The organism is Actinoplanes flavus, from assembly GCF_017592555.1.
In the GTDB taxonomy this organism is placed as follows: domain Bacteria; phylum Actinomycetota; class Actinomycetes; order Mycobacteriales; family Micromonosporaceae; genus Actinoplanes; species Actinoplanes flavus.
In genome coordinates, this window is sequence record NZ_JAGFNS010000001.1 from 1 (window position 1) to 111829 (window position 111829).

The 111829-nt window shown below is 71.3% G+C and carries 102 protein-coding genes, 6 tRNA genes and 2 pseudogenes (1 of these 110 cut by a window edge); 46 read left to right on the forward strand and 64 right to left on the reverse strand.

Annotation, left to right across the window (positions count from 1 at the left end):
* Positions 1–473: 473 nt before the first annotated feature.
* The 5 genes from J5X75_RS00005 to J5X75_RS00025 form a co-directional block, all read right to left on the reverse strand.
* Positions 474–1379, reverse strand: a complete 906-nt coding sequence (locus tag J5X75_RS00005) for a DUF6282 family protein (RefSeq protein WP_208465015.1) — start codon at positions 1377–1379, stop codon at positions 474–476.
* Positions 1380–1432: 53 nt separating this feature from the next.
* Positions 1433–2926: a ricin-type beta-trefoil lectin domain protein gene (locus J5X75_RS00010; protein WP_208465016.1), complete on the reverse strand. Its 1494-nt coding sequence runs from the start codon at positions 2924–2926 to the stop codon at positions 1433–1435.
* Positions 2923–3576 (reverse strand): PulJ/GspJ family protein, encoded by a 654-nt coding sequence (locus J5X75_RS00015; protein WP_208465017.1) that lies wholly within the window; start codon positions 3574–3576, stop codon positions 2923–2925. The genes J5X75_RS00010 and J5X75_RS00015 overlap by 4 nt, the downstream gene beginning before the upstream one ends.
* A 17-nt stretch (positions 3577–3593) precedes the next feature.
* Positions 3594–5372, reverse strand: a complete 1779-nt coding sequence (locus J5X75_RS00020; RefSeq protein ID WP_208465018.1) for a putative Ig domain-containing protein — start codon at positions 5370–5372, stop codon at positions 3594–3596.
* Positions 5373–5460: 88 nt separating this feature from the next.
* Positions 5461–6459: a polyprenyl synthetase family protein gene (locus J5X75_RS00025; protein ID WP_208465019.1), complete on the reverse strand. Its 999-nt coding sequence runs from the start codon at positions 6457–6459 to the stop codon at positions 5461–5463.
* 64 nt (positions 6460–6523) lie between these two features.
* On the opposite strand from J5X75_RS00025, the gene J5X75_RS00030 reads away from it, so the two are divergent.
* The 3 genes from J5X75_RS00030 to J5X75_RS00040 all read left to right on the forward strand — a co-directional run bounded on the left by J5X75_RS00030 (position 6524) and on the right by J5X75_RS00040 (position 9875).
* Positions 6524–7690 (forward strand): acyl-CoA dehydrogenase family protein, encoded by a 1167-nt coding sequence (locus J5X75_RS00030; protein ID WP_208465020.1) that lies wholly within the window; start codon positions 6524–6526, stop codon positions 7688–7690.
* 176 nt (positions 7691–7866) lie between these two features.
* Positions 7867–9114, forward strand: coding sequence for a VWA domain-containing protein (locus tag J5X75_RS00035; RefSeq protein WP_208465021.1), 1248 nt, complete (start codon positions 7867–7869; stop codon positions 9112–9114).
* Positions 9114–9875 (forward strand): peptidase, encoded by a 762-nt coding sequence (locus J5X75_RS00040; protein ID WP_208465022.1) that lies wholly within the window; start codon positions 9114–9116, stop codon positions 9873–9875. Before J5X75_RS00035 ends, J5X75_RS00040 begins: the two co-directional genes overlap by 1 nt.
* A 37-nt stretch (positions 9876–9912) precedes the next feature.
* Here J5X75_RS00040 and J5X75_RS00045 read toward each other — a convergent pair whose 3' ends face one another.
* Positions 9913–11301, reverse strand: coding sequence for an Nramp family divalent metal transporter (locus J5X75_RS00045; protein WP_208465023.1), 1389 nt, complete (start codon positions 11299–11301; stop codon positions 9913–9915).
* The gene (locus tag J5X75_RS00050; RefSeq protein ID WP_238487100.1) at positions 11295–12098 is read right to left on the reverse strand and encodes a shikimate dehydrogenase; all 804 of its coding nucleotides are present in this window, start codon (positions 12096–12098) and stop codon (positions 11295–11297) included. The genes J5X75_RS00045 and J5X75_RS00050 overlap by 7 nt, the downstream gene beginning before the upstream one ends.
* Before the next feature lie 110 nt (positions 12099–12208).
* Here J5X75_RS00050 and J5X75_RS00055 point away from each other — a divergent pair, with 110 nt between their 5' ends.
* On the forward strand, positions 12209–12862 hold the full coding sequence (locus tag J5X75_RS00055) for a TetR/AcrR family transcriptional regulator (RefSeq protein ID WP_208465026.1): 654 nt from the start codon (positions 12209–12211) through the stop codon (positions 12860–12862).
* 6 nt (positions 12863–12868) lie between these two features.
* Entirely contained in the window at positions 12869–14944 is a 2076-nt protein-coding gene (locus J5X75_RS45275; RefSeq protein ID WP_274383394.1) for a bifunctional sugar phosphate isomerase/epimerase/4-hydroxyphenylpyruvate dioxygenase family protein, read from the forward strand.
* A gap of 1237 nt (positions 14945–16181) precedes the next feature.
* Here the strand turns inward: J5X75_RS45275 and J5X75_RS00065 are convergent.
* Genes J5X75_RS00065 through J5X75_RS00085 form a run of 5 tightly spaced genes read right to left on the reverse strand, consistent with a single transcriptional unit; the run spans position 16182 to position 20979 of the window.
* A complete protein-coding gene (locus tag J5X75_RS00065) occupies positions 16182–17264 on the reverse strand; it encodes a VWA domain-containing protein (RefSeq protein ID WP_208465027.1) in 1083 nt (360 codons plus the stop codon).
* Positions 17264–18217: a VWA domain-containing protein gene (locus J5X75_RS00070; protein WP_208465029.1), complete on the reverse strand. Its 954-nt coding sequence runs from the start codon at positions 18215–18217 to the stop codon at positions 17264–17266. Before J5X75_RS00070 ends, J5X75_RS00065 begins: the two co-directional genes overlap by 1 nt.
* A complete protein-coding gene (locus tag J5X75_RS00075; protein WP_208465031.1) occupies positions 18214–19098 on the reverse strand; it encodes a DUF58 domain-containing protein in 885 nt (294 codons plus the stop codon). Before J5X75_RS00075 ends, J5X75_RS00070 begins: the two co-directional genes overlap by 4 nt.
* Positions 19095–20087 (reverse strand): AAA family ATPase, encoded by a 993-nt coding sequence (locus J5X75_RS00080; RefSeq protein WP_208465032.1) that lies wholly within the window; start codon positions 20085–20087, stop codon positions 19095–19097. Before J5X75_RS00080 ends, J5X75_RS00075 begins: the two co-directional genes overlap by 4 nt.
* A 40-nt stretch (positions 20088–20127) precedes the next feature.
* Positions 20128–20979 (reverse strand): S1C family serine protease, encoded by an 852-nt coding sequence (locus J5X75_RS00085; protein WP_208465033.1) that lies wholly within the window; start codon positions 20977–20979, stop codon positions 20128–20130.
* A gap of 180 nt (positions 20980–21159) precedes the next feature.
* On the opposite strand from J5X75_RS00085, the gene J5X75_RS00090 reads away from it, so the two are divergent.
* On the forward strand, positions 21160–23058 hold the full coding sequence (locus J5X75_RS00090; protein WP_208465034.1) for an acyl-CoA dehydrogenase family protein: 1899 nt from the start codon (positions 21160–21162) through the stop codon (positions 23056–23058).
* Between the two features lie 4 nt (positions 23059–23062).
* Here the strand turns inward: J5X75_RS00090 and J5X75_RS00095 are convergent, their stop codons facing one another.
* On the reverse strand, positions 23063–24415 hold the full coding sequence (locus J5X75_RS00095; RefSeq protein WP_208465035.1) for an FAD-dependent oxidoreductase: 1353 nt from the start codon (positions 24413–24415) through the stop codon (positions 23063–23065).
* Positions 24416–24731: 316 nt separating this feature from the next.
* Here J5X75_RS00095 and J5X75_RS00100 point away from each other — a divergent pair, with 316 nt between their 5' ends.
* Complete coding sequence (locus J5X75_RS00100) at positions 24732–25244, forward strand: phospholipase (protein WP_208465036.1); 513 nt, start codon at positions 24732–24734, stop codon at positions 25242–25244.
* Between the two features lie 47 nt (positions 25245–25291).
* On the opposite strand, the gene aqpZ is transcribed toward J5X75_RS00100, so the two are convergent.
* From aqpZ to J5X75_RS00125, 5 genes are all read right to left on the reverse strand, one after another.
* Complete coding sequence (gene aqpZ / locus J5X75_RS00105) at positions 25292–26053, reverse strand: aquaporin Z (protein ID WP_208465037.1); 762 nt, start codon at positions 26051–26053, stop codon at positions 25292–25294.
* A gap of 89 nt (positions 26054–26142) precedes the next feature.
* Positions 26143–26217, reverse strand: a tRNA-Val gene (locus J5X75_RS00110).
* 10 nt (positions 26218–26227) lie between these two features.
* Positions 26228–26298 (reverse strand) — tRNA-Cys (locus J5X75_RS00115).
* Positions 26299–26337: 39 nt separating this feature from the next.
* Positions 26338–26409, reverse strand: a tRNA-Gly gene (locus J5X75_RS00120).
* Between the two features lie 94 nt (positions 26410–26503).
* Positions 26504–26692, reverse strand: coding sequence for a hypothetical protein (locus J5X75_RS00125; RefSeq protein ID WP_208465038.1), 189 nt, complete (start codon positions 26690–26692; stop codon positions 26504–26506).
* Between the two features lie 273 nt (positions 26693–26965).
* Between J5X75_RS00125 and J5X75_RS00130 the strand changes: the two genes are divergently transcribed.
* On the forward strand, positions 26966–27628 hold the full coding sequence (locus J5X75_RS00130) for a hypothetical protein (protein ID WP_208465039.1): 663 nt from the start codon (positions 26966–26968) through the stop codon (positions 27626–27628).
* A gap of 41 nt (positions 27629–27669) precedes the next feature.
* Here the strand turns inward: J5X75_RS00130 and J5X75_RS00135 are convergent, their stop codons facing one another.
* Positions 27670–28092 carry an acyl-CoA thioesterase gene (locus J5X75_RS00135; protein ID WP_208465041.1) on the reverse strand — a complete coding sequence of 141 codons (423 nt, stop codon included), beginning with the start codon at positions 28090–28092 and terminating at the stop codon, positions 27670–27672.
* A 396-nt stretch (positions 28093–28488) separates the two neighbouring features.
* Between J5X75_RS00135 and J5X75_RS00140 the strand changes: the two are divergent.
* Positions 28489–30654 (forward strand): annotated as a pseudogene (locus J5X75_RS00140) (ATP-binding protein); the annotation flags it as partial.
* 548 nt (positions 30655–31202) lie between these two features.
* Here J5X75_RS00140 and J5X75_RS43830 read toward each other — a convergent pair.
* The 5 genes from J5X75_RS43830 to J5X75_RS00160 all read right to left on the reverse strand — a co-directional run bounded on the left by J5X75_RS43830 (position 31203) and on the right by J5X75_RS00160 (position 36799).
* Entirely contained in the window at positions 31203–32294 is a 1092-nt protein-coding gene (locus J5X75_RS43830; RefSeq protein ID WP_307797870.1) for a dipeptidase, read from the reverse strand.
* A 90-nt stretch (positions 32295–32384) separates the two neighbouring features.
* Positions 32385–33545, reverse strand: coding sequence for an oxygenase MpaB family protein (locus J5X75_RS00145; protein WP_208465044.1), 1161 nt, complete (start codon positions 33543–33545; stop codon positions 32385–32387).
* Positions 33546–33585: 40 nt separating this feature from the next.
* Positions 33586–34776 (reverse strand): methionine adenosyltransferase, encoded by a 1191-nt coding sequence (gene metK / locus J5X75_RS00150; protein ID WP_208465045.1) that lies wholly within the window; start codon positions 34774–34776, stop codon positions 33586–33588.
* Complete coding sequence (locus tag J5X75_RS00155) at positions 34773–35612, reverse strand: SAM-dependent methyltransferase (protein ID WP_208465046.1); 840 nt, start codon at positions 35610–35612, stop codon at positions 34773–34775. Before J5X75_RS00155 ends, metK begins: the two co-directional genes overlap by 4 nt.
* A 26-nt stretch (positions 35613–35638) precedes the next feature.
* Positions 35639–36799, reverse strand: coding sequence for an FAD-dependent oxidoreductase (locus J5X75_RS00160; protein WP_208465047.1), 1161 nt, complete (start codon positions 36797–36799; stop codon positions 35639–35641).
* Between the two features lie 162 nt (positions 36800–36961).
* Here J5X75_RS00160 and J5X75_RS00165 point away from each other — a divergent pair, with 162 nt between their 5' ends.
* From J5X75_RS00165 to J5X75_RS00210, 11 genes and pseudogenes are all read left to right on the forward strand, one after another.
* Positions 36962–37330: a SchA/CurD-like domain-containing protein gene (locus J5X75_RS00165; RefSeq protein ID WP_208465048.1), complete on the forward strand. Its 369-nt coding sequence runs from the start codon at positions 36962–36964 to the stop codon at positions 37328–37330.
* A complete protein-coding gene (locus J5X75_RS00170; RefSeq protein ID WP_208465049.1) occupies positions 37327–38091 on the forward strand; it encodes an SDR family NAD(P)-dependent oxidoreductase in 765 nt (254 codons plus the stop codon). The genes J5X75_RS00165 and J5X75_RS00170 overlap by 4 nt, the downstream gene beginning before the upstream one ends.
* The gene (locus tag J5X75_RS00175) at positions 38088–38387 is read left to right on the forward strand and encodes an antibiotic biosynthesis monooxygenase family protein (protein ID WP_208465050.1); all 300 of its coding nucleotides are present in this window, start codon (positions 38088–38090) and stop codon (positions 38385–38387) included. Before J5X75_RS00170 ends, J5X75_RS00175 begins: the two co-directional genes overlap by 4 nt.
* A gap of 434 nt (positions 38388–38821) precedes the next feature.
* Entirely contained in the window at positions 38822–39604 is a 783-nt protein-coding gene (locus J5X75_RS00180) for a sensor histidine kinase (RefSeq protein ID WP_208465051.1), read from the forward strand.
* Positions 39583–40257, forward strand: a complete 675-nt coding sequence (locus tag J5X75_RS00185; protein WP_208465053.1) for a response regulator — start codon at positions 39583–39585, stop codon at positions 40255–40257. The genes J5X75_RS00180 and J5X75_RS00185 overlap by 22 nt, the downstream gene beginning before the upstream one ends.
* A gap of 113 nt (positions 40258–40370) precedes the next feature.
* Positions 40371–40694, forward strand: coding sequence for a TcmI family type II polyketide cyclase (locus tag J5X75_RS00190; protein WP_307797871.1), 324 nt, complete (start codon positions 40371–40373; stop codon positions 40692–40694).
* A gap of 185 nt (positions 40695–40879) precedes the next feature.
* Positions 40880–41131, forward strand: a complete 252-nt coding sequence (locus J5X75_RS00195; protein ID WP_208465054.1) for an acyl carrier protein — start codon at positions 40880–40882, stop codon at positions 41129–41131.
* A gap of 9 nt (positions 41132–41140) precedes the next feature.
* Positions 41141–41542: pseudogene (locus J5X75_RS43835) on the forward strand (SRPBCC family protein); the annotation flags it as partial.
* Between the two features lie 39 nt (positions 41543–41581).
* The gene (locus tag J5X75_RS00200) at positions 41582–42007 is read left to right on the forward strand and encodes a cupin domain-containing protein (protein WP_238487137.1); all 426 of its coding nucleotides are present in this window, start codon (positions 41582–41584) and stop codon (positions 42005–42007) included.
* Complete coding sequence (locus J5X75_RS00205; RefSeq protein ID WP_208465055.1) at positions 42004–43263, forward strand: beta-ketoacyl-[acyl-carrier-protein] synthase family protein; 1260 nt, start codon at positions 42004–42006, stop codon at positions 43261–43263. Before J5X75_RS00200 ends, J5X75_RS00205 begins: the two co-directional genes overlap by 4 nt.
* On the forward strand, positions 43260–44525 hold the full coding sequence (locus J5X75_RS00210; RefSeq protein WP_208465056.1) for a beta-ketoacyl synthase N-terminal-like domain-containing protein: 1266 nt from the start codon (positions 43260–43262) through the stop codon (positions 44523–44525). The genes J5X75_RS00205 and J5X75_RS00210 overlap by 4 nt, the downstream gene beginning before the upstream one ends.
* 58 nt (positions 44526–44583) lie before the next feature.
* On the opposite strand, the gene J5X75_RS00215 is transcribed toward J5X75_RS00210, so the two are convergent.
* Positions 44584–46782, reverse strand: coding sequence for an MMPL family transporter (locus tag J5X75_RS00215; protein WP_208465057.1), 2199 nt, complete (start codon positions 46780–46782; stop codon positions 44584–44586).
* 105 nt (positions 46783–46887) lie between these two features.
* Between J5X75_RS00215 and J5X75_RS00220 the strand changes: the two genes are divergently transcribed.
* Both J5X75_RS00220 and J5X75_RS00225 read left to right on the forward strand, forming a co-directional pair.
* Positions 46888–47592 carry a response regulator transcription factor gene (locus J5X75_RS00220; protein ID WP_208465058.1) on the forward strand — a complete coding sequence of 235 codons (705 nt, stop codon included), beginning with the start codon at positions 46888–46890 and terminating at the stop codon, positions 47590–47592.
* 3 nt (positions 47593–47595) lie between these two features.
* Positions 47596–49023 carry a sensor histidine kinase gene (locus J5X75_RS00225; protein WP_307797872.1) on the forward strand — a complete coding sequence of 476 codons (1428 nt, stop codon included), beginning with the start codon at positions 47596–47598 and terminating at the stop codon, positions 49021–49023.
* Between the two features lie 6 nt (positions 49024–49029).
* Here the strand turns inward: J5X75_RS00225 and J5X75_RS00230 are convergent, their stop codons facing one another.
* From J5X75_RS00230 to J5X75_RS00240, 3 genes are read right to left on the reverse strand one after another with little or no spacing between them, the layout of a single operon-like run.
* Positions 49030–50676 (reverse strand): carbohydrate-binding domain-containing protein, encoded by a 1647-nt coding sequence (locus J5X75_RS00230; protein ID WP_208465059.1) that lies wholly within the window; start codon positions 50674–50676, stop codon positions 49030–49032.
* A 17-nt stretch (positions 50677–50693) separates the two neighbouring features.
* On the reverse strand, positions 50694–51425 hold the full coding sequence (locus J5X75_RS00235) for a polyphosphate polymerase domain-containing protein (protein WP_208465060.1): 732 nt from the start codon (positions 51423–51425) through the stop codon (positions 50694–50696).
* On the reverse strand, positions 51422–51964 hold the full coding sequence (locus J5X75_RS00240; RefSeq protein WP_307797873.1) for a DUF4956 domain-containing protein: 543 nt from the start codon (positions 51962–51964) through the stop codon (positions 51422–51424). The genes J5X75_RS00235 and J5X75_RS00240 overlap by 4 nt, the downstream gene beginning before the upstream one ends.
* Positions 51965–52245: 281 nt before the next feature.
* Here J5X75_RS00240 and J5X75_RS00245 point away from each other — a divergent pair, with 281 nt between their 5' ends.
* On the forward strand, positions 52246–53040 hold the full coding sequence (locus J5X75_RS00245) for a DUF4190 domain-containing protein (RefSeq protein ID WP_208465062.1): 795 nt from the start codon (positions 52246–52248) through the stop codon (positions 53038–53040).
* 83 nt (positions 53041–53123) lie between these two features.
* Here J5X75_RS00245 and J5X75_RS00250 read toward each other — a convergent pair whose 3' ends face one another.
* The 9 genes from J5X75_RS00250 to J5X75_RS00290 form a co-directional block, all read right to left on the reverse strand.
* Positions 53124–54098: a ribose-phosphate diphosphokinase gene (locus tag J5X75_RS00250; RefSeq protein WP_307797874.1), complete on the reverse strand. Its 975-nt coding sequence runs from the start codon at positions 54096–54098 to the stop codon at positions 53124–53126.
* Positions 54095–55177, reverse strand: a complete 1083-nt coding sequence (locus J5X75_RS00255) for an alkene reductase (protein ID WP_208465063.1) — start codon at positions 55175–55177, stop codon at positions 54095–54097. Before J5X75_RS00255 ends, J5X75_RS00250 begins: the two co-directional genes overlap by 4 nt.
* Positions 55178–55189: 12 nt before the next feature.
* Complete coding sequence (locus tag J5X75_RS00260) at positions 55190–56137, reverse strand: pseudouridine-5'-phosphate glycosidase (protein ID WP_208465064.1); 948 nt, start codon at positions 56135–56137, stop codon at positions 55190–55192.
* Complete coding sequence (locus tag J5X75_RS00265) at positions 56134–56421, reverse strand: tautomerase family protein (RefSeq protein WP_208465065.1); 288 nt, start codon at positions 56419–56421, stop codon at positions 56134–56136. The genes J5X75_RS00260 and J5X75_RS00265 overlap by 4 nt, the downstream gene beginning before the upstream one ends.
* A gap of 68 nt (positions 56422–56489) precedes the next feature.
* Positions 56490–60323 (reverse strand): non-ribosomal peptide synthetase family protein, encoded by a 3834-nt coding sequence (locus tag J5X75_RS00270; RefSeq protein WP_208465066.1) that lies wholly within the window; start codon positions 60321–60323, stop codon positions 56490–56492.
* Between the two features lie 32 nt (positions 60324–60355).
* On the reverse strand, positions 60356–61264 hold the full coding sequence (locus J5X75_RS00275; protein WP_238487102.1) for an EamA family transporter: 909 nt from the start codon (positions 61262–61264) through the stop codon (positions 60356–60358).
* Positions 61261–61926 (reverse strand): uracil phosphoribosyltransferase, encoded by a 666-nt coding sequence (upp, locus tag J5X75_RS00280; protein ID WP_208465067.1) that lies wholly within the window; start codon positions 61924–61926, stop codon positions 61261–61263. Before upp ends, J5X75_RS00275 begins: the two co-directional genes overlap by 4 nt.
* 126 nt (positions 61927–62052) lie before the next feature.
* Complete coding sequence (locus J5X75_RS00285; protein ID WP_208465068.1) at positions 62053–62736, reverse strand: phosphoribosylanthranilate isomerase; 684 nt, start codon at positions 62734–62736, stop codon at positions 62053–62055.
* Between the two features lie 55 nt (positions 62737–62791).
* Complete coding sequence (locus J5X75_RS00290; protein ID WP_208465069.1) at positions 62792–63439, reverse strand: nitroreductase family protein; 648 nt, start codon at positions 63437–63439, stop codon at positions 62792–62794.
* Positions 63440–63581: 142 nt separating this feature from the next.
* Here J5X75_RS00290 and J5X75_RS00295 point away from each other — a divergent pair, with 142 nt between their 5' ends.
* Positions 63582–64070: a MarR family winged helix-turn-helix transcriptional regulator gene (locus tag J5X75_RS00295; RefSeq protein WP_208465071.1), complete on the forward strand. Its 489-nt coding sequence runs from the start codon at positions 63582–63584 to the stop codon at positions 64068–64070.
* Between the two features lie 237 nt (positions 64071–64307).
* Here J5X75_RS00295 and J5X75_RS00300 read toward each other — a convergent pair.
* From J5X75_RS00300 to J5X75_RS00310, 3 genes are all read right to left on the reverse strand, one after another.
* A tRNA-Val gene (locus J5X75_RS00300) sits at positions 64308–64382 on the reverse strand.
* A gap of 10 nt (positions 64383–64392) precedes the next feature.
* Positions 64393–64463, reverse strand: a tRNA-Cys gene (locus J5X75_RS00305).
* Positions 64464–64492: 29 nt separating this feature from the next.
* Positions 64493–64564, reverse strand: a tRNA-Gly gene (locus J5X75_RS00310).
* A 124-nt stretch (positions 64565–64688) separates the two neighbouring features.
* Between J5X75_RS00310 and J5X75_RS00315 the strand changes: the two genes are divergently transcribed.
* Positions 64689–65264, forward strand: coding sequence for a GNAT family N-acetyltransferase (locus J5X75_RS00315; protein ID WP_238487142.1), 576 nt, complete (start codon positions 64689–64691; stop codon positions 65262–65264).
* Positions 65265–65341: 77 nt separating this feature from the next.
* Here the strand turns inward: J5X75_RS00315 and J5X75_RS00320 are convergent, their stop codons facing one another.
* The 3 genes from J5X75_RS00320 to J5X75_RS00330 are packed head-to-tail and all read right to left on the reverse strand — an operon-like array spanning position 65342 to position 68238.
* Complete coding sequence (locus J5X75_RS00320) at positions 65342–66070, reverse strand: FAD:protein FMN transferase (RefSeq protein ID WP_208465073.1); 729 nt, start codon at positions 66068–66070, stop codon at positions 65342–65344.
* A gap of 31 nt (positions 66071–66101) precedes the next feature.
* Entirely contained in the window at positions 66102–66617 is a 516-nt protein-coding gene (locus J5X75_RS00325) for an FMN-binding protein (protein WP_208465074.1), read from the reverse strand.
* Between the two features lie 25 nt (positions 66618–66642).
* Positions 66643–68238 carry a ferredoxin reductase family protein gene (locus J5X75_RS00330; RefSeq protein ID WP_208465075.1) on the reverse strand — a complete coding sequence of 532 codons (1596 nt, stop codon included), beginning with the start codon at positions 68236–68238 and terminating at the stop codon, positions 66643–66645.
* Between the two features lie 159 nt (positions 68239–68397).
* On the opposite strand from J5X75_RS00330, the gene cbiE reads away from it, so the two are divergent.
* The 6 genes from cbiE (at position 68398) to J5X75_RS00360 (ending at position 73124) form a co-directional block, all read left to right on the forward strand.
* Positions 68398–69606, forward strand: a complete 1209-nt coding sequence (cbiE, locus tag J5X75_RS00335) for a precorrin-6y C5,15-methyltransferase (decarboxylating) subunit CbiE (protein ID WP_208465076.1) — start codon at positions 68398–68400, stop codon at positions 69604–69606.
* Positions 69603–70346 (forward strand): precorrin-4 C(11)-methyltransferase, encoded by a 744-nt coding sequence (gene cobM, locus J5X75_RS00340; RefSeq protein WP_208465077.1) that lies wholly within the window; start codon positions 69603–69605, stop codon positions 70344–70346. Before cbiE ends, cobM begins: the two co-directional genes overlap by 4 nt.
* A complete protein-coding gene (locus J5X75_RS00345; protein ID WP_208465078.1) occupies positions 70343–71068 on the forward strand; it encodes a cobalt-precorrin-6A reductase in 726 nt (241 codons plus the stop codon). Before cobM ends, J5X75_RS00345 begins: the two co-directional genes overlap by 4 nt.
* Positions 71069–71121: 53 nt before the next feature.
* Positions 71122–71739 carry a hypothetical protein gene (locus tag J5X75_RS00350; protein WP_208465079.1) on the forward strand — a complete coding sequence of 206 codons (618 nt, stop codon included), beginning with the start codon at positions 71122–71124 and terminating at the stop codon, positions 71737–71739.
* Positions 71736–72326, forward strand: a complete 591-nt coding sequence (locus J5X75_RS00355; RefSeq protein ID WP_208465081.1) for a hypothetical protein — start codon at positions 71736–71738, stop codon at positions 72324–72326. Before J5X75_RS00350 ends, J5X75_RS00355 begins: the two co-directional genes overlap by 4 nt.
* Positions 72327–72392: 66 nt before the next feature.
* On the forward strand, positions 72393–73124 hold the full coding sequence (locus J5X75_RS00360; protein WP_208465082.1) for an SDR family oxidoreductase: 732 nt from the start codon (positions 72393–72395) through the stop codon (positions 73122–73124).
* A gap of 102 nt (positions 73125–73226) precedes the next feature.
* On the opposite strand, the gene J5X75_RS00365 is transcribed toward J5X75_RS00360, so the two are convergent.
* The gene (locus J5X75_RS00365; protein WP_208465084.1) at positions 73227–74174 is read right to left on the reverse strand and encodes a GlxA family transcriptional regulator; all 948 of its coding nucleotides are present in this window, start codon (positions 74172–74174) and stop codon (positions 73227–73229) included.
* A 91-nt stretch (positions 74175–74265) separates the two neighbouring features.
* Between J5X75_RS00365 and J5X75_RS45280 the strand changes: the two genes are divergently transcribed.
* On the forward strand, positions 74266–74388 hold the full coding sequence (locus J5X75_RS45280) for a hypothetical protein (RefSeq protein WP_274383395.1): 123 nt from the start codon (positions 74266–74268) through the stop codon (positions 74386–74388).
* A 58-nt stretch (positions 74389–74446) separates the two neighbouring features.
* Here J5X75_RS45280 and J5X75_RS00370 read toward each other — a convergent pair whose 3' ends face one another.
* Complete coding sequence (locus J5X75_RS00370) at positions 74447–76201, reverse strand: alpha/beta hydrolase (protein WP_208465086.1); 1755 nt, start codon at positions 76199–76201, stop codon at positions 74447–74449.
* Positions 76202–76314: 113 nt separating this feature from the next.
* On the opposite strand from J5X75_RS00370, the gene J5X75_RS00375 reads away from it, so the two are divergent.
* On the forward strand, positions 76315–77469 hold the full coding sequence (locus J5X75_RS00375) for a hypothetical protein (protein ID WP_208465087.1): 1155 nt from the start codon (positions 76315–76317) through the stop codon (positions 77467–77469).
* A 6-nt stretch (positions 77470–77475) separates the two neighbouring features.
* Here J5X75_RS00375 and J5X75_RS00380 read toward each other — a convergent pair whose 3' ends face one another.
* The 5 genes from J5X75_RS00380 to J5X75_RS00400 all read right to left on the reverse strand — a co-directional run bounded on the left by J5X75_RS00380 (position 77476) and on the right by J5X75_RS00400 (position 83956).
* Positions 77476–79068: a beta-1,3-glucanase family protein gene (locus J5X75_RS00380; RefSeq protein ID WP_208465088.1), complete on the reverse strand. Its 1593-nt coding sequence runs from the start codon at positions 79066–79068 to the stop codon at positions 77476–77478.
* 150 nt (positions 79069–79218) lie between these two features.
* Positions 79219–80748, reverse strand: coding sequence for an arabinosylfuranosidase ArfA (gene arfA, locus J5X75_RS00385; RefSeq protein WP_208465089.1), 1530 nt, complete (start codon positions 80746–80748; stop codon positions 79219–79221).
* A gap of 126 nt (positions 80749–80874) precedes the next feature.
* Positions 80875–81720 carry a carbohydrate ABC transporter permease gene (locus J5X75_RS00390; RefSeq protein WP_208465090.1) on the reverse strand — a complete coding sequence of 282 codons (846 nt, stop codon included), beginning with the start codon at positions 81718–81720 and terminating at the stop codon, positions 80875–80877.
* Entirely contained in the window at positions 81717–82649 is a 933-nt protein-coding gene (locus J5X75_RS00395) for a carbohydrate ABC transporter permease (RefSeq protein WP_208465091.1), read from the reverse strand. The genes J5X75_RS00390 and J5X75_RS00395 overlap by 4 nt, the downstream gene beginning before the upstream one ends.
* Complete coding sequence (locus J5X75_RS00400) at positions 82649–83956, reverse strand: ABC transporter substrate-binding protein (RefSeq protein ID WP_208465092.1); 1308 nt, start codon at positions 83954–83956, stop codon at positions 82649–82651. The genes J5X75_RS00395 and J5X75_RS00400 overlap by 1 nt, the downstream gene beginning before the upstream one ends.
* Before the next feature lie 305 nt (positions 83957–84261).
* Between J5X75_RS00400 and J5X75_RS00405 the strand changes: the two genes are divergently transcribed.
* From J5X75_RS00405 to darG, 3 genes are all read left to right on the forward strand, one after another.
* On the forward strand, positions 84262–85290 hold the full coding sequence (locus tag J5X75_RS00405) for a LacI family DNA-binding transcriptional regulator (RefSeq protein WP_208465094.1): 1029 nt from the start codon (positions 84262–84264) through the stop codon (positions 85288–85290).
* A 73-nt stretch (positions 85291–85363) separates the two neighbouring features.
* Positions 85364–86065 (forward strand): type II toxin-antitoxin system toxin DNA ADP-ribosyl transferase DarT, encoded by a 702-nt coding sequence (gene darT, locus J5X75_RS00410; RefSeq protein WP_208465095.1) that lies wholly within the window; start codon positions 85364–85366, stop codon positions 86063–86065.
* Entirely contained in the window at positions 86062–87168 is a 1107-nt protein-coding gene (gene darG / locus J5X75_RS00415; protein WP_208465096.1) for a type II toxin-antitoxin system antitoxin DNA ADP-ribosyl glycohydrolase DarG, read from the forward strand. Before darT ends, darG begins: the two co-directional genes overlap by 4 nt.
* Before the next feature lie 13 nt (positions 87169–87181).
* Here the strand turns inward: darG and ligD are convergent, their stop codons facing one another.
* The 3 genes from ligD to J5X75_RS00430 are packed head-to-tail and all read right to left on the reverse strand — an operon-like array spanning position 87182 to position 91703.
* A complete protein-coding gene (gene ligD / locus J5X75_RS00420; protein ID WP_208465097.1) occupies positions 87182–88141 on the reverse strand; it encodes a non-homologous end-joining DNA ligase in 960 nt (319 codons plus the stop codon).
* 9 nt (positions 88142–88150) lie between these two features.
* The gene (locus J5X75_RS00425; RefSeq protein WP_372450821.1) at positions 88151–89863 is read right to left on the reverse strand and encodes an acyl-CoA dehydrogenase; all 1713 of its coding nucleotides are present in this window, start codon (positions 89861–89863) and stop codon (positions 88151–88153) included.
* 52 nt (positions 89864–89915) lie between these two features.
* Positions 89916–91703: a sensor domain-containing diguanylate cyclase gene (locus tag J5X75_RS00430; RefSeq protein WP_208465099.1), complete on the reverse strand. Its 1788-nt coding sequence runs from the start codon at positions 91701–91703 to the stop codon at positions 89916–89918.
* 183 nt (positions 91704–91886) lie between these two features.
* Between J5X75_RS00430 and J5X75_RS00435 the strand changes: the two genes are divergently transcribed.
* Complete coding sequence (locus J5X75_RS00435) at positions 91887–93629, forward strand: alpha/beta hydrolase (protein WP_208465100.1); 1743 nt, start codon at positions 91887–91889, stop codon at positions 93627–93629.
* On the opposite strand, the gene J5X75_RS00440 is transcribed toward J5X75_RS00435, so the two are convergent.
* On the reverse strand, positions 93562–93792 hold the full coding sequence (locus tag J5X75_RS00440) for a hypothetical protein (protein WP_208465101.1): 231 nt from the start codon (positions 93790–93792) through the stop codon (positions 93562–93564). The two genes, J5X75_RS00435 and J5X75_RS00440, sit on opposite strands and share 68 nt — an antisense overlap.
* Before the next feature lie 146 nt (positions 93793–93938).
* On the opposite strand from J5X75_RS00440, the gene J5X75_RS00445 reads away from it, so the two are divergent.
* Positions 93939–94127 (forward strand): hypothetical protein, encoded by a 189-nt coding sequence (locus J5X75_RS00445; RefSeq protein ID WP_208465103.1) that lies wholly within the window; start codon positions 93939–93941, stop codon positions 94125–94127.
* Between the two features lie 19 nt (positions 94128–94146).
* Entirely contained in the window at positions 94147–95181 is a 1035-nt protein-coding gene (locus J5X75_RS00450) for a sialidase family protein (protein ID WP_238487103.1), read from the forward strand.
* Here the strand turns inward: J5X75_RS00450 and J5X75_RS00455 are convergent.
* Positions 95171–95809: a response regulator transcription factor gene (locus J5X75_RS00455; protein WP_208465104.1), complete on the reverse strand. Its 639-nt coding sequence runs from the start codon at positions 95807–95809 to the stop codon at positions 95171–95173. The genes J5X75_RS00450 and J5X75_RS00455 overlap by 11 nt on opposite strands.
* Entirely contained in the window at positions 95761–97047 is a 1287-nt protein-coding gene (locus J5X75_RS00460; protein WP_208465105.1) for a sensor histidine kinase, read from the reverse strand. Before J5X75_RS00460 ends, J5X75_RS00455 begins: the two co-directional genes overlap by 49 nt.
* A 108-nt stretch (positions 97048–97155) precedes the next feature.
* Here J5X75_RS00460 and J5X75_RS00465 point away from each other — a divergent pair, with 108 nt between their 5' ends.
* The 6 genes from J5X75_RS00465 (at position 97156) to J5X75_RS00490 (ending at position 104158) form a co-directional block, all read left to right on the forward strand.
* Positions 97156–98154: a fatty acid desaturase family protein gene (locus J5X75_RS00465; protein WP_208465106.1), complete on the forward strand. Its 999-nt coding sequence runs from the start codon at positions 97156–97158 to the stop codon at positions 98152–98154.
* A 223-nt stretch (positions 98155–98377) separates the two neighbouring features.
* Complete coding sequence (locus J5X75_RS00470) at positions 98378–99268, forward strand: CDP-alcohol phosphatidyltransferase family protein (protein ID WP_208465107.1); 891 nt, start codon at positions 98378–98380, stop codon at positions 99266–99268.
* An 82-nt stretch (positions 99269–99350) separates the two neighbouring features.
* A complete protein-coding gene (locus J5X75_RS00475) occupies positions 99351–100949 on the forward strand; it encodes a phospholipid carrier-dependent glycosyltransferase (protein WP_208465108.1) in 1599 nt (532 codons plus the stop codon).
* A 40-nt stretch (positions 100950–100989) separates the two neighbouring features.
* Positions 100990–102636, forward strand: coding sequence for a GMC oxidoreductase (locus tag J5X75_RS00480; RefSeq protein ID WP_208465109.1), 1647 nt, complete (start codon positions 100990–100992; stop codon positions 102634–102636).
* Entirely contained in the window at positions 102633–103424 is a 792-nt protein-coding gene (locus tag J5X75_RS00485) for an AraC family transcriptional regulator (protein WP_208465110.1), read from the forward strand. The genes J5X75_RS00480 and J5X75_RS00485 overlap by 4 nt, the downstream gene beginning before the upstream one ends.
* A gap of 11 nt (positions 103425–103435) precedes the next feature.
* Positions 103436–104158 carry an SDR family oxidoreductase gene (locus J5X75_RS00490; RefSeq protein ID WP_208465112.1) on the forward strand — a complete coding sequence of 241 codons (723 nt, stop codon included), beginning with the start codon at positions 103436–103438 and terminating at the stop codon, positions 104156–104158.
* Between the two features lie 30 nt (positions 104159–104188).
* Here the strand turns inward: J5X75_RS00490 and J5X75_RS00495 are convergent, their stop codons facing one another.
* Together J5X75_RS00495 and J5X75_RS00500 are read right to left on the reverse strand one after the other, a co-directional pair.
* Positions 104189–105655, reverse strand: coding sequence for a deoxyguanosinetriphosphate triphosphohydrolase family protein (locus J5X75_RS00495; protein WP_208465113.1), 1467 nt, complete (start codon positions 105653–105655; stop codon positions 104189–104191).
* 24 nt (positions 105656–105679) lie between these two features.
* Positions 105680–106201: an LURP-one-related family protein gene (locus tag J5X75_RS00500; protein WP_238487148.1), complete on the reverse strand. Its 522-nt coding sequence runs from the start codon at positions 106199–106201 to the stop codon at positions 105680–105682.
* A 149-nt stretch (positions 106202–106350) separates the two neighbouring features.
* Between J5X75_RS00500 and J5X75_RS00505 the strand changes: the two genes are divergently transcribed.
* Positions 106351–107454, forward strand: coding sequence for an MBL fold metallo-hydrolase (locus J5X75_RS00505; protein ID WP_208465116.1), 1104 nt, complete (start codon positions 106351–106353; stop codon positions 107452–107454).
* Here J5X75_RS00505 and J5X75_RS00510 read toward each other — a convergent pair.
* The 6 genes in view from J5X75_RS00510 to J5X75_RS00535 are tightly spaced (at most 59 nt apart) and all read right to left on the reverse strand, a layout consistent with a single transcriptional unit that may run on beyond the window.
* Positions 107451–107972, reverse strand: coding sequence for a nucleotidyltransferase domain-containing protein (locus tag J5X75_RS00510; protein WP_208465117.1), 522 nt, complete (start codon positions 107970–107972; stop codon positions 107451–107453). The two genes, J5X75_RS00505 and J5X75_RS00510, sit on opposite strands and share 4 nt — an antisense overlap.
* A gap of 24 nt (positions 107973–107996) precedes the next feature.
* Positions 107997–108932, reverse strand: a complete 936-nt coding sequence (locus tag J5X75_RS00515) for a diacylglycerol/lipid kinase family protein (protein WP_208465118.1) — start codon at positions 108930–108932, stop codon at positions 107997–107999.
* A gap of 43 nt (positions 108933–108975) precedes the next feature.
* Complete coding sequence (locus tag J5X75_RS00520; RefSeq protein ID WP_208465119.1) at positions 108976–109173, reverse strand: hypothetical protein; 198 nt, start codon at positions 109171–109173, stop codon at positions 108976–108978.
* Positions 109174–109199: 26 nt separating this feature from the next.
* Positions 109200–109766, reverse strand: coding sequence for a GAF domain-containing protein (locus J5X75_RS00525; RefSeq protein WP_208465120.1), 567 nt, complete (start codon positions 109764–109766; stop codon positions 109200–109202).
* A gap of 45 nt (positions 109767–109811) precedes the next feature.
* Positions 109812–111095, reverse strand: coding sequence for a hemolysin family protein (locus tag J5X75_RS00530; protein ID WP_208465122.1), 1284 nt, complete (start codon positions 111093–111095; stop codon positions 109812–109814).
* Positions 111096–111154: 59 nt separating this feature from the next.
* Positions 111155–111829, reverse strand: partial view of a DNA-3-methyladenine glycosylase family protein gene (locus J5X75_RS00535; protein ID WP_372450822.1) — the 3' portion only. The gene runs 294 nt beyond the window's last position; 675 of the gene's 969 nt are visible here — the last part of the coding sequence; the start codon falls outside the window, past its right edge — the gene reads right to left on this strand; the stop codon is at positions 111155–111157.

Here is a 111829-nt window from a genome sequence, read left to right on the forward strand (position 1 = left end):
GCTTGCCGAGCCAGTCGTCGATCTTCACGTAAAGTGCGGTGAGAAGGGTGTTGATGTCTGTCGTCACAAACAGATCATCGACACCCTTCGTGTTTCGCATTGACAAGTGGCTGTGACAACTAGTCATGCGTACAGGGCAGTTGCACACTCCTCGCGCTCAAGGAGTTAGGACTTACTCGTCTAGAGGTACGGGGTGCGCGTTCCCCTACCACGGCCGGGACGTCCCGTGGCGCACCGCGATCGCCGTGCGTGGTCCCGCCCGCGAGGCGCCGCCGGGCGGAGCCGGTGGTCCGGCCGGCTCTCAGCGCTGGTTCGGGCGGCGCGAGACCGCGCTCACGACCAGCCGGAGGGTTACCACCGAGGTAAGCCCGGCGGTCGCGGCAGAGCCTCGACCCGGCAGTGGGCCGCGGTGCGCCACGGGACGTGCCCCGATGCGGTCGCCGAACGGCGGACGGCGTACCGGGAAAGGGGTTTCATGAGGCGATGAAGCGTGAGTTGACGACGGCCATGGTGTGGATCTCGGCCGTGGAGAAGCCCGCGCCGAGCAGGCGGTCGGCGAAGAGGGCGAGCCCGTCCTCGACCGGCGGGTTGAAGGGCTGGCCCAGGTCGCTGGAGAGCACCGAGTACTCGGGACCGACGGCGCGGATGGTGGCGATCAGGTCGTCCCAGGAGACCTTGCCGGTGTGCGGGGTGGTGAAGCAGCGCTCCAGGAGGGCGCCGAGCGAGGCCAGCCGGATCTGATCGGCCACCGGCAGGCGCTGCGAGGTGAACTCAGGATGGGTGACGACGACGCGCCGGACGCCCTCCTCGCGGGCGGCCAGCACCACGGCGATGATCTCGGCGGCGGCGAGGTGCCCGGTGGCCAGCACCATGTCGTGCCGGGCGATCACCCGGAGCACCCGGCGGACCGATTCCAGGACCCGGCCGTCCGGGGCGACCACCTCGACGATGTCCGGGACGATGCCCTGGGCGTGCAGGTCGGCCTGGAGCGCGCCCCACATGGCCGGTTTCGCGCCGGGCAGGTCGCCGGCGGTGCTGGTGCGCTGGTTGCGCGAGTCGACCGTGGGCATCCAGACGACGCGGGCGCCGAGACGGCCGGCGATCTCGACGGCGGCCGGGTTCATGCCGCCCATCGAGCCGTTCAGGGTGACGGCGCCGAGCACGTCGACGCCGGGGACCGCCTTGCGGACGACGGCGGCGCGTTCCGCTGTCGTGACATAGTGCGATTTCAGAATGAAACCGGCCAGGCCCACCTCACGGCAGCGCCTGGCCAGGTCCAGATCGTCGATGCGGCGGTCCATCACGTCGGGCGCCACGTGCACGTGGGTGTCGTAGGCGCCGGCGACCAGCTCGCGGGCGGCGGCGGACGGCTCCGGCATGGCGGCCCCCTCATCGATCGCCGCCAATGCTGCCACAGATTCGCCGTGCTCGATCACCTTTCCGTGACATCGCCGATCGGGCTGAAGCCGCTGAGGTTCGCCGGGGCGTTCCACTTCTGCAACTCGGAGGCGCCGCATGCGGCGACCTTGACCCGGCTGGTGCCGTCGCTGTGAGTGGTGTCCTTGGTCGCTTTGGCGAGATCCGTGGGTTGCAGGCAGAGCCCGGCCCGGTCCTCGATGCGGTACGCCTTGGTGTACGTCTTGTCCTGGTGGCGCACCTTCCAGATCAGCCGGTCCGGTAGTGCGGCGACGCTCAGGTTGCTGGGGCATCGTTCCGTCGTCACCCAGCTCTCGCCGGTCAACGGCGACCTGAGGCAGTACTTGACGTTGTCCTTGGTGACGACGATCGGGCCGTCCTTCTCGGTGGCGGGTTCCACCGGGATCGGGTGCACCCAGATCTGGTTCCACTCGACGACGCCGCTCGGATCCTGCTTGCAGAACCAAGCGATCATGTAGGCGTAACCGGTGTCCTTGTTGGTGACGTCCAGACAGCGGCTGAACTGGGCATAGTTGACCAGCTGGTAGGTCTCCTCACCGGCCATGCCGGCGCCCACGCCGGGGTCGAAGCGCCAGACGTTCAACGTCCCGCTGGCGCCGCAGGATCCCAGCTGGAGCGGTGTGTCGACCTTGCTGGCGGTCTTCAGGTTCAGGCAGAGGTTCTCCACCTTCCGATCCGGGCCCGCGGAGTGCATGACACTGCTGCCGTCGAGGCTCCATTGAAACTGCGTCGCGATGGCGGTTCCGCTCGGGCAGGGCTGGAACACGGTGCCGGTGCCACTCTTGTGCGCGTCGGCACCCGCGTACAGGCACATGCCCTTGGCGGCGGTGGCCGTCTCCGAGTTCACCAGGCGGACGTACAGCTCCTTGGTGTACTGGAACTGCTGCGTGCTGCCGCCGTCGCACCGGCGCATGACGACCGCCGCGCCGGGCGCCGGGGACTTCTGCACCCCGTCCATGCACAGGTCACCGATGGTCGAGGAGGAGATCCGGATGGCACCGCCGTCGACGTTCGAGTTGTCGATCGCGAACGTGTAGGTGCCGTCCAGGATGCGCGAGCCGGGCGATCTGCTGTTGAAGCCCTGCGACTCCAGCCTCGCGGTCTTCGGCGTCTCCTTGAGCGGGCAGTCGAGCTTCTTGCCGCTCTCGCTGTAGTAGGTGATGGTCACCTTGTAGGCGAGCTTCTCACCGGCGGCGGACACCCCGGCGTCGCCCTCCACCAGGCACTTGGGAAGATCTTCCAGCAGGCCCCGGACGTCGCCCTGGGCCACCTTCTCGGAGGCGGCGGCGACGCGGGCCATCACCACGTCCATACCGATGCGGGCGCCGTTGAGGGCGGTGTCGCGGTCGATGAAGCTGCGGGTGGTGACGACCTGGCGGACGATCGTCGGGAGAAACGCCACGGACAGGGCCAGGCCGACGAAGGTGACCATCATCACCATCGGCAGTGACCCGCGGTCGTCACCGGCGCGGCGGTGCAGCTTCATCATTTCGGCCTTCCCTTACCGCAGTCCGTGCTTCCGGCGGGCGGCGCTTCGCCGGTCATGTTCTGTGAGGTGAAGACGCTGTCGAACGGCATGGTGACCGTGCCCTCCTGGACCTGGAACCGCAGCCGGGTCATCTGGTAGGCGTTGCCGAAGCCCGTGCCGACCCCCGCTGTTCCGGCGCTCTCCTTGACGTACGGGGTGTCGCCGGGCTTGTAGACGGTGAACGGCTTGACGCCGCTCTCCAGGACCACGCCGCTGGCGAGTGCGGCCGGGGTCCCCGGCGTCTGCGTCGCCCCACCGGACCGGACCCAGCTGGCGAGGCTCAGCACACCACCGTCGAGCTTGAGTTGCCTGCACGGAATGTCGGCAGGGGTCTCCGCCGGCGCCGGGAGGGCGTACTCCATGTACCAGCCGTCGTGGTACTGGCCGGGCTCGGACATGTAGGTGGCGTACCGCAGCTCCTTGTCCAGCCGACGGAAACCGTTGTCCATCTGGTCACGGGCGACGGAGGTGTGCTCGATGCGTTTGGCGCCGGAATAGACCTCGATGGTGGCGGTCGTCACCGCGGCCATCACCACCGCCATGATCGCGGTGGTGATGAGGATCTCGACGAGGGAGAAGCCATCCTCACCACCCGTTCGACGATCTCGCACTCGGGCCTCCCCGCGGCTCAACTGACTCTCCAGACGAAGGTGTGGATCACGGTCTCCACCGGATGGGAACTGACCGCGGTGAGGGCGACGGTGTAGGTACCGGCCAGCAGCGGTGTACCGGAGATGGCCTCGTTGCCGTTCTGCCATGACGTGCCCGCCGGCAGTCCGACTGCGGTGATCTTGACGCCCTGCGCACCGACCGTGTCGGCGTTGGTGGTCACCGGCAACGTCACCTCCTGGCCGACGACGGAGTCCACCTGTCCGGCCGGAGACGTGACGGCCAGGCCGGACGCGGAGGTGACGAGCAGCTCGAAGGTGGTGCTCACCGTCGAGCCCCGTCCGTCCGTCACCGTGACAGTCGGCAGGTAGCGACCGGCGATTAGCACCGGAGATCCGGAGATCACCCCGGTGGACGGGTTGATGACCGATCCCACGGGCAGACCGGACGCCGCGTAGGTGTACTTCCCGTCACCGCCCGCCGCCGCCATGGCGAGAGTGAGGGTCGACGACACGGCGATCCGCTGCGGCGGAATCGCCTGCACGGTCAGTGGGTCGAGAACGGTATGGGTGTGCGTGAGTTTGCCGCTCATGCCGTTGGCATCGGTGGCGACGATGGTCGTGGTGAAGGTCTGGGCCGCGGTTCCGGTGATCAGGCCCGTCTTCGCATCGATCACCAAGCCGGTGGGCAACGGCGCCTCGACCTGGTACGTGAACGGCCCCACACCCCCGGTGACGACCGGCTGAATCCGGACGGCGTCCCCGGACCGGCTCGCCGGATCGACGGGCACCGTGACCGTCGGCGGATCGACCACCTCCCAGACCAGGTTGAGGTCGGCGTCGGTGTCGGAGCGCAGCGAGGCACCGGCCGGCGGGGTGCTCTCGGTCACCTTGATAGCCGTGTTCGTGGTGGCGAACGACCACTTGCCGGTCTTCGTCGGCGTACCCGACACCTCACCCGTCACCGGGTCGATACGGAGACCGTCGGGCAGGTTGGTGGCGCTCCACGTGTTGGGCAGGTTGCCGCCGGTGGCCTTCATGTAGACCGTGACACCCGACCGGCCCCGGTAGAAGGTCTGCATGAGCGGCATGCGGATGAGCGGCGTCGGCCGCTTGTCGCTGAACACCGCATCGTCCTTGACCCGGGAGACCAGCGTCGAGACGACATACGCGCACTGGTTGGCCGGGCAACTCTTGTGCGGCCAGGAGACGACCACGACGATCCGGTAGTACTTCAGGATCGAGGTGGTGTCGGTCGGCCGCTTGGGGTCGCCGATCGGGAGCGGACGGACGCAGTCGTCCTTCTCCTCATCCTTCGCGGCGAGTGGATAGACCTCGCAACCCGACACGAGAAGCCGCTGCTCGAAGGCCATGCCTCCGGTGGAGATCCGCTGTATCGCGGTCGGCAGCGGCGCGTTGTCGCCCTTGTCGACGGCGCTCGCGTCGTAGGCGTACTCACCCTGCGCGGCGTCGAAGGGCGTGGCCATGGTGTCCAGATACGGCGTCACCTTGTCCTTGAACGGACCGGCCTGCACCTCCTGCCACTGCGCCTTGACCTTCGCCTCACCGCGACCGTCGAGCAGCGCCGACCCCTCCAGCGCGCGAACCTGCTCCAGCGTGCCGCTGGCGACCTGCGCCGCCTGCCGTTGGTCCCGCTGCTGCGCGACCGCGAGGCTCCCGTTGACATAGAACGCGCCGAGCCCGGCCATGGCGGTGCTCAAGACCGCCAGGGAGACGAGCACCTCGATGAGGGTGAAACCCTCGTCGCCGGTGCGTCGGCCGAACGGAACGCTGCGCATCTCACTCCCGACTGCTGCCTGGGCACGGTTCTACCGGGGCTCCCATCGGCAGGGCGCTGCGAGACTGAAGGAATGCGCGCCCGCGGGGTCAGCCGGTGCGATCCGCGATGTAGTGGCAGAACTGCTCCAGCGTCTGCCGGGCGGCCCCGGCGGGCAGCGTGCCGACGCTGCGGCGGGCCGCCTCGGCGTAGCCGTGCACGGTCTCCCGGGCCTGCTTGAGAGCGGCCGACTCGCGCAGCAGGGCGAGCGCCTCGGCGTGCTCACCATCGTCGGTGAGCGGGCCCTTGCTGAGCAGTTCCCGCAGGCGGGGGCTGCCGGCCGAGGGGTCGGACAGGGCGTAGAGCACCGGCAGGGTGGGCACGCCCTCGCGCAGGTCGGTGCCGGGCGTCTTGCCGGACTGGGCCGACTCGGAGGCGATGTCGAGCAGGTCGTCGGAGAGCTGGAAGGCGATCCCGATAGCGGTGCCGAACGCGGCGAGCGTCTCCACGTGTGCCGGGGACAGCCCGGAGAACAGTCCGCCGAACCGGGCCGAGTTGGCGATCAGCGAGGCCGTCTTGTCCTCGATGGCGCGCAGGTGGTGCTGGATCGGGTCGCCGCCGCGCGGGCCGACGGTCTCGGCGAGCTGGCCGCGGACCAGCTGCGACAGGGTGGCGGCCTGGAGGCGGACCGCCTCGTCGCCCAGGCCGGCGGCCAACGACGCGGCCCGGGCCAGCAGAAAGTCGCCGACGTACACGGCCAGCCGGTTGCTCCACCGCGAGTTCGCGCTGGCCGCGCCGCGCCGCAGGGCCGCCTCGTCCATCACGTCGTCGTGGTAGAGGGTGGCCAGGTGGGTCAGCTCCATGAGCACCGCCGCCGGCAGCAGCTCGGGGCGGCCCGGGTCGCCGAACTGGGCGCACAGCGCCACCACCATCGGGCGGAACCGCTTGCCGCCGGCCCGCACCAGATGCGCCGCGACCTCGGCGACCAGCGGGTCGGGGCTGGCCACGGCGGTGTACAGCCCGGTCTCCACATCCGCCAGGAAGCCCGAGACGGCGTCCCGGACGGACGGATCGACGAGGTCACTGAGTCCCGGTATCGCGGCCGCCATGATCAAGAGGCTAGATCACCCGGCTGAGAGCACGCTGATCAGGCCCTCGGTGCAGAATCGACGCATGACCGTCACCGATCCACTCGACCTGATCGACATCGACAGCCTGCTCAGCGACGAGGAGCGACAGATCCGGGAGACGGTGGCCCGGTTCGTGGCCGACCACGTCCGCCCGCATGTGGCGGACTGGTTCGAGGCCGGCACCTTCCCTCGCGAACTCGCCCCCGAGCTGGGCAAGCTGGGCGTGCTCGGGATGCACCTGGAGGGGTACGGCTGCGCCGGCACCAGCGCCGTGGCGTACGGCCTGGCCTGCCTGGAGCTGGAGGCCGGCGACTCCGGGCTGCGCAGTTTCGTCTCGGTGCAGGGCTCGCTCGCGATGTTCTCGATCTGGAAGTACGGCTCCGAGGAGCAGCGTCAGGAGTGGCTGCCCCGGATGGCGGCCGGCGAGGCGATCGGCTGCTTCGGCCTGACCGAACCGGATTTCGGCAGCGACCCGGCCAACATGCGCACCCGCGCGGTCCGCGACGGCGGCGACTGGATCCTGAACGGCTCCAAGATGTGGATCACCAACGGCAGCGTCGCCGACGTCGCCACCGTGTGGGCGCAGACCGAGGACGGCATCCGCGGCTTCCTGGTACCGAAGGACACTCCCGGCTTCACCACGCGGACCATCAAGCGGAAGCTGTCGCTGCGCGCCTCGATCACCGGTGAGCTGGCCCTCGACGACGTCCGGTTGCCCGGTTCCGCCATGCTGCCCGGGGCGGCCGGCCTGGGCGCCCCGCTGAGCTGCCTGAGCGAGGCCCGGTTCGGCATCGTCTTCGGCTCGGTCGGCGCGGCCCTCGACGCGTTGCGCACCACGATCGACTACGCGAACAACCGCGTCCAGTTCGGCAAGCCGATCGCCGCCTTCCAGCTCACCCAGGGCAAGCTGGCCGACATGGCGGTCGACCTCGGCACGTCCGCGCTGCTCGCGCTGCACCTGGGCCGGCTCAAGGACGCCGGCCGGATCAAGCCGCACCAGATCAGCGTCGGCAAGCTCAACAACGTGCGCCGGGCGCTGGCCATCGCCCGCGAGTGCCGCGGCATCCTGGGCGGCAGCGGCATCACTCTGGAGTATTCTCCGCTGCGCCACGCCAACAACCTCGAGTCGGTGGTCACCTACGAGGGCACCTCGGAGATCCACACGCTGGTCATCGGCCAGACGCTCACCGGCCACGCCGCTTACCGATAAAGATCAACACCTGTCTCCGGTACGGCGCACCCCGCCCCCGAACCGCATTCCGCCCGCTCCGCGGCACCACGCGATCCCACTGCCGGGTCCGGCCCGCGACGCGACCGCCGGGCTCAGATCGGTGGCCGGGGGGCGGCGTACGCCGTACCGTTGAAGGTTGTTTATGATCTTGCCGCGTGATCCATAGAAAACTGTCCTTAGTGGCAGCAATAGGATTGATCGCGGCCTCCGCGTTCCTGGGTGCCGGCCCCGCGCTCGCCGACGAGACCGAGACCGAGCCGCCCGTGGTCGAGCTGGTGCTCGACGTGAGCGGGTCGATGAAGGCCGCCGACGTCGAGGGCGGCGCCACCCGGATGACCGTCGCCAAGCAGGCGTTCAACGAGGTCGTCGACTCGCTGCCGGAGACCACCCAGCTCGGGATCCGGGTGCTGGGCGCCACCTACGCCGGCAAGAGCAAGCGGCTCGGCTGTCAGGACACCCAGCAGATCGTTCCGGTCGGCACGGTCAACCGGGTCGCCGCCAAGAACGCCATCGCCACCCTGAAACCGACCGGCTTCACCCCGATCGGCCTCGCCCTGCGCGAGGCGGCGGCGGATCTGGGCGACACCGGATCGGTACGCCGGATCGTGCTGATCACCGACGGCGAGGACACCTGCACGCCGCCCGACCCGTGCGACGTCGCCCGGGAGCTGGCCGCGCAGGGCACCGAGCTGGTCGTCGACACGCTCGGCCTGGCGCCCGACGAGAAGACCCGCAAGCAGCTGGTCTGCATCTCGCAGGCGACCGGTGGCACGTACGCCGCGGCGCAGAGCGAGGACGAGCTGACCGACCGGATCAAGCAGCTGGTCGACCGGGCCGCGCTGCCGCCGCCGGTGACCCCGGCCGCGGTGACCGGCGCGAAGGACTGCGCCAAGGCGCCGCTGCTGGCGGCCGGCGTCTACACCGACCGGGAGCTGATCGGCGAGCACCGTTACTACCGGGTCGCCGTCGACTCCGGCGACGAGCTGCGCGCCTCGGTGAGCGTGGCGCTGGACCGGCCGCTGAACCGGGACTACGGCGTACTGATCAAGGCGGCCACGATGGACGGCCGGGAACTGGTCCGCGGGGTGGACGCGAGCAGCGGCCGCGCCGACGTGATCTCGGCGGGCCTGCGCTGGTCCGGTGACGAGGAGCCGGACCTCTCCGCGACCTCGGACATCTGCCTGGAGGTCAGCAACTCGTTCGCCTCGGCCACCGCGGCCGGCGCCCCTGGCATGCCGGTCGAGTTGAGCATCGGCCTGGCCCCGGCCTCCGAGGCGCCGGACGCGCCGGGCCTGGGCCGTGGCCTGCTGCTGCTGTTCGTGCTGGCGATCGCCGGACTGGTGGCCGGTGTGCTGGCCGGATGGCTGACCCGCTGGTGGGTCGCCAAGTGGGGAGTGAACTGATGCGCGTTCTTCCGGCTCTGATCGCCCTCGGTGTGATCATGCTGCCCTCGCCCGCGTTCGCCGACCCCTCTGCGGAGCCGAAACCGGCCGCGATCGGCTCGGCGGGCACCTCCTTCCTGACCGCGGTGACCATCACCGCCGAACAGCCGGTGAAGGTCGCCGCGGTCACCGGTGACTACCTCTACTGGTCGTTCCCCGCCGAGGCCGGGCAGCGCCCGGAGCTCGCGGTCACCGTGGACCTGTCGAAGGCCGCCGACCGATCCGGCGCCCAGTCCTGGACCGTCGAGGTGTTCGACGGACTGCGGCGGCGGCAGGCGTGCGTGGGCGGCGAGCAGAGCCCGGTCGCCGCGGTCTCCGACACCGAGCTCACCCTCGGCTGCCGGCTGCGGCAGGTCCGGTCGTGGGCCGAGCCGTGGGACGGTGACCCGCTGCCGGGCACCTACTACGTACGGCTCTCCAGCACCGACCTGCCGGAGAAGGACCTGGGCCTGCCGATCGACGTGGCCCTGACCCTCACCGTCGCGACCGGCGACACCGGCGCGGACCAGGGAACGCTCGCCGCGCCGCTGGTGCCGGACAACCGGCCGGGCGAGGTGCTGACCGCCGCGCCGGTGGAGGAGCCGGCCGAGGCCGACGACGGCATCTCGCTGGACTGGCTGCCGGACTTCTCGTCCCGTTGGGTGTGGACGATCGCCGGTGGCGTGCTCGCCGCGATCACCGGCCTGATCGGATTCTCCTGGACCCGTAGGCGCCGGGCCTGACCGCCGGAAAGGGGGGCCTCGGCCCCCCTTTCCCGCATCAGAGCTTGTCGAGCTGGGTGACGACCATCGCGACGGCGAAGAAGCCGTAGAAGCCGATCGCCGCGATCATGCCGCCGAGCCGCCAGCCGCGCATCCGCACCGGCGCCGGCAGATCCCGGGTGTTCAGCTTCACCAGCAGGATCGAGTAGAGCAGTGTCACCACCGAGGCCGCGCAGGTGGAGACGATCAGCAGGCCGAGCGGCTGGGTGAAGCCGGCCAGCAGGATGATCGAGCCGAGCACGATCTCGGCCCACACCACGGTCAGGTAGATACGCGGTTCGGTCCAGCGCGCGGAATCGGCGAGGTAGTTGCGGCGCAGGAAGTCCGACGCCACCCGGCCGATGATGTCGAGCAGGCCCATCGCGGCGGCCCACAGCGACACCGCGGCCACCGCCAGGAACAGCAGCTTGAGCCACGGGCCGACCTCGGCCGCGAAGATCTCGCCCTGGATCCGCAGGAACGACGGGTCCGACTTGAGGTCGTCGCGGCCGAACAGCGTCTCGTACGCGAGCAGGCTCATCACGCCGATGGTCACGAAGCAGACCGCCACGAACGTGACCAGGTGCTCGATGTTGGCGCGCTTCCACCACACCGTCCAGCGGCCCATCGACGACTCGTCGAGCGGGAACGTGTAGCGGTCGCCGCCGCCGGCCGCCTCCTCCTGCCCGGTGATCGGGGAGATCAGCCGGGGGACGTGGGCGCCCATGCCGTACCGCTTGTCGCGGATCCAGTTGCTCAGCACCAGGTTGTGCACGCCACCGGCGCCGGCCGCGCCGATCGCGCTGAGCAGCATGGTGAAGGTGATGCCGTCCGGGATCTGCCCGAACTCGGTGACCGTGGCCTTCGCGCCGTCGCCCCACGTGCTCAGCGAGATCACGAAGACGACCACGACGGCCAGGAAGAACAGCGTCAGGGCGACCTTGACGACCTCGACCCGCTCGACGGTCCGGTAGACCACCTTGGACAGCGACAGCAGCACACCGATGATCACCAGGGTGGCCACCGTGATCCAGACCGGGTCGCCACCCCCGATCAGGTAGGTGAAGACGGTCGAGCCGCTGGTCGCCCAGCCGGGCCAGACGTACTGGAAGGCGCCGGCCAGGCAGATGATGACGCCCCAGCCCTTCCACCAGCGGGAGAAGCCGGCGACCACGGTCTGCCCGGTGGCCAGGGTGTAGCGCTCGATCTCCATGTTGATGACGAACTGCACGGCCAGCGTGGTGAACGCCAGCCAGAGCAGGCCCAGGCCGCCGATCGCGGTCAGGTACGGCCAGAGGATGATCTCGCCGGCCGCCATGCCGATGCCGACGGCGACGACGCCGGGGCCGACCATCCGGCGTAGCGAGAGGGGTTCGGGGAGTTCACGAGTGGTGCTCTCGGTCAGCATTGCCGCTCCAGAATCTGGGAGAGGTGAAGCAACATCCGCGAGATATCGGGGGCGCACCCGGTGAACAGCTCGAACGCCGCGGCGGCCTGGTAGGCGCACATCGCCGTGCCGCCGATGGTCCGCAGGCCGCGGGCACGGGCGGCACGCAGCAGCTCCGTCTCCACCGGCATGTAGACGATGTCGGCGACCCACAGGCCACGGTGGAGCGACTCTGCGGGCAGCGGCGTTCCCGGGTGGTGGTGCATGCCGACCGGGCTGGCGTTGACCAGCCCGTCGGCGCCGGCGAGCAGCTCCGGACCGGCCGTCGTGACGTGGGCCGCGCCGAGACGGTCGGCCAGCTCCCCGCCACGTTCGGCGTCCGGATCGACGATGGTGAGGCGCTCGACACCGAGATCGCGCAGCGCGTGACCGCAGGCGGCTCCGGCGCCGCCCGCGCCCAACTGCACGACATGGCCGGTGGCCGCGCCCGGCAGACCGGTCCGGAAGGACTCGGCGAATCCGTACGCGTCGGTGTTGTGTCCCTGTCGCCGCCCGTCCCGGAAGACCACGGTGTTGACCGCACCGATGTCGCGGGCCTGCGGGGACAGGTCGTCGAGGTGTTTGATCACCTGCTGCTTGAACGGGTGGGTGATGTTGAGCCCGGCGAAACCGGCGCGGTCGGCCTCGTCGAGGAGCCGTTCGAGATCCGCGGGGTCCCCGGTGTCGAACAGCGTGTAGGTGAGCCCGAGGTGGTGGTGGCGCCCCTCGGCCTCGTGCAGCGCCGGTGACAGCGACGTGCCGATTCCGGCTCCGATCAACCCGCACCGGCACCGTGCCATAGGGATCTCCGCTTCTAATGTACGAACTGGTACGTTAGTTATCGGGTGTGACGGCGGACACTGTCAAGCCCCACGGCAGACTTGCCTCCATGACGCAGGAGAAGACGGTGACGGCACAGACGGGAGAGCGGCGGCGCGACGCCGAGCGCACCCGCACCGAGATCGTCGACGTGGCCACCGAGGAGTTCGCGGAACGCGGCTACAGCGGCGCCCGGGTCGACGAGATCGCCGCCCGCACCCGCACCACGAAACGGATGATCTACTACTACTTCGGCGGCAAGGAGCAGCTCTACCTGGCGGTTCTCGAGCGGGCGTACGCCGAGATCAGGGCCGCCGAACGCACCGTCGACGTCGACCACCTCGACCCGGTCGCCGCGGTCCGCCGCCTCGCCGAGGTCACCTTCGACCACCACGAGGCGCACCCGGCCTTCATCAAACTCGTCGGCGTCGAGAACGCGCAGCACGCCAAACACATGAACCACGTGGCCCGGCTCGTCGACCTGAACAGCTCGGCCGTCGACCTGCTCCGCGGCGTCCTCGACCGGGGCCGCGCGGAAGGCACGTTCCGTGACGACGTCGACGCTCTCGACGTACACATGATGATCAGTTCGTTCTGCTTCTTCCGCGTCGCCAACCGCCACACCTGGGGCGCGCTCTTCGACCGGGACCTGCTCGACGAGTCCCGCCGCGGGCACTACCGCACCATGCTCGGCGACCTGGTGACCGGCTATCTACGAAAGTGAGATCCGATGCGCCGGTCGATCGCTACGGTTTGTGTATCCGGGACCCTCGACGACAAGCTGACGGCGGCCGCCGCCGCCGGATTCGACGGCATCGAGTTGTTCGAGAACGACCTCGTGGTGTCACCGTGGGCACCGGCGGAAATCCGGCGGCGCTGCGCCGACCTGGGCCTCACCATCGACCTGTACCAGCCGTTCCGCGACTTCGAGGCGGTGCCGGACGAGCTGCTCAAGGCCAACCTCGCGCGGGCCGAGCGCAAATTCGAGGTGATGGCCGAACTCGGAACCGACACCGTCCTCGTCTGCTCGTCGGTGTCCCCGGCCGCCGTCGCCGACGACGACCTGGCCGCCGCCCAGCTCGCCCTGCTGGCCGACCGCGCGGCGGAACACGGGATGCGGATCGCGTACGAGGCCCTGGCCTGGGGCCGCCACGTGTCCACGTGGGACCACTCGTGGCGGATCGTCCAGCGGGCCGCCCATCCCGCGCTCGGGCTCTGCCTCGACTCGTTCCACGTACTGTCCCGCGAGATCCCCCCGGACGGCATCGCCGCCATCACCCCCGGCAAGATCTTCTTCCTGCAGTTGGCCGACGCCCCACACCTGCGGATGGACGTTCTCCAGTGGAGCCGCCACCACCGTCTCTTCCCCGGCCAGGGCGCCTTCGACCTGCCCCACTTCCTCGACCTGGTCCTGGCCGCCGGCTACGACGGACCCCTCTCCCTGGAGGTCTTCAACGACGTCTTCCGCCAGTCGGATCCGGCCCGAACCGCAGTCGACGCGATGCGCTCCCTGACCCTCCTCGAAGACCGCCTGGCCACCCTCCCCACCACACCCCACACCGCCACCACCCCCAGCACCCCCGCACCCATCGTCTCCCCCACCCTCAGCACCCCGGCACCGCACACCGCCACCACCCTCAGCGCCCCCGCACCCCACGCCTCCCCCACCCCCGGCACCCCCGCACCCGTCGCCTCCCCCGACCTCGGCGCCCCCGCACCCCACGCATCCCCCACCCCCGGCACCCCCGCACCCGTCGCCTCCCCCGACCTCAGCGCCCCCGCACCCCACGCCTCCCTCGCGGACCGACCGGGCGTTCGCCGGCTTCCTCCCGCCCCGCGGCTGGCCGGACACGCCTTCACCGAGTTCGCCGTCGACGGGCGCTCGGGGCCCGAGCTGCGGTCCGCCCTGCGCGGACTCGGATTCGCACACACCGGTCAGCACCGCACCAAACCGGTCGAACTATGGGAACAGGGCGGCTGCCGGATCGTCCTGAACAGCGCCGTCACCCAGCCCGGCCCGGCCACCATCAGCGCCTTCGCGGTCACCTCCGAGAACCCACCGCTTTCCCTGGCCCGCGCCGAGGCGCTGTCTGCCCCCGCCCACCCCAACGTGCGCGAACCAGGCGAGGCCGAACTCGCCGCGATCACCGCCCCGGACGGCACCAGCGTCTTCGTCACCCACCCCGGCGACGACTGGCGCTCCGACTTCCTGCCCACCGGCACCGCGTCCGGCCCCGGCGGCGGGCTGCTCACCGTCGACCATCTCGGCCTTGCCCAGCCGTTCGACCACTTCGACGAGGCCGGGCTCTTCTACCACTCGGTGCTCGGCCTCGATCACCTTCCCACCGAGGAATACGCGGCACCGTACGGCCTGATGCGCTCCCGCGCCGTAGCCGATCCGCAGAGGACGGTCCGCGTCGCCCTGACCGTGGCCCTGCTCCGCCGCGGCGAATGGGCACCCGCCGTGTCCGACCCACAGCACGTGGCCTTCGCGACCGCCGACCTGATCACCACCGCCCGGTCCCTGAGCCTGCCGCCGCTGCCGGTCCCGGCGAACTACTACGCCGACCTGGCCGCCCGCTTCGGGCTCACCGACGACTTCGTGGCCACCCTTCGCGAGCACGGCATCCTCTACGACCGCGACCCCTCCGGCGGCGAACTGCTCCACCTCTACACCCCGGTCCTCGGCGGCCGCGTCTTCTTCGAAATCGTCGAACGCCGCACCGGCTACGACCGCTTCGGCGAACCCAACGCCCCCGTACGCATGGCCGCCCAACGCCACCGCCGCCTAACCACCGCCCCCTGATTCCCGCCCCACCTCACCCCACCGCCCCACCACCCACAGCCCTGCCCCACCACCCACCGCCCCGCCCCGCCCCTACCGCCCCGCCCACCACCTACCGCGCCCACCACCTACCGCGCCGCCCCTGCCACGCGACCACCACCCACCGCGCGCCCACCACCCACCGCGCCGCCCCTGCCACGCGACCACCACCCACCGCGCGCCCACCACCTACCGCGCTGCCCCTGCCGCCTATCGCCCCCGCTGCCCGCCGCAATCACCGCGCACCGCCTCACCACATCAAGCAACCCACAGCCGACGATCTTGGACGTTCTCCCACCCAATCCGGCAGCAAGACGCCCAAGATCTCGCCACCCCGGCACCCGGGCAGTCAAGCCGCCGCGCACCCGGGCAGCCGGGTAGCCGGACAGCTGGCGACCTTGGACGTTTTCCCACCCAACTCGGTGGCAAGACGCCCAAGATCTCGCCACCCCGGCACCCAGGCACTCAAGCAGCCGCGCACCCGAGCAGCCGGGTAGCCGGACAGCTGGCGACCTTGGACGTTTTCCCACCCGACTCGGTGGCAAGACGCCCAAGATCTCGCCACCCGGGCACCCGGCAGCCGAGCATCTGGCGACCTTGGACGATCTCCCACCCGATCCGGTGGCAAGACGCCCAAGATCTCGCCACCCCGGCACCCGGGCACTCAAGCAGCCGCGCACCCGGGCAGCCGGGCAGCCGGACAGCTGGGCAGCTGGGCAGCTGGGCAGCTGGGCAGCTGGCGACCTTGGACGATTTCCCACCCGATCCGGTAGCAAGACGCCCAAGATCCAGTTGCCCAAGCATCCCCAGCGCCCAGGCAGCCGCAGCCTGCGACCTTGGGCGATCGACCATCGAATCCGGTTGGAAATCGTCCAAGATCCGCGTGGGGAGGCCGTGCGACGAGACCCCGCGAGGAGGGTGGGCGGGGAGGGTGGGTGAGGAGGCCCCGCGCGAGGAGACCACGTGAGGAGAGTGGACGGGGCGGATGGGCGAGGAGACACCGCGTGAGGAGAGTGGACGGGGAGACCGCGGGAGGAGAGTGGACGGGGACACCGCGCGAGGAGAGTGGACGGAGACACCGCGCGAGGAGAGTGGACGGAGACACCGCGCGAGGAGAGTGGACGGAGACACCGCGCGAGGAGAGTGGGCGGGGAGACCGTGGGAGGAGAGTGGGCGGGGTGGGTGCGGTTGGGGGCGCTTTATGCCGTACCGGAAGGGGTCAAGGGCGACGGACCGCTGGGCCTCGATTCCACCAGAGGGAGAGGGTCACGCCGGTGACCACCAGGAGCGTGCCCAACAAGAGGAACCACGCGCTGATCTCGACGTCCCGCTTCGTGAGGCCGAATTCGCGGGGCAGGTCGGCGAGGACGTCGGTGAGTTGTTCGGCGTCCTCGGCTTTGAAGTAGCGGCCGCCGCTCATGTCGGCCACCCGGGTGAGCGCCTCCTCGTCGATCTCGCGGTTGCCGCCGCCCCGGCCGCCGCCGCCGAAGCCGCCTCCGCCGAAGCCTCCGCCGGTGAAGGCCGAGTCGCCGCTGACCTGGTCGGCGGTGCAGACCATCTGCTGGGGGTCGGTGGTGCCGAAGCCGATCGTGTAGACCCGCAGGTGGCGGGCGGCGGCCTGCTGGGCGGCGGTGACCGGGTCGACGCCGGTGGTGTTGGAGCCGTCGGTGAGGACGACGATGGTGTCCGGCTGGTAGTCGATGGGGGCGCCGTCGGGGGTGGTGGCCTCGGGCAGTTCGACGCCGGTGCCGGCCACCTCGGGGTTGATCTCGGCGATCGCGTCGATGGAGGTGAGGATGGCCTGGCCGATGGCGGTGCCGCGGCCGGTCTTGAGGTTTTCGATGGCCTCCAGCAGCGGGGCCTTGTCGGCGGTCGGCGCGACCAGCAGGCCGGCGATGCCGGAGAAGGCGACCAGGCCGATCCGGGTGTCGCCTTTCTGGGCTTCGACGAATTCGCGGGCCGCGTCGACGGCGACGGCCAGCCGGTTGGGGGCGATGTCGGTGTTGCACATCGAGCCGGAGACGTCGATGGCGAGCAGGATGGTGGTGTCGTTGGACGGCACGGTGACCGACGCCTGCGGCCGGGCCACGCCGCCGGCGAGGGCGACCAGTCCGGCCAGGAACAGGTAGACGGGGATCCGGCGGCGCCAGGCGGTGCGCCCGGGCAGGGCGGCGCGGATCAGCGCGATGCTGGAGACGGTGACCGCGGTCCGCTTCCGGCGCCGGTTCAGCCACCAGCGGGCGGCCAGCAGGAGCGGTACGGCCAGCACCGCCAGCAGCGCCCACGGCCAGCTCAGCGACATCAGATGATCCTTCCGTGCCAGCGGACGCCCAGCAGCCCGCCGAGGGTGAGGAGCAGCAGGGCCGCCGCGGCGAACGGCGCGGTGAGTTCGATCGGCTCCTTCTCGGTGGTGAGCCGCAGGTCGATCGAGCCGGTGCTGGCGGCGAGCGCGCCCGCGTCGCCGGCCGCGTAGTAGGTGCCGCCGGTGACCTGGGCGACCGTGGTCAGCAGGGTCTCGTCGAGGGCGGTGGCCAGTTGGAAGCCGTCCACCTCGACGGTGCCGCCTTTGGCGGTGCCGACGCCGACGGTCTGGATCCGCACTCCGGCGGCCGCGGCGAGTTCGGCGGCGGCCGGTACGTCGGGACCGCCGGTCTCCTCGCCGTCGGAGAAGACCACGATGGTGGCCGACGGCCAGTAGCCGAGGTCGGGCGCGGGACTGTTCTGTTCGGGCAGGCTGACCGGTTTGCCGGTGATGGTGCCGAGCGCGACCAGGATGGCCTTGCCGAGCGAGGTGCCGCCGCTGGGCGAGACGCGTTCGATGGCGGCGACGGCGGCCGCGTGGTCGTCGGTGGGCGCCTGGGTGAGCAGGGCTTCGCTGCCGAAGACCAGGACGCCGACGTCGACGCTGTCCGGCTGGTCCTCGACGAAGCCTTTCGCGGCCTGCTGGGCGGCGGCCAGCCGGCTCGGGGCGACGTCGCCGGCCGACATGCTGTTGGAGATGTCGAAGGCGAGCAGGACGGTGCCGGCGACCCGGGGTACGGAGACCTCGGCCTGTGGTCGGGCCAGGCCGATCAGCATGACCGGGAGGGCGGCGAGGATCAGCGCGTACGGCAGGTGCCGCCGTTTCGCCAGGGTGGTGAAGCCGGCCGCCGCCAGGGCCGCCGCGCGTCTCCTGGCGAGTCCGGCGTATCCGGCCACCGCCGCGACGGTCAGCAGGACGGCGACGGCGATCACGGCCGGGTAGAGGAAGGTCACCGGCGCCTCCGTCCGGAGCGGCGGACCATGTCGACCAGGCCGGCGAGCATGTCCTGGTCGGTGGTGATCCGGTGGGGGTCGACGGCGGCCCGGCGCATGGCTTCGGCGATCTCCCGTTCGCGGGTGCCGACCTGGTCGGTGAGGCGGGCGCGCAGCAGCGGGTCGCTGGTGTCGACGAGCAGTTGTTCGCCGGTCTCGGCGTCCTCGACGAGGATCAGGCCGAGGTCGGGCAGGTCCAGTTCGGCGGGGTCGACGACGCGGATGACGACGACCTCGTGGCGGTGGGCGAGCCGGGCGAGCGGCCGGTCCCAGCCGGGGTCGCCGATGAAGTCGGACATCACGAAGACGAGGCTGCGCCGTTTCGCCGTAGTCGCGGCGGCCAGCGCGAGCATCGCCGCAATATCAGTCGTTTTATCCGACTTTTTCAGGACATTTGAGGTCAGCTCACGTGCGATCCGCAGGATCTGATCCCGCCCGGTCCGCGGTGGGATCACCCGATGTGAACCATTGTCGAACAATATCGCCCCGACCCGGTTCCCCCCTTGGGAGATCAACCGCCCGATACCGATCGCCAGTTCGGCAGCGACCGATTCCTTACCCACACCCCCGCCGAAGCGCATCGACGCCGACCGGTCGATCACCAGCCAGGCCGTCATCTCACGGTCCTCGGTGTACAACCGCACGAACGGCTCGTCCACCCGCGCCGTCACGTTCCAGTCGATGTGCCGGACGTCGTCCTCGGGTGTGTAGGCCCGCAGGTCGGTGAAATCGAGCCCGCCCCCGTGCCACACGGTCCGGTAGGAACCCTGCAGGCGCCCGTCGAGGCGGCGCCCGAGCTTCCACTCGAGGCGCCGCAGCAGCCGATCGGGGGCCGTCGTCATCGAGTCCGGCCCGCCGGTTCCGGGAACGTCATGTTCGCCAGGATCTTGGCGATGACCAGATCCGCGGTCACCTCGTCGGAGAGCGCCTCGTAGGAGAGCACGAGCCGGTGCCGCAGCACGTCCAGGGCCAGGTCGCTGAGGTCCTCGGGCACCACGTACTCGCGGCCGCGGATGAAGGCCAGCGCCCGGGCGGCCAGCACCAGGCTGATCGAGGACCGCGGGCTGGCGCCGTAGGTGACGTACCGCGCCAGGTCGGTGAGCCCCACCCGGGCCGGGTCACGGGTGGCGTGCGCCAGGTTGACCGCGAACTCGATCAGCGACGGGTCGACGTAGACCCGGTCGACCTCGTCCTGGAGCCCGGTGAGGATCTCCGGGTCGATGATCGGCTGGATCGCGGCGGCCCGGCCCAGGGCCCGCTCGACCACCACGAACTCCTCGGTCACGCTCGGGTAGCCGACGACCACCTTCATCATGAACCGGTCGACCTGGGCCTCGGGCAGTGGATAGACGCCCTCGTTCTCGATCGGGTTCTGGGTGGCCATCACCAGGAACGGGCTGGGCAGCCGGTGGGTCTCCCGGCCGATGGTGACCTGGCGTTCCTGCATGGTCTCCAGCAGGGCGCTCTGCACCTTGGCGGGCGCCCGGTTGATCTCGTCGGCCAGCAGCAGGTTGGTGAAGACCGGACCGAGCTCGACCTGGAACTCACCGGTCCGCTGGTGGTAGATCCGGGTGCCGACGATGTCGGCGGGCACCAGGTCGGGGGTGAACTGCACCCGGTGGAAGTCGCCACCGATCGCCTCGGCCAGCGACTTCACGGCGAGCGTCTTGGCCAGGCCGGGCACGCCCTCGACCAGTATGTGCCCGCGGGCCAGCAGCGCCACGATCAGCCGTTCCAGCAGGTTGTCCTGGCCGACGATGGTCTTCTTGACCTCGTACAGCACCTTCTCGATCGGGCCGGCGGAGGCGGGCGGGGCGTCGGTCCAGCTCATTCGTCCTTCGCTTTCCATCATCAGAGGGGAGGTGACTGCATCAGAGGGGAGGTGACTGGCCGTCGCCCTCGCCGGTGCCGCCGAGCGCCGCCCCGATCGGCACGGCGAACCCGATGCCGATGAAGGTGCCGGCGCCGCTCGGGTTGGCCAGCGCGATCACGATCCCGATCACCTGCCCGCGGTCGTTGATCAACGGTCCACCCGAGTTGCCGGGGTTGACCGCCGCGTCGAACTGGATGAGGCCTTCGATGTCCTGTTCACCATCGTCGCCGTTCAGCTTCCGGTTCAGCCCGGAAACGACGCCGCTGGTGGTGCTGAAGACCAGCCCCAGCGGGTTGCCGATCGCCACCACGTCGTCGCCGACCGCCGCGCCGCCGCCGAGCACCGCCGGGACCAGCGTCTCCGGCAGTTTCTCCGGGGTGAGCATGGCGATGTCCCGGGACGGGTCGGCACTGCGCAGTCGCGCCGCGGCCTTGGTGCCGTCGGCGTAGGTGAGCGCGATCGTCTCGGCGCCGTCGACCACGTGCAGGGCGGTCAGGATGCTGCCGTCGGCGTTGGCGATCACGCCGGTGCCGCTGCCCGCCTCGGCACGGGCCCGCGAGTCGTGCCCGGTGGTCTCGATGACCACCACCGACGGGGTGAGTGTCTGGTGGATCTGCGCCACGGTGAGGGGCGCGTCCGAGGCGGACGGCGCGGCCGACGGGGCGGTCGCGGCGGGCGTGCCGTCATCGACCCCACCGCGTACGGCCACGAGCACCGTGATCGCCACGGCCCACGCCACGACCGCCCCGATGAGGATCTTGCGGCGCAGATCAGCGGTGTTCCATCGGCTCGTCCGCTCCTCCGGAGGGGGTTCCGGTGCCTCGGCGCCCTCCGCGCGGAGCACCGTCATCACGGCACGACCGCCACACTCAGCATTTCTCGACCCTAGAAGCCATTCCTAAGAATTTGCCAAGAGAGTGCCCATGGTTTCCGGTACGCGAGATCACCCATAAGCTCCCGAAGCGGACGTTGTCGGGAGTTCCCTATCGGGGTGACCCGCGAGTAACGTGTTTCGCCGAGGGGGAATGCCATGAGCACGACTCAGCGCAAAACCACCGACGTCTCCGAGAAGCAGGCCCGCCAGACCGCGGAGGCCGCCCGCGAGTCCGCGTGGACCCGCCCCAGCTTCGGCAAGGAGCTGTTCCTCGGCCGGTTTCGGCTCGACCTGATCGACCCGCCGCCCGCGGCGGGGCCCCGGCCCGAGTTCCTGGACCGGCTGGAGGAGTTCCTGCGGTCCGGAGTGGACGGCGCCCGCATCGAGCGGGAGGCGCGGATCCCCGACGAGGTCTTCCACGGCCTCGCCCGGCTGGGCGCCTTCGGCATGAAGATCGACGAGGAGTTCGGCGGCCTAGGCCTGTCCAACCTGCACTACTGCAAGGCGCTGACCATGACCGGCTCGGTGAGCGCCTCGGTGGCCGCGCTGCTCTCCGCGCACCAGTCGATCGGTGTGCCGCAGCCGCTCAAGCTGTTCGGCTCCGAGGCGCAGAAGCGGGCGTTCCTGCCCCGGCTGGCGGCCGGCGAGGTGTCCGCGTTCCTGCTCACCGAACCGGACGTCGGCTCCGACCCGGCGCGGCTGGGCACGGTGGCCGAGCCGGTGGAGGGCGGCTTCCGGCTCAACGGGGTGAAACTGTGGGCCACCAACGGCACGGTCGCCACTCTGCTGGTGGTGATGGCCCGGGTCCCGGAGAAGGGGATCACCGCGTTCGTGGTGGAGGGCGACGCGCCGGGCATCACCGTCGAGCGGCGCAACGCGTTCCTCGGGCTGCGCGGCCTGGAGAACAGCGTGACCCGTTTCCACGACGTGTTCGTGCCGGCGGAGAACGTGATCGGCGGCCTCGGCAAGGGTCTGCGGATCGCGCTGACCACGCTGAACACCGGCCGGCTGTCGCTGCCGGCGATGTGCGTCGGCGCCGGAAAACGGGCGCTGGCGATCGCCCGCGAGTGGTCGGCCGACCGCGTCCAGTGGGGCCGCCCGGTCGGTGACCACGAGGCGGTGGCCAAGAAGATCGCCTTCATCGCCGCCACGACGTACGCCATGGAGTCCATGCTGGACCTCTGCTGCCGAATCGCCGACGACCACCGCAACGACATCCGGATCGAGGCCGCCCTGGTCAAGCTGTTCGCCAGCGAGATGGCGTGGCTGGTGGCCGACGAGCTGATCCAGATCCGCGGCGGCCGCGGTTACGAGACGGCCGACTCGCTGGACGCCCGCGGCGAGCGGGCCGCCGAGGCCGAGCAGATCCTCCGTGACCTGCGGATCAACCGGATCTTCGAGGGCTCGACCGAGATCATGCATCTGCTCATCGCCCGGGAAGCGGTCGACGCGCACCTGTCGGTGGCCGGCGACATCATCGACCCGGACGCCGATCTGGCCCGCAAGGCCCGCGCCGGGGCGCGAGCCGGGGCGTTCTACGCACGCTGGCTGCCCACGCTCACGGTCGGTCCGGGTCAGAAACCTTCGGCGTACGGGGAATTCGGGCCCCTGGCGCACCATCTGCGGTGGGTGGAACGCACCTCGCGACGGCTGGCCCGGTCCACCTTCTACGCGATGTCCCGCTGGCAGGGCCGGATGGAGCGCAAGCAGGCGTTCCTGGGCCGGATCGTGGACATCGGCGCCGAACTGTTCGCGATGGCCGCCGTGGTCTCCCGCGCGCACGCCGAGCGCGACGACCGTCCCGCCGGCCGGGAGCTGGCCGACCTGTTCTGCCGGCAGGCGCGGCTGCGGGCCGAGGCGCATCTGGCCGCCCTGTGGGACAACACCGACGCCCTGGACGCGAAGGCCGCCGAGCGGGTGCTCGGCGGCCGGTACGCGTTCCTGGAGGAGGGTGTGATCCACCCGGAATCGGACAAGCCCTGGGTGGCGGCGTGGGAGCCCGGCGCCGGCACCGCCGAGGACGTCCGCCGCCGGATCCCTCCGCCGGCCGGCTAGGGCCTCAGCCGCGCGAGATGGCGGTCATCTCGTCGCGGTCGACGACCTTGATCCGCTTGCGGCCGTGCGGCTCGCCGAGCGCGATCTCGTACGCGTCCAGGAGCTGCCAGCCGGCCCAGGTGGTGATCGGCAGGCCGCGCTGCTCCAGGTAGGCGATCGGGGCGTCCGGGTCGCCCTCTGGGGCGAGCGGCAGCCGGCCCTGCTCCTGGTCCTCCAGGAGGCTGGCGACCGTCTCGCCGGAGCAGCCCTTGGTGTGGCCGATCAGGCCGACCGGGCCACGCTTGATCCAGCCGGCCACGTAGGTGCCGGGGACGTGCTCGCCGTCGAGGTCGATGACCCGGCCGGCGGCGTGCGGGATGGTGCCGGTCGTGGTGTCGAACGGCAGGTCCGGCAGCGCGCTGCTGAGGTAGCCGACCGCACGGTAGACGGCCTGCACGTCCCAGTCGGTGAACTCGCCGGTGCCGCGCACCCAGCCGTCGCCGGTCAGCTCCTGGGTCTCGGTACGCAGGCCGACGACCTTGCCGTTCTCGCCGAGCACCTCGACCGGGGCCTGGAGGAAGTACAGGTGCAGGCGGCGCGGCCGGTCCCGCGGGTCGCGGACGGCCCAGTTCTGGAGGATGTCCACGCACATCTTGATGTGCCGGGTCTGGCGCATCGCCTCGAGGCTGGCCTCGTCGAACTCGATGCCCTCGGGGTGGACGATCACCTCGACGTTCGGCGAGTGGTCCAGCTCGCGCAGCTCCTGCGGGGTGAACTTGACCTGGCCTGGGCCGCGGCGGGAGAACAGGTGCACGTCGGTGACCGGGCTGGACTTGAGCGCCTGGTAGACGTTGTCCGGGATCTCGGTGACCAGCAGTTCGTCGGCGGTCTTGGCGAGGATCCGGGCGACGTCGATGGCCACGTTGCCGGCGCCGATGACGGCGACCTCCTTGGCCTCCAGCGGCCAGTCGCGCGGCACGTCCGGGTGGCCGTTGAACCAGGAGGCGAAGTCGGCGCCGCCGAAGCTGCCCTGGAGGTCGATGCCCGGGATGTCGAGGGACCGGTCCTTCTCCGCGCCGGTGGAGATCACCGTGGCGTCGTAGAAGCGGTTCAGCTCCTCCGGCTTGACGTCGACGCCGTACGAGACGTTGCCGATGAACCGGATCCGGGGGTTGTCCAGGATCCGGAAGAGCGCGTTGACGATCTCCTTGATCCGTGGGTGGTCCGGGGCCACGCCGTACCGGATGAGACCGTAGGGGGTCGGCAGCTTGTCGAAGATGTCGACGGTGACCGTCTCCGATGCCTTGATCAGATGGTCGGCGGCGTAGATACCGGCCGGGCCGGCTCCGATGACGGCAACTCGCAGGGGGCGGTTCATGGTCGCTTCCTAACTCGCGCTTCGATTCCGTCAGCCAAGATCGACGGCAGGCCGAAACGACTTTAAAACCTCAACCTAGGTTGAGATCAATGCCGCCTCCCTCGACAAAGCGGGCAAAGCGGACTTAGGGTACCCTCATGCAGGGCTCTGACCTGGGAAAACATTCACTTCTGTGTAACGGGTCTCCCTGTTCACCCGTGAGACGCCCCCCTGAACCCCCGGTCATCGGCTTCTGGGGTTCCCGGCCGGCGCCGCATCGAGCCTTACTGATCTGGCGTTACCGATCGGTAGCCCCGCCCACCCTGAGGAGCCCTCGATGACCCGCGTCCACCCCCTCCGTGCGCTGCTCGCCACGGTCGCCTCCGTGACCGCCCTGCTCGGCGTGACGACCCCGGCGTACGCCGTCACCCCCGCCGAGAAGCTCCAGGTCCTCGCCTCCTTCACGCAGAACAGCGCGGACTCCTACAACAGCTGGAACGCCGCCCGGCAGAACCAGGCCGCCTGGGCCGCCTACGGGTTCGACTGGGAGACCAACTACTGCACGGCCAGCCCCGACAAGCCGCTCGGTTTCGACTTCACCATCGCCTGCCAGCGGCACGACTTCGGGTACGGCAACTACGAGGCGGTGGGCGCCTTCTCCGCCAACAAGTCCCGCCTCGACGACGCCTTCTACGGCGACCTCAAGCGCAAATGCGCCACCTACTCCGCCGCCGTCCGCCCCGCCTGCAACAGCCTGGCCTGGACCTACTACGAGGCCGTGGTCGTCTTCGGCTCGACCGCCGCGGTCGACCCCGCCGACATCGAGTCCGCCCGGGCCCTGATCGACTGAACCCGCCCACACCCGGCACCGCCGAGCAGCGCCCCGACGGGCGTTGCTCAGGCGCCGGTGGCGCTCTCCAGGGAAGCGGACGGCTCGTTCTGCCCGAGCAGCAGCCCGTAGGCGAACCCCGCGATGAGGCCACCGGCGAGCGGCGCGACGATGAACAGCCACAGCTGACCGACGGCGTCGCCACCCGCGAACAGCGCCGGGCCGATCGATCGGGCCGGGTTCACCGAGGTGTTCGTCACCGGAATGCTGATCAGGTGGATCAGTGTGAGGCCGAGACCGATCGCGATCGGCGCGAAACCGCGCGGCGCCCGGGTGTCCGTCGCACCCAGGATGACGAACAGGAACACCGCGGTCAGCAGGACCTCCGCGATCAGTGCGGCGAGCAGCGAGTAGCCACCGGGTGAGCGGTCGCCGTACCCGTTGGTCGCGAAGCCCGATTCGACGGCGTCGAACCCCGGCCGGCCGGACGCGATGACGTACAGCACGCCGGCGCCGGCGATCGCCGCGACGACCTGGGTCACGATGTAGGCCGGTGTGTCCCGCCAGCGGAACTGGCCGGCCGCCGCCAGACCGACGGTCACCGCCGGGTTGAAATGGCCGCCCGAGATGTGCCCGACGGCGTACGCCATCGTCATCACGGTCAGTCCGAACGCGAACGCCACTCCGAGAAAGCCGATGCCGAGTTGCACGTCGGCGGGGCTGAGGAACACGGCGGCGAGTACGGCCGAGCCGCAGCCACCGAAGACCAGCCAGAAGGTGCCGAGGAACTCAGCGGCGATTCGCTTGCGCATCGGCGCGGGCGTGGACATGTCGTCAGGCTGCCACGACACGGCGGCACGTGAAGCGTTTCCGCCGCCTGTCACACCCGGGGCCGACAGGGTTCGCGTGATGCAAAGAATGGTGGGCGATACTGGGATCGAACCAGTGACCTCTTCCGTGTCAAGGAAGCGCGCTCCCGCTGCGCCAATCGCCCTGGTGATGCGAGGTGGAGACGGGATTTGAACCCGTGTACACGGCTTTGCAGGCCGTTGCCTCGCCTCTCGGCCACTCCACCGTGGCGGCCGATGCAAATGATCAGCAACAGCCTTCTCCGAGCGGAAGACGGGATTCGAACCCGCGACCCTCACCTTGGCAAGGTGATGCGCTACCACTGCGCCACTTCCGCGTGCCGCGCCGGTTTCCCTGGCGACGGATGAAACCTTAGCCGAGCCACCGGGGAGATGCCAAAGCGCCCCCCGGTTTTCGCCGCGTGGCGCTGGTCAGCGGTTCTCGCCGAGCAGCCGGCGGACCTCGGCGACCAGCTCGGCCTGGAACGCCGCGACACTGCCGTCGACGACGCCGATCCGGTAGTCGTCGCCGGTCTCCGGATGGTGGGCGCGCTGCCGGTCGCGCAGTCCGGCCGAGCCGTCGGCGTGACCGGCGGCGTACGCCTCGAACGCTTCTTCCATGGGGGCCTCCTCGAACACGCGCGACAATCTCGCACGCCCGGGTGCGCCGCAATACCGGTCACCCGTCGGAGCGGGCCGGACCGATCGGCAGTGGCACGTCGACCGGATGCCGGTGGGCGGACGGCCGCCCCGGAGAGCCGTGGTCGTCCGAACGGATCCGCGGCCCCCTGCCGGTCACGTGGCGGACTGACAGTCATCCCTCAATCACGGCACAGGCTCCGCACAAGCCGGCTCCGCACGATGGACGCCGGGACCAGCCGAGGAGCCACGAAGATGACATTGAAAGAACCGATCAACCCGGACGCCGAGGCGGCCACCGAGGCCGTCGACCCGTGGGCCGAACCCGCCGGTCAGCGGACCGCCCCGGACGAGCCGTCCACCGCGGTGGACGTCAAGCCGGCCGAGGCTCAGAAGGCCGCCGTCCAGCCGGCCGAGGCCGAGGAGGTCCCGGTCCAGCCGGTCGAGCATGTGGCGCCGTCGGGCGGCGCCGCGCCGCCCAGCCCGTTCCCGCCCGGCCCGCCGGTTCCGCCGCCGGCCGCGCCGCCGGCGGAGGGCCGGTTCCGCCGGAGCCCGAAGCTGGTGCTGATCGCCGCCGTGCTGATCACCGCCATCGCCAGCTCCGGGGTCACGGCCGGCGTGATGACGGCGATCGACCGGGACACCGCTCCGGCCGCCACCCGGCAGGACGGCGCCGGGCAGCGCGGGCCCGGCATGCGCGGCGGTGGCGGTATGCGGGGTGGCGGCGGATTCCCGGGCGGCGGCCAACAAGGCTCCGGCAACACCGGCAACACCGGCAACACCGGCGGCCCGCAAGGCTCCGGCAACACCGGCGGCCCGCAAGGCTCCGGCAACACCAGCGGCCCGCAAGGATCCGGCGACACCAGCGGCCAGCAGGGCTCCGGAGGCGCCGGCAGCACGCAGGGAAGCGGAACCTGACCGACGGCACGCGGCGGCGGTGGGTGACCGCCGCCGCCGTGTCAGACGCCGAGCCAGGACGGGTCGGTGGCCAGCTCCCGCAGCCGCCCGGCCGGGTCGTCGACCAGCCGCCGGGTCGTCCGGTCCATCAGGCCGGCCACCCCGGTCACCTGGGCCACCGGCACCCCGTCGGCCCGGGTGTACTCCTGCTCGACCCGGAACGTCTTGCCGTCGCCCCAGACGAACCGGCAGGTCACGTCCACCTCGTCGCCGGCCCGCAGCTCTTTCAGGTAGCGGATCGTGGTCTCCAGCACCACCGGCCCGACACCGGCGCGGACCAGCACGTCGGGGCCCACCCCGGCGGCCAGGAAGCACTGCCAGCGGGCGTGCTCGCCGTACTGGAGATAGACCGCCTGATTGACGTGGCCCTGGAGATCGAGCTCGTAACCGCGGACCGCGACGCGTACCTGGAAGACGTCAGCCATCACCCGATCCTGGCACACCCCGGCGGCACGGGATCAAGAACGACATAGACGCTGACGATTCCCAGCCCTAGGCTGAGCCGGCGCGAGGACGGTGTCCGAGGGGGTGTGGTGCGGTTCCGGCTGCTGGGCCCGGTGGAGGCATCCGAGGGGGCACGGATCGTCGCGCTCGGCGCACTGAAACAGCGGCATCTGCTGGCCGCGCTGCTGTTCGACGGCGGGCATCCGGTCACCTTCGAGACGCTGATCGACCGGCTCTGGGGCGACGCGCCGCCGGCCGACGCCCGCGGGGCGCTCTACGGCTATGTGGCCCGGTTGCGCCGGGTGGTCAAGGACAGCACCGGTGTCACCCTGGTCCGCTGGTCCGGCGGCTACACGTTGCAGGTGCCGGACGGCGCGGTGGACCTGTTCCGGTTCCGTGAGCTGCTCGAGTCGGCCCGGTCCGCCCGGCCCGGCGACCGGCTCGCCGCACTGGACGAGGCGCTCGGGCTGTGGCGTGGCGAGGCGCTGGCCGGGCTGCCCGGCGAGTGGGCCCGGTTGACCCGGGAGAGCCTGGGGCAGCAGCGGCTCGCGGCGCTGGCCGACTGGGCGGCGGCCGCGGTGGCGGGTGGCCGGCCCGCCGAGGCGGTCGACCGGCTGGCCGCGGCGCTGACCCGGGACCCGCTGTGCGAGCCGCTGATCGCGGCCATGATGCGCGCGTTGCACGCCTCCGGTCGTACCGTGGAGGCTCTTGATCTTTTTGCCCGGTCGCGCAACCGGATCGTCGATGAGCTGGGCGCGGAACCCGGGCGGCTGTTGCGCGAAGCGCACACCGCCATCCTGCGCTCACCCGCCGCGTCCGTTCCGGAGCGGTCCGGGCCCGTGCCGGCGGAGGCGGCCGGGGGGCCGTTCCTGCTGCCTCCGGACCTGCCCGACTACACCGGTTTCGGCGAGCGGGTGGCCGAGACCGTGGCGGCGTTGCGGGCGCCCCGGGCCAGCCCGGTGGTGGTGGTCTCCGGGCCGGGCGGCGCCGGGAAGACCGCGTTCGCGGTGCATGTGGCGCACGCCGTCCGGGACCACTACCCGGACGGGCTGTTCTTCCTGGACGTCGGCGGCGCCGACCCGCTGGAGCCGGCCGAGGCGCTGAGCCGCCTGTTGCGCATGCTCGGCGTCACCGACGCGGACGCGCAGGGCAATCCGGATCTGCGCGAGCGTGAGGCGCGCTACCGGGCCGAACTGGCCGGCCGCCGGGTGCTGGTGGTCGTCGACGACGCGGTCCGGGCACGGCAGGTCCATCCGTTCCTGCCCGGGGACGCCGGTTCGGCCCTGCTGGTGACCAGCCGGTTCCGGCTCGGCACGGTGCCCGCCACCAGCCGGGTCGAGCTGGGCATGATGTCGCTGGGCGAGGCGTGGGCGCTGCTCACCCGGGTGATCGGCGCGGCCCGGACGGACGCCGATCCGGAGCAGACCGCCCGCCTCATCGGGTTGTGCGCGCGGCTGCCGCTGGCCGTCCGGGTGGCCGGCGCCCGGCTGGTGGCCCGGCCGCACTGGGCGGTGGCCCAGCTCGCCGACCGGCTCGACGACGAGCGCCGCCGGCTGGACGAGCTGGCCGTCGACGACATGGAGGTCCGGGCCGGGCTGGCCGTCGGCTACCGCGGGCTGACCCCGCGGGCCCAGGCCGCCTTCCGGGCGCTGGGCGGCCTGGATCCGCCGTCACTGACCGCGCTCACCGTGGCGGCGCTGCTCGGCACCGGTCTGGACGAGGCCGGCGACCTGGTCGAGGAGATCACCGACGCGCGGCTGCTCGACGTCATCGGCACGGACGGGTCGTGCATCCGCTACCGCATGCACGACCTGGTCCGCCTGTACGCCGGTGAGCTGAGCCGGGCCGAACCGGAGTCCGCGCGGGCGACCGTGACCGGGGCGCTGGCCGCGCTGCTGCGCCTGGTGGAGCGCCTGGCCGAGCAGCTTCCGGTGGCCACCCCGCGGCTCTACCACCCGTCGGGTCTGCCGGAGCCGCCCGCGCACTGGACCGCCACCATCGACCGGGTGGACCTGCACTGCTGGTTCACCCACGAGGAGCCGGCTCTGATCGCCGCGGTGGAGCGGGCCGCCGCGCTGGACCTGGTCGAGCCGGCGTGCGGGCTGGCCGACGCGCTGGTGTTCGCGTCGTTCGCGGCCCGGAACAACTTCGACGGCTGGGAGCGTACGCACACCGCCGTCAGCGTGGCCGCCCGCCGGGCCGGGAACCGTCTCGCCGAGGCCGCCATGGAGTGCGGCATCGGCCAGTTGCGCTACGCCCAGGACCGGTTTCCGGAGTCGCGGGAGCACTTCTCGCGGGCGGCCGGGCTGTTCGAGGCGGCCGGGCACGACCGTGGCCAGGCGGTGGCGCTGAACGGCCTCGGCACCGTGGGCCGGGAGCTGGGCGAGCACACCACCGCGCTGCCGCAGATCAACCGGGCCCGGGAGATGCTGGACCGGCTGGGTGACGACGCCGGGGTGGCGCACGCCTACTACAGCCTCGGGTTCGCGCACCGGGAGCTGGGCCACGACACGGTCGCGCTGGGCCATTTCGCGTCCGCCCTGGAGCGGTACCGGCGGATCGGTCACCGGCGCGGCGAGCTGATCTCGATCCGCGGCATCGGCCTGGTGCACCGGGCCCGCGGCGAGCTGGCCGAGGCGGCCGAGCACTGTGCGTCGGCGCACGCGATCGCCACCGCGATCGGCGATCCGCACCTGGCCGCCTACACGGCGCAGGCGCTGGCGAAGGTGTGGATCCGGCAGGGCGATCCGGAGCGGGGCCGGGATCCGCTGCGGACCGCGCTGGCCGCCACCACCGGGCGGCGCGACGGGTACGGGACGGCGCTGGTCACCCGTACCCTCGGTGAGCTGCACCTGGCGGCCGGGCGGCCGGCCGAGGCGATCGGGCTGCTGGAGTCGGCCGCCGAGCAGTGGCGGGCCATCGGGATGGAGCTGGGGTGGGCGCGGACGCTGCGGGATCTGGGCGCCGCGCGCCGCGTGGCCGGCGATCACGACGCCGCACACCGGGACTGGGCGGCGGCCGGGGAGATCTTTCAGGAGCTGGGCGTACGGGAGCGCACCGAACTGACCGGGTGGCGTGCCCTGTTCGGCTGTCACTGCCCGCCGGAGACCGTCTCGGCGTCCCGCATCACCCGCAGCACGTTGCCGCCGGCCAGCGCCGCCAGGTCCGCGTCGGACCAGCGGCGCGCCGCCAGTTCCCCGAACAACCGGGGGTAGCCGGACACGTCGTCGAGCCCGGCCGGCATGTCGCCGCAGCCGTCGAAGTCGCCGCCGATGCCGACGTGCTCGATCCCGGCCACCTCACGGACGTGGTCGACGTGGTCGGCCACCTGCTCCACCGACACCGGCGGGGGCGGTCCGTCCGGCTGCCGCTCCCAGGCCCACCGGTCGGCGGACAGGAACGCCGGGACGAACGTCACCATGCACACGCCGCCGTTGCCGGGCAGGCGGGTCAGCACGTCGTCGGGCACGTTGCGGGGGTGGCCGCAGAGCGCCCGCGCCGACGAATGGCTGAAGATCACCGGTGCGGCGCCGGTGTCCAGGGCGTCGTGCATGGTGCGGTCCGCGACATGGGACAGATCGACGAGCATGCCGATCCGGTTCATCTCGGCGATCACCTCACGGCCGAAGTCGCTCAGGCCACCCAGCCGGGGTACGTCGGTGGCGCTGTCCGCCCAGGCGACGTTCTGGTTGTGGGTCAGGGTCAGATACCGTACGCCCAGCTCGGCCAGCATGCGCAGGACGGCGAGCGAGTCGCAGATGCTGTGGCCGCCCTCGGCCCCGATCAGCCCGGCGATGCGCCCGGCCCGGAAGGCCGCCTCCACCTGGTCCGCGGTCCGTGCCAGGGCCAGCCGGCCGGAGTGCAGCCGGGTCATCTCGTGGACGAGGTCGATCTGCTGGAGGGTGCGCACCACGGCGGCGGCCGGTGGCAGGTCGCCGGGCACGTAGACCGACCAGAACTGGGCGCCGACCCGTCCGGCGGTCAGCCGCGGCAGATCGGTGCGGGTCCGTGGATGCGGCTGGTCCAGGGCGAACTTCTCCAGCTCGGCCGGGGAGACCGGGCCTCCGGCCAGGGTGCGCAGCGCGTCCGGCAGATCGTTGTGCCCGTCGATCAGTGGGTACGCGCTGAGCAGGCGGGCGATTCGGTCGCCCCCGTCACGAGCAGACTCGTCGATCGGCCACACCCGCGGTCACACCCCATCCGAAGCCGTGTCTCGTCCCGGCGCCGTGGTGAGACTGTCACGGGTGTCTGCCGGTTTTCTGGCACGTTTCTGTCAGCCCGGCGGGAGGGTGGCGCCCCAGCGGCGGAACTGGGCCCGCGCCTGCCGCTCGGAGCGGGCCAGCAGCCGGGCGCGGCCACCGGGCAGCCGGCCGAGACCCTGGCTGACCAGCAGGTTCGCGGCGAGGCGGGCGAGGCCGTACCACGGCGGCCGGTAGGGCAGGCCGAGGTCGCGCAGGGCGGCCCGGCCGAGCAGCCAGCAGCTCACCGACAGGGCCCGCTCCCGCTCGTAGCGGCGCCGCCAGCCGGTCGTCACGTCGTCGGTCATGGCGATGAGCGCGCGGGCGAGGGCGACGCTGTTGGCGTCCGGCGGCGGATCGTGGGACAGGAAGTGGTAGAGCAGCCGCCGGCCCCGCCGCTCGGTGTGCGGGAGCCAGTCCTCGTCGACGCCCATCAGCCAGCCGATGTAGCTCCACAGGTGCATCACCGCGTCGGCGTCGGCGCGGGACACCCGGACCCCCAGCAGCCGCAGGTGCAGCAGGAAGCTGGTGCTGAAGACGCCGAGGGTGCTGGCCTGGTCGTACTGGTTGACGGGCACGCCGCGCCGTTCCCGGTCCCATGCCGGATCGTCCTCCAGGCGGGCGTTGACCAGCGCGTGCATGACCCGGACGTGCAGGGTGAGCCGGTAGCCTTCGGCGCCCGGCTCCAGGCCGCCCGGCGCGGTGACCGCGCGCCACCAGATCGAGGTCTCCCGGATCCGGCGCAGCGTCTCGCCACCGGTCAGCCGCCCGGTCCGCACCAGCGGCTCCAGCGCGGCCGCGGTGCGGTAGCCGCCGAGCAGCGACCCGTACGCCAGGACCAGGCCGGCGTCCATGCCGAAGGTCCGGCACGCCTCGGCGCCGCGGGCCAGCAGCGTGTCGTCCACCCAGGACGGCCGCTGCCCGACCGCGTCGTAGAAGGCCCGGAGCGGCTCCGGCACGTCACCGCCCGGGCCGGCGGCGAGCGCCCGGTGCAGCTCGTTCGGCCGCACCGCCCGGATCAGCGCGGCGGCGAGTTCGTCGCGGCGCGTCAGGCCGGCGCCGAGCGCGGCCAGTTCCGCCCCGGTGGGGTCCGCTCCCGGGCCGGCGACCAGGCGCAGCGGGCGGGCCGCCCGCTGCGCCCACTCCCGGTCGGCGCCGAACCGGGTGGGCACCCGCGGATCCGCGTGCGTCGTCATGAACCGACGATAAGTGAATCCGGATTCGCACGCTACCGGCTCAGGCCGCGGCCGCCTTGAGGTCCGCGGCCCGGTCGGTGCGCTCCCAGGTGAACTCGGGCAGCTCCCGGCCGAAGTGGCCGTAGGCGGCGGTGCCGACGTAGATCGGGCGGCGCAGGCCGAGATCCCGGCAGATCGCGGCCGGGCGCAGGTCGAACACCTCGCCGACGGCCTTCTCGATCCGTTCCGGCGGCACGTTCTCGGTGCCGAACGTCTCCACCGACAGGCTCACCGGGCGGGCCGTGCCGATCGCGTACGCCACCTGCACCTCGCAGCTCGCCGCCAGCCCGGCGGCCACCACGTTCTTGGCGACCCAGCGCATCGCGTACGCCGCGGACCGGTCCACCTTGGACGGGTCCTTGCCGGAGAACGCGCCGCCGCCGTGCCGGGCGTAGCCGCCGTAGGTGTCCACGATGATCTTCCGGCCGGTCAGGCCGGCGTCACCCATCGGGCCGCCGACCTCGAAGCGCCCGGTCGGGTTGACCAGCAGCCGGTAGCCGTCGACGTCCAGCCCGAGACCCTCCAGCTCCGGCTCGATCACGTGCTCGCGCACGTCCGGGGTGAGCAGGCCGTCCAGCGAGACGCCGGCCGCGTGCTGGCTGGACACCACGACGGTGTGCAGCCGCACCGGGCGGCGGCCGGCGTACTCGACGGTGATCTGGGTCTTGCCGTCCGGCCGCAGGTAGGACATCGTGCCGTCGCGGCGGACCTGGGCGAGGCGGCGGGCCAGCCGGTGCGCCAGGGCGATCGGCAGCGGCATCAGCTCGGGCGTCTGGTCGCAGGCGAAGCCGAACATCAGACCCTGGTCGCCGGCGCCCTGGGCGTCCAGCGGGTCGTCACCGTCCCCGGCACGCTGTTCCAGCGCCCGGTCGACGCCCCGGGCGATGTCCGGTGACTGGGTGCCGATCGCGACGTTCACCCCGCAGGTGGCGCCGTCGAAACCCTTGTACGACGAGTCGTACCCGATGTCCAGCAGGGTCGAGCGGACCACCGCCGGGATGTCGACCCACGCCTGGGTGGCCACCTCGCCGGCCACGTGGACCTGCCCGGTGGTGATCAGTGTCTCGACCGCGACGCGGGACGCCGGGTCACCGGCCAGCATGCAGTCCAGGATGGCGTCGCTGATCTGGTCGGCGATCTTGTCGGGGTGTCCCTCGGTCACCGATTCGGAGGTGAACAGATGTGTTCTCACCGGTCCGCGCCCTCCTGGACGGCGTCCACCAGCCACAGCCGGGCGTCGCCCATCACCGCGACGTCGGCGATCGGCGGGATGTCGCGGCCGTTGCGTTTGGCGATCTCCGCCTGCCCGGTGATCCGGCCGCGCCAGCCGTGCCCGGCCAGCCAGGCGACCGGGTCCTCCACCGACGACTGCCAGGAGGCGGCGGTGGCGGCGAGCCGGTTGTGCGCCGGCTTCATCCGCGGGTGCTCGCTGTACGCCTGGTTCACGTGCTCGATCGCCAGCCTGCTGCCGGTGCCGCTGAGGGCGCCGATCCGGGCCAGCAGGAGGTCGTTGTCCGCCTCGGTGAGGTAGACCATCAGGCCCTCGACCAGCCATGCGGTGGGCAGGTCCGGGTCGAAGCCGGCGTCCCGCAGCGCGTCCGGCCAGTCCTCGCGCAGGTCGGCCGGCACCGGCACCCGTTCGCAGGACGGCACCGCGCCCCGCTTGGCCAGCACCTCGTTCTTGAAGCTGAGCAGGTCCGGCAGGTCGACCTCGAAGACCTTGGTGCCGTCCGGCCACAGCATCCGGTACGCGCGGCTGTCCAGCCCCGCGGCGAGCAGCACCACCTGCCGGATGCCGTCGTCGAGCGCCGCGGTGAGGTAGTCGTCGAAATACCGGGTACGCAGCACGAAGTGATCCTCGACGAGCATTCCGGCCCGGCTCAGGTTGCCGATCCAGCCGGCCGCGGCGGCGAGCGGTCCGGCGTACTGGTCGATGAACATCCGGTCCCGGCGGCGGCCCTCGCGTGCCCGGGCCTGCGCGATCAGGACGGCGGTCCGGCTGACTCCGGTGGGGGTGGGCGGGTGCATGGGTGTCCTCCTAGAAGACGCGGGAGTTAGAAGTCGACGCGCATGGTCAGCTGGTACGTCTTGTGCCGCACCAGCCGGTCGAACGTCAGGCGCATGAAGGCGTCCCGGAACAGGCAGGCCGGCAGGCTGTGCCAGCGGGTGAACTCGCCGTTGGCCCGGGACCGGTTCGCGATCCGCCGCACCCGGTCGGCGCGGCGCCGCTCGTACCCGGCCGGCCCGGAGCCGTCGGCGAGGCACTGGGCGAGCACCACGGCGTCCTCGATGGACTGCCCGGCGCCCTGCCCGAGGTTGAAGGTCATCGGGTGGGCGGCGTCGCCGAGCAGGGTGACCCGGCCGGTGCTCCACCGGTCGACCGGCGGGCGGTGGAAGATGTGGGCCGGGACGATGCCCTCCTCGCCGGTGGCCTCGATCAGGTCGGTGATCGGGGCCGGCCAGCCGGCGAACTCGTCCAGCAGCAGCTGCCGGCGACCGCCGCCGACCCCGGACCGGCGGCGGACCCGGCGGTCGCCCAGGATGCCGTCCCAGTAGACCCGGCCGTCGGTGAGCCGGTAGTACACGAACCACCGGCCCCGGCCCCAGGTGCTGACGAACGCGTGGTCGCGCACGCTCGGCAGGCCGGTGGCGATCACGCCCTGGAAGGCGGTGAAGCCGGCGTAGACCGGCGGCGGCTCGTACGGCATGAGCGCGGCCCGGACCCCCGACCGCAGCCCGTCCGCCCCGACCAGCAGCCCGGCCCGGACCGTGCGCCCGCCGCCGAACCGCACGGTCACCCCGTCGTCGTCCTCGGTGTGACCGGCGTAGGGCTGGCCGAGCACCACGTCGCCGCCGGCCGCGTCGAGCAGCATCCGGTGCAGGGCCGGGCGGCTCACCGAGTAGACCGGGGCGCCGGTGCGGGCGGCGCCCTCGTCGAGCGGCCAGTCGGCGAGGTTGGGGCCGTACCAGGTCCAGAACTGGTGCCGGGACAGCTCGTACCCGATCTTGGCGATCTCCTCGCCCAGACCCAGCGCGCGCAGCGCCAGCACCGCGTTGTGCCAGAGCACCAGCCCGTGTCCGGCCTGCGCCCGGCTCAGCTCGGCGGCTCGTTCGTAGACGGTGACCGGGATCCCGGCCCGGCGCAGCGCCACCGCGGCGGCGAGCCCACCGATGCCGGCGCCGGCGATGACCACCTTGGGGGTGCGCTCGTTCATTTCGCCGACGCTAGGAGCCGGTCCGTGGGAACGTCTTCCACCAGGCGGCGGAGCCGGTCATCCGTGCGCCGGAGACGGCATTTCCGACCGGCGGCGGAAGACCGCTCAGCGCCGTTGCGGCCAGGCTGATGCCCCATGCCACTGTCAAACGGAGGGAAAGCGATGCAACGGTACGCCGTGATGTTCCGGATCAGGCCCGGTACCGAGGACAAGGTCCGGGAGCTGCTCGCCACGTACGCGCCCCCGGAGTGGGTCACGCCGGACGGCACCCGGCTGCTGAGCACGTCCATCTTCATGAAGGACGGTCTGGTGATCCGCATGATCGAGATCGACGGGAACCTGCCGTCGGTGATGGCCCACCTCGGCCGCCAGCCCAGCGTGCAGAAGCTGGAGCAGGAGCTGAACCAGTACCTGGCGGACGGGCACCAGCGTGACGTGAGCTCGCCGGACGGCGCCCGCGCGTTCTTCCAGAAGGCGCTGATGGAGCACGTCACCACCCGGCGGGCGACCTTCGAGGACGTGCCCACGTGAGCGTCTTCCTGGTCACCGGCGCGACCGGGAAACTGGCACCGCCGATCATCGAGCTGCTCGCCGGCCGGGGTGACCGGATGCTGCTCACCTCCCGCAACAAGGAGAAGCTGGACGGGCTGGCCGAGCGCTACGGCCGGGCCGGCGAGGTGGAGACCGCCGAGGCGGACGCCGTCGACCCGATCTCGATCAACCGGGCGGCGGACACCGCGGTGGCCCGGTTCGGGCGGCTGGACGGGCTGGTCCACCTGGTCGGCGGGTTCGCGGTCGGGCCGCTGTTCCGGACCGAGCCGGCCGCGTACGAGGATCTGTGGCGGTCGAACTTCCTGTCCGCGGTGATCGCCACCCAGGCCGTGCTGCCGCATCTGGGTGAGGGCGGGCGGCTGGTCTACTTCGCCACCCCGCTGGCCACCGAGCCGCTGCCGGCCTTCTCCGCGTACGGCGCCGCGAAGGCCGCCCTGCTCACCTGGATGCGGTCGATCGCGCACGAGGTCAAGCGCAAGGACGTGCACGCCAACGCGGTGGTGATGACCATCGCGGACACCGAGGACGTCCGGGCGAACCGGCCGAACCTGGACTTCGACCACACGGTCAGCCCGGAGCTGATCGCCCGGGTGGTGGGTTTCCTGACCAGCGAGGCGGCCGACGGCCTGTACGGCAGTTGCGTGCCGGTGCTGAACAAGTTCGAGTTCGGCTCGGCGCTGGCCGGTCCCCCGCCCGGTCGGGGCGGCCCGGGTGGACCGCCGCCGGGGATCGCCGCATGAGTGCCCGGATCGTCTTCCTCATCCGGGTTCCGGCCGACCGCCAGGAGGCGTTCCTGGCCGCGTACGAGAAGATCCGTCATCTGGTGGCCGGCGGCGTGCCGGGACACCTGCGGGATCAGGTGTGCCAGTCGTCCACCGATCCGGAGCAGTGGCTGATCACGAGCGAGTGGCGCTCGCTGGACGACTTCACCACCTGGGAGGCCACCGAGGAGCACCGGGACCTGGTCCGGCCGATGCGGGAGAACTTCACCGAGGCACGCTCGCTGCGCTTCCTGATCCGGGCCGAGACGGCCTGAACCCCACTGAACCGAAGGGCTCCTCCGCGTTTTTTCGGAGGAGCCCTCACGTATTTGTTACCGGCAGGTGAATTAGACCCGCGGGTAACCGATTGCCGGGGGTCTCACAGCGATTCAGATGAAACTCTAAGAACTCTCGAAGCAAGGGCATTAATCAGCGGCCTTGGTCACATTATCGACACGCGAAGTCCGGGTATTACGGACAAGAAGGACCAGTAAATCAAGCAGCTGAGGAATGTCAACAATCCCCGTCCTTAGAGCTGTCACATAGATGCCTTGCAGTGCGTTGTGTGGTCCATTAGCGTTTCGCCGGAAGGCTGCGGCGGGGGCGGTCAGCAGGGTTGTTCAGTTCTGGCAAAGGTTTCGGTCTCAACCATCTTCGCCGTTAATGATCTTTCACGCCGTGTCGAGATCGCGTCGAGCAGGAGTGGCTGATGCCGTTGAATTCCTACGATCACACCCACGGCACGGCTTTCGCGATCGGCATCGTTCTCGGCGTGCTCACCGCGGTGGCCGCGGCCCTGGTGATCCGCAAGCGGGCCAGGGAACGCGCGGCCGATCCCTCGATCGCCGCCGTCCACCGCGAACGCCGGCGGATCGCCCGCGAGTTGCACGACGTCGTCGGCCACGGTCTGGTCGTGATCTCGATGCAGGCCCGCCGGCTGCGGACCGGGCCTACCGATCCGGAGCCGGTCGCCACCGCGATCGACGAACTGGCCCAGGCCACCATGACCGAGGTCCGCTCGCTGGTCGGCGAGCTGCGCCGGGAGCCGGACGCCGAGGAGACGCTGCTCGGCCGGACCCACGAGCTGATCACCCGGCTGGCCGCCGCCCACCTGACGGTCACCCTGCACACCTCGGGCACCGAGCCACGGCTGTCCGTGCCGACCCGCACCACCGCGCTGCGCGTCGTCCAGGAGAGCCTGACCAACGCCATCAAACACGGCGCCGGCCCGGCCCGGATCTCGCTGCGCTTCGGCGCCGACGTCGAGATCGAGATCTCCTGCCCGGCGAAGGAGAACCACCGCCGCGGCGGCAAGGGCCTGGCCGGGCTGCGCGAACGCGTCGCCGAGGTCGGCGGCGAGTTCACCCACGGCCGCCGCGACGGCGGAGTCTTCGTGATCCACGCCCGGCTGCCAGTGGAGCCCGCCGGTGTCACGCGGATCGCTCGCACACACGAACACGGGGAGCGGGAATGGATGGAATTCGCATCCTGATCGTCGACGACCAGCCGCTGGTCCGGCGCGGCCTACGGTCGGTCTTCGAGGGTCTGCCGGGCATCGTCACGGTCGGTGAGTCGCCGGACGGGCTGGACGCGGTCCGCGACGTGCGCCGGCTCCGGCCGGACGTGGTGCTCATGGACGTCAACATGCCCCGGATGGACGGGCTGGAGGCCACCCGGCGGATCTGCGCGCCGGAGCGGAACAACGGCACCCGGGTGATCATCCTGACCATGTACGACCGGGACGAGCACGTCTTCGAGGCGCTGCGCACCGGCGCCAGCGGGTTCCTGCTGAAGGACTCCCCGACCAGCACGCTCGAACAGGCGGTCCGCGAGGTGGCGGCCGGGGAGGCGCTGCTGTCGCCGTCGGTCACCCGGCGGCTGATCGGGGAGTTCGCCCGGCGGCCGTCGCTGTCCACGCCGGGCGCCGATCTGGGCCACCTGACCGATCGCGAGCTGGACGTCTTCCGGTTGCTGGTCTGCGGGCACTCCAACCAGGAGATCGCCCGGATGCTGGTGCTCGGGGAGAGCACCGTGAAATCACACGTCCAGCACCTCTACCAGAAACTCGGGGTGCGCGACCGGGTCCAGGTCGTCATCTACGCGTACGAGAACGGTCTCATCGATCGCCGGCTCCTGCCGGCGTAGGTGGTCTCCCCCGCCCGGGGGAGACCACGCTTCATTCCGCAGCGGACGACAGCCCGGGCCGGGCACCCTAACGTGACGGCATTCGACCATCACGACGACCAGGGAGCTGTCACGTGAGCGACCGGATCCTCATCGTTGCCCGGATCAAGCCGGACGCGTCGCCCGACGTCGCCCGCCTCTTCGCCGCCTCCGACGCGGGCCCGCTGCCGCACGCCCTGGGCGTCACCCGGCGGCACCTCTTCCAGTACCGGGACCTGTACTTCCACTACGCGGAGTTCGACGGGGACAGCCGGGAGGCGGTGTCGCGGGCCCGGGAACGCGACGACTTCCGCGATCTCAGCACGGCCCTCGACGCCTACATCACGCCCTACGATCCGGCGACATGGCGCAGCCCGGCCGACGCCATGGCGCAATCGTTCTACACCTGGACCCGCTGATCTCCCGCACTCTACCGTGGCGCCCGCCCGTCGGCGGGCGCTGCGGCGTCTCCTCCCCCGGGCGGGCACATCATCCCTGGTGGGAGGCCCTTTCTCATCACGCCGGTGGAAGACTGGGCGCGCATACCGACCTAGCGTCGTGGCGACGCCCGGCCAGGGCGCTCTGATGAGGAGGACAAGCCCGCATGGCATCCCACGCCTTCACCGAAGACGATCTGCGCGCCCTGCTGCTGGCGGTCGGTGCCGACCCCGGCATCGGCTCCGCCGACTACGGCCGCTCGTTCACCGACCTCGATCTGGACTCGCTGGCCCGGACCGAGATCGCCACCCGGATCCAGGACCGCTACGGCGTCGACGTCGAGCCGTCGCTGGACGCCGACAGCACGCCGGAGGGCCTGCGCACCCTGGTCAACGACCTCACCGCCGCGAACGCCTGAGGGGGACCGATGACCGGCCTGCTGGGACACACCGACAACGCCATCGAGATCGACGCGCCCATCGCGTTCGTCTGGGCCAACACCAACGACGTACGGACCTGGCCCGCCCTGTTCACCGAGTACGCCTCGGTCGACGTACTGGACGAGGAGCCGGACGGCGTGACCTTCCGGCTCACCATGCACCCCGACGAGCAGGGCCGGGTCTGGTCCTGGGTCTCGCACCGCACCTGGGACCGGGACACCTGGACGGCCCGGGCACGGCGGGTGGAGACCGGCCCGTTCGAATTCATGAACATCACCTGGACGTACGAGGAACTGGCTCCCGACCGCACCCGGATGCGCTGGACCCAGGACTTCCACATGCGCCCGGACGCCCCGGTGGACACCGCCGGGATGACCGAGCGGATCAACCGCAACACCCTGGTCCAGCAGAAGGTGATCAAGGAGACGCTGGAGCGCCGGCGGCAGGCCGTGATCGGCTTCCCGGACGTGCCGTCGAACACCCGGCGGGGCGGCGACCTGCGTACCCTCGTCTCGCCGGCGACCGTCGGCTCGACCTCCGGATTCTGCGGCGCGGTCCGGCTGGCGCCCGGCGAGGGCGTCTCCGAGCACTACCACCCGTACTCCGAGGAGTACCTCTACCTGGTCAGCGGTGAGCTGCGGGTGGACCTGGACGACCGGCCGGTGACGGTCCGCCCGGACCAGGCGCTGCTCGTGCCGCGCAACGTCCGGCACCGGCTGACCAGCGTCGGCGCCGAGACCGCCCTGGTGGTGTTCCAGCTCAGCCCGCTGGCGCCGCGCCCCGAACTGGGGCACGTCGACACCGAGCCGGGCCCGAACGAGCATCTCGCGCCGGTGCCGGTGGTGACCGGATGACCCGGCGCAGCGTGGTGACCGGCATCGGGGTGGTGGTGCCGGGCGGCGCGAACCGCGAGGAGTTCTGGAGCCGGATCGTGGCCGGCAAACCGGCGATCCGGCGGATCTCCCGGTTCGACCCGGGCGCGTACCGGTCGCAGATCGCCGCCGAGTGCGACTTCGACCCGGCCGAGTACGGCCTGTCGCCGCAGGTGATCCGCCGTACCGACCGGTTCGTGCAGATGGCGTGCGCGTCGGCGGACGAGGCCGTCCGGGACGCCGGTCTGGACCTCGTCGCGATCGACGGCGACCGGGTCGGGGTGAGCCTGGGCAGCGCGGTCGGTGCCACCATCCGGCTCGAGGACGAGTACGTGGTGGCCAGCGATCACGGCCGGGCCTGGACGGTGGACGCGAACCACCTCATGCCGTTCATGTACCAGCAGCTGGTGCCGTCGAGCGCGGCCACCGAGCTGGCGGTCCGGTACGGCGCGCACGGCCCGGCCGCGGTGATCTCCACCGGTTGCACCTCGGGGATCGACTCGATCGGCCACGCGCACGGCCTGATCCAGGACGGCGAGGCGGACGTGGTGATCGCCGGCGCCTCGGACGCGCCGATCTCGCCGATCACGGTGGCCTGCTTCGACGCGATCCGGGCCACCACCCCGCGCAACGACGAGCCGGAACTGGCGTCCCGCCCGTTCGACGCGGGCCGGCAGGGCTTCGTGCTCGGGGAGGGCTCGGCCGTGCTGATCGTGGAGGAGCTGGAACACGCCCGGGCCCGCGGCGCCCGCATCTACTGCGAGGTGTCCGGGTACGCGGCCCGGGCCAACGGGTTCCACATGACCGGCCTGCGGCCGGACGGGTTCGAGCTGGGCGAGGCGATCAGCGAGACGGTCGCGCAGGCCGGCATCACCCCGGAGGACATCGGCTACATCAGCGCGCACGGCTCCGGCACCAAGCAGAACGACCGCCACGAGACGGCCGCCTACAAGCGGGCGCTCGGCGACACCGTACGGGGCATCCCGATCAGCTCGATCAAGTCGGTGGTCGGGCACTCGCTCGGCGCCATCGGCTCCATCGAGATGGCCGCGTGTGCCCTGGTCATCGAGCGCGGCGTGATCCCGCCGACGGCGAATCTGACCGACCCCGACCCGGAGTGCGACCTGGACTACACGCCCCTGGTGAGCCGGGAGGCCGAAGTGCACCACGCCCTCTCGGCGGGCAGCGGCTTCGGCGGTTTCCAGTCGGCGATGGTCTTCTCCCGGGTGCCGGCATGAGCGCTCGCACCCCGGTGATCACCGGGATCGGCGTGGTCGCGCCCACCGGCGTGGGCGTGGCCGAACACTGGCGCAACTCGCTGGCCGGCACGACCCGGATCGCCCCGATCTCGGCGCCCGAGCCGCCCGCCCCCACGGGTGGCTCCACCTCCTCGGTCGACCGGGATCTGCCGATCTCGGTCGCCGGGGAGGTGGCCGGCTTCACGCACACCGAGTTCGTGGCGAACCGGCTCGCCGTACAGACCGACCGGTGGACGTGGATGGCGCTGGCCGCCACCGAGATGGCGCTCACCGACGCGGACCTGGATCCGCGCCGGGAGGTGCCGATGGACCTGTCGGTGGTCACGGCGAGCGGCTCGGGCGGCAACGCGTTCGGGCAGCGGGAGATCCAGGCGCTCTGGCGGGACGGGCCGCGGATGGTCAGCGCGTACCAGTCGATCGGCTGGTTCTACGCCGCGAGCAGCGGGCAGATCTCCATCCGGCACCAGCTCAAGGGCGCGTGCGGGGTGCTGGTCGCGGACGGCGCGGGCGGCATCGGGGCGGTCGCCCAGGCCCGCCGGCTGATCCGCCGGGGCAGCGCGGCGGTGGTGGCCGGGGGCACCGAGGCGCCGCTGTCGCCGTACGCGCTGGCCTGCCAGAGCAGTGTGGCCACCCTGCACCGCGGCGCCGATCCGGCGCTCGCGTACCGGCCGTTCGCGGCCGGCGCGAGCGGCTACGTGCCGGGCGAGGGCGGCGCGATGCTGGTGCTGGAGGCGGCACACCGGGCCCGTGGCCGGTCGGCGCGGGTCTACGCCGAGATCGCCGGCACCGCCTCCACCCACGACGCGCACCATCCGTCCGAGCCGGCCCCGGACCATCGCCAGCTGGCCCGGGCCATGCGCACCGCCCTGGACCGGGCCGGCGTGTCACCGGACGAGATCGGCGTGGTCTTCGCCGACGGCGCCGGGGACCCGCTCGGCGACCGCCGGGAGGCCGCGGCGATCGCCGAGGTGTTCGGTGGCCGGCGGGTGCCGGTGACCGTGCCGAAGACGATGACCGGCCGGCTCTGCTCGGGCGGGGCCTCGCTCGACCTGGCCTGGGCGGCGCTGGCCCTGCGGCACGACGTGGTGCCGCCGACCGTCAACGTGGACCCGGCGGACGCCGCGGCGTCCGGGCTGGACCTGGTCACCGAGGCCCGCGAGGGTGCCGGCCTGCGGGCCGCGCTGGTGGTGGCGCGGGGCGTGGGCGGTTTCAACGCCGCAGCCGTGCTCACCGCTGCCTGACACCCACGAGAAACGGCCCCCGCATCCGATGGATGCGGGGGCCGTTCCCTGCGGTGGCTCAGGCCGGGGTCAGCTCCGGCTCCCGGGTCTCGCGCGGGGTCTCGTCGCGCAGCGGCGACGGCTCGACCCGCAGCAGCCGGGCCGCCCAGACCGGCAGCCACCAGTTCCAGCGGCCCATCATCGCCACCGTGGCCGGGACCAGCACCGCCCGGATCAGGGTGGCGTCGAGCAGGATGCCCAGGCCCATGCCGGTGGCGAAGACCGCCACGTCGAACTCGCCGCCACCGGCCATCGAGGCGAACGAGAAGAACAGGATCAGCGCCGCCGAGGTGACCAGCCGGCCGGTACGCCCGATGCCCTGCACCACCGCCTCCGGAGTGGAGCCGGTGCGGTCGTACTCCTCGCGCATCCGGGCCAGGATGAACACCTCGTAGTCCATGGACAGCCCGTACAGGAACGCGAAGATGGTCAGCGGCACGAACGTGCCCACCGTGCCGTTCGGCTGGATGCCGAGCGCCTGCTCGGTGCCCCAGCCCCACTGCCAGAACACCACCATGGCGCCGATCACCGCGCCCAGCGACAGCAGGTTCAGCACGATCGCCTTGAGCGGCAGCAGCAGGGACCGGAACGCCCGGGCCAGCATGACGAAGGTGACCAGGAAGATCAGCGCCAGCACGTACGGGAAGGCGCCGTACGTGGTGTTCACGTAGTCGACCGTCTGCGCCGCGCTGCCACCGGCCAGCACCCCCTCCGGCAGCGAGTCGCGCAGCGCGGCCAGCTCCGCCGCGCCGGCCGTCGACGGGCTCTCGTGCACCGGCACCACGGTCAGCAGCGCGGTGCCGTCGGCTCGCCAGGACGGCAGGTCGACCACGGTGTACACGCCCTCCGCGGCCCGCAACCCGTCGGCGACCGGCCCCGGATCCACACCGGCCGGCACGAACACGTCGAACGAGCTCAGCACCCCGGACGGCAACCCGGCGTCGGTGAGCGCGGTCAGCCCCTCCCGGCCCGGCCCGGTGTCGGCCAGGTTCCTACTCTCCGGCAGGCCCAGGTTGATCTGCAGACCGATGATCGACAGGACCACCAGCAGGGTGGCCGAGGAGAGCGCGACCGGCCAGCGGAACCGCACCATGAGCCGGGCCCAGGCGGTCCAGAGACGGCCCGCGTTCGCCTCCCGCTGGATCAGCCGCTCGCCGCGGCCCGTGCCCTGCTCCAGCCGCTGCCGGTCCAGGCGCCGGCCGATGGTGGCCAGCAGGATCGGCAGCAGGGTCAGCGAGATCAGCGCGCTCACCGCCGCGATGATCATGCCGGCCACACCCAGGCTGCGCAGGAACGGTATCGGCAGGATGGCCATGGTGATCAGGCCGATCGCCACCGCGCCGCTGCTGAAGATGATCGCCTTGCCGGCGGTCCGCATCGCCCGGTGCACCGCCTCGTCGCCGCGGTGGCCGTGCGCCTGCTCCTCCCGCCATCGGGTGATCAGCAGCAGCGCGTAGTCGATGGCGATGCCCAGGCCGAGCAACGGCATGGTGGTCAGCGCGCTGTCGTGCACCTCGGTGAACAGGGTCAGCACCAGCAGGATCAGGAACGCCACCGGGATGGCGACGGCCGAGATGACCAGCGGTACGAAGGCGAGGGCCGACCGGAAGACCATGAGCAGCACGATGACCGCGGCGATGGCGGCCACACCGATCTTCAGCGGCACGTTGAGCCCGCCGGAATCGACCCCGGTGGCCAGCGTGTCCAGGCCGGTGACCCGCAGCTCGGAGCCGGCCGGCAGCTCCCGCTGGAGCGCCTCGATGATGTGCGGCGTCTCGTCGGGCACCTCGCCGAGGCCACCGCCCGGCGGGCTGCCGTCCGCCGTCGGGCCGGTGAAGACCAGCGCGTACGTGGTCCGCCCGTCCTCGCTCACGAACCGGCGGTCGCCGGTGTCGGCATAGGACGCGACCCGGGCCTCCAGCTCGGTGCCGACCCCGGCGAAGGCGCGGCCGAGCGCGTCCCGCACGCCCGGCGAGTCGACGGTCTGCCCGGCCGGCAACACCACGACCGGAACGTACGGCCGCTGGTAGCCGCCGCTGCCGTAGTGTTCCAGGACCGCCTGATTGGCCTGATAGGACTCCATGCCGGGGTAGGCGTACTCCTCGGAGATCCGGCTGACGGTCAGCGGGGTGGCCGCCATGCCGAGCAGGAATCCGAGCAGCACCAGCAGTCCGACCAGGCGCTTGCGGCGCAACACGATCTCAGAGACTCGTTCCATGCAATCCAGGACAACACCGCGTTCTTCCACCGCTCTGCGCCCGTTCTTAGAGTTCGGTGTCACAGCGATCCCTAAGAAATTCAGCGCTGCGTAGGGTTGAGACTCGTGAGCGTGACGGACACGGGTATCAAGATTCTGGTAGTCGACGACGAGCGCTACCTGGCCGATCTGGTGGCCACCGCGCTGCGCTACGAGGGCTTCGAACCGGCCACCGCCGGATCCTGCCGGCAGGCGCTGGAACAGGCGGCCGCGATGCGCCCCGACCTCATCGTGCTGGACGTGATGCTGCCGGACGGGTCCGGTCTGGACACCTGCCGCCGGCTGCGGGACGACGGCTGCGAGGCGCCGATCGTGTTCCTGACCGCGCGGGACGCCACCGAGGACAAGATCGCCGGGCTGACCGTCGGCGGGGACGACTACGTCACCAAGCCGTTCAGCCTGGAGGAGCTGGTGGCCCGGGTGCGGGCGGTGCTGCGGCGCACCCGGCGCGACACCCGGGCGACCCGGCTCACGGTGGCCGACCTGGAGATCGACGAGGAGGCGTACGAGGTGCGCCGGAACGGCCGCCCGATCGACCTCACCCCGACCGAGTTCAAACTGCTGCGCTACCTGGTCGCCAACGCCGGCCGGGTGCTGACCAAGCGGCAGATCCTGGACCACGTCTGGGAGTACGACTTCGGCGGCAACGACGGCGTGGTCCAGACCTACATCAGCTATCTGCGCCGCAAACTGGACGCGGCCGGCCCACCGCTGATCCGGACCGTGCCCCGGGTGGGTTACGTGGTCCGGCCCGACACGCCGCGGAGCTGACCCGTGCCGTTGCGCACCCGGCTCGTGCTCACCCTGGTCGGCCTGCTCGCCCTCGGCCTGTTCCTGTCGGTCGGCGCGATCTACGGTGCGATCCAGGACTGGCGCAATGACCGCAACCACGACGTGCTGACCGCGATGAGCACGGACCTGGACCGGCGGCTGACCACGACACCGCTCGCCGACCGGCGGCTGACGCCACCCGGGGCGCCGGCGGACGATCTGGGCGGTCTGTGGCTGCGGGCCGCCGAGAACGGGGACATCCCCTCCTTCGTGCAGCTGCGCTCCCCCACCGGCCGGGTGATCGACACGCTGGCCGTGGGCCGGTCGCCGGAACTCCCCGACCCGCTGCCGGCCGGGGCGGACGCCTCCTTCCACCGGGCGCCGAGCGTGGGCGGCGGGCCGTACTGGCTGGTCCGGGTGGCCCGGCTGAGCGACGGCAGCGGGCTGGTGCTGGTCGGCATGCACTCCACCGACTCGGACGAGCTGGTGCAGCGGACCACCAACGTGGCGATCGTCTCGAGCCTCGTGGTGCTGCTGGCGATGGCGGTGCTGTCGGCCCGCGCGGTGCGGACGGCGCTGCGGCCGCTGACCCGGATCGAGGTGGTGGCCGGCGCCATCGGGCACGGGGATCTGGGCCGCCGGGTGCCGTACAACTCGCCGAAGACCGAGGTGGGGCGGCTGGGAGTGGCGCTCAACGCGATGCTGGGCCAGATCGAGCGGGCGTTCCGCGCCCGCGAGGAGTCGGAGCAGCGGCTGCGCCGCTTCGTCGCGGACGCCTCGCACGAGCTGCGCACGCCGGTCGCCACCATCCGGGGGTACGCGGAACTGTTCCGCCGCGGGGCCGCCGACCGTCCCGGCGACCTGGCCGTGGCGATGCGCCGCATCGAGCTGGAGGCCGGCCGGATGGGTTCGCTGGTCGACGAACTGCTGCTGCTGGCCCGGCTGGATCAGGGCCGTCCACTGGCGAACGAGCTGGTGAACCTGAGCGAGCTGGCCGCCGACGCGGTGGCCGACGCCCGCGCCGTCCAGCCGGACCGGGTGCTGGAGCTGGCCGTCGCCGGGCCGGTGCTGGTCGTCGGGGACGCCGAACGGCTCCGGCAGGTGCTCGGCAACCTGGTCGGCAACGTTCTGCGGCACGTCCCGCCGGAGGCCCCGGCCACGGTCCGGGTGAGCCGGCTGGACGGGCAGGCCGTGGTGGAGGTGGCCGACTCCGGCCCGGGTCTCGCTCCGGCGGACGCGGCCCGGGTGTTCGAGCGCTTCTACCGGAGCGAGACGGCCCGTGCCCAGGAGGACGGCGGCAGCGGCCTCGGCCTGTCGATCGTGGCCGCGGTCGCCGCCGCCCACGGGGGCGCCGCCGACGTGGAGCCGTCGCCGGGCGGAGGCGCCACCTTCCGGATCCGGCTGCCCGCGGCGCCGGACGAGCCGGAATGAACCGGACTACCGGTTACCGGCGACCACCGTGGCGACCTGGGTGCCGTTGAGGGTGCCGCCCAGGTAGAGGCCGCCGCCGACCGCGGTGCCGGAGACGCTTCCCCCGGTTCGGATGGCGTAGGTCGTACCCCGGGTGATCTGGTTCGAGGAGAAGACCACGCCGCGGAACGCCTTCGCCGCCGTGTACGACGCGATCTGGGTGCCGGAGGTGGTGGCGATGTGCACCACGGTTCCGGCCGGCTGGTTGGCGCTGAGGGTGACCGACACCCAGCCCTGCCCGGAGGTCGGGAGCGTGCTGGTGGTGGCGCTGATCCCGGTGGAGATCAGGGTGCCGCCGGTGATGGTGACCGCGCCGTTGGCGTCCAGGCCGCCCTCGCCGCCGCCGCGGGTGCCGGAGCCGCTGACCACGACCGTGCCGCCGCCGATGGCCAGCGAGCCGTTGGAGTCGAGGCCGTCGGTGCCGGCGTTGACGTTCACGGCGCCGCCGGTGATCGAGATGAGGGCGTTCGGCGAGTTCTGCATCTCCCCGTAGGTGGGGTCGGAGGCGTTGAACGCGTCGTCGGTGGCGACGGCCGTGACGCTGCCGCCGGTCACGTACACCTTGAGACCCTCCACCCCCTCGTACGACCTGGTGACGTTGACCGTGCCGCCGCCGATCCGCACGTCGGTCTCCGCGTGCACGCCGTCGTCGCCGCTGGCCACGGTGGTCGTGCCGCCGTCGATGGTGACCGCCGCGTCGGAGTGCACGCCGTCGTCGGTGGCGTTGACGTTGACCGTGCCGTCGCTGATCACGGTGAGCACGCCGGCCTTCAGCCCCTTGGCCGAGTCGGCGCCGGTGGTCCGCGCGGTGATCGAGCCACCGTTGACGATCACGTCGGTCTGCCCGGTGAGCGCGTCGCCGGTCGAGGTGACGTTGACGGTGCCGCCGGTGACCGCCACGTACCCGCGGGTGGCGTCCTCCTCGTTGTCCGACTTGAGGCCGTCGCCGCCGGCCGTCGCGGTGATCGAGCCGCCGGAGACGATCACGTAGTCCTGGCCGCGGATGGCGTCGTCCGGCGCCGTCGCGGTGATCGTGCCGCCCGCGATGACCAGGCCGTCCTTGACGTTGATGGCGTCGTTGGCGTTGCCGGTGAGGATCAGGGCCCCGGTGCCGGCGATGGTCGTGTCGGCGGCCGAGGCGAGCGGGGCGTCGGCGGAGGCGGTGCCGTCGGTCAGCCGGTTGGTGGTGCCGGCCGTCAGGTGCACCAGCACCTCGTCGGCGGCGACCACGTTGATCGCGCCGGTGCCGCCGGTGATCGTCACACCGTTGAGGATGAGCCGGACGATGCCGGTGCCGGTGCTGTTCACGACGATCTGGCCGCTGGTGAGGGTGCCGCTGAACCGGTAGGTGCCGGCCGCCGTGACGGTCACCGTGCTGCCGGAGACGGTCACGTTCGAGCTGGTCGTGGTGGCGCTCGTACCGGTCAGGGTGACCGCCGCGACGTCCGACTCGTTCCAGGTCAGGTCGGCGGCGCTCAGGTGGGAGGCCTGGTTGGCGGCGAGCGCGGCCGCCGCGGCGGGCCCGGCGGCGAACGCGGGGGTGGGGGCCACCCACGTCGCCAGGGCGGTGGCGGTGAGCACCGCGGGGACGGCCAGACGGGGGATTCTGGGCATCGTGTGTCCTGTTCTGATCAGGGGAAATGGCGGCGCATGAGTCGGCGCCAGGGGACGGCGGGCAGATCGGGCCGCAACGCTGCGAGCCCGGTCGCGTACTTGGAGATGCTGGTGGGCCGGTGCCCGCGGGCCCACAGCAGCCGGTCGACCGGCGAGACGGCCGATCCGGTCTTGGTCTCGACCACCGCGACGTGCGGGAGGGTCAACCCGGTGCCGTCCACGCCGGTCCAGGTGAGATCGACGTCGACGGTCGCCCGCGAGTCGTCCGCGGGCTGGTAGAACGTGGTCCGCCGGTAGTGCGTGAGCAGCGTCGGCGCGAGATCCAGCCCGGCGCTGTGACCCAGCACGTCGTCGACGAACCAGCGGCCCGGCTCGACCGTGTCGTGGTGGCAGGCCTGGTAGGGCAGCCGGTTCTTGACGGTCCCGCCGCGGTGGCCCTCGGTCTTCACCTCCAGCCAGCACAGCGCGGAGTCCAGGTAGGTCCGGGTGCGGACCTTGAACCGCCGCCGCCTCCGATGCGCGGTGAGCCGGTAGCTGACCAGGTCCGGGGTGTCGAAGTAGACCGACCGGTAGCGGAACGTGCGCTCCCCGTCGATCTCCAGCACCCGGGTCCGCGGATCGAGGAGTTCCAGCAGCTCCCGGGCCGCTTCCAGGGGGAGGACGTACTTGCGGTCGACCCGCGTCTGCAACTCGGCCTTCGCGGTGAGCTCGGCCAGCGAGATCGGATCCAGGTGGGTGGTCGCGCTCATCGGTTCGCTCCGGCGAGCGTCGGCGCTTTCCTTCCCTGGGCGTACGAGTAGCGCACCTCGACCACAGTCGTCTCGTTGACCAGGTCCAGCCGCTCCACGGTGGCCTTGTGCACGCGTGCCCCGAGGATGCCCTCCAGTTGCACGGTCAGGGTGAGCGGATCGGTGACGGCGCTGTCCAGCACCAGGACCTGCCGCCCGTACGACCGGAACAGGCGGGGGTGGTCACCCAGGTACATGACCGTCAGGATCAGCCCCATCAGCGCCGGCACCAGCCACTGCTCCCCACCGCTGAGCGGACCGAGGATGCCCAGCGCGAGCGCCGAGAAGTAGTACGCCACCTCGTGCTGGTCCAGCTCGGTGGATCGCAGCCGAATGATCGACAGCACCCCGAAGAGCCCGAGCCCGAGCCCCGCGCCGACCGTGCTGGAGCTGAGCGACCCGGCCACCGCGAGAACGCCCACGTTGACCCCGAGATAGGCCACCACCAGGTCGCGCCGCCGGTGCCGGGGAAAGTACAGCCCGAAGACCAGAACGGACACCGCTACGAGGTCTAGCGCAAACATGGCAAGCCGGGGCATAGTGACACGACCTCTCGAGGGCTCCGGCCGGACCTCCCCCGTGAACACCATCCGGACCGCAGGTTACATATCGATGAACTTCGATTAGACCGTAACCGTGACCGGCCGCTTTTCCATCGAACACAACCTCAGAGCTACCTCAAAGACCCCTGTGCGCCGGCTGTCCCGTCACATCGATGTCGATATCGATTCTTGATCAGGAGGGGACACCGCACGGTTGAGGTGGGAACTACCGTGCGACCGTGCACAACCACGTTCCTTCCGACCCCTTCCAGCAGCCGGCCGCTGCTTCTCCGCCGTTCCCTCCGGCCCCACCGGCCCATCCCCCCGCGGCTCCGCCGGCCTATCCCGGTGCGGCGCCGCAGCCCTATCCGGCGGGCTGGGGCGGTCCGCCGCCGGCGGGCGGCCCCGGCCAGCCCGGCTATCCGTTCACGCCGCCGCAGCAGCCCGGCACCAACGGGTTCGCGATCGCCGCTCTGCTGGCCAGCATCCTCGGCGGCCTCGGCCTCGGCACCATCGGCGGCATCGTCTTCGGCATCATCGCGCTGCGGCAGATCAAGCGGCAGCCGCAGCGGGGCCGCGGGCTCGCCATCACCGGCCTGGTCTTCGCCGGCCTGCACATCCTCTTCGCCGTCGCGCTCGTGGCCTTCCTGGTCATCGACGAGCGCCGGGACACGGCCGCCGGGATCGACGACGTCGCGGTCACCGAGCTGAAGGCGGGCGACTGCATCCGCGACTTCGACGGGTCGGTGGCGATCTACGACCTGCCGACGGTGTCCTGCACCGATCCGCACAAGGCCGAGGTCTACCACGTCTACACCTTCCCGGCCGGCTCCTACCCCGGCCGAACCCAGGTCGAGGCGGAGAGCGACAAGCGGTGCGGCGCGGCCTTCGAGCCGTACCTGACCCCGCAGACCGAGAACATGGACATCTACTACCTCTACCCCCGAGACAGCAAGGAATGGCGACAGGACCGCAGCATCTCCTGCGTCGTGGTCGCCCCGAGCGGCACCCTCACCGCCCCGATCACCAAGTGACCGGGTCCCGGCCACGCCCCCCCCGGGCGTGGCCGGGAGCTCGAACACCGCCGCCCGGCCTCCCGCTCAGATGCCGGCCGTGGTCACAGGTCGTCCAGCAGGCTCGTCACCGAGCCGTTCTCGAAGATCTCCCGGACCGCCTGGGCGATCAGCGGTGCGATCGACAGCACCTCCACCTTGTCCAAGCCGGTGTCGGCGGCGCTGGGCAGGGTGTCGGTGAAGACGAACCGGCTCACCCGGCTGTTCTTGAGCCGGTCGACGGCGGGCCCGGACAGGATCCCGTGTGTGGCGGCCACGATGACGTCGTCCGCGCCGGCCTCGTAGAGCGCCTCCGCGGCCGCACAGATCGTGCCGGCAGTGTCGATCATGTCGTCCACCAGCACGCACACCCGGCCGGCCACGTCTCCCACCACCTCGTGCACGCTCACCTGATGCGCGACGTCCTTGTCCCGCTTCTTGTGGACGATGGCGAGGGGCACCCCGAGCCGGTCGCACCAGCGGTCGGCGACGCGGACGCGCCCGGCGTCCGGTGAGACCACCGTGAGCCGGTCGCGCGGCTCCAGCCCGGCGATGTGGTCGGCCAGGATCGGCATCGCGAACAGGTGGTCCACCGGACCGTCGAAGAATCCGACGATCTGGTCGGTGTGCAGGTCGATCGTGATGATCCGGTCGGCTCCGGCGGCGCCCATCAGGTCCGCCACCAGCCGGGCCGAGATGGGCTCGCGGCCCCGGTGCTTCTTGTCCTGCCGGGAGTAGCCGTAGAACGGGGCCACGACGGTGATGCTGCGTGCGGAGGCTCGCTTCAGGGCGTCGACCATGATCAGCTGTTCCATGATCCAGGTATTGATCGGGTCGGTGTGCGACTGGACGACGAAGCAGTCGGCACCTCGTACCGAAGCCTCGTGCCGTACGTAGATCTCGCCGTTCGCGAAGTCCCGCGCCTGCGTGGGCACGATGCCGGTGCCGAGTTCGGCCGCGATGTGCCCGGCGAGGGCGGGATGCGCCCGGCCGGTGAACAGCAGCATCCGCCGGACCGCCGCGGTGCCGGTCCGCCTCACCGGTCGCTGCCTGGGCCGAGCACGGCGTAGTCGGTGTAACCGCGGTGGTCCCCGCCGTAGAAGGTGGACTCGTCGGCCGTGTTGAACGGGCCACCCGCGCTGATCCGGGCCGGCAGATCCGGATTGGCGAGGAAGAGCGCGCCGAGCGACACCGCGTCGGCGAGACCCTCGTCGAGAACCTGCTGGGCGGACTCGACGGCGGCGGGGAACGAGTCCGGCGTGGCGTGCGGGTTGACGATCAGGTTGCCCTGCCACCGGTCCCGGACGGCACGGGTGACCGGACGGCTGACGATCTCGCAGACCTCCAGGAAGGCCAGCTCGGGCAGGGCGGGCACCAGGGACGCGTACAGGGCGTCGGTGTCGCCCTCGGCGATGTCGTTGTAGGTGTTGGCGGGCGACACCCGTACGCTGGTCCGCTCGTTGCCGATCGCGGCGGCGACCGCCTCGGTGACCTCGACGGTGAATCGGATCCGGTTCGCCACGGATCCGCCGTAGGCGTCCGTGCGCCGGTTGGTGTTCTCGGCGAGGAACTGGTGCAGCAGGAAGCCGTTGCCGGCGTGGATCTGCACGCCGTCGAAGCCGGCCTCGATCGCGTTGCGCGCGGCGTCGGCGAAGTCCCGCACGGTGTGCTGGATCTCCTCGACCGTCAGCTCGCGCGGCGTGGGATAGGCGGCGAGGCCGTTCGGGGTGAAGCACTGCCCGGCGGCGGCCACCGGGGAGGGTGCCACGGACTGATGCGCGCTGTCGTAGAGGGAGGGGTGGCCGATCCGGCCGGAGTGCATCAGCTGCACGACGATCCGGCCGCCGCGGGCGTGCACGGCGTCGGTCACGGCCCGCCAGGTCTTCACCTGCTCCGGGTGGTGCAGCCCGGGCGTGTTCATGAAGCCCTGGCCGATCTGCGACGGCTGGGTGCCCTCGGTGATGATCAGGCCGGCGGAGGCGCGCTGGGCGTAGTACTCGGCCATCAGATCGGTGGCGCCGCCGCAGGGCTTGGCGCGGTTGCGGGTCATCGGAGCCATGACGAGGCGGTTGGCGAGCGCGATCTTGCCGAACGTGACGGCGTCGAACAGGGAGGTCATGGAGTGTCTTCCTTACCGGCTGGAGGAATCGGACAGGTGGCGGGCGTAGGCGGCGGCCAGCCGGCCCCCGACCTCGGCCGTGGAGATGAGGACGGCCATGTTGGCCTGGGCGGTCCGGCCTCCGGTGGCCCGGTCGACCGCGTGCATGAGGTACTTGGTCAGCCCCTGGCCACCGACACCGTCCCGCTCGGCCTGGGCGAGCGCGTCCGCGATGGCGGCTTCGGCCTCGGCGGAGTCGACGGCGTCCTCGGCGCGCGGCGGGGTGGTGACGACCACGCCGCCCGGGTGGCCGGTCGCCCAATGGGTCGCGACGACCTTGGCGATCATGTCCTCGTCGTCGATGCGGTGCGGTGCGCGTACGCCGCTGGACGAACAGTAGAACGCGGGGAAGTCGTCGGAGCCGTGGGCGATGACCGGGACGCAGTGCGTCTCCAAATACTCCATGGTCAGCTTCAGATCGAGGATCATCTTCGCGCCCGCGCAGACCACCGCGACCTTGGAACGGGTCAGCTGGATCAGGTCGGAGGAGATGTCCATGGTCGTCGCCGCGCCGCGGTGCACGCCACCGAGCCCGGCCGAGGAGAAGAACGGGATCCCGGCGAGTTCCGCGGCCACCAGCGAGGAGGCGACCGTGGTGGCGCCGCGTCCGCCGCGGGCCAGCACGACCGGCAGGTCTCGGCTGGAGACCTTCGGGATGCCCGGCTCGGAGGCGAAGTTCTCGATGTCCCGCTCGGTCATCCCGGCCCGGATCACGCCGTCCTCGACGCAGATGGTCGCCGGTACCGAGCCGCCGTCGCGTACGGCCTTCTCGACCCGTCGCGCGGTCTCCGCGTTCTCCGGAAACCGCAGGCCGTGCGTGATCACGTTGGATTCGAGCGCGACGACCGGACGCCCCTCGTGCAGGGCCTCTCGTACCTCCTCGGTGTACACGACGGGAATGCGGTAGCTGGTGGAACTCATCGGGATCCTTCGTTCTCGGGCTGGTCGATCGGGAGGGGGGAGCCGTAGTCGGGCCTCTTCCACAGCTGGTGCTGCTTGGCCGCGATGTCCGGGGCGTGGACGGCGGTCATCCACTCGGCCGGATCAACGGACTCCACCGCGATGGACACCGTGCCGGGCTCGGTGTCGAACACCCGGGTGACGACGCCGGTCATCGAGGCGACCAGGTCGGCCTTCTCGGCCTCGGTGAACGTGCGGGTGAAGTGTTTGATGCTGACGTGCGGCACGGTGGCGGTCCCTTTCATGCGCTGGAGGGGCCTCGCCCCGTGGGCACGGGGGAACACACGGGGCGAGGCGTTCAAGGGGCGGCAGGTCACGGGTGCGGCGTCGCCTCGCGGATCCGGGCGATCAACTCGTCGACCCCGTGCTGCTTGAGGACGCTGTAGTGGTCCCCGTCCAGGTCCACCACCCGGGGCGGGCGGGCGGAGTACCCGGAGCTGTTCTCCAGGAAGGAGTAGTCGTCACCGCGGGCCTTGAAGATGGTCACCGGCGCGTCGATCCGGCGCTCCCGCAGCTCGTGGAACGAGTACTCGAACTCGTAGGTCTCGGCCACGATCCGGATGATGCGGCGGATCGTCGCCTCGTCCAGGCCGGGCATGGTGCGGTGCACGAAGGAGACGAAGGTGTCCTCGTCACGGACCTCGCGCAGGCAGTCCCGCACGACCTCGCCGTGCACGGTTCCGGCGAAGACGGAGAACAGGATGGTGAGGTAGGCCGGGTCGGCGAACGAGGCGGTCCGCCCCCCGCGCCCGGTCGCCGCACCGCGTACCCGCGGATTGCCGGGGCAGATCAGCAGCAGGTTCGCCACCTTCTCGCCGGCCTGCTCCAGCTGCCACGCGGCCTCGAAGGCGACCCTGGCGCCGAAGGAATATCCCCACAACGTGTACGGCCCGGACGGCTGCATGCCGCGGATCTCCGCGACGTCGGCCGCGGCGGTCTCCCGGATCGTGGCGTACGGGTCCTCGCCGGCGTTGATGCCGTGGGCCTGCACGCCGGTCACCGGCCGGCCGAGTCCGGCGCCCTGGGCGAGCAGGCGCAGGTTCATCGGGTAGCCGCCCAGTCCCGGCCAGACGAACACGGGGTCGCCGGAGCGTTCCCGGTGCAGCGGCACCAGCCGGGAGCGGTGTGCGGCGCCACCGGCGTCGACGCGGGCGGCCAGGTCGGCGAGTCTCGGCGCCTCGAAGACCACCTGGAGCGGCAGAGCCGATCCGAACTCCCGGTTGATCCGGTTGACCAGTGCCACAGCGTGCAGGGAGTTGCCGCCCGAGGCGAAGAACTCGTCCTGGGTGGAGACCTGCTCGTACCTCAGCATCCGGCCCCACTCGGCGGCGAGCCACCGTTCGGTCGGGGTGGCGGGCGCCACATAGCGGGCCGGCGTGCGGGCCGCGACGACATCCGGCAGCTGCGCGGTGGCCTTGATGTCGATCTTCCCGTTGGCGGTGAGCGGGAGTTCGTTCACGACCAGGACCCGCGCCGGGATCATGTAGTCGGGCAGGAACTGCGCGAGGTCGTCCCGGATCATCTCGGCCGGGCCCTTGGTGTGCACGGCGTCCTCGTTCATGCCCTCGTGCGCGGCCTGTTCGGGCGTGATCGGGCCACCGACGAAGAAGTACGACGCGGTAGCCGGGGCGGCGCCCGCGGCGGCGAGCAGGTCGTCCAGGCGCCGGGCGGCGGCCAGCGGGTTGCCGGACTTCGACGAGTAGCCCGAGGCCATCAGCCCCACGCCGGGGACGCGTTGCAGGCGGTGCAGGCACGTACCGAGCACGATGTAGTGCCGCCATGCCTCACCGGCCCGGGACACCGCCGCGATCCCGATCGACGATCGATCGTAGACACCCTGGTTGATGGCGATGACATGGCGGCGTTCGACCACCTCGTCGCCCAGACGTTCCAGCCCGCCGCCGTGGTGGCGGTACAGCCCGGCCGGCAGGCCGGCCACCCGGTCGCCGTGCGCCTGTACGAACAGCTCGACCTCGTCGCCGGTGGGCCGATCGTGGTACGCGGTGACGGCGAACGTCCCGAGATAGTGGTCGTCGGCGGCCACGTCGAGCCGCGAACGCACCGTGGGGTGGTAGCCCTCGGGCACGATGGTGAGCCCGTGGCGGGGCAGCACCTCCTCGAAGAGGCCCAGCATGTGCCCGGCCTCGAACTCCAGCACCTCGACGATGTTGTTCTTGTAGACCGGCTCGATGGCCTGGCGTTTGCCGAGAAGATGCACTTTGAGTGGTGCGCCGCCGGTGCCGTCCACGTCGCCCACCCGGACCAGGGTGTGGTCGACCGGGTGGTGGTAGTAGACGCCCGACAGGCCGAACAGGCCGTCAATCTCCAGATACATCTGGGTGGCGTACAGGGCTCCCGGTGAGGAGTAGGCGTACTTGGGCAGCAGCCGCTGCTCGCTGTGGAACGGCCCGAACCAGCGCAGCACCGAGCCGAGTTCGGCGAGCGTGAGCTCGGTGACCGCCCGGGGCGCGGCGGCCTCGGGGGCACGCGGTGTGAGCAGCGCGACGACGTCGGCGGCGGTCATGGCGTCGCCCTCGTAGAAGCGGTACGTCTTGCGGGCGAAGGCCACTTGGCGCTGCTCCGTGGTGCTCTCGGCACCCGGCAGCCGGAGGACCGGACGGCCGGCCAGCGCCGTCGCGTCGCGCAGGCCCGGATTGGACAGCTGGGTCCGCACCTGCAACTTGGACGACTTCGACTGATGGTGGGCGGCGTCGTCGCGCCCCTGATCCATCACCGTGGCCGTCCGCTCATTCAGCTCCACGGCCGCGAGCAGCGTCTGGCCCTCGGTACGGGGGTCGTCGACGACCACCGCGGCCGCGCGGCGTACCCAGGTGTGTTCCTCGATCCGGGAGGCGACCTCCTCCAGCTCCACCCGGTAGCCGCGCAGTTTGACCTGGTTGTCGGTACGGCCGAGGAACTGGATGGTGCCGTCCGGCTCCCACTGTGCGAGGTCGCCGGTCCGGTAGAGGCGTTCCGTCGGGTTGAACGGCGAGACCAGGAATCGCTGTCGCGTCACCTCGGGCAGGCCGATGTATCCGCGGGCCACCTGGATGCCACCGATGAACAGCTCGCCGCTCTCGCCGATGTCCACCGGCCGGCGGTCCTCGTCGAGGATGTAGCAGGTGACGTTGTCCACCGGGATACCGACCGGGACGATCGCGGGGAAGGAATCGTCGAGCGTCTGCGGGTCGACCCAGTAGGACGTGGCGTTGATGGTCGCCTCGGTGGGGCCGTAGAGGTTGACCACCGACATCTCGGGCCGGATCGCGCACAGCTCCTGGGCGAGGGCGCGGGTCAGGGCCTCACCACCGGCGAACACGTGGGTGAGGGAGTCGCAGGCATCGAGCATCTCGGTGTCGACGAGAGCCTGGAGCAGTGTCGGAACGCCCTGCAGCACGGTCACCCGGTGCTTGCGGATCATGGTGATGATGGCCTCGGGGTCACGGAACAGGCCGGGCGTGCCGGCGACCACCCGGGCGCCGGCGGCACAGGCCAGGATCTCCCACTGCGCGGCGTCGAAGCTCATCGGCGTCTTCTGCAGGATCGACACCCCGGGGCCGAGATGTCCGCAGTTCGCGAGCCACCGCAGCTGCGAGACGATGCTGCGCTGCTCGATCATCACGCCCTTGGGGCGGCCGGTGCTGCCGGAGGTGTAGATGACGTAGGCGAGGTGGTCGCCCTGCCCCTTCGCCGCGGCGGCCGGCCTGTCACCGGCCGGCTCCTCGCCGGTGACGCTGACGACGGTCGTACCCTCCGGCGCCAGGCGGCGCAACCGCTCACGCAGGTGCGGCTGGGTGACGATGACCCGGGTGCCGGAGTTCTCGATCATGTACCGCAGGCGCGCCTCAGGGTAGTCCGGCGACAGTGGCAGATAGGCGGCGCCGGCGGTGAGGATGCCCCACACCGCGGTGATGAGATCGGCGGAGGGCTCGGCGTAGAGGCCGACACAGGTGTCGGGGGCGACGCCGAGACCGGTCAGCACATGTCCCAGCCGGTCGGCGGCCCGGGTCAGTTCGCGGAAGGTGAGGTCGCCGTCCTCGGCGGTGACCGCGATGTCGTCCGGGCGCTGCCGAGCCTGATGACTCAGGAGTCCTCGCAGGGTGGCCTGCTTCGAGGACACACCGGACGCGGAAGTCTGGATGCTCATTTCGATATCCCCCGTTACAGATGTGTGAAGCGCTACACCTGACTCGTCGCTGGAGCGGGCGGCACGGTCTCGGCGGTCTTCGCCGGGGTACGCGGCTGGGCGAGGACGACGGCTCCGATGACCGCGGCGGCACCGAGCAGTTGGAGCGGTCGTAGCGTCTCGTCCAGGAACAGGTAACCCAGGACCGTCGCGCACAGCGGAGAGGCGAACGACAGGAACGAAGCGGCGAGAGCGGGCAACTGGGCGAGCCCGCGGAACCACAGCACATAGGCCAGCAGCGCGCCGATGACACCGAGGTAGAGGAAGCCGCCGATGTTCTCCCCGGTGAAGTGGTCCGGCAGGTCCTCGCCGGCGAGGGTGATCGGCAGCAGCACCAGGCCACCGACGGTGAGCTGCCAGCCGGTGAAGGTCAGCAGGCTCACCCCCTCGGGGCGGCCCCACTTCTTGGTGAAGACGATGCCGGACGCCATCGACAGCGCACCGAGCAGCCCGGCGCCGACACCGATGCCGTCGAGGCCGGCGTTCGGCTGCAACACCAGCATGGCCACACCCGCGGCGCCGAGCAGGCAGGACACCACGTGCACCGGCCGGATCCGGTCCTGGAGCAGCGCCGAGCCGAGCAGCAGCACGATCATCGGCTGCACCGACATCACCAGCGCGGCCACGCCGCCGGGCAGGTGATAGGCGGCCAGGAACAGGAAGTAGAAGAAGGCGCCGATGTTCAGCACGCCGAGGACCACGGCGCGCAGCCACCAGATGCCCTTCGGCAGGGTACGGGTGATCAGCAGGAGGACCAGGCCGGCGGGCAGTGCTCGCAGCATGGAGGCGAGAAGTGGCCGGTCGGGCGGCAGGAACTCGGTGGTGACCAGGTAGGTGGAGCCCCACACGGCGGGGGCGATCGCGGTGACGGCGGACGACATCGCGAGACGTCGACTGTTCATCGCTGGGATCCCGCATCGATCGTGCCGAAGAATCGGTCACCGAAGTCGCCGATGCCGGGGATCATGAAAGCGTGCTCGTTGAGCTGGTCCTCGATCGCACTCGTGACGATTCTCAGACGGGGCCGCTCGGCGGCGATCCGGCGCAGCCCCTCCGGCGACGACAAGAAATTGATCATGATGATCCGGTCCTCGCGTACCCCGGCCTCGGCCAGCACGTCGACCGCGGCGAGCGCGGATCCCGCGGTGGCCAGCATCGGCTCCAGCAGCAGGACATGCCGCTGGGCGATGTCGTCGGGCAGGTGCTTGTAGTAGAGGTGCGGCTGCTTGGTCCGCTTGTCGCGCTGGATGAGGATCTTGCCGAGGCGGATGCCGGGGCAGACGTCGCGCAGCTCGCTCTCCATCGCCTCACCGGCCCGGATCACCGGGACGGCGCAGATCTTCGAGGCGAACTCCAGCCCCGGGTAGGTGGCCCCGACCGGCGTGGTGACTTTCTTCTCGGTGAACGGCAGCAGGTTGAGGCCGTGCTCCAGCAGCAGCCGGATGACTCGCCGCGCATAGAAGACGAAGTCCGCGCGGCTGCAGTCCTTGTCCCGGATGATCGTGTGCATGGCGCGCAGCTGATCGGTCTGCGGTAGAAGGTGAACGTTATGGCCCGTGGTCACGTCGGACTCCTCGGGGTCGCCGGTCAGCTGGATGTGGGCAGGCGGGAGCCCGCGCCGTGCCTGGCCGGCACGGGCGCCCGTCGGTTTCGGAAGGTGTGTGGTGAGCGGCTACGCCGATCCGCGATGTCAGCCGATCTCCGCGAAGGCGGCGCGCGCCTCGGCGACGAACTTCGCGACCTTGGCCCGGTCCTTGCGCCCGTCCGGGCCCTCCAGGCCGGTGTGGGCGTCGACCGCGGCCGGGCGGACGGCACGGATCGCCGCGCCGACGTTCTCCGGGTTCAGCCCACCCGCCATCATCAGCGGCTTGGGGGAACGGCGGACCAGCTCGGCGGAGACGTTCCAGTCGTGGGTGAGCCCGGTCGCGCCCTTGGCCCCGGTCCTCGGGTCGAAGGTGTCGGTGATGTACATGTCGACGAACGGATGCGTCTCGTCGACGAGTTTCACGAGCTCGTCGGCGTTGTCCTGCTTGACCACCAGGGACTTGAGGACGAACAGGTCGGGTCGCAGTTCCTTGAGCCGGCGCAGCTGCGTGGTCTCCACGTCGCCGTGCAGCTGGACGGCGACGACACCCAGCTCCTGGCAGAACTCGCTGATCTCTTCGGCCTCGGTGAGGTAGCTGATGAGCACGCCCGCGTGCGGGGGCTCCAGGCCCTTGATGATGGCCGCGGCATCCGGCTCGGCGATGTCGTCCTTGCCGGACGGCAGCCGCAGGGCGAAACCGATCCAGTCGGCGCCCTCTTCGATGATCATGCCGGCCTCGGCGGCGTCGATGATGCCGGCTACCTGAACGAGCTTGTCAACAGTGGTCACGTGGACCGTCCCCCCATGTGTGTCGCGCCAGGAGCGCGTTGTACGGATGTGCCGCCTACCGGCCGTACGCCTCCCGGAAGACCGTCAGGGAACGGTCCCGGCGGCCGGGATGAAGGCGGCTCTCGGCCGGACGGCCGAGCGGCAGCAGCAGAGCGATGTGCAGGTCGTCGCGGAACGGGATGCCGACAGCCGCCTTGACCTTGGCCTCGTCCCAGCCGTTCATCGGGCTGGTGGCCAGGCCGGCCGCGTGTGCGGCGATCATCAGAAAGGACGCGGCGATCATGGCGTCCTTGACGGCCAGCTCCCGCTCCAGGCCGCGTCGTTGCGGCTCCTCGTGGAAGGCCCGCACGTCGTCCGGTGAGGCCGCGGCGAACCGCGCCGACCAGGCTCCGCAGCGGCGCGCCTGCTCCCAGACATCGGCGCGGTCCTCACGCCAGGCGCCGGACTCGGCGACGAACACCAGCATCACGGGTGCCTCCCGTGGATGCGGCTGGCCTCCGGTGGCCTCGACGAGCGCCTCGCGACCGGCCTCGGCCGTGACGACGACGATGGACCGGGCCTGGAGGTTGAAGCTCGACGGTGCCTCGAGGGCCAGCTCGATCAGGTCGTTGAGCAGGTCCTCAGGCACCGGATCGGGCAGGTAGTGGCGGATGCTGCGCCGCGACCGGATGATCTCCGACACGGTAGCGTGGGCCCGTGACATCCGTTCCCCCATCAGCCTCCCCCTTCGACGTCGGCCGATCTCCCTTCGAAAGTTAGTAGGGCACCCGCTTGACGTCAAACATTTCGACGTCGAAATAATGTGCTGAACGTAACTACGTGATTCCAAGACTTGAGGTGACCCCATGCGCGACGCTGCCGACGACTTCCTCGACCAGTGGGCCGCCCAGCGTGACGACCTCGACCTCGACGCGATGGGCACCATCGGCCGCATCCTGCGCCTGTCCCGATTCGTCAACGCCCGCCTGAAGGAGTACTTCGCCGAGCACGACCTGGAGACCTGGGAGTTCGATGTGATCGCCACGCTGCGCCGCAGCGCCCGGCCCCTCACCCCCAAGGAGCTGGCCGAGAGCGTCATGATCGGCTCGGCGGCACTGACGAATCGGATCGACCGGCTCGTCGCACGCGGTCTCGTCAGCCGCGAGGCGGTGCCCGGAAACCGGCGGAGCCTGCACGTGACCCTGACCGCCGAGGGCCGCGACCTCGTCGACGCCACCATCGAAGGGCATGTGCGCAATCAGCGCGGCATGCTCGGGGGCCTGGACGCCGACGACGCCGAACGGTTCAACCGGACACTGCGTACCCTGCTGATCTCGCTGGGGGACTCCCGCTGACGCGTGGCTGATCGAAGACGACGTCCCCGAAGTAGCCCAAGCCCGCCGGCTCGGCCATCGCCTGGCCGGCGTCCGCGGCGTCCGCGGTGTCCACCGCCACGTCACCCCGGCTCACCAACGGCCGGCAGTCACGCCGGGAAGCCACCCCACAGCAACGAAGCGCCCCAAGGTAAGCACCAGAAACACAGCGGCCCGTTACCGAAGAATCGGTGACGGGCCGTCGACGTGCTGAAACTCTGGTGGGCGATACTGGGATCGAACCAGTGACCTCTTCCGTGTCAAGGAAGCGCGCTCCCGCTGCGCCAATCGCCCTGGTATTGCGAGGTGGAGACGGGATTTGAACCCGTGTACACGGCTTTGCAGGCCGTTGCCTCGCCTCTCGGCCACTCCACCGAGGTGGCCTCCAGTGGCAAGCCACTCCGAGCGGAAGACGGGATTCGAACCCGCGACCCTCACCTTGGCAAGGTGATGCGCTACCACTGCGCCACTTCCGCGTTGCCCTCCGGCGTTTCCCCCGGCGACGACAGAACTTTATCCGAACCCCACCACCACCTCCAAACCGGGGGTCCCCCGCGTGTCGCGATCCGGGGCTGACCAGCCGGAACACGACAGGACATGATGTGCGGCGTGGAGATCACGACCTGGTACCTGGAACAGGACGACGCTGCCCTACTGCGCCCGGCCAAGGCGCCCGCGACCCCGGTGACCGTCACCCGCGCCGAGGTGCCCAGCCCCGAACTCAACCGCTACCTCTACACCGCCGTCGGCGGCGACTGGTTCTGGTCGGACCGGTTGCCCTGGACCTGGCAGCAGTGGCAGGACTACCTGGACCGGCCCGGCGTGGAGACCTGGGTGGCGTCGGTCCGGGGCACTCCGGCCGGGTACGCCGAGCTGGACGGCCACTCCCCCGCCGAGGTGGAGATCGCCTATTTCGGGCTGCTGCCACGTTTCGCCGGCCAGGGCATCGGCGGCCACCTGCTGACGGTCGCCCTCGAACGCGCCTGGACCCTCCCGGAACGCCATCCCGGCCTGCCGCCGGTCCGCCGCGTCAGCGTGAACACGTGCAGCCTCGACGGCCCGGCCGCCCTCGCCAACTACCAGGCCCGCGGCATGCGCATCCACCGCACCGAGACACGACCGGCGGCCACGCAGCCCCAGGCCCCCGGTCCATGGCCCGGAGCGGAAAGACCCTGAAACCCCTTCATCGGTACGGGCCAGGGGAGAAACCGCCGGACCGCGCGAACGCGCGCCCGGCGGGAGGGGAACGCGGGTCAGGCGGCGACGGGGAGGTTGGCGGAGGTGAAAGCGCGCCCGTCGTCGGTGACCACCGCCGACTCGTAGCCGTCGGCGACCCGTTCGGCCAGCCAGGACAGGCCCGGTTCGCCCATGGCCAGGGCGGCCGTCGCGTAGGCGTCGGCGACGGCCAGGTCGGGGCCGACCACGGTGACCGAGCGGAGGCCGGCGGCGGGGCGTCCGGCCACCGGGTTCCAGACGTGGGCGCCACGCTCGTACGTCCCGGAGGTGGCCACCGCCCCGTCGGTCAGCGAGAGCACCCAGGCGAGTTTGTCCGCCTCCCAGGGGTGGCGGACGCCGACCCGCCAGGGGCGGCCGCCGGGGCCCGCGCCGCGCATCCGGATGTCGCCGCCCGCGCCGATGTAGTGCCGGGCCGAGCCGGCGGCGGCGAGGCGTTGCGAGGCCACCTCGACGGACCAGCCCTTGACGTAACCGGACGGGTCGAGGGGTCCGCCCGCGTACGCGTCGAAGTAGCCGTCGGTGTCGCGCCACAGGTCGGCGCAGCGGTCCAGGACGTGGCGCAGGTCGGCGGAGCAGTCCTCGAGCCGGAGGGCGCCGGAGCGGAACCGGCACACCTCGCTGTCGTCCTTGTACGTGCTGAACCGGGCGTCGACCTCGTGCAGCCAGGCGCACGTCGCGCCGACGAGTTCGGTGAGCCGGGCGGGTGGCAGGTCGTCGGCCAGTTCGATGCTGACGACGGTACCCATGACCTGCTCCGCGTGGCGCACGGTCCGAACCCTACGCCCCGGCTTTGTCCAGCGCCGCCTGGAGGGACGTGACGTAGGACTGGCTGGTGAAGGTGGCCCCGGAGACGGCGTCGACGTCGGCGCTCTGTGCCTTGAGGGTGGCCGCCGACAGGGTCTGGACCGCCTTCGGGTTGATCGTGCCGGAGAACCCGTCGGTCGGGAAGGTCGAGTCCGCCGCGGTGATCTTGCCGCCGCTGACCTTGATGGTGACCTGCATCGTGCCGTACTGGTTCTGGACGGCCTTGCCCTTGTAGGTGCCGGACTTGAGCCCGGCCTTCTCGTCGCCCGCCGGGGCGCCGGTCTTCTTGCCGGACGGCTTCTTGGTGCCGGCCGGGTCGGGTTCGGCGGTCGACTCGGCGGCGGCGTCCTCGGCGTCGGGCTCCCCGCCCGCGTCGGCCGGCGCGGCGGCGGACACCGGGACGGCCGGCGGTTGCACGCTCAGGCGGACCCCGAGGATCAGGGCCGCACCGGTGAGGGTGCCGACGGCTGCTGCGGTACTACGTCGCATCGCGAAAACTCCCAGTCGATAGGGGTCAGAACTCGAACGGGTCCAGGTGCAGCTGGCTCTCCGGCACGTCGAGCTGCTTGAGCGTGTCGACGGCGGCGTTGACCAGCCCGGGCGGGCCGCACAGGTAGACGTCACGGCGGTTCACGTCGGGGACCAGGCCGCGCAGGCCGTCGGGGGTGAACAGCCGGCGCGGGCCGGGGTCGTTGCGGCCGCCGACGATGTAGCGCACCCAGGCGTCCCGTTCCTCGGCCAGCTCCTCCAGCTCGGTACGGAAGACCAGCTCGTCCGGACGGCTGGCCCGGTAGATCACGATGGTGTCCGGCGGCATGTCCTCGAGCAGGGCGCGGATCGGGGCGATGCCGCTGCCGCCGGCGATCAGCAGGGCCCGCCGCCGGGTACGCCGTTCGGCGGTGAACGTCCCGAACGGGCCCTCCGCCCAGATCGGCGTGCCGGGGCTCATGGTGGCCAGCTTGCGGGTGTGGCCGCCGGCGATGGTGACGGTGAGCCGCAGCCACTGCGAGTTGGGGGCGGCCGACAGCGAGAACGGGTGGGACTGCCACCAGCCGTTCGCGGTCAGGAACCGCCAGCGCATGAACTGGCCGGCCTGCACCGGGAGCCGGTCGAGCCGCTTGCCCTCGATGTAGATCGAGAACGTGTTGGCGCCCTCGGCGACCACCTCGGCCACGGTGAACCGGTGCCGCGCGTTCAGCCAGACCGGCTCGACGATGCGGCCCCAGAACAGGGCGGCGATGGTGATGCAGCCGAGCGCCGGCCAGAACACCGAGGCGTACCGGCCGCTCATGTCGGCGCCGGCCGCGACCTGGTGGCCGTAGCCGAGCAGCAGGACGCCGTAGCTGGTCAGGTGGACCAGGTGCCAGAGCTCGTAGTTGAGCCGGTTCCGGATGAACCGGACCGAGATCAGCGCGATGAAGACGAGCAGTCCGGTGGCGATGGTGGCGCTGATCATTTCGGGGAACGTGGTGATCACGGTCCAGCCCTGGTCGACGACACCGGTGCCGGCGGTGAGGGCGTAGCCGTAGACGATGAAGACGATGTGCGCGACCACCGCGGCCAGCAGCGAGGTGCCCAGCCAGCGGTGCCAGCGCAGCAGGTCGCGGGAGCCGACCCATTCCTCCAGCCAGGACACCCGGCTCATCATCAGCAGCTGGATGAAGAGCAGGTAGCCGCCGATCAGCCCGGTCACCCGGCCGGCCGCGATCATCGTGCTCGCGGTGTCGCTGACCGCGCCGGCCCGCGTGTTGAACAGCCAGAGCGCGATGCTGGTGCCCAGGCCGGAGAGGAACAGCAGGATGGTGAAGAGCCGGTTGCCGCTCATCGACTCGCCGGGCGGCCGGTCGTCGACGACCGGGACGCCGGTGCCGGCCTTCCAGCCGGTCGGGTCGGTCATCGACACCTCGGTGACCTCGCCGCGGCGGAACCCGTCCGGGGTGGGGTAGGGCTGGCCGTACTGGGGCTGGGCCGGTGCGGCGGCGTACTGGCTGTCCGGCCACGGGGGCATGGACGGGTCGTCCCAGCTCGGGCGGTCGTCGGAGCGCAGCCCGGCGAAGTACCCGTCGTCGTCGGGGATCTCGCGCTGATCCCGGAAGGCCGGAATGGTCAACGTCCTCACCTGCTCAGCAGTCGTCTCGCGGCGCCTGCCACCCCATGCGGCCGACGTGACGGCCCCGGTCCGCATCAGAAGCCGTCACCGTGTCGTACGCGCATCACGCCCGGTTGGCTCAACAAGATCGGGAAAAATCCCGGGCGCTAGGTTCAGGGCATGGAACACCAGGACGTGGTCACCGTGATCGGCGTCGGCGCCGGCGGGTGGCCCGGGCTTTCCGGTACGGCGCGGAGCGCCCTGACATCCGCCGAGGTGATCTTCGGCGCCGCCCGGCAGCTCGATCTGCTTCCCGGTGAGGTCGTCACCGCACGTCGCGTCCGCTGGCCGTCTCCGCTGGTGCCGGCCCTGCCCGGGCTGATCGGGGCGGAGCGGGGGCGGCGGGTGTGCGTGCTGGCCAGCGGCGACCCGATGTTCCACGGCATCGGCTCCACACTGGCCCGTCTGCTCGGCCCGGACCGGATCCGGGTGGTGCCGCACCCGTCGTCGGTGTCGCTGGCCGCGGCCCGTCTCGGCTGGGACCTGGCCACCGTCGACGTGGTGAGCCTGGTCACAGCACCGGTCGAGACGCTCGGCCGGCTGATCAATCCCGGCCGCCGGATCCTGGTGCTCTCCGCGGGCGCGGCCACCCCGGCGGCGGTCGCGGCGCTGCTCGCCGACCGCGGCCACGGCACGGCGACGGTCACCGTGCTGGAGCAGCTCGGTGGGCCGGGCGAGCGGGCGGCGACCGGCGCCGCGGACGGCTGGGCGCTGCCGGCGGGCGATCCGCTCAACATCGTCGCCGTCGAGTGCGGCGACGGGCCGGAACTGCCGATCGTGCCCGGCCTGCCGGACCATCGCTACCAGGGCGACGGGCAGCTCACCAAGCGTGAGGTGCGGGCCGTCACGCTGGCCGCGCTGGCACCCGCGCCGGGCCGGCTGCTGTGGGACGTGGGCGCCGGATCGGGCAGCATCGGCATCGAGTGGATGCGCGCGCACCCGTCCTGCCGGGCGATCGCGATCGAGTCGTCGGCCGAGCGGGCGGCGACCGTCACGGCGAACGCGGCGGCGCTCGGCGTACCCGGTCTGCGGGTGGTGCGCGGCCGGGCCCCGGAGGCTCTCGACGGGCTGCCGGAACCGGACACGATCTTCATAGGAGGCGGATTGACCCGCGACGGCGTACTGGACCGTTGCCTGGCCGCGCTGCGCCCCGGCGGGCGGCTCGTGGCGAACGCGGTGACGGTCGAGTCGGAGGCGGTGCTGGCGGCCGCGTACGCGAAACTCGGCGGCGAGCTGAGCCGGATCACCGTGCAGCGCGGGTCGCCGGTCGGCGGGTTCACCGGCTGGCGGTCGTTCATGCCGGTGACGGTCTGGTCGGTGACGCGATGACCGTCCACTTCATCGGCGCCGGCCCGGGCGCCGCCGACCTGATCACGCTGCGCGGCCACCGGCTGATCGCGGCGTCGCCGGTCTGCCTCTACGCGGGCAGCCTGGTCCCGGCCGAGCTGCTGGAGGCCTGTCCGCCGGGCGCCCGCAAGGTCGACACCCGGGACCTGAACCTGGACCAGATCGTCGCCGAGATGGTGACGGCGCACGAGGCCGGGCTCGACGTGGCCCGGCTGCACTCCGGCGACCCGTCGGTGTTCAGCGCGGTCGCCGAGCAGATGCGCCGCCTCGACGCGGCCGGGGTGCCCTACGACGTGACGCCCGGGGTGCCCGCCTTCGCCGCGGCCGCCGCCACCCTCGGCCGGGAGTTCACCGTGCCCGGGGTGGCGCAGACCGTGATCCTCACCCGGACCGCGGAACGGGCCACCGCCATGCCGCCCGGCGAGGACCTGGCCACCCTCGGCGCCAGCCGGTCCACCATGGTCCTACACCTCGCGGTGCAGCGGATCGGCGCGGTGGTGGCCGAGCTGACCGGCAACTACGGGCCGGACTGCCCGGTCGCGGTGGTGGCGCGGGCCTCCCGGCCCGACGAGGTCGTGCTGCGCGGCACGCTCGCCGACATCGCGGCCAAGGTCGAAGACGCGGGGGTACGACGGACCGCCGTGATCGTGGTGGGCGCGGCCCTCACCGCCGGGCAGTTCCCGGACAGCCACCTGTACTCGGCGGACCGCTGCCGGTCATGAGGATCCTGCTGCTGGGCGGGACCACCGAGGCGCGGCGGCTGGCCGGGCTGGCCGCCGGCGACCACACGGTGATCACCTCGCTGGCCGGGCGGACCACCGATCCGCTGCGCCCCGCCGGAGAGCTGCGGATCGGTGGGTTCGGCGGGGTGGACGGGCTGGCCGGCTACCTGCGGGACGCGGACATCGACGTGGTGGTCGACGCCACCCATCCGTTCGCGGCGACGATGAGCGGTCACGCGGTGCTGGCGTGCGCGGCGGTGGGCGTACCCCTGCTGGTCGTGCGACGGCCGGGCTGGACCGCCGGTCCGGGCGACGCGTGGCACCGGGTCGCGTCGCTGGACGCCGCCGCCGCGCTGCTGCCCCGGCTGGGGCGGCGGGTCTTCCTCACCACCGGGCGGCAGGGCATCGCGGCGTTCGCCGGGCTGGACGAATGCCGATTCCTGGCCCGGTCGGTGGAGCCACCCACCGGAGTGACGCCGCGAAACCTGGAGGTGCTGCTGGACCGGGGCCCGTTCACCGTCGACGGCGAACGGAAGCTGCTCACCCGGCACCGTGCCGATGTGCTGGTCACCAAGGACAGTGGCGGCCCGGCGGCCAAGCTGGTGGCGGCCCGTGAGCTGGGCGTACCGGTGCTCATGGTGGACCGGCCGCCGGCACCGGCCGCTCCCGCGGTGCCCACGGCGGACGACGCGGTGATCTGGCTGCGGACCCGGGCGCGCTGAAACACGACACTCCGGAAGCTGCGCGGCCGCCGTCGCGATGCGAGGCTCGAAGCATGTCTGGCCGCGCCCTGCATGCCGAACTCACCGCCGTGCGCGCGCTGGTCGCGGAGGGGCTGGCCGGGGTCGGCGACGCGGCCGGCGCCGGTCAGGTCTGGCTCCGCTCGGCGTGCACCCGGCTGACCTCGCTCGACGGCGTCCTGGTCGAGGCGGCCGGGGTGGTCGCCACCCCGGTGTGGGTGGTGGCGGTGAGCGCGGTGACGTTCGCGGTGGTCGTCCTCTCCGCCGCGGTGGCCGGGATGCTGGGGCTCGGCGTGACCGGGGCGCTCGCGCTGCCGGGCACGGCGCTGCTCGGCGCCCTGGCCGCCGGACCGTGGGCGGCCCGCCGTGTCCACATCGCACTGGGCCGCCGCCGGCTGGGCCCGGTGCCGTCCCCGGCGCCGGGCGCGGCCACCCTCACCGAGGTTTCGGAGCAGCTCCTGCGCGCCCGGGTACGGCTCGTGTCGGCGGCGCTACGGCGGGCCGGGGCGGACCACTGGACGGTTCCCCACCTGCGACGGGCCATGCGCACCGACCCGGTGGTCCGGCGGCTGGCCCACGCCGACCTGCTGCTCTGCCAGGCGATCGACTGCCTGGACCGCTACCTCGGCGACCTGCGGAAGGACCTGTCGTGAGCGAGCGCGTCCTCCGGCGGCTGCGAGCGCGCAACGATCCGTTCTCCGGGCTCGTCGTGCCGAGGTTGCGGCACATCGAGCGGGACCTGGACGCGGTGATCACCGACGCGCAGAGCCGGGACTGGTCGGCGGACCGGCCGGATCAGGTGGTCTTCGCCCGGCTCGCGCAGGCCCGGCGCCGGGTGCGGGCGGCGCGGCGGTTTCCGGTGGCCGGTCCGGCGGATCCGGTCGCGGTCCTGCTCGGGGCGGTCGCCGGGGGCGGTGTGGCGGCCGGGCTGCTGTGGGCGGGTGGAGCGGCCGCGGTCCGGCCGGTCGCGCTGGCCGTGGTGGCGGTCGCCGGGCTCTGGGCGGCGCTGGTCGCGGTGGCGGTCCTGCGCCGGCTGCGCCGCCGGTGGGACCGGGACACGCCTCCCGGGCGGGCGCCGATCGACGACCCCTATCTGTACGCCGCCCTGCGCCGCCGGATCGAGACCTGCGCCGCCGCGGCCCGTGACCACCGTTCACACCGTCGCCGGGGCGCCGCCACCGAGCTGGAGTACGCCCTCGACTGGATCGGCGCCGCACAGAGCGAACTTCCCCGCCGCTGACCGTCACATCGCGGCCGGCTGTCTCGTCGTGTCCGTGGAAGCGAATCCGGAACGAGGGAGTACGAGATGCGGATCGTGGTGGTGGGCGGCACCGGCCAGACCGGGCGGCTGTTGATCGAGGCGCTGCGCGAGGAGGGTCACGAGGCGGTGCCGGCGTCGCGGTCGACCGGGATCGACGCCTTCACCGGTGTGGGGCTGAAGGAGGCCCTCACCGGCGCGGACGTCGTCGTCGACGTGACCAATCCGCCGGATCGGGAGGATGCGGGCGCGTTCTTCCGGACCTGCTCGGAGAACCTGACGGCGGCCGGGCGCGAGGCCGGGGTACGGCATCACGTGACGCTGTCGATCATCGGTTTGGAGCGGGCCACGGACCTGGCCTACTACCGGGCGAAACTGGCCCAGGAGGCGGCGGTCGCCGCGGGCGGGGTGCCGTTCACGATCGTCCGGGCGGCGCAGTTCTTCGAGTTCCTCGACGTGCTGATGCGGGCCAACACCGACGGCGACGAGATCCGGCTGGCGCCGGTGCGGGTGCAGCCGGTCGCACTGTCCGATGTGGTGGCGCGTCTGGCCGCGGTGGCCGGTGCGGCGCCGGTGAACGGGACCGTCGAGGTGGCCGGGCCCGAGGTGTTCGCCCTGGACGCGATCGGCCGCCTGCTCGCCGCCCCGGGGCAGCGGGTGACCAGCGACGGCACACCGTTCTTCGGCGCCGACATTCCGGTGGACGCGCTGGTGGCGGGGCCCTCCGCGCACCTGGCGCCGACCACGCTGGCGGGCTGGCGGGCCGCGGCAGGCGGATGAGCCCGGAACGGGCGGCACCGCCCGCACCGGCAACCGGGTCGCCGGGACCGGCGGGACGGCCGGAATGCGGCGGGGGCGGCGTCACGCGTACCGGGAAAGGGTCTAGGTCTTGGTCTTGAAGGTGCTCCGGTAGCCCTGCGGTGTGGTGCTCAGGCGCTGGGTGAAGTGGTGCCGCAGCGTCTGGGCGCTGCCGAAACCGGCCTTCGCGGCGATCGCGTCGATGCCGAGATCGGTGTCCTCCAGCAGTCGGCGGGCGAGCAGCACGCGCTGTGCGGTCAGCCAGTCGTGCGGGGTGACACCGGTCTCGGCGCGGAAGCGGCGGGCGAAGGTGCGCGGGGCCATGTGCACGAGGTCGGCCAGGGTGTCCACGGTGTGCGGGTGGTCTAGGGTCTCCAGCACGTGGCTGAGCAGCGGCTGGAGGGTCTCGCAGGAGATCGGCGGCACCGGCGTCTCGATGAACTGGGCCTGGCCGCCGTCGCGGTGCGGCGGCACCACCATGCGACGGGCGATCTGGGCGGCCACCGCCGAACCCTGCTCCTCGCGGATCAGGTGGATGCCGCAGTCGATGGCGGCGGCCGTCCCGGCGCTGGTGATGATGTTGTCGTCGACCACGTAGAGGACACCCGGGTCGACCTTGGCCCGCGGGTAACGGGTGGCCAGGTCGTCGGTGTGGCGCCAGTGCGTGGTGCAGCGGCGGTCGTCGAGCAGGCCGGCCTCGCCGAGCGTGAACGCGCCGGTGCAGACGCTCATCACCCAGGCGCCGCGCTCGTGGGCGCGGCGCAGCACGCCGAGCACCTCGGACGGCACCTCGCGCATGTCGTTGGGGGCGATGGCGACCAGGTCGGCGGTCTCGGCCGGGGCGAGGTCGAACTCCGGGGTCATGGTGAAGCCGGCGTGGGTCCGCACCGGGGCGCCGTCGACCCCGCACACGTGGAAGTCGTAGCCGGGCAGGCCCTCGGCGGTGCGGTCGTAGCCGAACAGCTCGCAGAGCACCCCGAGCTCGAAGACCGCCACCTCGGGCAGCGCGATCACAGCGACGCTTCTCAACATGTGGCCACGGTACCGGAGGTTGGCAGCATCTTGAAGATGTATGGCATTCCTGCCACTGTTCCGGCGGCCGGAACAGCGCGACCCTTGATGTATGGGAATCGTGATGCTTGTCTTCTTCGTCCTGCTATTGATCGCTTCGTTCACCGGGCTCACCGCGGACAGCCACGACAGCGCCGACTGGAAGCCCACTGACGGCGGACGCCGGGCCGCATGACCCGGCGTCCGTCACAGCGCCGCCGGACCGCCCACGAACACCGGCCCGGCGGCGGAGATCAGCGGCCCCCGGTCAGGACCGAGACCGGCTTCGGGGCCACCACCGGCGGCAGCGTCTTGCCCGGCGCCACGGCCGACTTGGTGGTCACCTCGTCGCCCGGCGCCGGCTCCTCACCGGGCACCAGCTTCTCGGTGAACGGCTGGTGCTCGGCCCGGCAGACCGTGCCCTTGGCCGGCACCGTGCCGGTCAGCAGGTAACGGTCGATGGCGGCGGTCACGCAGGCGCCGGTGCCGTACGCCGCGTGCCCCCAGTTGTCGCTGGTCAGCAGCCGCGAGTTGGGCAGCAGCCGGCTCGACGACACGGACGCGGCGTAGTTGGTGGCCGGGTCCCAGTAGTTGCCGATCACCAGGACGGTCGCCTTGGTCCGCTTGTTGAACGGGCCCCGGTAGGCGTCCTCGTCCCGCACGGTCCAGGTGCCGCTCGCGCACTGGACGCTGAGCCAGCCCCAGATCCGGCCGAAGTACGGCGCCTGGAGGTCCCGGGAAGCGGTCGCGACCGGCCAGCCGTTCGCGTTCTTCGGGTGCTTGCCGTCGGTGCAGATGACCGCGCTCTGCGCCTCGAAACCGTTGTCGTACGGGAAGTCGTAACCGATCTCCTTGGCGGCCTGGATCCGCTTGCGCAGCGACACCTCGGCGGCGGCCGCGGGCGAGCCACCGGCCTGCAAGGCGGCGACCTCGGCGGCCAGCTGGGTGACCATCTCCCCGGCGTACGGGCTGTAGAGGTAGTTGAGGCTGGCGCCGACGAAGTCCGCGTAGGTGATCTTCACGGTGCCGAACTCGTCGGTGACGACCAGCGGCTTGGCCCGCAGCTTCCGGGCGATGGCCGCGTAGTTGGCGACCGGGTCGCCGGCGGCGAACGCGCAGTACTCCTCACCGGCCCGGTCGCAGCGGATCAGGATCTCCCGCAGCGCCTTGCTGGCGCCCTCGGCCGAGTGCATCCGGGCGTCCAGGATCCGGTTGCCGCTCGTGCCCGCGCCGACCCACTGCCGCGGGTCGATGTTGCCGTCGACGGCGAGCGCGCGGAACCGGTCCGGGAACAGGTTGGCGTAGTACTGCCCGAGCGCGGTGCCGTAGCTGAAACCCAGGTAGGTCAGCTTCTTGTCACCGACCGCGCGGCGCATCAGCTCCATGTCGCGGGCCACCTCGGCGGTGGACATCGCGCCGGCCAGGGTCTTGCCGGTGGTGGAGCAGGCCTTGCCGAACGCCTTGGCGCCGGCGATGTACCGCTTCTCCTCGGCCGACCCGAGCGGGAAGGCCACGTTCATCTTGTTGAAGACGGCGGTCTGCTGCTTGACCGACTTGAAGCACTTGACGTTGGCGCTGAACCCGATGCCGCGCGGGTCGACGCCGACGACGTCGAAGCGCTCGAGGACCGAGTCGCTCAGGAAGTCCGGCGCGAAGAGCGCGAACTGGGTGGCCGAGCCGCCCGGGCCGCCCGGGTTCACGAACAGACTGCCGATCTTGCGCTTCTGGTCCTTGGCCTTGACGCGGACGACGGCCAGCTCGGTCTTGGCGCCCTTGGGCTTGTCGTAGTCGAGCGGCACCTTCACGGTGGCGCACTCGGCGATCTGGTAGCACTTGTACCAGCCCAGCTTCGGTGTGGGCAGGCGGTCCAGGCGGCGCTTCTCGGCGGCGCTGGTGGTGGCGGACTTGGGCGCGGCCGACGCGGCTCCCGGCACCGAGACCGCCGCCGTCGTGGCGACGGCGGCGGCCAGGACGCCCGCGATGAGCAGGCGCGGTCGGATCGATGGCATATAGCCCCCTCTCTATGACGATCGCATCGTAGAAGACCGATGCGAGGGGCCGTCCACTTCGGATCGCACACCGGGGTTGTCGTCCCCTCGTCCGCATTTGGCACAGTGGACAGATGCTGACCGACGTGGATCTGCCCGCGCCCGGACTGCTCTGGACCCGCTGGGCGACGCTGAGCGCGACGTGTGCCGCGATCGGCCGGGCCGGTCCGTGGACCATCGACGGACGCGGCGCCGACTTTGCCGAGGGCGAGCGGAACTGGGCACGGTTCGCCCTGCTGGACGGCCGTCGCGCGGTCCTCTGGGGGCACCACGAACACAGCGCCACCACCCGGGCCGATCCGCCGGTCGACCTGCTCACCGGCGCGCCCGACTGGCTGCCCTGGGACAACCTGTCCCCGCTCGCCGAGAGCGACCGGCTCGGCTTCGTGATCTGGCACGAGAACGGCCGCTGGTCCCGGGTCCGCTACCCGGGGCGGCTCGCCGACGGCATGACCGACATGCTCGCCCCGCTGCTCACCGCCGAGCACACCCTGGCCGCGCTGGGCCGGCTCGGCGCCCGCGCCGCGGCCGAGGAGCTGATCGCCGCCGCGATCCGGGCCGAGGTGACCGCGGACCACATCGCCGCCCTGATCACCGGCCCGGACACGGACATCGCGTCGGCCGTGACCGTCGCCAGCCGGGCCGGGCTGGTGCCGGGCAGCGCCGCTCCCCGGATCGAGCCCGGCCGGCGCCCGCCGATGCGCCGGGTCCGCCGGCTCAGCAAGGGCGAGCACGACCGGCTCGTCTGGGCGGCCATGCAGGACTCCCCCGAGCTGCCCCGGCCGGCGCCGCCCGCCAGCGAGGAGCTGGACACGCTGATCTCCTGGCTGCGGGAGCGGGCGCCGCACGGCGACGGGCGGTGCACCCTGCTGGCCTACGCCGACTCCACCAGCTTCAGCTCCCAGCCCGGCGACCTCCCGCCGGGCGACCGGCCCGGCGAGGAGCGGTACGCCGCCTTCCGCCGGCTCACCGAGCTGGTCCGGGCGCTGCGCCACACCGAGTCCGATCCACGGTACGGGCGGTGGCTCTTCCTCCGGATGGAGACCAGCGCCACCGGTGTCCGGGTGGAACGCCGCTACGACTCCTGGCCGCCGTGGTGGCACGACGACGGCGTCTCCGGGCCGTGGCGGACCAACCTCCAGGAGGAGATGGCGGCACGCGGGCCGGCGTGGCGGCCGTCCTGGGTCACGCTGCTCGACCCGGAGACCGCCTACCGGCCCACGTCGTGACCCCGGTCAGAACGGGGTCAGGGTGATCCCGGCCGCCCGCGGGTCGCCGTCGTGCACCAGCGACTCCTGGTTGAGCACGTCGTCGAAGGCGAACGCGTACGCCTTGCCGTCGACCATGTTGGCGTGGATCGACTTCGCGTACGGGTTGGCCGGCCCGCCGGTGTAGAAGTCGGTCGCCGAACCGCCCGGCTGGGTGTCGATCCGGCCCAGCGTGGTCCGCCACAGCGCGGCGCAGAGGGTCCGCGCGATCGGGCCGACCACCTGGTCGTTCGGCGCGGCCAGGGCGCCGTCGCAACCCCAGACGTTCGCCGTGGAGGGCTTGGTGAAGGACGCCACGGTACGCCCGGACGCGTCGGTGAAGTTCATGACGTTCCCACTGGTGCGGCCCGAGTACGTCACGTCCGGACGGTCGGTGAAGGGCACCACGGTCAGGGTCTTCGAGGTGTACGCGTTCCACGCGCCGGCGATGTAGGAGTCCAGATAGGACGCGCTCATCAGCCCGGCGTCGGCGGCCTTGCCGGGGGCCAGCACCCGCAGCACGGTGCCGTCCGCGGCGGTCACCACGCTCTTGGCGAAGTCGGGGTTCGCCCGGACCGCGTCGATCACCTTCTGCCGGCCGCCGCCGGCCAGCTCACCGGTCCGGCTCGTGACACCACCACCGCCGCCGGTGACCGTGACGATGTGCGGGATCGCGAACATGTCCACCTGCGAGCTGTTCAGGAACAGGCCGGAGCCGTCGAGGGTGAACTCGCTCCAGTCGAAGAGGGTGTCGCGGTTGGGGTCGCCGCCCGCCCACGGGGCCGGCTGGACCAGACCGTCGGCGGTGATCCGGAAGTCGAGCTTGCGGCCGAGCGAGAAGTAGATCCGGCCGGAGATGTTCTTCGGGACCCGGACCGTGGTGGCGGCGCCGTTCGCCGGGCCGGCGATGGCGACGTCCGGCGCCGGGACCGGGACGGTCCCGCCGCCGGTCCACGGGGTGAAGGCGCCCGACGCGTCGACGTACCCGAGCTTGCCGGTGTTCAGGTTGACGCCCAGGACGTACAGATAGACGTCCTGGTCACGGCCGGTCCGGTTGGTGACGGTGAGCGGAAGCAGATCGCTCGCCGGCGGAACCGTGGTGGTCGACGGCACGACGGTGGTGGGAGCCGTGGTGGGTGTGGTGGTGGGAACGGTCGCCGTCGGCACGATGGTCGTGGGAGTGGTCGCCACGCCGTTGCACGGGACACCGTTCAGCTTGCAGTTCACCGGCTGCGGGCCGGTTCCGACGAAGCCGAACGTGACGCTCGCACCGACCGGGACCGACCCGTTCCAGGACCGGCTGGTGAACGTCCGATGCGTTCCGGAGGCGGTCATGTCCGTCTCCCAGAAGCTGCCGACCGAACTTCCGGCCGGGAGGTCGAACTCCACCTTCCAGGACGTCATGGCGGACGCCCCGGTGTTGGCGATGGTCACCTCGTCCTGCCACCCGCTGCCCCAGTCCGAGACGGTGCGCAGGGTGGCGGTGGGCGCGGCGGCCGAGGCCGGCAGGGCTATCCAGGCGGTGGTGAGGGCCGCGACGGTCGCGGTCGCGGCGAGGACAAGGCTCCGTTTACGGCGCATGGGGGTGCGGCCTCCGAAGGTGTGACGGTCAGGGAACGACCGCAGTATTCGCCTTCAGAAACCGCTCTCCCAGTGCCTTTAACGTTGCTTTAATGATTATTTCGCCGACGTTTCCGGCTGCCCTCCGATAACACTTTCCCGGCCGGCTGATCAGGCGGTTCGGGAGAAACGGATCGCGTTCCAGGAGACGCGGGGCAGGGTGAGGGTGGCGGCGCCGCCGTCGACGGCCACCGCCCCGGTGGGCACCTCGGCGGTCGGGCGCAGGGTGACCCGGTCCGGGTCGTCCCTGGTGTTGCTCGCGTAGAGGTCGTCCTCGTCGGTCAGCGTCCACGCCTCGGCCACGGCCATCTCACCGAACGCGCTCAGGTCCACGATGAACTCGACCGGGTTCGTCACGTCCCGGTTCACCGCGAAGACCGTCACGTCGCCGGTGGCCGGGTCGTGCGTGGCGACCGCGTCGACGACCGGGGCCACGCCGTACCTGGCGGTCTCGTACGTCGGGGTGTCGATGTGCAGCCGCAGCACCTCGCCCTTGGCCAGGGCCGCGGTCTTGGCGAACGGGTGGAAGATGGTCTGCCGCCAGGCCGGGCCGCCGGGCTCCGTCATGATCGGGGCGATCACGTTGACCAGCTGCGCCTGGCAGGCCGCGGTCACCCGGTCGCTGTGCCGGAGCAGCGAGATCAGCAGGTTGCCGACCACCACGGCGTCGGCCACGTGGTACCGGTCCTCGATCACCGGCGGGGCGACCTTCCACTCCTCCGGCAGCGGGGCGCTCTGGAACCGGGAGAGGTACCAGACGTTCCACTCGTCGAACGAGAGGTTGATCTTCTTCTTGCTCTTCAGCCGGGCGCCGACCGCGTCCGCGGTGGCCACGATGCTGTTCACGAAGTAGTCCATGTCGACCGCGCTGGCCAGGAACGAGCCCAGGTCGCCGTCGTGCTCCTCGTAGTACGCGTGGCAGGACACGTAGTCGACCAGGTCGTACGCGTGCTCCAGAACCGTCGACTCCCAGGTCCCGAAGGTCGGCATCGAGGAGCTGGAACTGCCGCAGGCGACCAGCTCCAGATCCGGCTCGGCGGACCGCAGCGCCCGTGCCGTGGCGGCCGCGAGCAGGCCGTACTCCTCGGGGGTCTTGTGCCCGGTCTGCCACGGACCGTCCAGCTCGTTGCCGAGGCACCAGATCTTGACGCCGTACGGCTTCTCGGCGCCGTTGGCCCGCCGCTGCTCGGAGAGCGCGGTGCCCTCCGGGTGGTTGAGGTACTCGTGTACGTCGAGCGCCTCCTGCACGCCACGGGTGCCGAGGTTGACCGCGTACATGATCTCGACGTCGGCCTTCTCCGCCCACCTGGCGAACTCGTCGATGCCGACCTCGTTGGTCTCGATGCTGCGCCAGGCCAGGTCGCGCCGGCGGGGCCGCTTCCCGACCGGTCCGACGCCGTCCTCCCAGCGGTAACCGGAGACGAAATTGCCACCCGGGTACCGGACCATGGTGACGCCGAGCTCGCGGGCGAGGGCCAGCACATCGGTACGGAAGCCGTCCTCGTCGGCGAGTGGGTGGCCCGGCTCGTAGATGCCGGTGTAGACGCAGCGGCCCATGTGTTCGACGAACGAGCCGAAGGTCCGGCGGCTGACCGGCGCCACGACGGCACCCGGATTCAATGCGACACGCGCACGGAGCATGGTTGTTCCCTTTACCGAGAAGAGGAGGAGATGCGCGTACGGGCTAAAAGGAGGTTGTTCGCGACGGTTGAGACGTCCTTCGCCCCGCCCACACCAGGCGAGGGTCGAGGTAGGTCGCGAACAACCTCATTTGACGGAGCCGATGGTCAGGCCACCGCGCCAGTACCGCTGCAACATCAGGAAGGCGGCGATCAGGGGGACGATCGCCACGAGAGCGCCGGTCACGATCACGCTGAAGGTCGCCGCGCCGCCGTTGCCCATGATCGCCGACATGTACCAGGCCCGGAGCCCGACGGTGAGCGGGTAGAGCTGGTCGTCGCTCAGCATCACCAGCGGCAGGAAGAAGTTGTTCCAGGACGCGACCATGCTGAACAGCAGAACGGTGACCAGGGCGGGCTTCATCGCGGGCAGGGCCACGCTGGTGAACACCCGGAACTCGCCGGCGCCGTCGATCCGGGCCGCCTCGAGCATCTCGTCCGGAATGGAGTCGTGCACGTAGACGCGCAGCAGGTAGACGCCGAACGGGTTGAGCAGCGACGGCAGGATGACCGCCCAGATCGTGTCGACCAGGTTCGCCTGCGACATGAGCAGGTAGGTGGGCAGCACGAGCGCCGTCGCCGGCACCATGATCAGGCCGAGGAGCAGCGCGAACAGGGCGTTGCGGCCGGGGAAGCGCAGCTTCGCGAAGGCGTAGCCGGCCAGCGCCGAGATGACCGTCGCGCCGACGCCGCTGACCACGGCGTAGAACGCCGAGTTGCGCAGCCAGGTGACGTAGACCCCGCCGTCCTGCTCGAACAGGATCCGCAGGTTGTCGATCAGGTGGAAGTCGGAGAACCAGAGCGACGCCGACTGGAAGAGCCCGGTGTTGTCCTTCGTCGCGGCGACCACCAGCCACCAGAACGGAAGGAGGAAGTAGATCGCCAGCAGGCCCATCACGACGTGGGCGGCGACGCTGCCTTTCCGGAAAGTCATCGCAGCGCGCTCCTCTTCCGGGTGGCAAACAGGAAGATGTACGACCCGATGAAGACCACCGCGCCGAGCAGGAACGAGATCGCCGCCGAGTAGTTGTACTGCTGGAACGAGAACGCCTGGTTGTAGGCGTACACGTTGGGTGTGTAGTGCTGGGTGATCGCGCCCGGGTTGAGCGGCTGGAGGATCAGCGGCTCGGTGAAGAACTGCAGGGTGCCCATGATGGTGAAGAGGGTCGCCAGGACCAGCGCCGAGGAGATCATCGGTGTCTTGATCCGCAGGGCGATCTGCACCTCGGTCGCGCCGTCGATGCGGGCCGACTCGTAGGTCTCCCGCGGCAGGCCCTGGAGCGCCGCGTACAGGACGATCATGTTGTAGCCGGCCCACTGCCAGGTGACGATGTTGCCCAGCGACGCCAGCACCGTGCCGCTGGAGGTGAAGTCGATGCCGGTCCAGGCGAACGGGCCGATGCTGTCGCTGTAGAGGAAGCCCCACATCAGCGTGCCGATGACCACCGGCACGGCGTAGGGGACGAACGCCGCCAGCCGGAAGAACCGCGAGAACCGCGAGGTGGCGGCGTCGATCAGCAGGGCCGCGACCAGGGCGATCCCGATCATCACCGGAGTCTGGAGCAGGCCGAAGATCAGGACCCGGACCACGCCCTCGCGCACCAGCGGGTCGTCGATCGCCTGCCGGTAGTTGTCGAACCAGGCGAAGACCTCACCCTCGATGAGGGTGGAGCGGTACAGGCTGATCTTGAAGGCGTACGCCATCGGGAGCAGCAGGAAGGCGATCAGCAGGACGGTGAACGGCAGGGCGAAGAGCCAGCCGGTGGCCGCCTCCTTGACCCGCGCCGAGCGCCGGGTGCCCGTTCCGGGCGAGAGGCCCGCGGCCGCCGGAGCGGCCGCGGGGGACGTCTGCACCTCGGTCATTACTGAACCTTGAAGCCCTGCTGGGTGGCGTAGGTCTTGATGTTCTCCTGCGCGGTGTCCAGCGCCGCGGTCCAGGAGGTCTTCTTCTCGATCGCCTGGCCCAGGTTGGTGGTCAGCTGGTTGAAGTTGTAGCTGTTGAACGGGCTCCAGTCGAGGTCACCGATCGCGTTGTAGGCCGGCACGAAGACCTCGTTGACCTTCTGGCCGCCGAAGAAGTCGTAGGTCTTGCCGGTGAACGCGTCGGACTCCAGGACCGGGGTGACGGTCGGGAACAGGAACGCCTTGTCGATGCCGATCTTCCAGGCCTCGCTGTTCTTGGCGCCGAAGATCTCCATGGCGACCTTGGCCGCGATGTCCGGGTACCGGGCCTGGTCGGTCACCGCGAACGAGGAGCCACCCCAGTCGCCCTGGGCGTTCGCGCCGGCGGTCCACTGCGGCAGCGGGGCGACCTTCCACTTGCCGGCCGCGCCGCCGGCGTTGGCCTGGATGTAACCGGGGCCCCAGCCGGCCGCGAGGTAGGTGGCGTACTTCTCCGAGCCGAGGCCGTTGTAGAAGTCCGTGGTGTGGAAGGCGGTGGTGTCGGCGAGACCGGCGCCGACCATGCCCTCCCAGTACTCGAAGACCTTCTTGGCCTCGGCGCTGTTGACGTTCACGCCGATGCTGCCCGGGTTCGCGATGTCGTAGGTGTACGGCTTGGCGCCGGCCTGCCAGAACAGACCGGTCATGAAGCCGCCGTCGTTGGCGCCGAAGTCGGTCATGAAGCTCTTGCCACCGGAGGCGGCCTTCAGCTTCTCGGCCTGGACCTTGTACTCGTCCCAGGTGGTCGGCACGGTCAGGTCGTACTTCTTGAAGATGTCCTCGCGGTACATCATCGCCATGGGGCCGGCGTCGACCGGGATCGCGTAGACCTGGTCACCGGAGCTGACCTGGCTCCACGCCCAGCCGGCGTAGTCGCCCTTGACATCGTTCGCACCGTACTTGCCCAGGTCGACCAGGTGCTTGGTGAGCGCGAAGGTGGGGATCTCCTGCAGCTCCAGCATCACCACGTCGGGGGCGCCCTTGCCGGCCTTCAGCGCCGTCTGCAACTTCGTGTACTGGTCCTGGCCGGTGCCCGCGTTCGTCCACTCGATCTTGACGTCGGTGTGGGTCGCGTTGAACTGGTCGACGACCGCCTTGAACTCCGGGTACCAGGCCCACACCTTGACGGTGACCGTGCCGGTCGGCTTGGCGGCGGCATCCGGCTTGTCGTCGCCGCCACCGCACGCCGCCAGGGTCACGGCGGTCGCCGTCGCCGCGATGGCTGCCACAACTGATCGCCGACTGACTTTCCGTGCACTAAAGTTGCCGATGTTCACTGGGTCCTCACAGACAAGTAGATGCGTATCCAGTTGATCAGTTCTGAGGCCCGGCAGGGCTCAGAGAGCCGACCTCCGGTGCTGGCACATCGGGGGTCGGCCATCAGGTCGAACTACGCACGCCTCAACGGAATTCACCGCTGGCCGAGCTGGCTTGCTACGCTTTTGCAGCGCTGCAAAGCAAAGCATGCACGGGACCCTATAACGACGGCAAGGGGTAACCTGCCGGAAACTTGGGGCGGCCAGAGGGGGCAAGAATGCGTCGAGAAGTCACTCTGCGTGACGTCGCGGAGTTGGCCGGCGTTTCCAGCCGAACCGTCTCCAACGTGGTCAACGGCTACGCCAACGTCACCGAGCGTACGCGAGAGCGTGTGCAACGGGCGGTCGAGGAGCTCGGCTACCGACCCAACGTGCTCGCGCGGAACCTGGCACAGGGCCGGTCCGGCCAGATCGCGGTCGTCGTGCCGTACTTGGACACCCCGTACTTCTCCGAGTTGTTGCAGAGCGTGATCCGCGCGGCGCGGGTCAGCGGCTATAACGTTTTGATCGACCAGACCGACGGCGACCCCGAGCACGAGCGGGCGTTCATCGCCGACGGCTCCCGCCGGCTGCTCTTCGACGGCGTCATCTTCAGCCCCCTCGGCCTCGACCAGCAGGCACTCACCAACCGCGACCACCGGCTGCCCCTGGTCATCCTCGGCGAGCGGTCCAGCGACGGCAGCTTCGACCACGTCGGCATCGACGACGTGGCGGCCTCCCGGCAGGCCACCGAGCATCTGATCGACCTGGGCCGGCAGCGGATCGCGGCCATCGGCGACCAGCCCTACGCCACCGGCGAGGCGGCCCAGCGGCGCACCAGGGGCTTCCGCGAGGCGCACGCGGCCCGGGGGCTGACCCCACGGGAGGATCTGATCATCAGCACGCCCCGGTTCAACCGGCCGGACGGCGCCCAGGCCATGGCGCATCTGCTGGACCTGGCGGAGCCGCCGGACGCGGTGTTCTGCTACAGCGACCTGGTGGCGCTCGGGGCGATCCGGACGCTTCTGTCGCGGGGGCTGCGAGTGCCCGAGGACGTCGCGGTGGTCGGCTACGACGACATCGAGGACGGACGGTTCTCCAACCCGACGATCACCACGATCTCGCCGGACAAGGAGATGATCGCGACCACCGCGGTGGAGCGGCTGCTGCTGCGCATCAGCAGCCCCACTCCCCCGGCGGGACTCGAGCTGCGCGCGCCGCACCGGCTGATCGTCCGGGAGAGCACGGCCGGGCGTACGCCGAGGTGACCCTCCTCCACAAAGGACTCCACGCCGATATGGTTGGGCGGCGCACAGCCATACCAGCGGGGAGTCACGCCGAGTGTCGCCACATGAGGCTGATCGGATACGTCAGCGCCGGATCGCCCATTTCACCCACATCGACAACCTTCCGGCCATCGCGGCAAGCGGCCGGCTGAGCTGCGATGTGACCGCTCGCGTGGGCTTGACCCGAGCGGAGGTCGGCGATCCAGACATCAAGGAGTTACGGCGCGGACGGCGCGTTCCGACGGGCCCGGGCGGCTGCGTCGGCGACTACGTCCCCTTCTACTTCGCGCCGCGCTCACCGATGATGTACCGCATCGCGTGCGATCACCGCGACCACAGACCAGGTCGCTACAACGGCGGTGATCGCCCGCTCGTTTACCTCGTCAGCACTGTCGGATCGGTCGTCGACGCCGGGTTGACCTGGGTAGGCACGGATGGCAACGCGGCAAACGGGGCAACCGTGTTCACGGTCGACCTGCCGGAACTGGACACCCTGGTGGATTGGCCGCTGATGAGCGCGGAACGGTGGAACAACACCGGAGAGGACCTCGACCGGCAGCGTCGCCGCATGGCCGAGTTCCTTGTCCACAGGGCGGTTCCGCTCACGGTTTTCGACCAGGTGACGGCGTACAGTCCCGAGTACGCCGAGCGGGCTCGGGAAGCCCTGGCCGACCTGTCGATCACGAAGCGTGTTTCTGTCATACCCGACTGGTACTACGGGTATTGCAGCAAGGAAGAGGGAGGTGGTCATCGGTGATCGAAGAGGGGCACGGAAATCTCCTCACCGCGGACGTTGACGCCCTCGTCAACACGGTCAACACGGTGGGGGTGATGGGCAAAGGCATCGCCCTCCAGTTCAAGCGGGCTTATCCGGACAACTACCGCGCATATCGGGCGGCCTGTGATCGCGGCGAGGTCTTGCTCGGTCACGTGTTCGTCTTCGACCGCGGCATGTTCGGGCCCCGGCGATACATCTTCAACTTTCCGACCAAGGGTCACTGGCGTAACGCGGCCCGGCTCGAAGACATCCGCTCCGGACTCGATGATCTCCTCCTCGCCGTCCGGCGGACCGGCGTCCGGTCGATAGCGATACCCGCTCTCGGCTGCGGAAACGGTGGCCTGGAGTGGCACGACGTTCGCCCGCTGATCGAGGCCGCCTGCCAGACGATCCCGAACGTCCGCTGCGTGGTTTTCGCGCCCGAAGGAGCACCACCGGCTAACACGATGCCGGATGCCACTCCTCGCCCACCGTTGACCGGCCCACGCGCACTGCTGCTGAGCGCGATCGCGGTCTACCTCGACCGGGCCCGGTTGCAGGAGTTCCGCGAGGGCGTGAGCGAGCTGGAGATCCAGAAGTTGGCCTATTTCCTCCAGCTGGCCGGAGCACCGTTCAACCTACGGTTCGCGCGGGGGACGTACGGCCCCTACTCGGACCGCATCGGGCAGGTGCTGGCCGCGTTGGAGGGGCACTATCTGACCGGGCTCGGGGACAGATCGTCCCGGGTCACCGAGCTGGCGCCCATCACGCCCACGACGGGGACCCGGGAGGATTCGGCCGCGCTGCTGGAGCGGCATCCCGAACACCGGGCGCAGCTGGCGGCCGTGCTGGATCTCGTCGCCGGATTCGAGGCTCCCTACAGCCTGGAACTCCTGGCCACCGTGCACTGGGCGTCCATTCAACCTCCGCCTACCGCGGACATCGGGGTGCTGAGCGACCGGGTGTCGGCATGGAGTCTTCGTAAGGCCCGGCTGTTCACCGACGCACACATTCGGCTGGCTGCTGAGCGTCTGACGAAATATCGTCTTCTCGCTGAGAAGGAGTATCGGTTCGCGACCGATGCTCCGGCAGTTCGCGGCTGACAGAATTCAACGGTCAGTCCTGGGACTTCTCGTCGGGGGTGGTCAGGCCGGACTGCTCGTCGAGGTCGGCCCACTCCAGCAGGGTGTCCAGGGAGTGCGCGTGGTCGTCGATGGCGGCGTGCAGGTCCCCTCGCTCGGCGAAGCGCGCGGGCACCGTACGGATGGTGAAGTCTCTGGGGTCGAGATCTTGGATCTCGTCCCAGGTGACCGGGGTGGAGACGGTGGCCGTGGGAACGCCGCGGACCGAGTAGGCGCTGGCGATGGTGTGGTCGCGCGCGTTCTGGTTGTAGTCGATGAACAGCGCGGACGGGTCGCGGTCGCGGCGCCACCAGGTGGTCGTCACGTCGTCGGGGGCGCGCCGCTCCACCTCGCGGGCGAAGGCGAGGGCGGCCCGCCGGACGTCGGAGAAGCCCCAGGACGGCTCGATGCGCACGTAGACGTGCAGGCCCTTGCCGCCGGAGGTCTTCGGATAGCCGGTGATGCCGAGCTCGTCGAGGACCTCCTTGACCACCGGGGCGACCCGCTGGACCGTGCCGAACGGGCAGTCCGGCATCGGGTCCAGGTCGATGCGCCACTCGTCGGGCTTCTCGGTGTCGGCCCGCCGGGAGTTCCACGGATGGAACTCCACGGTGGACATCTGCACCGCCCAGATCACGTCGGCCGGTTTTGTCACGCACAGCTCGTCGGCGTGCCGGTTGTAGCGCGGGAACGTCACCCGGACCGTCTCCAGCCACGGCGGCGCGCCGTTGGGCACCCGTTTCTGGTGCACCTTCTCCCCGGCCAGGCCGTCCGGGAACCGGTGCAGCATGCACGGGCGCTCACGTAGCGCGCGGACGATCCCGTCGCTCACCGCCAGGTAGTACTCGACCAGGTCGAGCTTCGTGGCGCCGATCTCCGGGAAGTAGACGCGGTCCGGGTTGGAGATCCGGACGTCGTGGTCGCCGACTTCGATGATCGTGGCTTTACCGGCCATGGCCTGAACTTAGCCCAACCAGGCGTCGTCCATGTCCCGAAGCAGGGTGTCGCCGGAGTCGAGCAGGTCCAGCATGGGGCCGATCCGGGGCAGCTCGTGGGTGACGAAGTACCGGGCGGCCAGCCGCTTGCCCTGGTAGAAGTCGCCCTCCTTGCCCTCGGCGGCGAGCAGCTGCTCCAGCCAGAGCCAGGCGATCACCAGGTGGCCGGCGGCGTCCAGGTAGGCGGTGGCGTTGACCAGGGCGCTCGACGGGTCACCGGTCGCCCAGAGCTTGGCGGTCGTCGCGGCCAGCCGGTCGGCGGCGTTCAGCACCGGGCCGCCCAGCTCGGCCGGCGCCCGCGACGCGGTGGCCCGGATCCGGTCGAGCAGCAGGCCCAGGCCGGCGCCGCCGCGCATGGTCACCTTGCGGCCGAGCAGGTCGAGGGCCTGGATGCCGTCGGTGCCCTCGTGGATCGAGTTGAGCCGGTTGTCCCGGTAGAACTGCTCGACCGGGTACTCCCGGGTGTAGCCGTAGCCGCCGTGGACCTGGATGGCGTGGTCGTCGGCGAGCCGGCACCACTGCGACGGCCAGGCCTTCACGATCGGGGTGAGCACGTCGAGCAGCAGGTCGTTCTCCGGTGACGGCTCGTCCAGCAGCTTCGCCGCGTAGAGGACCAGGGCGAGACCACCTTCGACGTACGACTTGGAGGCCAGCAGCATCCGGCGGACGTCCGGGTGCTCGACGATCGGCACCGGCGGGGCCAGCGGGTCCTTGCCGTTCACCGGGCGGCCCTGGAGACGCTCCCGGGCGTACGCGAGGGCGTGCAGGTACCCGGTGTAGCCGAGGGCCACCGCGCCGGACCCGACGCCGATCCGCGCCTCGTTCATCATGTGGAACATGTACGCCAGGCCGCGGCCCTCCTCGCCGACCAGCTCACCGGCCGCGCCCTCGAAGGCGAGCACCGCGTTGGTGGTGCCCCGGTAGCCCATCTTGTGGTTGAGCCCGGCCAGGACGACGCCGTTGCGCTCGCCGGTCTCCAGGTTCCGCTTCGGGACGATGAACAGCGACAGGCCCTTCACCCCGGCCGGCGCGCCGTCCACCCGGGCGAGCACCAGGTGGATGATGTTCTCGCTCAGCTCGTGGTCGCCGCCGGAGATCCACATCTTGCCGCCGTCGATCCGGTAGGTGCCGTCGGCCTGCCGGGTGGCCTTCGTCGTCACGTCGCTGAGCGACGAACCCGCCTGCGGCTCGGAGAGGCACATGGTGCCGGTGAACCGGCCCTCGATCATCGGGTGCACGTAGCGCCGGATCTGCTCCTCGGTGCCGTGCGTGAGCAGCAGGTGGGCGTTGCCCGCGGTGAGCATGGCGTAGGCCGAGGTGGCCGTGTTGGCGGCCTGGAACCAGAGGAAGCAGGCCCGCTGCACCACGTGCGGCAGCTGGAGGCCGCCGTGCTCGGCGTCCATGCCGGCGGCCGGGAGCCCGGACTCGGCGAAGACCCGCAGCGCCCGGCTGACCTCCGGGATGATCGTGACCTTCTCGCCGTCGAAGGTCGGCTCGGTCAGGTCACCGGCCCGGTTGTGCGGCGCGAAGTCGCGCTCGGCGATCTGCTGGGAGACGTCGAGGAACGCGTCGAACGTCTCGCGCGAGTGCTCGGCGAACCGCTCACGGGCGGTCAGCGACTCGGCGCCGAGCCACTCGTACAGCAGGAAGTCGAGGTCTCGCCGGGAGAGGACCTTGGACACCGCAGCCACCACCGTTCATCCGGAAACTTCGTGCACCCAGTGTGCACGAAGTTTAGTCCGGCGCGCGGTGCCGGCCGACCCGGGCCACCGTTCCGGCCGGGACCCGCCGCGAGTGCTTGATCTCGTACATGGCGTGGTCGGCGGCCCGCAGGGCCTCGTCCGGGTCACCGGCGGCCGGAGCCAGGTGCACCCCGACGCTGGCGCCGATCTGGATCTCGTGCCCGTCGATCCGGAACGGCAGCCCGAGAACGTACCGTACGCGGTTGCTCATGGCGTCGACGTCACCCGGCTCGACGACCCCGGGCATCAGCATGACGAACTCGTCGCCACCGACCCGGGCCAGCACGTCGCTGGCGCGTACGCACGCACTGAGCCGGTCCGCCACCTGGCGCAGCAGCTCGTCGCCGACCTCGTGCCCGTGCGCGTCGTTGACCGGCTTGAACCCGTCCAGGTCGACGAAGAGCACCGCCACCGAGTCGGCACGCAGCGACGAGTGGAGCTTGTCCTGCATCCGGCGCCGGTTGGGCAGACCGGTCAGCGGGTCGTGCTGGGCCTCGTGCTCCAGCCGCTCCTGGAAGGCCCGGTTCTCCGAGATGTCCCGGGCGTTGATCACCACGCCGCTGAGCGCCGCGTTCTGCATCTGGTTGGAGGCGGTGAAGTCGAACCAGCGGTACTCGCCGTCGGCGGTCCGCACCCGGCACTGCAGGCGCAGCACGCCGGACGGGTCGGACAGCAGGGTGGTCAGCCCCTCGCGCATCTGCTGCTGGTCCTCGGGGTGCACCACCTCGAAGACGCTGTGCCCGGTCCGCGAGCCGGCCGCGAAGCCGAGCACCGACGTGGTGCTGGGGCTGCTGAAGACGATCCGGCCCGTTCCGTCCAGGACCGACACCAGGTCCGGGGCGTGCTGGAAGAGCGCCTGGAACCGCTCGTCGGCGCGGCGCCGCTGGATCTGCGTCCGGTACCCGAGGAGGGTGATCCCCACCACACCGATCACCAGCATGGCGAGCAGCGTGAGGTTGAGGGTCTGGCTGCGGCTGTAGACGGCGCCGTCGAAGGAGGCCTTGGTCTGCGTCCGCACATAGGACCAGTCGCTGGTCAGGCCGCCGACCACCACCGCGATCATGTCCCGGCCGTTCTCGGTGTACTCGACGAACTGGGCCTCATCGCGGTCCAGCCGTGCTTTGATGTCGGGGTGTACGACGCCGCCGATGAGCGTGTCGTCGCTGGCCGCCCCGATCCGCCCGGCGGTGTCGACGATCATCGTCTCGTGGGCGGTGCTGCGCAGCTCGCGGATGTAGTTGTGCAGCGGGGTCTGCCCCACCTCGTTCAGGCCGATCAGGTAGCCGACCGCGCCCCCGCCGACCGTGACCGGGATGCCCACTGCGGCCACATAGGTGTCCCCCGCGTTCATCACGCCGGAGAAGCCGTACCTCTCGGTCTTGATCTTGTCCCACAGCGGCGCCCAGGCGGGGTCGTCCTGCGCCGGCAGGCCGCCGGTCCGGCTCGCGGTCAGGAAGTTGCCGTCGAGATCCGCGGTGATCATCCCGTACTGGAAGGTGGTGCTCTTCTTGGCGGCCACGGCGAGCGAGGCGCCGTCCTTGGCGTCGTCGGCGGCCAGGCGGACAGCGATCTGGCCGAGGAGGAGGGTGAGCTCCCTCACCGAGTTCTTCTGGAGCTGTCCCGTAAGGGTGCCGTTGTTGGTGCCGAGCGCGGTGGTGTCGTTCTGGTGCACCGTCTCGACCGCCTCGACGGTCGAACGGTTGACCAGAATGCCGACGACCCCGGCGCCGGCCAGCAATAGCACGCTGATCAGCACCGCGATCCAGTTACGCAGCCGCATGACGTCCCTCCTCACCGCTTGTCATCGGCAGACGGCGGCCCGGCTGAACGAACCCGGGCGCCCTGAATTCAGAGGGAAATAGGGCGGCGCCCGGTGGCATAGACCCACGATGATGGAGAGGAACGTGCCGGGTTGCGTCCGTCACCCCGGTCCGAGGCCGGCCGCGACGAAACGGAGCACCGGATGCGCAGACAGGTGGTGGCGCCGCCGACAGGCTGGCTCGCGCCGTTTCGTGGCTGGATCCCCGCCCCGCAACCCTCACCCGGGCAGCCCTCTCCACACACCACCGAGCCACCGCTCACCCCGGCCCGGCGGCGCATCGTGCGCTCCGGCCTCAGCCTCACCGGCGCCGCCTTCGCGGCCGTCTTCTACTGCCTCTCCTTCACCCCGTCCCTGCTCCCCCGGGACTGGTCCCTCCAGGGCGTGGTGGCCGGAATCACCGCCGCCATGGGGTACGCACTCGGCGCCACCCTGGGCGCGCTGTTCCGTCGCGGGTGGCGGCAGCCCACCGCCCGGACCGTCCGGATCGCCTGGAGCGTCCTGTTCGCCGTGGTGCCGCTGCTCGTCGTGGTCTTCCTCTGGCTGGGCACCCGCTGGCAGCGTGACCTGCGGATCCGTCTGGGCATGCCGCCGGCCGAGGAACACGACGTGGCCCGCACCGTCGGGGTGAGCCTGCTCACCTTCGGCCTGCTGCTGCTGATCGCCCGGCTGCTCCGGCTGTCCACGCACGGGTGCGCCTGGCTGTTCCGGCAGTTCGTCCCGCCCCCAGCCGCCTGGTGCGCCGGCTCGGTGGTGGTGGCCCTGCTCGCGTACGGCGCCGTGGACAGCCTGCTGATCACCCAGATGTTCTCGATCGCCGACCGGTCGGCCGCCGTGGTCAACAGCGGGACCGGCGACGGCGTGCGGGTTCCGGAGTCACCGCTGCGTTCCGGCGGGCCCCGATCGCTGGTCTCCTGGGACTCGCTGGGCCGGCAGGGGCGGGCGTTCGTGGCCGGCGTCCCGACCGGCGAGCAGCTGACCGCCTTCGCCGGCCGGCCCGCCCTGGAGCCGATCCGCCTCTACGCCGGCCTCAGTTCGGCGTACACCGTCGAGGAGCGGGCCGCCCTGGTGGTCCGGGAGATGGAACGGACCGGGGCCTTCGACCGGGCGGTGGTGGCGATCATCACACCCACCGGGACCGGCTGGGTGGACAGCAAGGTGCCCCGCTCCCTGGAGTACATGTACGCCGGCGACACCGCGCTGGTGTCCATGCAGTACTCCTACCTGCCGAGCTTCTTCGCCTTCCTGGGCGACCGGTCCGAGGTGGTGGACGCGGCCGACGCCCTGATCGGCGCGGTCCGCGAGCGGTGGGCGGCCATGCCGGTGGGCGAGCGGCCCCGGCTGCTGCTGTTCGGCGAGAGCCTCGGGACGTACGGGATGGAGAAGACCTTCGGCACCCCGCAGGGCCTGGTCGACGGGGCGGACGGTGCGCTGCTGCTCGGGCCGACCTTCGCGAACCCGGCGCACCGGGCGCTCACCGAGGGCCGCGCCGAGGGCAGCCCGGTCTGGGACCCGGACTACCCGGGCCTGGCCGTCGAGTTCGCCGACGACGCGGCCGAGCTGCGCACCCTGACCGGCGCCCGGCCCAAGGTGGTCTACCTCCAGAACGCGACCGATCCGGTGGTCTGGTGGAGCTGGGACCTGCTCTGGAAGCAGCCGGAGTGGCTGAGCGGGCGGCGGGCCCCCGACGTCACTCCCGACATGCACTGGTACCCGGGCATCACCTTCTGGCAGATCACCTGCGACCTGGTCTTCTCCAACAAGGTGCCGACCGGGCACGGCCACGTCTACAAGTCGGAGACGGTCGACGGGTGGGCCACTATCGCTCCACCGCCGGGCTGGACGACGGCGGACAGTCTTCGTCTGCGGGCGCTGCTGGACGGCTGAGGCCGGGCCGGTCGCCGAACCGGGCGTCGACCACGGCGGGCCGGTCGGGCACCGCGCCGGCGTAGGCCCGGACCGCCAGGCCGGCCAGGAAGGCGACCACCGACATGACGGCCAGACCGGCCACGGCACCCCGCCGGAAACTTGATCGGAAACGGTCATCCATCAGCGCACCTCCTGACGAAACCTCCCTCAATCGTGAATGCCGGACACATGGCTTCATACCCGGTTGTTCGGGCGACCCGGTTCGGGTGACACCCGAAGGAGACCCCGCATCGTTGGAAACGACGAGGGCGCTGGAGGGAGGCACCGATGGCCGAACCACCGGACGGGTTCCGGCGGATGCCCGGGCAGCGGCCGCGCCCGGTGGCCCAGGGCATCGCCGCCATGATCGCCGCGGTCGCGGTGCTGGGCGGCGGGCTGCTCGCGAACCGCCTGCTGTCCGGTGAGGACGACCGGCCACCCACGCCGTCCCCGAGTCCATCGAAATCCGCCGCGTGACCCGGTAGGTTCGGCGGGCATGACGTCGCATCGAAAACTGTCCATAGCAGCGCTCGCACTCGTCATGCTCGGCGGTTTCGGATTCACCCCGGACAGCGGGCCCTCCTGGCAGCTCACCGACACCGGGGTGACCGCCCGGTTCCGTGGTCTGGCCCCGGTCAGCGGGAAGGTCGCGTGGGCGGCCGGCTCCGCCGGAACCGTGCTGCGCACCGTCGACGGCGGCCGCACCTGGGCCTCGGTCGGGCCACCCGAGGCCGCCGCGCTCCAGTTCCGCGACATCGAGGCGGCCGACGCCCGGCACGCCGTCGCCCTCACCATCGGCAACGGCGCGGACTCCCGGATCTACACGACCGCGGACGGCGGCGCCACCTGGACCGAGACGTTCCGCAACGACGAACCGGCCGCCTTCTACGACTGCATGACCTTCCTCGACCGGCGGCACGGCCTGGCGCTGTCCGACCCGGTCGGCGGGAAGTTCCGGATCCTGGCCACCTCCGACGGCGGCCGCACCTGGCGGATCCGCCCCACCGACCGGATGCCGGACGCGCTGCCCGGCGAGTTCGCCTTCGCGGCCAGCGGCACCTGCCTGGTCTCGGCCGGCGGGCACGCCTGGTTCGCCACCGGCGGCGACGTCACCGCCCGGGTGTTCGCCTCCCGCGACGGCGGCCGGAGCTGGACGGTCACCGGCTCACCGGTGCCCAGCGGCCCGAGCGCCGGGATCTACTCGCTGGCGTTCCGGGACCCGTGGCACGGGCTCGCGGTCGGCGGCGACTACGCGGCCCCCACCGCGGCGCCGGACGGCTCGGCGGTCACCCGGAACGGCGGCCGGCACTGGACCGTCTCCCGCACGGTTCCCGGCGAGTACCGGTCGGGGGTGGCCTGGCGCGGCCGGACCGCGCTGGCGGTCGGGCCGACCGGCAGCGACGTCTCCTACGACGGCGGGGTCACCTGGCGCCGGTTCGACACCGGCGGCTTCGACGCGGTGGCCTGTACCGCGGACGGCTCCTGCTGGGCTTCCGGTCAGGACGGCCGGATCGCGAGACTCAGCCGTTGAGATAGGCCAGGACGGCGAGCACCCGGCGGTGGTCGTCGTCCGACGGCGGCAGTCCCAGCTTCGTGAAGATGCTGTTGATGTGTTTGCTGACCGCCTTGTCACCGACGAAGAGCTTGGTGGCGATCGCCCCGTTGGACCGCCCCTCGGCCATCAGACCGAGCACCTCCCGCTCGCGGACGGTCAGGGCGGCCAGCGGCGGCTGGTGCCGGGCCAGCAGCTGGCCGACCACCTCCGGGTCCATCACGGTGCCGCCGGACGCCACCCGGCGGACCGCGTCGACGAATTGGGCCACGTTCGCCACCCGGTCCTTGAGCAGGTAGCCGACCCCGCCCCGGCGGTCGGTGAGCAGCTCCCGGGCGTAGAGCGGCTCGACGTGCTGGGAGAGGACGAGCACCGGCAGGCCGGGGACCGTGGTCCGGGCCGCGATGGCCGCCTGGAGACCCTCGTCGGTGAAGGTGGGTGGCAGCCGGACGTCGACGACGGCCACGTCCGGCCGGTGCTCGACGAGGGCGGGCAGCAGGGACGGCCCGTCCTCGACGGCGGCCACCACCTCGAAGTCGTACGCCCGCAGAAGCCGGGTCAGGCCGTCCCGGAGGAGGGCGAGATCCTCGGCGATGACAACGCGCACGGCAGCTCCATGGTCACGACGGTCGGTCCGCCCGGCGGGCTGGACAGGCTCATCGTGCCATCGAAGGCGGCGAGTCGGCGTTCGATACCCCGCAGTCCGGTTCCGCGGTCCGGGTCGGCCCCGCCCCGCCCGTCGTCGCTCACCCGTAGGAGCAGCAGGTCCCCGGTGTGCCAGAGCTCCACGGCGGCGTTGCCGGCGCCGGCGTGCCGGGTCGCGTTGGCCAGCGCCTCGGCGACCGCGAAGTAGGCGGCCGACTCGACCGGCGTGTCCAGCCGGCCGGGCAGCGCCGCGGTGACCGCGGTCGGGATGGGCAGCGCCATGGCGAGCGCCTGCACGGCACCCTCCAGGCCACGCTCGGCGAGCACCGGCGGATGGATGCCGCGGACCAGGTGGCGCAGCTCGTGCAGGGCGGTCGTGCTGCTCTCCCGGGCCTCGGCGAGCAGTTTGCGGGCGGTGGCCGGGTCGTCGTCGATGATCTCCTCGGCCAGCCCGATGGTCATGCCCAGCGACACCAGCCGGGCCTGGGCGCCGTCGTGCAGGTCCCGTTCGATCCGGCGCAGTTCGGCGGCCTGCGCGTCGACCGTGTCGGCCCGGGTGACGGTGAGCTGGCTGACCCGCAGGCGCAGCTCGGCGGCGCGGGTCGGGGCCAGGAAGACCCGGGCCGTGTACGCCTCCGCCTGCCGCAGATAGGGCGCCGCCGCCACGCCGATGGCCAGGATCGCCACGCCCTGCGGCAGGGACAGGAAGCCCTCGCCGACGGTGTCGATCGGCCAGATCACGCCGTAGCCGTAGCCGTCCACGCCGAGCGACACCCAGAGCGGGATGAGCAGGATGCCCTCCGCCCCGTAGGCGACGATGCCCAGCGACACCAGCGCGAGGGCCAGCCCGGTGATCGCCCCGGGCAGCAGCCACGCCGCGTCCCGCCAGGTGGCCGGGTCGGTGACCAGCCACCGGTAGTGCCGGATGCCGCCCGGCACCGCACGCTCCGGGCGCGGCCGGTACGGGCGGGCGATCGCCACCCGGTAGCCGGCGGCCAGGCGCCGGGCCAGGTCGGCGCGGGCCCGGATCAGCATGGTCACCAACGGGAGCAGCACCAGCCCGAGCCCGAGCGCCGGGGTCAGCGCGAGCGACGCCACGAAGAGCACCAGGAGCGGGATGTTGACGATGGCCAGGGGGACGGCCAGCGCCGCGCCCGCTACGGCGCGCAGGCCGTCGCGGATCCAGTCACGCGAGTCCATGCCCCCATCCTGGCCGTACGCCGCCGGATTGTCGGTAGTGCCAGCCCTACCCCGGCACGGGAGCTGGCACTCCTGACCCGGTGGGGCCACGTCACGTTCCCTGGACTCATGACGACGACAGCCGAGACACGAACCGGCAGCGACTTCGCCGAACTCAACCGCCGGATCAACGCGGCCGGCCTGCTGCGCCGCCGGCCCGGCCACTACGCCGTACGCCTGAGTCTGGTCGCCCTCGCCTATGTCGGTGGATGGACCGCGTTCGCCCTGGTCGGCGCGTCGTGGTGGACGCTGGCCGTGGCCGTCGTCCTGGCCGTCGCCTTCGCCCAGGTGGCGCTGGTGGCGCACGACCTGGCGCACCGGCAGGTGTTCCGCACGAACGCGCCGAGCGCCCGCGCCGGGCTGATCGCCGGGAACCTGGCGATCGGCATGTCCTACGGCTACTGGATGGACAAGCACACCAAGCACCACGCCAACCCGAACCACGACGACCTCGACCCGGACGTGAGCCCGGACGTGCTGGTCTGGTCGGCGGAGCGGGCCCGCGGGAAGGGCTTCCTGGTCCGGTATCAGGCCTTCTTCTTCTTTCCGCTGCTCACCCTGCTGGGCCTGTCGCTCAAGCGGGACAGCGTCCGCGCGCTGCGTGCCGGGTCGGTCAAGCGGCGCGGCCTGGAGTCCGCGCTGCTCGCGCTCCACTTCATCGGGTACGCCGCCGCGCTCCTGATCGTGCTGTCCCCGCTGCAGGCGCTGGCCTTCCTGGTGGTGCACCAGGCGCTGTTCGGTGTCTACCTGGGGCTCACCTTCGCCCCCAACCACAAGGGCATGCCGCATCCGGACGGCACCGAGGACTACCTGCGCAAACAGGTTCTGACCTCGCGCAACGTACGTGGTGGGCGGTTCGTCGACGTGGCGCTGGGCGGGCTGAACTACCAGATCGAGCACCACCTGTTCCCGGCCATGCCGACGCCGAACCTGCGGGCGGCCCAGCCGATCGTGCGCGACTACTGCGCCGAGATCGGCGTGCCGTACGAGATGACCGGGCTGCTGGAGTCCTACCGGCAGGCCCTGCGGCACCTGCACGAGGTCGGCGCCGAGTTGCGCGCCCGCTGACCCGCTCGATCGACCGCCGGTCCGCGCTCGGCCCCGCGCGGGCCGGGCGTAGAGTCTGCGGGTGCGCGAACGGTGTCGTCGCGTCCGGAATCGACACCGGTTCGTAATAACCGAGCAGAATTCGGCTACCCCCCGCCGCGATGGACGTTACCGCTGGTAGTGACCTTGGTGAACCGACGGGGTACATAGCGTTTTCATGGGATTAAGGGATAAAGTGCCGCGGGTGAAGGTGACCTTGCAGGAGATCCGGGAACGGACCTACAAACCGGTCGACGCGTGGTGGACCGTGCTTCTGGTCGACCCCCTGGCGTCGCGACTGGTGCGTCTGGTGGCGCCGTACCGGTGGATCACGCCCAACATTCTGACCCTCGTCGCGTCGATCTTCGGCTTCGGCGCGGCCGCCTGTTTCGCCGTCGGTGAGCGGTGGTACCTCGTCGCCGGTGGGATCCTGTTCCACATCAGCTTCGTGGTCGACTGCATGGACGGCAAGATCGCGCGGCTGAACGGCACCGGGACGATGTTCGGGCAGTGGCTCGACTTCGTTCTCGACCGGGTCCGGGTCTTCATCATCGCCCTCTGCCTCTTCGGCGGTCAGTACGCCAGGACCGGCGAGGTCGCGTACCTCTGGCTGATGTCCGTGGCGATCTTCCTGGACCTGTTCCGGTACCTGAACAGCGCTCAGATGACCAAGGTCCGGCGCAGCATGAAGGACCAGATCGACGCGTACCGTAAGCCGGTGCGGGTGCAGGCCGAGCCGGCCGCCGAGATGGCCGAGCCGGTCGACGAGATGCCGGAGCCCGCCCCGGCCGCCACCGGTGGCGGCTCGCTGAAGAACCGGATCGGCGCCACGCTGCGCCGCAACCGGATCCGCACCCACCTGATCAGCGGCATCGAGTACGAGATGACGGTCTTCATCATCGGACCGATCACCGGCCTGATCTTCCCGGTCACCATCGCGATCGGCGCCGGCCTGCTCGCCTTCGAGGCGTTCCTCATCTTCAAGCTGTTCCGCGCCTGCCAGCAGTTCCCCGCCAAGCTGGCCGCCGCCCAGGCCGCCTACGAGGAGTTCGAGGCGGGCCAGACCGAGGACCAGCGGGTCGCCTCCACGGTCTGACACCCACGTGACGACGCACCCCCGGCGGCCGGTCCGCCGGGGGTGTTCTCGTTCCGCCCGGCGGCCCGGCTAGATTGGCCCGATGCCACGACGCCGCCTGATCCAACTCCTGGCGGTGCTGGCGATGCTGGGGCAGATGGCGTTCGCCATGGTCACCACGGCGATCCAGCAGTCGCCGACCATCGACGAGCCGGTCTACGTGGCCACCGCCGAGGTGTACCGGCAGCAGCACAGCCTGCGTTACAACCCGGAGCATCCGCCGCTCGGCAAGCTGATCATCGCGGCCGGGACGGCCTTCGCCGGGGCCGGGCTGGACCCGGCCTACCCGGGCAACCAGACCCGGCTGGGCCGGCACCTGCTGTACGAGACCGGCAACAACCCGTTCCAGCTGATGCTCCTGGCCCGCCTGCCGGTCATCCTGCTCACCCTCCTCTTCGGGCTGGTGGTGCTGGCCTTCGCCCGGGACGTGGCCGGGCCGCTCGCCGGGTTGATCGCCCTGGCCCTCTACAGCTTCTCCCCCGACGTGATCGCGCACGGCTCGCTGGCCACCCTGGACGTGCCCGCCGCCGGGATGCTGCTGACCGCCTTCTGGCTGGCCTGGCGGGCCCGCACCCGGCCGGCGCTCTACGTGCCCCTGGCCGGGGCCGCTCTCGGCGCGGCGATGGCGACCAGGATGAGCGTGCTCCCCGCCGTACCGGTGCTCGTGCTCCTGGCCGGACTGTCGACCTGGCGCAACCGGACCGATCAGCGTGGGCGGCGTCTGATGATCGCCGCGGGAGCGGCGCTGGGCGCCGGAGTGATCGCGGTGGCCGTGGTGTGGCTCACCTACCTGATGGTGGATCCGCGGCTGCGCTGGACCACCCCGGCCGGCCTGGACCAGATCCACGAGCTGAAACGGCTGGCCGTGGACCTGCTGCCGCTCCCGCAGGCCTACCAGGACGGGATGCTGATCCAGTTCAAGTTCGAGAACCGCTCGTTCAACGGGTTCCTGCTCGGTGAGGCCTACCAGGGCTCGCCCTGGTATTACCTGCCGGCCGCGATCATGATCAAGACGCCGCTCGGGATGCTGGCGCTCTGGCTGGCCGGCGCGGTCACCATGATCGTGATGCCGCGGCTGCGGGCCGCCGCGCTCTACGTGCTGCCGGTCTCCGCGCTGCTGGTGGCCGTCGGCATGACCGGCGAGCGCAACTACGGCACCCGCTACTCGATCTTCCTGCCCATGTTCCTGGCCGTGGCCGCCGGTACGGTCGCGCTGATCCGCCTCCGGTGGGCGCGGATCACCACCGGCCTGCTGGTGCTCTTCGTGGCGGTCAGCTCGCTGCTGACGTTCCCCTATTACCTGCCCTACTCGAACGAGGCGTTCGGCGGGACGGACCGGACCCACCTGAACCTGCACGACGCCAACGTCGACTGGGGGCAGGACCTCGCCCGGCTCGGGCAGCGACTGCGCACCGACCATCCGGGCGAGCAGGTGTGGCTGGTCTACAAGGGCTCGGGTGTGCCGGGGTACTACGGGATCGACGCGCGGGATCCGTACAGCGTCCCCGACGACCAGGTCCGCGGGCTGCTCGTGGTCTCCGACTCCCGGGTGGCGCTCGCCGGGCCCCGGTTGAAGAGCTGGATCGAGAGCAGCACCGAGATCGGGAACGTCGGCCACTCGATCCGTATCTACCGGCGCTGAGATATTGAGGGTTACCGGCCGGTAATGATTAGGTGACACGATGACGCACTACGACATCGTGATCGTCGGCAGCGGCTTCGGTGGCAGCGTCAGCGCACTGCGGCTGGCGGAGAAGGGCTACCGGGTCGGCGTGCTCGAAGCCGGCCGCCGGTTCACCCCGGAGACCCTGCCCAAGACGTCCTGGGACCTGCGCAACTTCCTCTGGGCGCCCAGGCTGGGGCTGCGCGGCATGCAGCGGATCACCCTGCTCAAGGACATCATGGTGCTGTCCGCGGCCGGGGTCGGCGGCGGATCGCTGGTCTACGCCAACACCCTCTACCGGCCACCCGCGCCGTTCTTCGCCGACCCGCACTGGTCCGGGATCACCGACTGGGCCGGCGAACTCGACCCCTTCTACGACCAGGCGTCCCGGATGCTCGGCGTCACCGAACAGCCCAGCATGACCGCCTCCGACGTGGTGATCCAGCAGGTGGCCGAGGACATGGGGGTGGGCCACACGTTCCGGCGTACCCCGGTCGGGGTGTTCTTCGGCGAACCGGGCAAGACCGTGCCGGACCCGTACTTCGGTGGCGCCGGCCCGGACCGCACCGGCTGCGTCGAATGCGGCAACTGCATGATCGGCTGCACCGTCGGCGCCAAGAACCGGCTCGACGTCAACTACCTCTACCTGGCCGAGCGCGCCGGGGCCGTGGTGCACCCGGACACCGAGGTCACCGCGCTGCGCCCGGACGGCGACGGCTGGCGGGTCCAGACCCGGACCGGCGTCTTCACGGCCGGCCAGGTGATCCTCGCGGCGGGCGCGCTCGGCACCCAGCGACTGCTGCACGCCATGAAGGACTCCGGCGTGCTGCCCGGGCTCTCCGGACGGCTCGGCCGGCTCACCCGCACCAACTCGGAGGCCCTGCTCGGCGCGGCCACCAAGGAGGTGCCGGAACGGCCGTTCTCCGAGGGCATCGCGATCACCTCGTCGTTCCACCCGGACGCCGACACCCACATCGAGCCGGTCCGGTACGGCCCGCGCAGCAACGCCATGGGCCTGCTGTCGACGATCCTGGTGGACGGCGGTGGCCGGGTGCCGCGCCCGCTCCGCTTCCTGTGGCAGGCGCTGCGGCACCCGGTCGTCTTCGGCCACTCCCTGTCGGTCCGCCGGTGGAGCGAACGCACCATCATCGCCCTGGTCATGCAGACCCTGGACAACTCGCTGACGGTCCGGCGGACCCGGTTCGGGCGGCTGACCACCACCCTCGGGCACGGTAGGGCCAACCCGGTCTGGATCCCGGTCGGCCACGAGGCGGTCCGGCGGATCGCCGACCGGATCGGCGGCTACCCCGGCGGCACCCTCGGCGACGTGGTCAACATCCCGCTCACCGCGCACATCCTCGGCGGCGCCACCATCGGTGAGTCGGCGGAGACCGGGGTGGTGGACGCGTACCACCGGGTCTTCGGGCATCCCGGCCTGCACGTCGTCGACGGCTCCACGGTCCCGGCCAACCTGGGCGTGAACCCGTCCCTCACCATCACCGCCCTGGCCGAACGGGCCACCGCCCTCTGGCCCAACAAGGGCGAACCCGACCGGCGCCCGGCCCTCGGCGACACCTACCGGCGTCTCGACCCGATCCCGCCGCACTTCCCCGCGGTCCCGGCCCACGCCCCCACGGCGCTCCGCCTGATCCCCCGCCCCCGATGATCCACTCGATACCGGCCGCACCGGTCCCGGCGGCGTGCCGGACCACGGTGGGCCGGCCGCACCCCCGGCTACGGCGGCACGTGCTGGCGTACAGCGCCTTCAGCGCCATCGCCCCGGTCGCCCACCGCCTCCTCCCGATCAACGTGCCGGTTCTGGTCGTCGACCTGACCGGGGAGTGCCGGGTGGCGACCGGCCCACGATCCACGCCGGGACTCGGCGGCCCGGACCGCTGGCGGCGCGGCGTCACCGTGGGCCTCACCCCGGCCGGCGTGTCCGCGCTGCTCGGCGGCGTCCCACCACGGGAACTGGCCGGGCGGGCCGTACCGCTCGCCGACCTGCTCGGCCGCGACGACGCCGCCCTCGCCGAACACCTCGCCGAAGCCCCGACCTGGGCCGCCCGCTTCCGTCGGCTGGACACCTGGCTGACCGCCCGGCTGGACCCGGACCTACCGGAGGATCCGCTGGTCACGGCCGCGTGGTGGCGGTTGCAGCGGAGTACCGGCCGGGCTCGGGTCGGTGCCGTGGCGGCCGGTCTCGGGGTGGGCCGCCGCCGTCTGGAGGTCGCGTTCCAGCGGGTGCTCGGCCTCTCCCCCGGCACGGTCGCCCGGATCGCCCGGTTCCAGCGGGCCGTGGGCCTGGTCGCGACCGGCGCGGCACTGTCCCGGGCGGCCACCGACGCCGGCTACGCCGACCAGCCGCACCTCACCCGCGACATGCGGGCTCTGGCCGGCCTCACCCCGGGGTCGCTGCGCGCATTCGTTCAAGACCGGCCGGCCGCCCGCGCCTAGCGTGCGAGGGCATGACGCCTCCCCTCACCGGCAAGACGGCCCTCGTCACCGGCGGCTCCCGCGGCATCGGCCGGGCCGTCGCCCAGCGCCTGGCCGCGGACGGCGCCCGGGTGGTCTTCACCTACCACACGTCGAAGGACGCGGCCGGTGCGCTGGCCGCGGAGATCGGCGCGGTCGCCGTCCGATGTGACCAGGCCGACCCGGACACCCTCCCGGCCGTGTTCGAGCCGCTCCGGGACGGCCTGGACATCCTGGTGAACAACGCCGCCGTCACGCTGAACCGCCCGATCGCCGACCTCACCCCGGAAGACTTCGACCGGATCCTGACGATCAACACGAAGTTCCCGCTGTTCACCCTCCGGACCGCGATCCCGCTGCTCCGCGACGGCGGCCGGGTCGTCAACATCTCCACCCTGAACACCGCCGTCCCCGCGCCCGGCCTGGCCCTCTACTGCGCGAGCAAGGCCGCCCTGGAGCAGATCACCGCCGTCGCCGCCCGCGAACTCGGCCCCCGCGCCATCACGGTCAACACCGTCTCCCCCGGCGCCACCGACACCGACATGCTGCGCTCGGCCGGCACCCCCGGATCGCTCGCTCAGACGGCCGCCTTCACCGCGCTCCAGCGCCTGGGCCGGCCCACCGACATCGCCGCCGTCGTCGCCTTCCTGGCCGGCCCCGACGCCGCCTGGCTGACCGGCCAGAACATCCGCGCCACCGGCGGCCTCCTGATCTGAGGACCCACACCCCTTCCCGGTACGCGGGTTCTACAGGACCGGGGCGTCGGTCCAGAGCTGGCGGGACCGGCCGGAGAGGGCCTCGAGGAGGCCGACGGCCTGACTGTCGGTGAGGCCGGCCACGAAGTCGATGACGGCACGGCCGCGGGCCTGGGAGAGGCGGTCCGGGGTGCCGGCCGGGAGTTCGGCCTCGGCCAGTTCGACCAGGTCGCGCAGGCGGGGTGGCAGGCGCTGTTCCTCGTCGGGGTCGGTGAGCCAGGCGAGCAGGGCCTCCACCAGGGAGGACAGCAGCCGGCCCTGGCCGCGCTGATGCAGGGCCAGGTCGGGGCGTTCGAGGACGAAACGGTTCTGGACGAACTTGAGGATCTGCACCTCGTGCCACTGGGCGCGGGCCAGCTGGACATGGCCGCTGCGGACGGCCGGCTGTTCGATCAACTCGGCCGACTCGACGAGGCGGCGGGTCCAGTTCGCGGAGAAGGCGGCGACCCGGGCCTCGGCCTCCAGGGAGCCGTCGAAGGGCCGGGCCAGGAGGCCGTCGACGAGTTCGGCACGGACCAGCTCGACGGCCCCGGCGAAGGCGTCGTCGTCGGCGATCCAGCCGTCCTTGCGGTGCAGTTGGCGGCGCAGCGACTCGATGGCGCCGCCGGCCCGGTCCAGGTCGGTCTCCGGGCCCCAGCGCTGCCAGGTCATCAGCTCGGTGGCGACCAGTCCCTGCTGGAGCACGCCGAGGCGGTGCACGTCCTCCAGGTCGTGGATGGCGTACGCGATGTCGTCGGCGGTGTCCATGACCGACGCCTCGACGGTCTGCTGCCAGTCGGCGACCCGTCCGGCGAACGGCGCCCGGGCCGCCCGCACGTCGGCGATCTCGGTCGAGTAGGCGCCGAACTTGAGGGAGCCGCCGTCCGGGTCGTCGGGCGGCGCGGCGGCGCCGCGTGGCGGCGGGTCCATGAACCGCGGGTGCGGGTCCGGGTGGGTGCGCCGGGTCCACGGGTACTTGAGGATCGCCGCGCGGACCGCGTTCGTCAGGTTGAGCCCGATCGTCGCCTGACCGCGGATCTCGGTGCTGGTGACGATCCGGTACGACTGGGCGTTGCCCTCGAACCCGTCCGGCAGCCCGAGCCGGTGCCGGGCCAGCCGGTCCAGCACCCGCTCGCCGAGGTGCCCGAACGGCGGATGCCCGAGGTCGTGGGCGAGCGCCGCCGCCTCCACCACGTCCGGGTCGCAGCCGCCCAGCTTCTCGGCGAGATCCGGGGCGGCGGCCCGGAGCCGGTCGGCGATGGCCCGGCCCACCTGGGCCACCTTGAGGCTGTGGGTGAGCCGGTTGTGCACCAGAAGGCCCGCCCCGCCGGGGCTGATCACCTGAGTGACCTCGGCGAGACGGGCCAGGAAGGGCGAGCTGACGATCCGGTCCCGGTCCACTCGGAAGGGGTTCGACGCCAGGTCACCGGGGGCGACCAGACGGTCACCGAAGAGGCGCTGGGCACGCGGATCATCCATGCCCGAAAACTTACCGGGGTGGTCTCAGCGAGACTGCAGAGCGTCCAGAGCGACGGCCATGGCCACCACGAGACGGCGGTCCAGGGACGGGTCGTGGATGCTGACCCGGTACGTGTCCCGCAGCCCCCACTTGCGCACCACCGAGAAGGCCGGCCGGCCCTGGATGGTGAAGTCGAAGTGGTACGGCAGCCACGACAGCGAGTCCACGAACCGCCGCAGGATCGCCACCCACTGGTTGCGCTCCTGGCCGGTGATCTCGCCGTAGCCGGGCTGCTCGAGGACCCAGGTGGACCGGAGCAGCGAAGCCGCGAAGCTCTTCCGGAACAGGCCGATGGGCTGCCCGTTCACGTCGGTGACATCGTAGGTGGCGCCGAGGTCGATGACCTGGCGGGCCTTGAAACCGAGCAGGGGGGTCTGCTTGGTGTCGTCGGTGTAGAGGGTCACCTGCTCCTTGAACGCCAGCCGCTTCTGCTGGGCGAAGGCGAGGATCCCGGCCTCCCCACCGGTGGCGGGGTCGACGGAGTGGACCTCGTACTGGTTGACCATGAGACGGATGCGCTGGCGCACGATCAGGTGCTGCTGCGTTTGAAGGGTATCGAGCGTCACCGCGGCAGTGTGTCATACCGGTCACTAACTGAGGAGAGGCTGAGGGTCGCGGTGGCACTGGCCGACCGGTGCAGGTCAGACTGGGTCACATGGCGAAGCGAAGGCGTACCCGTACCGTGATGGCTCTGGCGCTGGGCGCCGCGGCGGTGTGGGCCGCCCGTGACATTCCGGCGCAGCTCGGCGCCCGGGCGCGGGGCGCCCGGCTGGCCCGGGTGCAGGCGTCGCCGCAGTTCTCCGGTGGGAAGTTCCGCAACACCGTGCCCGCCTCCGAGGTGACCGCCGCGTCGATGCCGCGGCTGGCCGCCGAGGCGCTGACCGGGCGCGAGGCGCGGCGCCCGCACCAGCCGGTCCCGGTGCTCACCCCGCCGACCGGCGGCGACGCCCAGGGTCTGCACATCACCTGGTATGGACATTCGTCCGCGCTGATCGAGATCGAGGGCCGGCGGGTGCTGCTCGACCCGGTGTGGAGCGAACGCTGCTCCCCGTCCCGGCTGGCCGGCCCGCGGCGCCTGCACGAGCCGCCGATCGCGCTGCGGGAGCTGCCGCCGATCGACGCCGTGGTGATCTCCCACGACCACTACGACCACCTCGACATGGCCACCGTGCAGACGCTGGTGGACCTGCAGGCCGCCCGTTTCCTGGTGCCGCTCGGGGTGGGCGCGCACCTGGAGCGCTGGGGCGTCCCGCCCACCCGGATCGTGGAGCTGGACTGGGACGAGCGGGCCACGGTCGCCGGGGTGGAGTTCACCGCGACGCCGGCCCGGCACTTCTCCGGCCGTGGCCTGGGCCGCGACGAGACACTCTGGGCGAGCTGGGTGATCGCCGGCCCGACCCGGAAGGTGTTCTACTCCGGCGACACCGGCTACTTCCCCGGCTTCGCCGCGATCGGCGCCGAGCACGGCCCGTTCGACGCGACGCTGGTGCAGGTGGGCGCGTACGGCGACGCCTGGCCGGACATCCACATGACCCCGGAGGACGGCGTCGCCACCCATGTGGACGTGGACGGCGGCCTGCTCATCCCGGTGCACTGGGCCACCTTCAACCTGGCGCTGCACGACTGGGCGGAGCCGGCCGACCGGGTCTGGAGCGAGGCCAAGGCCCGTGGGGTGAGGCTGGCCGTCCCGCGCCCGGGCGAGCGGGTGGACGTCGACAACCCGCCGCCGGTCGACGGCTGGTGGCAGCAGATCGCCTAGAAGCTGTCCGGCAGGGCGATGCCGAAGCGGGCGCAGAGCAGCGGCACGTCGTGCCGGTCGGCGGCCCGGGGTGGGTAACCGGTGTGCCAGCGCACCGCCCACTCCGGGACCTCACAGCGCACCGGCTGCCCGTCGATCAGGCCCTGCCCGTTGAGCGCCGCGGCCGGGAAGGTCACCCCGTCGACGGGCGAGCCGAAGTGCAGCCGCCCGTCCGGAAGCCTCTCGTAGAGGTGCAGGTCGACGCGGAGCCGGTCGCCGTCGTGCAGCACGAAGTTCCACGGGCGGTCGCCGGGCCACGGGAAGACGCGGTCGACGCCGCGGCCGGCCAGTGCCCGGAACAACCACTCCAGGTGGGCCGCCGGGGCCCACAGGTCGAGGTCGGAGTGTTCCCGGGTCTGTTCGCCGAGCAGGGCGTCGACCGCCCACCCGCCGCTGAGGCAGACCTCCACCCGGTGCGCTTCCAGGGCGTCGAGGATCGCGGTGACGTCTCCGGCCGCCGCCACGTGCCGCCCCGCCATCCGCCCTCCCGCTGTCCAACAGGGTCAGGTAATCGCAGCGGCGGTGTCCCCGGCCATAGGCTTTTCGGCCGGGACGCAGATCCGGACCGCGGACGGGACCACCTTGGCGGAGAACTTCCTGGTCTTGGCCCGGGCGCCACCGTCGAGTTCGTACTCCAGTTTGGAGCCGAGCGTGACGTCGACCCGGCGGGCGCGGGTCATCCGGACGAACGGTGAGTGGTCGGAGCGGGTGACCGCCATGGTGCCGAGCGCGCGGGCCCACTGGAGGGCGTTCTGGGCGGTGGCGACACCGACGTCGAGCCAGCCGTCGTCCGGGGACGCGTCGTCGAAGGCCCGGATGCCGCCGGTGATGGTGCCCACGTTGCCGATCAGGACGCAGCTGGCCTCGTCGTCGAACCAGTCGGTGCCGTCGATTCTGATCCGCACGCGCGGCGCCTCGCCGTTGACGTGGCGCAGGCCGGTCCAGACGTACGACAGTTTGCCGAGCCGGTCCTTCAGCCCGCCGTCGGCGTCCTTGATCATGGCGCCGTCGAAGCCGACGCCGGCCATCACGGCGAAGTGCTCGCCGGCGATCCGGCCCAGGTCGAACCGCCTGCGCTCGCCGGTGAAGGCGATCTCGACGGCCTTCTCCAGGTCCTCCGGGATGCCGAGGTTGCCGGCCAGCAGGTTGCCGGTGCCGGCCGGCATGATCGCGACCGGGATCCGGCCGCCGCCCTTCTCCCGGGCCAGGACGTCCAGGGTGCGCTGGACCATGCCGTCGCCGCCCCAGACGACGAGCAGGTCGGCGCCGTCCCGGATCACCTCACGGACCCGTTTCGGCGCCTTCCGGCTCTTCGGGACCTCATGCCAGATCAGCTTCTCGACATCGCGGCCGGTGAGCAGGCGGCGCAGCTCGTCGAGCCCACCACCGAGGCTCTTGCGCTGGTGGGCGACGACGGCGATCGTGCGTGGGGTTCGCATGACGCCGCCGTTACCCGGTCCGGCGAAAATCCAATCAGGGGGCTCAGCGGAACCCGAAGCGGCGGCGCTTCTTCCGGCCGAACAGCGTCTGCATGGTGTCGGCGCCCTGCCGGAGCAGGCGCGACGCGCGGTTCGGCCCGCGCCGGCGCTCGACCGCGGCGCTGAGCCTCCGGGCGCCCGCGGCACCGAGCGGGACGAGAATGGCGGTCAGGATCAGTTTGCGAGCGAAGTTCCAGATCATGCCTTTCGATTACCCACAAACGGTGATCAGTTCACGGTCTCCCGCATGCGTTGTTCGGCGGCCGCGCTGCGGATCACCATGAGCCGCAGCTCCAGCTCGTCGGCGACGACCGAGGCCAGGTGCTGCAGAGCGGTGAGCTGCCGCGCGGTCGCCTCCCGCGGCACGCTGTCGATCACGTTGACGGTGCCGAGGCGATAGCCGTCGTGGGTGCGGATCGGGGCGGCGGCGTAGAAGCGCAGACCCAGCTCCCCCCGGACCAGGGGGTGCTCCAGGGTGCGCGGGTCCACGGCGGCGTTGTTGATCACGTAGACGTCGTCCTGCGCGATCACCGAGGCACACAGGCCGGGCTCCTTGCCGACCTCGCGGACGCCGGTCAGCCCCTGGCAGGCGGCCAGCCACACCCGGTCCTGCTCGACCAGGGAGACGGTGGCGATCGGCGTGCCGAAGAGGGCGCCGGCCACGAAGGCGATCCGGTCGTACGCGTCCTCGACCGGCTGGTCCACCAACCGGTAGCGGCGCACCGCCGCGAGCCGGGCCTGCTCCCGCGGGTCGACGTTGTCCAGATACTCGTAGGCGTTCGACGACTCTGTCATGCATCGAAGCCTATTGCCGCGCCGGGTGATCTGTCGCACACCGGGTCAGTCGGCGTCGATGGACTCGGCCAGGGCGCGGACCCGGACCCGGGTGATGGCCCGGCCGGTCACCTCGGTCACCTCGGCGGTGAACTCGGGCAGGGTCACCACCTCCCCCGGCTCGGTCGGGATGTGCCCGAGCGCGGCCAGCACCATCCCGGCGATCGTGGTGTAGTCGCCCTCCTCCGGCGGTTGGCCGCGGAACCCGACGTCGGGCAGGTCGTGAATGGGGAACGAGCCGGGCATCAGCAGGGCGCCGTCCGGCTCGCGTACGGTCGCGGCGACGTCCCGGTCGGTCTCGTCGTAGATCTCCCCGACGATCTCCTCGACCAGGTCCTCGATGGTGACGATGCCGTCGATGGCGCCGCGCTCGTCGACGATCAGGGCGAGCGGCTGCCGTTCCGCCCGCAACTGCATGAGCGCGTCGGAGACCCGCAGCGTCTCCGGCAGGAACAGCGGCGGCCGGGCCACGTCGTCGACCGGCCCGTCGGCGCCGACCAGGTCCCGCAGATGCACCACACCGATCACATCGTCCAGCCCGGCCTTGCCGATCACCGGCGCGCGGGAGTGCCCGCCGTCGATCAGCGTGCGCAGCGCCTCGGCGGCCGGCCGTCCACTGGCCAGCGTCAGCACGTCACGGCGGGGCACCAGGATCTCCCGCATGATCCGGTCGGCGATCTCGAAGGCGCCGGTGATGATGGTCCGCTGTTCGGCGGAGATCTCCTGCTGGGCGGCGACCAGCTCGCGGATCTCCTCGGCGGTGACCTCGTCACGCCGGGCGTGCGGGTCGACGCCGGCCAGGCGCACCACCTGGTCGGTGGCCCTCCCGAGCAGCCAGACGATCGGGCGGGAGAACTGGGACAGCTGGTCGAGCGGCCGGGCCACCAGCAGCGCCCAGCTCTCGGCCCGCTGCATGGCGATCCGTTTCGGCGCCAGCTCGCCCAGCACCAGCGTGACGAAGGTGAGCACCACGGTGGTCAGGAAGGTGGCCGTCGGCTCGGCCGCGGTGCCGGCGAAGCCGAGCCGGCCGGCCAGCGGCTTCGACAGGTAGAGGGCCACCACGGCGGAGGCCAGGAAGCCGGCCAGGGTGATGCCGATCTGGACGGTGACCAGGAAGCGGTTGGCGTCACGGGTGAGCCGGGCCAGCACCCGCCCGGGGCGCGACTCCCGCTCCAGGCGCTGGACCTGGCCGTCGCGCAGTGAGACGAGGGCCATCTCGCTGCCGGTGAGCACCGCGTTGACCAGGATCAGCAGAAGCACCAGGAGGATCGGCACACCGACGCCACCCATCAACCCACCCTCCGGGACAAAACGCACATTCGGTGAACACCGTAGCGGAGGGTGGCGGATCAGAACCGTGCGAACGACCGCAGCGGCATCCGGGGACCGAACTTCGGCGCCTGGATGCCGCCCAGGGCGAGCAGGTCACAGACCCGGCCCCGATGGCCGCGGAACGGTTCGAGCAGCTCCAGCATCCGGGCGTCGGTGCCGCGCGGCTCGCCGGCCAGCGCCCAGGCCACCGTGTTGGGGATGTGGAAGTCGCCGACGCTCACCGCGTCCGGGTCGCCGTAGGCGTACCGCACCGTCTCGGCGGCGGTCCACGGGCCGATCCCGGGCAGCGCGGTCATCCGGGTGGTCGCCTCGGCCGCGTCGGCGCAGCGCTCCAGCCGGTCCGCGACCCGCGCGGCCCGCAGCAGGGTCTCGGTGCGGCGCTGCTCGACGCCGAACGGATGGAACTCCCAGTAGGCGGTGGCCGCCACGGCGGCCGGATCGGGCGGCAGCAGCAGACCGGCCGGGCCCGGCGCCGGCTCACCGAAATGCCGGCAGACCGCACGGTACGACCGGTGCGCCTCCTTGCCGGTGACCTTCTGCTCGAGGACGGCGCGGAGCAGTCGCGGGAAAATCTGTCCGGTGGCCGGTAGGCGTACCCCGGAGAAGGTCTTGGCCAGACGGGCGACCAGCGGATGCCCCGCGGCGAGAGTGGGCAGATCGCCCGGATCGTCGCGGAGGCCGGCGATCGCGTC

What these genes read in the sequence shown, in the direction of transcription:
- J5X75_RS00255 (WP_208465063.1), bottom strand. Translation starts at nt 55,177, where the DNA reads ATGACCTCCCTGTTCGACGCCGTCACGTTCGGCAAGATCGCGCTCGCC.
- J5X75_RS00080 (WP_208465032.1), bottom strand. Translation starts at nt 20,087, where the DNA reads ATGAGCTGGACCGACGCCCCGCCCGCCTCCGCCGGCCCGATCGAGAAG.
- J5X75_RS00040 (WP_208465022.1), top strand. Translation starts at nt 9,114, where the DNA reads ATGCGCGTTCTTCCGGCTCTGATCGCCCTCGGTGTGATCATGCTGCCC.
- J5X75_RS00360 (WP_208465082.1), top strand. Translation starts at nt 72,393, where the DNA reads ATGCGGATCGTGGTGGTGGGCGGCACCGGCCAGACCGGGCGGCTGTTG.
- J5X75_RS00390 (WP_208465090.1), bottom strand. Translation starts at nt 81,720, where the DNA reads ATGACTTTCCGGAAAGGCAGCGTCGCCGCCCACGTCGTGATGGGCCTG.
- J5X75_RS00325 (WP_208465074.1), bottom strand. Translation starts at nt 66,617, where the DNA reads ATGCGACGTAGTACCGCAGCAGCCGTCGGCACCCTCACCGGTGCGGCC.
- J5X75_RS00510 (WP_208465117.1), bottom strand. Translation starts at nt 107,972, where the DNA reads ATGGCGGGGCGGCACGTGGCGGCGGCCGGAGACGTCACCGCGATCCTC.
- J5X75_RS00365 (WP_208465084.1), bottom strand. Translation starts at nt 74,174, where the DNA reads ATGTTGAGAAGCGTCGCTGTGATCGCGCTGCCCGAGGTGGCGGTCTTC.
- J5X75_RS00405 (WP_208465094.1), top strand. Translation starts at nt 84,262, where the DNA reads ATGCGTCGAGAAGTCACTCTGCGTGACGTCGCGGAGTTGGCCGGCGTT.
- J5X75_RS00175 (WP_208465050.1), top strand. Translation starts at nt 38,088, where the DNA reads ATGAGTGCCCGGATCGTCTTCCTCATCCGGGTTCCGGCCGACCGCCAG.
- J5X75_RS00460 (WP_208465105.1), bottom strand. Translation starts at nt 97,047, where the DNA reads ATGGACTCGCGTGACTGGATCCGCGACGGCCTGCGCGCCGTAGCGGGC.
- J5X75_RS00265 (WP_208465065.1), bottom strand. Translation starts at nt 56,421, where the DNA reads ATGAAAGGGACCGCCACCGTGCCGCACGTCAGCATCAAACACTTCACC.
- J5X75_RS00270 (WP_208465066.1), bottom strand. Translation starts at nt 60,323, where the DNA reads ATGAGCATCCAGACTTCCGCGTCCGGTGTGTCCTCGAAGCAGGCCACC.
- cbiE (WP_208465076.1), top strand. Translation starts at nt 68,398, where the DNA reads ATGGAACACCAGGACGTGGTCACCGTGATCGGCGTCGGCGCCGGCGGG.
- J5X75_RS00505 (WP_208465116.1), top strand. Translation starts at nt 106,351, where the DNA reads ATGGCGAAGCGAAGGCGTACCCGTACCGTGATGGCTCTGGCGCTGGGC.
- J5X75_RS00010 (WP_208465016.1), bottom strand. Translation starts at nt 2,926, where the DNA reads ATGATGAAGCTGCACCGCCGCGCCGGTGACGACCGCGGGTCACTGCCG.
- J5X75_RS00100 (WP_208465036.1), top strand. Translation starts at nt 24,732, where the DNA reads ATGACCCGCGTCCACCCCCTCCGTGCGCTGCTCGCCACGGTCGCCTCC.
- J5X75_RS00195 (WP_208465054.1), top strand. Translation starts at nt 40,880, where the DNA reads ATGGCATCCCACGCCTTCACCGAAGACGATCTGCGCGCCCTGCTGCTG.
- J5X75_RS00205 (WP_208465055.1), top strand. Translation starts at nt 42,004, where the DNA reads ATGACCCGGCGCAGCGTGGTGACCGGCATCGGGGTGGTGGTGCCGGGC.
- J5X75_RS00135 (WP_208465041.1), bottom strand. Translation starts at nt 28,092, where the DNA reads ATGGCTGACGTCTTCCAGGTACGCGTCGCGGTCCGCGGTTACGAGCTC.
- J5X75_RS00090 (WP_208465034.1), top strand. Translation starts at nt 21,160, where the DNA reads ATGAGCACGACTCAGCGCAAAACCACCGACGTCTCCGAGAAGCAGGCC.
- J5X75_RS00030 (WP_208465020.1), top strand. Translation starts at nt 6,524, where the DNA reads ATGACCGTCACCGATCCACTCGACCTGATCGACATCGACAGCCTGCTC.
- J5X75_RS00045 (WP_208465023.1), bottom strand. Translation starts at nt 11,301, where the DNA reads ATGCTGACCGAGAGCACCACTCGTGAACTCCCCGAACCCCTCTCGCTA.
- cobM (WP_208465077.1), top strand. Translation starts at nt 69,603, where the DNA reads ATGACCGTCCACTTCATCGGCGCCGGCCCGGGCGCCGCCGACCTGATC.
- J5X75_RS00005 (WP_208465015.1), bottom strand. Translation starts at nt 1,379, where the DNA reads ATGCCGGAGCCGTCCGCCGCCGCCCGCGAGCTGGTCGCCGGCGCCTAC.
- J5X75_RS00020 (WP_208465018.1), bottom strand. Translation starts at nt 5,372, where the DNA reads ATGCGCAGCGTTCCGTTCGGCCGACGCACCGGCGACGAGGGTTTCACC.
- J5X75_RS00515 (WP_208465118.1), bottom strand. Translation starts at nt 108,932, where the DNA reads ATGCGAACCCCACGCACGATCGCCGTCGTCGCCCACCAGCGCAAGAGC.
- J5X75_RS00440 (WP_208465101.1), bottom strand. Translation starts at nt 93,792, where the DNA reads ATGGATGACCGTTTCCGATCAAGTTTCCGGCGGGGTGCCGTGGCCGGT.
- J5X75_RS00075 (WP_208465031.1), bottom strand. Translation starts at nt 19,098, where the DNA reads ATGACGACGGCCCCCGATCGGCTGCTGCGGCGCCTCGAGTGGAAGCTC.
- J5X75_RS00275 (WP_238487102.1), bottom strand. Translation starts at nt 61,264, where the DNA reads ATGAACAGTCGACGTCTCGCGATGTCGTCCGCCGTCACCGCGATCGCC.
- J5X75_RS00295 (WP_208465071.1), top strand. Translation starts at nt 63,582, where the DNA reads ATGCGCGACGCTGCCGACGACTTCCTCGACCAGTGGGCCGCCCAGCGT.
- J5X75_RS00185 (WP_208465053.1), top strand. Translation starts at nt 39,583, where the DNA reads ATGGATGGAATTCGCATCCTGATCGTCGACGACCAGCCGCTGGTCCGG.
- J5X75_RS00320 (WP_208465073.1), bottom strand. Translation starts at nt 66,070, where the DNA reads ATGGGTACCGTCGTCAGCATCGAACTGGCCGACGACCTGCCACCCGCC.
- J5X75_RS00085 (WP_208465033.1), bottom strand. Translation starts at nt 20,979, where the DNA reads ATGACGGTGCTCCGCGCGGAGGGCGCCGAGGCACCGGAACCCCCTCCG.
- J5X75_RS00495 (WP_208465113.1), bottom strand. Translation starts at nt 105,655, where the DNA reads ATGGATGATCCGCGTGCCCAGCGCCTCTTCGGTGACCGTCTGGTCGCC.
- J5X75_RS00480 (WP_208465109.1), top strand. Translation starts at nt 100,990, where the DNA reads ATGACGCACTACGACATCGTGATCGTCGGCAGCGGCTTCGGTGGCAGC.
- J5X75_RS00375 (WP_208465087.1), top strand. Translation starts at nt 76,315, where the DNA reads ATGCTGACCGACGTGGATCTGCCCGCGCCCGGACTGCTCTGGACCCGC.
- arfA (WP_208465089.1), bottom strand. Translation starts at nt 80,748, where the DNA reads ATGCTCCGTGCGCGTGTCGCATTGAATCCGGGTGCCGTCGTGGCGCCG.
- J5X75_RS00210 (WP_208465056.1), top strand. Translation starts at nt 43,260, where the DNA reads ATGAGCGCTCGCACCCCGGTGATCACCGGGATCGGCGTGGTCGCGCCC.
- J5X75_RS00155 (WP_208465046.1), bottom strand. Translation starts at nt 35,612, where the DNA reads ATGCACCCGCCCACCCCCACCGGAGTCAGCCGGACCGCCGTCCTGATC.
- J5X75_RS00235 (WP_208465060.1), bottom strand. Translation starts at nt 51,425, where the DNA reads ATGAGCGCGACCACCCACCTGGATCCGATCTCGCTGGCCGAGCTCACC.
- J5X75_RS00380 (WP_208465088.1), bottom strand. Translation starts at nt 79,068, where the DNA reads ATGCGCCGTAAACGGAGCCTTGTCCTCGCCGCGACCGCGACCGTCGCG.
- J5X75_RS00315 (WP_238487142.1), top strand. Translation starts at nt 64,689, where the DNA reads ATGTGCGGCGTGGAGATCACGACCTGGTACCTGGAACAGGACGACGCT.
- J5X75_RS00145 (WP_208465044.1), bottom strand. Translation starts at nt 33,545, where the DNA reads ATGACGACGCACGCGGATCCGCGGGTGCCCACCCGGTTCGGCGCCGAC.
- J5X75_RS00350 (WP_208465079.1), top strand. Translation starts at nt 71,122, where the DNA reads ATGTCTGGCCGCGCCCTGCATGCCGAACTCACCGCCGTGCGCGCGCTG.
- J5X75_RS00485 (WP_208465110.1), top strand. Translation starts at nt 102,633, where the DNA reads ATGATCCACTCGATACCGGCCGCACCGGTCCCGGCGGCGTGCCGGACC.
- J5X75_RS00520 (WP_208465119.1), bottom strand. Translation starts at nt 109,173, where the DNA reads ATGATCTGGAACTTCGCTCGCAAACTGATCCTGACCGCCATTCTCGTC.
- J5X75_RS00450 (WP_238487103.1), top strand. Translation starts at nt 94,147, where the DNA reads ATGACGTCGCATCGAAAACTGTCCATAGCAGCGCTCGCACTCGTCATG.
- J5X75_RS00530 (WP_208465122.1), bottom strand. Translation starts at nt 111,095, where the DNA reads ATGGGTGGCGTCGGTGTGCCGATCCTCCTGGTGCTTCTGCTGATCCTG.
- J5X75_RS45275 (WP_274383394.1), top strand. Translation starts at nt 12,869, where the DNA reads ATGCGCCGGTCGATCGCTACGGTTTGTGTATCCGGGACCCTCGACGAC.
- J5X75_RS00465 (WP_208465106.1), top strand. Translation starts at nt 97,156, where the DNA reads ATGACGACGACAGCCGAGACACGAACCGGCAGCGACTTCGCCGAACTC.
- J5X75_RS00475 (WP_208465108.1), top strand. Translation starts at nt 99,351, where the DNA reads ATGCCACGACGCCGCCTGATCCAACTCCTGGCGGTGCTGGCGATGCTG.
- J5X75_RS45280 (WP_274383395.1), top strand. Translation starts at nt 74,266, where the DNA reads ATGGGAATCGTGATGCTTGTCTTCTTCGTCCTGCTATTGATCGCTTCG.
- J5X75_RS00430 (WP_208465099.1), bottom strand. Translation starts at nt 91,703, where the DNA reads ATGCGGCTGCGTAACTGGATCGCGGTGCTGATCAGCGTGCTATTGCTG.
- J5X75_RS00180 (WP_208465051.1), top strand. Translation starts at nt 38,822, where the DNA reads ATGCCGTTGAATTCCTACGATCACACCCACGGCACGGCTTTCGCGATC.
- ligD (WP_208465097.1), bottom strand. Translation starts at nt 88,141, where the DNA reads ATGGCCGGTAAAGCCACGATCATCGAAGTCGGCGACCACGACGTCCGG.
- J5X75_RS00095 (WP_208465035.1), bottom strand. Translation starts at nt 24,415, where the DNA reads ATGAACCGCCCCCTGCGAGTTGCCGTCATCGGAGCCGGCCCGGCCGGT.
- J5X75_RS00025 (WP_208465019.1), bottom strand. Translation starts at nt 6,459, where the DNA reads ATGGCGGCCGCGATACCGGGACTCAGTGACCTCGTCGATCCGTCCGTC.
- J5X75_RS00130 (WP_208465039.1), top strand. Translation starts at nt 26,966, where the DNA reads ATGACATTGAAAGAACCGATCAACCCGGACGCCGAGGCGGCCACCGAG.
- J5X75_RS00165 (WP_208465048.1), top strand. Translation starts at nt 36,962, where the DNA reads ATGCAACGGTACGCCGTGATGTTCCGGATCAGGCCCGGTACCGAGGAC.
- aqpZ (WP_208465037.1), bottom strand. Translation starts at nt 26,053, where the DNA reads ATGTCCACGCCCGCGCCGATGCGCAAGCGAATCGCCGCTGAGTTCCTC.
- J5X75_RS00345 (WP_208465078.1), top strand. Translation starts at nt 70,343, where the DNA reads ATGAGGATCCTGCTGCTGGGCGGGACCACCGAGGCGCGGCGGCTGGCC.
- J5X75_RS00125 (WP_208465038.1), bottom strand. Translation starts at nt 26,692, where the DNA reads ATGGAAGAAGCGTTCGAGGCGTACGCCGCCGGTCACGCCGACGGCTCG.
- J5X75_RS00500 (WP_238487148.1), bottom strand. Translation starts at nt 106,201, where the DNA reads ATGGTCAACCAGTACGAGGTCCACTCCGTCGACCCCGCCACCGGTGGG.
- J5X75_RS00490 (WP_208465112.1), top strand. Translation starts at nt 103,436, where the DNA reads ATGACGCCTCCCCTCACCGGCAAGACGGCCCTCGTCACCGGCGGCTCC.
- J5X75_RS00290 (WP_208465069.1), bottom strand. Translation starts at nt 63,439, where the DNA reads ATGTCACGGGCCCACGCTACCGTGTCGGAGATCATCCGGTCGCGGCGC.
- J5X75_RS00065 (WP_208465027.1), bottom strand. Translation starts at nt 17,264, where the DNA reads ATGTCGCTGAGCTGGCCGTGGGCGCTGCTGGCGGTGCTGGCCGTACCG.
- J5X75_RS00055 (WP_208465026.1), top strand. Translation starts at nt 12,209, where the DNA reads ATGACGCAGGAGAAGACGGTGACGGCACAGACGGGAGAGCGGCGGCGC.
- J5X75_RS00370 (WP_208465086.1), bottom strand. Translation starts at nt 76,201, where the DNA reads ATGCCATCGATCCGACCGCGCCTGCTCATCGCGGGCGTCCTGGCCGCC.
- J5X75_RS00445 (WP_208465103.1), top strand. Translation starts at nt 93,939, where the DNA reads ATGGCCGAACCACCGGACGGGTTCCGGCGGATGCCCGGGCAGCGGCCG.
- J5X75_RS00395 (WP_208465091.1), bottom strand. Translation starts at nt 82,649, where the DNA reads ATGACCGAGGTGCAGACGTCCCCCGCGGCCGCTCCGGCGGCCGCGGGC.
- J5X75_RS00435 (WP_208465100.1), top strand. Translation starts at nt 91,887, where the DNA reads ATGCGCAGACAGGTGGTGGCGCCGCCGACAGGCTGGCTCGCGCCGTTT.
- J5X75_RS00525 (WP_208465120.1), bottom strand. Translation starts at nt 109,766, where the DNA reads ATGACAGAGTCGTCGAACGCCTACGAGTATCTGGACAACGTCGACCCG.
- J5X75_RS00260 (WP_208465064.1), bottom strand. Translation starts at nt 56,137, where the DNA reads ATGAGTTCCACCAGCTACCGCATTCCCGTCGTGTACACCGAGGAGGTA.
- J5X75_RS00160 (WP_208465047.1), bottom strand. Translation starts at nt 36,799, where the DNA reads ATGAACGAGCGCACCCCCAAGGTGGTCATCGCCGGCGCCGGCATCGGT.
- J5X75_RS00215 (WP_208465057.1), bottom strand. Translation starts at nt 46,782, where the DNA reads ATGGAACGAGTCTCTGAGATCGTGTTGCGCCGCAAGCGCCTGGTCGGA.
- J5X75_RS00230 (WP_208465059.1), bottom strand. Translation starts at nt 50,676, where the DNA reads ATGCCCAGAATCCCCCGTCTGGCCGTCCCCGCGGTGCTCACCGCCACC.